Below are 115,343 nucleotides of genomic sequence, written 5' to 3'. Positions count from 1 at the left end.
CACCTAAATAGATTGGTGTTACTAGGTTTGATCCTTTTATCATTTTCTTTACCATTTATTTCGGTACCCGAAAACCTATCATTCAGAACTATGATTTTTCAGAAAGCTGAAGCTGAAAATCAAATTACTGAAGTCACTGAAATTCCATTTATCAGCAATGATACTCTAAATGATATATCTGAGCAGTCGGTAATCAACCCATCAAAAAGTCTTACCGACACTTCTACTCCTTCTATAATTGCTCTAGACTGGAAGTCGATCACACTATATATTTATATGCTGGGAATAATGGCTTTTGGTATTAACTTTTTAATTCAATTAGCTGTATTACTATCTAGAATGATACGATATCCGAGTATGGAAGTAGATACGTATAAAATAGTAGAAACCGATACAGATCATGCTCCTTACTCTTTCTGGAACAGGATTTTTATAAATCCAAATCAGTACGATCCCGACACCTATTTACAGATCCTAAAACATGAACAGATGCACATCGCAGGTAGACATAGCTTGGATATGTTACTGGTTGAGTTACTGGTTACTGTGCAGTGGTTTAATCCGTTTGCGTGGTTATATAGAAAAGCCATTGACAACAATCTAGAGTATCTGACAGACAACGGCATGCTCACGAAAGGCGAGGATAAAGAAATTTACCAAATGAATTTACTTAAAGTATCAACCCCAAATATGCCAACAGGTTTGGCAACAAGTTACAATCAATCATTTCTCAAAAAACGAATAATCATGATGAATTCTAAAAAATCAACTGCAAAATCAGGATGGAAATACCTAATCATTATTCCCCTACTGACCGTAACCGTATTATCATTTAATCCAGTACGTACCAATCCATCAATGGCGGAAACTGATAACTCGTATCTTAACGATTTAAAAGACCCGACAGACCATCATTTTAAAGAGTCTAAGTTCAAAAACGATTTTACAAAAGGAGTTTGGGATGCAGAAGTTGGTGGAGGAAAACTATGTATTATGTACCGAAGCGCAGAACCTCTTAAACGAAGTTATTGGTCTATAACCAGATGTTATGGCCCCTCTTTCTTTGCTGGCTTTCCAGCTGGTGACAAACAGAAATTAGAGGTTACCAGAGATGCCGGAACGATGATTTATATTGGTGAATTCGAAAATGGAATCGGAGATGGAAGATATACTTTTACACCTAACGCTAATTTTAGCAAAGCATTATCACAACAAGGGTTTACAGTAGACAACAAAGAACTTGTACATTGTTTCCTTACGGATTTTGACACTCCATATTTAACTTATCTAAAACAAGAAAAACTTTCTTTAAGTCAGGATGACTTTGAGGATATTATTCATAAAGGACTGTCTCTTGATAAATTAAAAATGTACCGAAAGGAACTCTCTAGATTAGGATACAATGACTATACAATGAATGAAGTTAGCAAACTAAATCTATTTGACGTAGATGTTGCTTATATTCAGTTTATTAATAAAGTAAATGGTCAAAAAGCAACGTTAAAAGAAATCACAAAAGCCAAAATTCATAACCTTTCTCCAGAGTTTATTAAAACATACAATGATAATGGGTATAAAAAGATGTCACTTAATGACTATATGAAGTTAAAAATCCATAATGTTTCTCCGGATTTTATAGCTGATTTTAAAAAAGAGGGATATGTAAATATCTCTGCAAAAGAAGCACAAAATCTTAAGATTCATAATGTAACACCGCAATATATTCAATCATATAAAGACGTCGGATATAAAAACATTTCGCTAAAGGAAGCTAAGGAATTGAAAATCCATAATGTTACACCAGCATATATAACCAGCTTTAAAAATGCTGGATACCCTAACATTACCCTAAAAGAAGCTAAAACTCTAAAAATTCATAATGTAACTACGGATCTTATAAAATCTTATAAAGAAGCCGGTCAGACTACTATATCTTTAAGAGAAGCAATCAAATTAAAGATTCATAATGTTTCTCCATCACAAGTTACCATTGCTAAAAAGAATGGACAATCTAGCTCTACCAGTAGTTCTGGAAAAGGGTATCAAGAAGTGCAACAAACCCCAGGAGATTTCATGAAGCAATTTAAAGCACTTGGTTACGAAAATATCACGGTAGATGATATCATTTCGTTTAAAGTTCATAGCATCACACCGGATTTTATAAAAAGGTATCATGACGTAGGATATAAAAACATTCCTCTGAATGATGTTGTAGGACTAAAAATTCATAATGTAACTCCAGAATTTATTGAGACTTTTAAAAAAGTAGGATATAACAATATCACATTAGAAGAAGCGATGTCTTTAAAAATTCATAACATTTCTCCCGACTCCGCCGCCAAGTATGTTAAAATTGGATATAAAGATCTAGACATTGATGATTTGATGTCTCTTAAAATTCACAATGTTTCACCAGAATATATAGCAGAGTTCAAAAAGACCCGATTTGGAAATCTTTCACTAGATGATATGCTTTCATTTAAAATCCATAATGTAACACCAGCATTTGTAAAACAGTTCGAGGGTATTGGATATAAAAATATCACAGCCGATCAAGCACTGAGTCTTAAAATCCATAATGTGACACCAGAATTTGTGAAATCATTGAAAGATCAGGACAAGGATATATCTCTTGATCAAGCTATCCGGATAAAAATTCATTTTTAATTCTGAATTATAACCTAGCCATATTCATCAATCAATAAAGACTGCTAATCTCATATGATTAGCAGTCTTTATTTTACTCGTATCTTAGAATAATGGAAATATAAGTTGATGATGTCTATCTAACTTTTTGTATAGTAAAAAAAACAGGTGCCAATATTTAACGTGAACTCAATGCTGTTTTGTAACATTTCAATGCAAGCTCTTAGATTGACAGCTATACGGTAGTGCTATCAAGTACGACTTTCCTTTTTACAGTTTGGTTGTTATGAAGTCATGTTAAAAATCACTTTCCATATTTTTAATGAGTTATCATTCATTCTTCTAAAAACAAATAGATTTTTAGTACTAAATTTATGTGATGTACTCTGATCCATAGGATAAAAAGTTCCCGTAACCTTACCGTGCATTAGTACAATTTTATCAAAAGAATGCATTTCAGTTATTTCATGTTTCATAAGTGCAAAACCAAGTTGCTTTTCTTTGGTTATATGTTCAATTAATGCGGTTTTATTTGTAATGATGGGAGTATTTGGTGCCATATGTACTAAATCATCGACCCATACTTGCACTTTATCTTTGGATGTGATACGATGATCATCTAGAATTTTTAGAATGGCTTCTACTGATGCTCGATCTTGATTTTTAGAAAAGCTTTGAGATACCTTCTCTTTTTTACATTGCACACATATCAGTAAGAATATTAAAAATATAGTAATAGGTATTCTTTTCATGGGTATTATTTTTTTTTCAATTCATTAAATTGATACTTGTTTATTCAAAATAGTTAGCGTGCTCACTGGCTATAATTTAGTAGCTATTATCTACATTTATAGTTAGTGTGTATGCAGTCCTATTTGTCTATGTATTCTCAGCGAATTATCTTTTTCTCTACGCCAGTATGAAATTCCGGTTCCAGCAGCATCTCCAGAAAATTCAGGAACTGTCCAGGAAACATAAAACCCTCCATATTTAATGTAACCACTGTCTACAGTATCATATGCATACGTCATTAGCTCAAGAGAATCTATTGTTGCTGGATTACGATAATATGCTTTAAAGTGATTCAACAAAACGGTTTCCCCTGTTTTAATAGTATCTGCAAAAGGAAGATACATTCCATCATCTGTGTATGCATCAGCAGTTTTTTCGGGAACTCTGGCAATCACATTACTTTTTCCCAGAACTGTATACGCTTCTAATTCTCTTGGTATTGTAATAGCTTTAAGTACAGATGTACTAGCTTCGGCTACCAAAAAAATAGTCGGATCATCAACTTGTTGTAAATATCCAAATCCTTCTGCACGTAACGTTAGTTTTCCATTGGTATTCTTTTTCCAAACATTAAGATATTTACCTTCTAATTTTTCTGAATTTTCGAAAAATTTGGTAAACAATCCTATTTCAATTATTTTGTCAGTAAATTCCAAAACATCTACAGTTTGTCTGCGATATTCTTCAATATTTTGTCTGGCAAACATGGTATCATAATATATTTTAATATTGTTATTATTTACGATTAATGGGTTGTAATCTGTCATTAACAAGGACTCCTTGTCGTATAAATCACGTATTCCAAGAAATGATTTTGTTTTTGCAGCATGAATCATTTTTTGATTGTACTCATCTAAAAGATTCTCTATGTTTCTAGATGGAGTTGATGCATCTGTATTTTTGTTATTAGCGTTTCCGCAGGATGATACGATCATCAAAGCAAAGGCAAAAAGTCCATATTTTGTCTGCAATGCTTTTTTTTGAATATATACAGATAACATTCGGAATATAGTGTGACAACTTCTTTTCATAAGTGTTAATTTAGATACTTCTTAGAATTTTAAATGTTTGTTTAAAAAAGGCAACATTCTTGTAGCTATCCTTCCCTGGTCTCCCCAGTATTTGTTCCAAGGATCTCCTACAAATTCAATTCCCTGATGATCGACCCCAATATCCATCAATTTTTTACTAAATCTTCGATTAGAAATTATGTGTGCCTGCGTTTGATCAAATCTTGCCCAATCAAAAGCAATTGCTTTTAAACTTCTTAGGTTATCCGCATATTCATCTAATCTTTCATCTAAATGAAATCCTTTTTGCTCCTTTCGTATATTTTGTGGATGAAGTGTTACGCTACCATTTTTATCTTTTTCAAAAAGAAAATCGCAATACAAAGGAGGTCGATCAGGATTGGGAAGAAATGCCTGACAGACGCTTGTAAAGATCTTGGTTCTTATATCATCTCCAATATCTTGATATGATTTTGCTAATAACACTTGGTTCCAATTAACATCTAGAGAAACCCGTGGTAAATACCCTGAACCAGTTGCTACGGGATGCAGAGCGTAGACAACACTAAAGATTTCTGGATAGGTCATTGCCAGTTTTAATGCTCCTCTACCACCCATAAAATGACCTATTACAGCTCTACTATCATTACTGGAAATCGTTCTGTAATTCTTATCTATATAAGGAACTAATTCTTTTGTTATAAAGTCTTCCCAAAAGCCAGATGTGCTGGAGTTTTCATAAAGACTACCTATTGTAGAAGATGTGAAATCTGGTACGACAAAAATGAATTCCTTAGATACATTCTGTGCGATATTTTTATCTATAATTTCTGGAGTTTTATGATCCGAAATAATAGTATTTGGATTCTCGAACAAACTATGCAAATAGTAGACTACCGGATAGTTATTTTGTGATTGAGAATACCCTGGCGGAAGATAAATTTTTATATTTCGATGTGTATTTAATCCAATTTTGTTTTTAGATAAAATTTTGGAATGAATGGTATCATCAACTATTTTCCCTTTCAATGCATACTGTGCAAAAGTCTTTGAAGAAAAACATAGGATAAAGAAACATATTGCTATGGTCTGTAAAGAAACACACATACGCTTTATAACATACTTCATTGTATAAGATTTTATGCTAATAATTATAATCATAAGTAGCTATTTGTCTCACTATCTTTAGTGAACCATTTGGTTCCCTCCGCCATATTTTAATACCCTTTCCTGTACTTATACCTGAATAATTGTCATTTCGCCAATTGGCTATGTGACTGGCGTAGTTTACTATATAGGTTTCTAAATCATCAACATGATTGTTCCTAATATCCAATTTCTCGAAAATAGGAAGCTCTGCAACGTGATTTTTAATAAATACTTCTAATGATTTTTTATCCTCATATATGGGTTGGTAACTAAACATGGCTACCGCATCACTTGCATATAATTGAGACCATAATGTATGATCCCCTTGGGATATGAACTCTTCCATAAATTCATTCAATGCTGCCAGTTCAAATCGTATATTATTATCTATAGGCAAATGTCCTTGATATGCGATCACTGTACCAGGGACTTTATCAAATTTTAGTTGCTCTGTAAGATCTGTATGATGATTATAATTCCATATCTCCGAAAGCAGAGAAAGATTGTTTTTTCCTTTCTTCCAAATATTCATGTACTTTCCTCTGAGCTCTTCAACTGTGGTCGTATTCTTTAACTGGACTTTCATGATAAACTCACCTAAAACACAGAGTTGAATACCTAAATCCAGTGTTTCTATAGGTTTTCTGTTGTATTCTACAATATCAAATCGTTCAAAAAATGCTTTGTAATAGATGGATGCATTCTTACTACCCAAAAGTGTCTTTTGAAAAGCTGGCATTAACCTAACATCTTGCGAATAGTAACTAGTTATAAGTTTAGGATTTGCTGTTCGCATTCCTGTATTATAATCTTTGGTAAATTTACTCAGGTAAGCACTGGTATTTTTCCTATTAATTAATACACCTTGTGCAACTAAACCTAATGTTCCTATCCAAAACGAAAATATTAAAAACAGCCTATTTATACTTTTTTCCATACTATACTGGTTTTTGTTGTTTTACTAAAGTATATTGAAAATGAATGTATTAAGGATAGTGATTGATAAAAACCAACTAACTATTGATAAGCAACCAAATTTGAGAGTTTACGATGATGACTTTCGATACAATCCAGTCTAAATACTTTCATCAATTATTTTGATACGTTCGTCAATAAATAAAGGGGGCTATGTCTGTTTAGAAAGTATTTTCATATTTTAATAAATCCTAAGCAATACATTTATGTATATTCAATTAGATGGTATTAAAGACTCTAGAGTGCTTGTCGGATTATATCGATATAAAGCGCACCACCTTCTGTTTTGGTTTGTGTATCATTATATGTGGTGGGCAATTGGCATGGGCAGTGCCAAAGATGCCGCATATAACATTTTCTTTTCAGCATATACTACTAAATTTCTTTTCTATTTTATTTTTCAGGCGGCCGCTGTTTATTGTAATTTATATTATTTGATCCCGAAGTTTTTAGAACAAAGAAAATATCTGGAGTACCTGCTCTTTTTTGCAGTAACAACTGTTGTTACAACGCTCATCATCACATCTGGATATTATGTAACCGCATACATATCCGGATCAGCATTTACAGAGTTGTTCGGGAATCTAACTTTTGGTCAATTAGTAAAATCTAGTCCTTTGTCATCCACCTTAGCAAGTATGACACTTGCGATGAGCATCAAACTGGCAAAGAACTGGATTAAATCACAACAACGACAACAATTACTAGAAAAGGAAAAAGTAGAAACTGAACTTAAATTTTTGAAGTCTCAATTTAATCCTCATTTTTTATTCAATACAATTAATTCCATATTTGTATTGATTCATAAGAATCCCGATATGGCTTCAGAATCACTTGCAAATTTTTCTGACCTCTTGCGATATCAATTGTATGAGTGCAATGAGTCTAAAATCCCTTTAGAAAAAGAAATAAATTATCTAAAAAATTTCATTGATTTAGGGAAACTACGACTTGACAATACCGTAACCGTTCATACCAAAATAGAGGAGCAGCGCTATGGTGATGTTTTTATAGCTCCTTTTATTTTAATGCCATTTGTCGAAAATGCTTTTAAACACTGCGCCCAAGGCGAAGATCAAAATAATTGGATTACCATACATCTAAGCTTTATCAAAAAAGATGTCTTTCTGGAAGTCGCTAACAGTATGAATCCTGATGCCCAACAGGATTCTGAAGATCTTTCTAAAGACAATGGGATAGGATTAAAAAATGTACAAAGGAGATTAGATTTAGTATATCGCGATCAATATGAGTTGTCTATAAAAAAAACAGGAGAAACCTATAAAATAAGACTATATCTACAATTGGATTCACCTCCTGTTTTATCTGAACAAGCAATCGCTCCAGTAACCTCTTTACAATCTTAAAAAGGAAATTATGGTTTTAAAATGTATTGTAATTGATGACGAACCCCTAGCAAGAGAATGTATTTCTAATTACGTAAAGGAAGTAGATTTTTTAGGACTAATGGGATCTTGCAGCAATCCTTTAGAAATTACCAAAATTAAAAACGCCCACGAAGCAGATCTCCTTTTTTTAGATATACAAATGCCTAGAATGAATGGCATCGAATTCTTAAAATCTATGAAATCAAAACCCATGGTGGTTATTACCACAGCTTTTCCTAACTATGCATTAGCAGGGTTTGATTTAGACGTAATGGATTATTTGCTAAAGCCTATTACATTTACACGTTTCTTTAAAGCGGTTTGTAAAGTTAAAGAACAGTATCTTTTAGTACAGAACAAAACGCATATTATGCCAGATCAAGAAGTTTCTAAGGTAGATCATGTTTTCATTAAATGTGAAAGTACTTTTAAAAAGATATATTTTGATGACCTACTATTTATCAAATCTATGCAGAACTATGTAGCTTTTCATACCATCGACGGAAAAAAGCACCTTTCTTTAATTCCGCTTAAAGAAGTTGCCAAGCAATTAGATTCCACTATTTTTATGAGGGTACACAAGTCATTTATCGTCTGCGTTCATAAAATTGAAGCCATCGAAACTGAAGGAATCATCATTGGTGCTCATCATATTCCCTTAGGGCGCAATTACAGAGTATCCGTTATGGAAAAAATAGTGAAAGATAGAGTATTAAAAAAATGATTCTATCACTAAGGAAACAACTATTAGTAATTCATAAAAAAGCTACTAATTCCCATTTTAGCAGCTTTTTGTTTATGAAACTAAAAAAAATACGGTTTTAGAAACCATGCTAGATATCTTATACTCTAGGTAGATCTCCCTCCCCTTTTAGCGGTAAGTTAGAGTTCCCCATTAGAAATGTATCTACATAATATGCTGCTTGTCGGCCTTCTGCAATAGCCCATACAATAAGTGATTGCCCTCTGCGTGTATCACCGGCCGCAAAAACACCTTTCACATTCGTAGCGTAATTATCTTCGGTTGCTTTAATATTCGTTCTGGCATCCATAGCGATTCCTAATTGCTCCGAAATGGTTGGTTCTGATCCTGTAAACCCAAGTGCCAGTAAGGCCAAATCACATTTCCATTCTTTTTCTGTATTCGGAATTTCTTTTAGAGTAAAACGTCCATTTTCTTTTACCCATTCTACTTCAGAAGTTATCAATCCTCTTAAGTTTCCTTTTTCATCTCTTAAAAATTCCTTTGTAGAAATGCTCCAATTACGTTTTGCACCTTCTTCGTGAGAGGAACTGGTGCGTAATCTCATTGGCCAAAAAGGCCAAGGTTGATTGGCTGGGCGTTCTGTAGTGCCCTTACCCATAATTTCAAAATTCGTTACAGAAGTAGCTCCTTGTCGTATGGAAGTTCCAATACAATCAGACCCTGTATCGCCTCCTCCAATCACAATGACATCTTTTCCGGTTGCTAAAATTTCTTCTCCCAAATCCTTTATTCTATCTACTCTACGATTGTTTTGTGGTAAGAAATCCATGGCTTGCACTACTCCTTTAAGGTCAGCCCCTTTTACAGGTAAATTACGGCGTACTGTAGCACCTGTGCATAATACAACTGCATCAAAATCTGCCTTCAGTTGCGATGCCTTCATGTCTTTTCCTATATGTACATTTGTTTTAAAAATAATACCTTCCTCTTCCAAGACAGCAACTCTTCGGTCGATTATGTTTTTTTCCATCTTAAAATCAGGAATTCCATAACGTAACAGTCCACCTACTTTTTCATCTCTTTCAAAAACAGTTACCAGATGTCCCGCACGGTTTAACTGTTGAGCAGCTGCCAATCCAGCTGGTCCTGATCCAATTACGGCAACGGTTTTCCCTGTCCTTTCTTTAGGTGGGTTAGCCTTTACCCAACCATTTTTGAAGGCTTCTTCAGCTATATTTTTTTCAATATTTTCAATAGTTACAGGATCCTCATTGATCCCAAGTACACAAGCCTCTTCACAAGGTGCAGGACACAATCTACCAGTAAACTCCGGAAAATTATTCGTAGAATGCAGTATATGTGCCGCTTTCTCCCATTTACCTCTATAGACCGCATCATTAAAATCTGGAATTAAATTTCCTAAAGGACATCCACTGTGACAAAACGGGATTCCGCAATCCATACATCTTGCTCCTTGATTTTTGAGTTTACCTTCATCCATAGGTACGGTAAACTCTTTATATTTTTTGATACGATCCTCAACAGGTTGGTACTGTTCAATCTCTCTTTCAAATTCTAAAAACCCAGTTATCTTTCCCATGTTTCTTATCGTTTATGCTTGTGCTAATTTTTCTTCTTCCAATCGTTTCAACGCCTGCTTATACTCTTCTGGGAAAATCTTAATGAATTTGGGCAATTCATTCTCCCAGTTTTCCAGAATTCTTTGTGCTAAAGGACTCAAAGTTGCATTGTAATGCGATTCTATCAATTCTTTTAATTCAATAATATCTTCTGGGATTTCTACGGGGTCCAGATTTAAGGCTTCTTTATTACAATGTGCTTCAAATGTCTTTTTATCATCATAAATATATGCAATACCACCAGACATACCGGCACCAAAATTTCTACCTACTTCTCCAAGAATAACCGCAACTCCGCCAGTCATATACTCACATCCGTGATCTCCGATACCTTCTACCACTGCTTTTGCTCCAGAGTTACGAACGCAAAACCGTTCTCCTGCTTTCCCATTAATGTATACTTCTCCATCAGTAGCACCATACAAGGTTACATTGCCGGTGATTACATTCTCTTCTGGCACGAGTGTAGCCTCGTCAGGTACTTTAACGATGAGTTTCGCTCCAGATAAACCTTTTCCCAGATAATCATTCGTATTACCATTTACAGCCATCGTTAATCCTTTTGTTGCAAAAGCACCAAAACTTTGTCCTGCGGCTCCTGTAAAATTCAGTTTCAGTGTACTGTCTGGTAATCCTTGGGCTCCGTATATTTTAGAAATCTCATTACTAAGGATTGCCCCTACTGCTCTATCAGTATTTGTAATATCAAAATCCAGGGTAGTCTTCTCTTTTCGGAACAATGCCTGATGTGCCTGTTCGATAATTTCGAAATCTATGGATTTCCCAAGACCATGGTCTTGTATTTCAGAATTATAAATCCCCACTCCTTCCGGTGCTTCTACCTTATGTAGAATTGGCGAAAGATCTACTCCTGCTGTTTTATAATGTTCTATGGCTCGTTTGCGATCTAATTTATGTACTTGACCTACCATTTCATTTATAGTTCTAAAACCAAGTTTTGCCATAATCTCTCTTAACTCCTGCGCAACAAAATACATATAGTTTACTACATGCTCTGGTTTTCCTTTAAACTTCTTGCGCAATTCTGGATTCTGTGTGGCAATCCCAACCGGACAGGTATTTAAGTGGCAAACGCGCATCATAATACATCCGGATGCAACCAATGGTGCTGTTGCAAAGCCAAATTCTTCTGCCCCTAACAGACAAGCTACGGCAACATCTCGTCCGGTTTTTAACTGTCCATCACACTCTAAAACTATTCGGCTACGCAAATTATTACCAACAAGAGTTTGTTGTGCTTCGGCAATTCCTAACTCCCAAGGTAATCCTGCATGTTTTAAGGAAGTCAGTGGTGATGCTCCTGTTCCTCCATCAAATCCCGATATGAGTACGACATCTGCTTTTGCTTTGGCAACACCTGCAGCAACCGTTCCTACTCCTACTTCTGATACTAACTTTACATTTATTCTTGCACTTCTATTTGCTGATTTTAAGTCATAAATTAACTGAGACAAATCTTCAATAGAGTAGATATCATGATGTGGAGGTGGTGAAATCAACCCAACATATGGAGTTGAATTCCGAGTTTTAGCTATTTCAGGATTTACTTTAGGTCCTGGCAACTGTCCTCCTTCTCCAGGTTTAGCTCCCTGAGCCATCTTTATTTGAATTTCGGCTGCATTTGTCAAATAATTAGAAGAAACTCCAAATCTGCCGGAAGCAACCTGCTTTATAGCACTGTTTTTCCAATCACCGTTAACATCTTTATAAAAACGAAGTGGGTTTTCTCCTCCTTCACCAGAATTACTTTTACCACCAATACGGTTCATCGCTACTGCAAGATTCTCGTGTGCTTCCTTACTAATAGATCCGTAAGACATTGCTCCGGTTTTGAAACGTTTCACTATTTCTGTCCATGGCTCTACCTCATCTAACGGAATCGGATCATAATTAGAAAATTCTAACAATCCACGAATCGTCATCAAACTTTTAGATTGTTCATTGATGAGATTTGCATATTCCTTATACGTCTTAGGATCATTATCCCGTACAGATTTCTGAAGTTTAGCTACAGAAAGAGGGTTAAACTGGTGTTTTTCTCCGTTACGTCTCCATCTATATTGTCCGCCTATTTCTAAATCTAATGTTGCATCTACTCCTCTTTCGATATACGCTCTTTTATGACGCTTCGCTATTTCTTTCTCAATTTCATATAACCCGATTCCTTGTATACGAGTTGCGGTATTTGGAAAATATTTATCTACAACGTTCGTATTGATACCAATACATTCGAAAAGCTGAGAGCTACGATATGAGTTGAGTGTAGATATGCCAATTTTATTCATTACCTTCAATACTCCTTTACCAACAGCTTTGTTATAATTATTTACCGCTGCTTCTGCTTCTAAGGCTGTGATATTGTGCTCCTTTATCTGCTCTTTTATGATTTCGTTTACCATATATGGGTTGATAGCACTGGCACCGTATCCAAACAACAAAGCGAAATGATGTACTTCTCTGGGCTCTGCAGATTCTATAATCAAACTAACCTGAGAACGTTTACCTAGTTTTTGCAATCCACTATTTATAAAAGAACAAGCTAATAAAGCAGGAATCGGAGCTTTATGTTTACTTACATTTCTATCGGAAAGAATAATAATATTGCTACCTTTATCAATAGCATCTGAAACCTTATTTAAGGTCAATTCCAACGCATCTTCTAAGCCATTAAGTCCTCTATTGATATTGTATAATATTGATATAGAGGTAGCTTTAAAACCTTTATCAGTATAGGTCTTTATCTTATCCAAATCTTCTTTGGAAATAACAGGGTTTTGGATTTTTAATTTCTTACAGTGCTTTTCATTTATATCAAAAATATTATGATCTGCTCCTAAGGTAAGACTGATATCCGTAATCAATTCCTCACGAATTCCGTCTAATGGAGGATTTGTTACCTGCGCAAACAATTGTTTGAAGTAATTATATAGCAATTGAGGTCTTTCTGATAATACAGCAATCGGTGTGTCAGACCCCATAGAACCTATTGGTTCTTTAGCCAACTGACTCATAGGAACAATAATTGTATCGATGTCCTCCTGTGTATATCCAAATAATTCCTTACGTTTTTCAATGGTTTCTTGCCCTAAAAATAATGGACAATCGTTATATTTAATATCTTTTAAGTATACCAAATTAGTATCCAACCATTTTCTGTAAGGATGTTTGGCTGCAATTTCTTCTTTGATTTCTTCGTCATTAACGATTCTTCCTTCAGCCATATTCACCAAGAACATTTTCCCTGGTTCCAAACGACCGTGAAACGCCAGATTAGTTGGCGCAATATCAACGACTCCGGTTTCTGATGACATGATTACATATCCATCTTTGGTAACAGTATATCGAGAAGGTCGCAACCCGTTTCTGTCCAATACTGCTCCTATATAATTCCCATCGGTAAAAGGAATAGATGCCGGACCATCCCACGGTTCCATTGCACAAGAATTGTATTCATAGAATGCTCTTTTAGCTTCCGACATTTCCGGATTTTTCTCCCAGGCTTCGGGCACCATCATCATCATGACTTCTGGTAAGGATCTACCAGTCATAAGTAATAGCTCTACTACCATATCCATAGATGCAGAATCTGACTTTCCTTTTAGAACAACCGGAAGTATCTTTTTAATATCCTCTCCGAACCAATCACTTTCTAATAATTCTTCTCTGGAACGCATTCTGGTGACATTACCTCTTAATGTATTAATCTCTCCATTATGACACATGTATCGAAAAGGTTGTGCAAGGTCCCAGGTAGGAAATGTATTTGTTGAAAAACGCTGATGTACTAAAGCCAACCTGGTTACTACTTTCGGATCCATAAGATCTGTATAGTATAGTTTAATATCTTCTGGCATTAACAGCCCTTTAAAAATTAAAGTCTTCGTAGATAAGCTTGGTAAATAGAAAAATTTACTTTCTGATAATTTAGAGTTATATATTTCGTGCTCCGTAATTTTTCGGGCAGTAAACAATTTAAGATTAAAGTCAAAATAAGACTGTTCCTTATTGTTCTTTCCAATAAATACTTGTTTTATGAAAGGCTCTGTAAAAGCCGCAATCTCTCCTAAGTGCACAGTATCAACCGGGACATCTCTCCAGCCTAGTAATACTAATCCCTGATCAGTAATACTTTTCTCAAAGGTATCAATACAGTATTGTCTTTGGTTCTCCTTTTTAGGCAGGAACACATTACTTACCGCATACGCTCCCGCTTCAGGCAATTCGAATTCACAATTTTCTACAAAGAAATCATGGGGAATGTCAATAAGTATTCCGGCCCCATCCCCAGTTTTGCCATCAGAACTTACGGCTCCGCGATGTTCTAATTTTTCCAAAATTTCAAGCGCCTTATGAATAATATCATTGGACTTTTTACCTTCGAGGCTACAGATAAATCCGGCTCCACAAGCATCGTGCTCGAATTCTGGCAGGTACATTCCTTGTTTCTTCATATTATTTCCGATCTAATGTGTTTCAAATTGTTGAAATTAACAAAACCTTAAGGAAGGAAAAAGAAAAACGATGCTTTGTGGATTACTTTTCTTAGCTCTTTAATAAAACATAAGTTTCACTAAAATAATCACAAAATAAAGACTTGAAATTACGAATTCGATAACGCAATTTTTTTCGAAAAACCTAAATAAAATAAGGGATTATCAGAATTTAAACTCGAATTATTTGTATGAAAACGTTTTCGTAAAAAACCGTAAATACGCTACTGCGAAATCCGTATTTATTTCGTTAAAAAATATAGACCCCCAATTTTTTAGGGGGTAAATATTTTAAAATGATAAAAATATAACGATTACCCTTCAAAATTTGGAGGCTAAAAAGTAATTCACATATTTTTGAGATAGATTTAACATTAATTTTAACTTTTTAGTCTTTATGAAGAAAATAGAAGCAATCATCAGAAGATCGAAATATCGTGTAGTAAAAGAAGCGCTACATGAAAAAGGTATTACATTCTTTTCTTATTGGGATGTAACTGGTGTAGGTAACGAAAAACAAGGACACGTTTATCGTGGTATCTCTTACAGTACAGCAGACATTCAAAGACGTTTTTTATCAATCGTTGTGAATGACGAATTTGAAGAAGTTGCCGTAGCTGCAATTCTGGAAGCCGGAAAAACCGGAGAAGTTGGAGACGGAAAAGTTTTTGTATCCGATGTAAAAGAGGCATACAGAATTCGTACTTCTGAAAAGGGTAGCTCTACAATATCCTAGATAATAAATAACCAACACAAATTACCAACTGAAAACAAAAAATAACTTTTAATAGTCAATTATACAATGGAAATGTTAACTATCAACAATGTATGGATGATGCTGTGTACAGCACTTGTATTTTTCATGCACTTAGGTTTTTCTTTTTTAGAAATTGGATTAACTCGTCAAAAAAACACAATTAATATTCTTTTCAAAAACGTCTTTATCATCTGTATTGGTTTATTACTATACTGTTTGGTAGGGTTTAATTTAATGTACCCGGGATTTGCTGAAGATGCCGCTGGTTTCATTGGTTTTGCTGGTTTTGGATTGAGCTCTCCTGTAGTAGAAGGCGCTTTAGACCTAGCATATAACGAGGGGTATACTTACTGGACTGATTTTTTATTCCAGGGAATGTTTGCCGCCACTGCTGCTACTATTGTTTCTGGTGCTGTTGCTGAAAGAATTAAACTTGGAACATTCATGATTTTTACGATTATATACGTAGGGGTTGTTTATCCGATTGTTGGTTCCTGGCAATGGGGTGGTGGATTCTTATCATCGTTCCAGATTGGTGAAGCCAAAGGGTTTTATGATTTTGCTGGTTCTACTTTAGTACACTCTGTAGGAGGATGGGCAGCACTAATAGCCGTATGGTTATTGGGATCTAGAATCGGAAAATTTAGTTCTGACGGTAAAGCTCAGGCAATTCCAGGACATAATATTCCATTAGCTGCTGCTGGTGTATTGATCCTTTGGTTAGGATGGTTCGGGTTTAATGGTGGTTCTGTACTTTCTGCAGATGCCGCAGGAACATCTCTTACACTAGTTACTACGTCTCTGGCCGCAGCCGCAGGTGGGGTTGTTGCTTTTATAGTATCTACACTACTATATAAAAATTATGATTTAACTATGTTCTTAAATGGTATCTTAGGAGGTTTGGTAGGTATAACTGCCGGTGCAGATCAAATGACACCAACAGATGCTATATTAATTGGAGCCATTGCGGGTGCGATCATCGTATTTGGTGTGGCACTAATTGATAAATTAAAGTTAGACGATCCAGTAGGAGCTATAGCGGTTCACTTAATCTGTGGTATCTGGGGAACACTAGCTGTTGGTATTTTTGGTGCAAAAGCTGGTCTTGATCAATTCTTAGTACAAGGGGTTGGAGTATTAGCTGCAGGTGGGTTCTGCGTATTGACTTCATTCATTATCCTATTTGCGCTTAAGAAAACTATTGGACTTAGAGTTTCTGAAAAAGAAGAGATTGACGGATTAGATGGCCATGAGCACGGAATGGATGCTTATGCAGATTTCAGAACAGACTAACATTAGAATTTTATTCTTGTTATACATATAAAAAGAGGGCGATTGTATATCGCCCTCTTTTCTTATTCGATTACTTTATAATTTCCATAGATAATGGGTAGGATGGCTCCTCTCCGTTATTAGCTTTAATTGCATTAATAATAGGAAATACTACACATAGAATACCTATTACGATTAAACCCAGGATTCCTAATCCAAATAAAAGGATTAGCGGAATACAGACTACCGCATAAATAAACATACTAATCTGAAAATTCATTATTGATTTTCCGTGATTATCCATCGCCAGCACCTGCTCTCTTTGGGTTAACCACAGTATTAATGGAACTATAAACCCACCAAAGCCAGTTACAAGATCTAGTAACTGTGATAAATGGGTAATAACTAATAACGATTTGTCTTGTCTCATGATTTTTTTGATTTTGGTTGATGATTGTTTAAAAATGCTAATAAAATTAGCAGTCTTTATCTATAGGACGCAAAAACTAGCAAATTGTTACAGTTTACCTTAGATATCTTACAAAAAAACATCCCGAAATATTCGGGATGCTTCTGTTCATAACTAAACTTAAAATCTATTGTTTATTTATTGGTTAGTTGATAATTAGCTTTCGTGTAGTAGACTCACCACCACTTTCAATACGGACTAGATAGATACCTTGTCCAAGGGATAAATTCTTTGCAGAAATTGTATTAACTCCCGATTGCAATGGTAACACTGCCTGTATTTGACCTAATATAGAAAATACGGTAGCATTTGCGTTTTTTACAAACGAATTTACATTTATCGTAAAATTATCATGGGTTGGATTTGGTGCTATTGTAACATCAGCAACGATACCTTCTGGCTCATCGCCCAATATAGTTCCTGTAGATTCTAAACCAGCCACTAAACTTTCTGCTGTTGCAGATTGTCCACAAGACCCTTCATATATTTTTACATTAGAAAAAACGGACGTATTTCCACTACCGGTGTCATTGTCATTGATAAATACCAATCGATCCATAGTACCTGTATAGAAGTTCCCTACCGGAATTATATACGTTGTTGTACCGCCTGAGTAATTGTCAAAATTAGTGATCCCATAATTCTGAGAACCGTGTACTTTGAAGTATCTATTCGCTGTTAGTGAATTATCATCTTCAAAACCTACTCCGTGAATTTCTCCTTGAGAAGAACTGCTAAAATTGAATTCAATTACTGTATTAGCCGTTACTGTATAATTTAAAGCGATATACTTCCATGTATTATTAGTCATTGATAAAGAAGAACCTCCGTTACCTACAGAGAAGTTTCCTGCTGCATCCTGATTAGAAAAACCATTGATTCCAAAATCATTAAAATTTAAACTATCACACGTTGGCGGCGGCGGTGTACTACCATTAGTTATATTAAGGTCGTCAATGGTAATATCTCCTTGCCAGCTCGTTCCTGTAACGACATTTAATCGCAATTGTACACTAGAATTACCTCCATAAACCGAAAGATCTATACTTGCGGTATTCCAATCGGCACCTTGATCTCCTGATCTGCTAAAAACGCTCACCCAATTCCCTGTGTTATTTGTTCTCGCTTCTACATCCAATGTTCCCACTGCATTTCCAGTCATATGATATTGAAAAGTAAGCGTTGGTGACGATACTCCTGCAAAATCTAAACAAGCAGCATTAAGGATCGCCTGTTTATTTGGGTATCCTGTCCCATTTCCAGAAGCTTCTACATAGATGTAAGAATTACCATCAACAGCTCCACTTGGTCCTGTTCCGGTAGAAGGTGTTCCGCCAGAATTTACTGTCCAATTGATATCATCACTTGCAGACTGAGACCATGCTCCTATAGATCCTTCAAAACTTTCACTATATGGAAATGAAGAAATATCTCCAGAACATTCTTCGGATGGTGGTGGTGGCGGTGTGCCTAACCCCATCGCATTCCAGAAGGCAGGAATCGTAGCTCGCTCTCCGGAGTTAGATCCTCCGGATCCCGAACAACCTCCATATGCGTGAACTCCAACGGCATTTCCTGTTGCCGTGTCTATAATTGGGCTACCAGAATTTCCTCCTGTGGTGTCCGTTCTATATCGTACAAAGGTATTTGTAGTCGAACTTAATGGTCCTGTATGAATTTGTTGTGTTTGATTATCAATCCCAGTATCAGTTCCGAAACCAGTGATTGTAATGTTAGCTCCGGGATTATCCTGCACTACATTGTATGATGCACCCTGTCCTTGAATTGGTGTTTGCCCTGTTTGAGAATTAGCAAAGCCTTCAAAAACTGCCCAATCATTTGCCTGGCTTGGACTATTGGGATAGGGTGATACAAAATTTCCTATTGGATATTGATCTTCTGGTCCTGGATGTACAATAGTTCTATCAGGATTAGATTTTGGCACATTAAATTCGATTATCTCGGCTCTACTACCCACACAGTGACCTGCAGTAACTAGTTTACCATTTGTAATGATCCAACCTGTACATCCTATTGGAACTATTCTACCAATAGCATCGTCCGCAGAATCCACCCTATCATCATTAGAACCACATTGTGATTTTATGGTAGGATCCAATTCCCCAACGCTCAATTCTGAAATATTGATTCCTACTGATCCATCGCTTGGAGCTACAGATAAAGTAACTGTTACTGCATCCCCATTAAAATAAGCACTAGAATTGTTCCAGTCCTTCATAGTTTTAGAAGTTAGAACCTGAGTAGCTCCATCTAACTTTGAAGTAACAGTAATTGTACTGTTATTGCCTAGGTTTACGTTCGTAAAGAACAGACGTAACCAGGTAGCTCCCGTTTCCGAAACTTCTTCCGTAATAACTTGCGAGTTGTTTTTACCCACAACTCCATCTGATTTTAATGTTACGTTATAAGGAGTTTCGTGTCTCGCTAAACTCTGTGTCTGAGAATAATTGACAAAGGGAATTAGCATACATACTGCGCAAATAGCCACAGTAATGTTGTGTTTTAATAACAGTCCCCTGCTATTGATTGAGTTTGTGCTGTGAAAATTCATAAAAATAAAAGTTTTAGTATATAGAGATTAAATTTAGTTACTAAACCTGCCGCTAAAGGGTAGTTAGACCTTTAACCGATATTCCATATAAAAGGTACTCAGCTGATACTGAACTCCTCTATACTATCACTCTATTTTACTTTTACTTTTTATCTAATCTTTGCCCGAACGATAAAAGTAAGGAAGAAAACATTGTCTACAAAAAAGTTTGAAGACTAAATTGAAAATCAAAACCTATATTATGTCTATTTTTGTGGACTGATTATTAGATGTATGATTCCACAAGACACCATAGTTGCTTTAGCCACTCCAGCCGGAGCTGGAGCCATTGCAGTGATTCGGGTTTCCGGAAAGGATGCCATTCGGATGTGTGCCCCTTTATTTCGTTCAATCAAAGGAAAAGATTTGGCTAAACAGAAAAGTCATACCATACATTTAGGACATATTTTGGATGGCGAACGCGTTTTAGATGAAGTATTGGTTTCTCTTTTTAAAGGGAGTAATTCGTATACAGGAGAACCAACTGTAGAAATATCCTGCCACGGATCCAGTTATATACAACAAGAAATCATACAGTTATTACTTCGTAGCGGTTGCAGAATAGCAAATGCAGGAGAATTCACTCTTAGAGCATTTATTAACGGAAAATTAGATTTGTCTCAGGCGGAAGCAGTCGCAGACCTTATAGCTTCGGATTCTGAAGCTTCTCATCAAATTGCTATGCAACAAATGCGTGGTGGATTTAGTAATGAAATTAAAAAATTGCGCGATGAACTTCTTAATTTTGCATCACTTATTGAACTAGAACTGGACTTTGCCGAAGAAGATGTAGAATTTGCCAATAGAGCTCAGTTTCAGGATTTGATATCCAGGATCACCAAGGTTTTAAAGCGTCTGATAGATTCTTTTGCGATAGGAAATGTAATTAAAAACGGAATTCCGGTAGCGATTGTTGGGGAACCCAATGTGGGTAAATCTACATTACTCAATGCTTTATTAAATGAAGAACGTGCGATTGTTTCTGAAATTGCGGGAACAACCAGGGATACGATTGAAGATGAAATCATTATCGGAGGAATTGGTTTCCGGTTTATTGATACTGCTGGTATTCGTGAAACTAAGGACGTCGTAGAAAGTATTGGTATTCAAAAGACATTTGAGAAGATTGAGCAAGCACAAGTAGTTATTTATTTAATTGATGGCGCAGCATTAACCATGGATAGTTTACAACAATTAAAAACTGAAATTGGTAAGATTACTAATAAATATCCTCAAAAACCCTTGATTGTGGTTGCCAACAAAGTCGACAAATTAGAACCATCTCAAATTGCAACACTGACTTCAGAAATTGAGAACATCCATTTGTTATCTGCCAAGCAGCATATGGGAGTAGAAGAATTGCAAAACAAACTCCTGGAATTTGTAAATACCGGAGCTTTGAGAAATGATGAAACCATTGTTACGAATTCTCGCCATTATGATGCCCTATTGAAAGCTTTAGAAGAAATTCAAAACGTTCAATACGGTATTGATAATGAACTATCCGGCGACTTAATGGCAATCGATATTCGGCAGGCATTATATCACTTTGGTGAAATCACTGGTGAGATTACTTCTGATGACTTGCTGGGCAATATTTTTGCTAATTTCTGTATCGGAAAGTAATTATCTTTCTTTTATTTTCTAACTACTTGTTTTTATTGACTTTATAAGATTTTAGCATCTCTTTTTTGTTGCCCAATTGCTCTTTATTTCTTATATTTGTTGTTCAATTGTTGCCCTAATAGCTTATCTGTTGCCCAAATCATAAAGCAACAAATCAAAGCGAAATGATGCACCATATAGCACCACCAAGCAACATTGAGCTACAAGTAGCACCAAATGAGCAGTACAATTAAAATACCGAAATTCTGTCAATTCTGTGGAATGGCTTTTGTTGCACAAAAGACCACTACTAAGTATTGTGGGCATACTTGTGCAAGTAGAGCTTATAAACAACGTAAGCGAGAAGAAAAAGTACAAACCGCATTATCCGAGCAAATAAATAATAGCAAGCCTATATCTTCTGAAAACTTGCAAACTCTGCAAACCCTACCTACACAGGCTGGAAATCATATCAATCTAAGAGATAAAGAATTTCTAAGCATTACAGAAGCTGCCGATTTATTAGGTGCAAGCAGATGGACTATTCAGCGGATGATAAAACGCAACCAATTAAGCATTGCAAAATTAGGTAGGCGTACTATTATAAAACGGACAGAAATCGATAATCTCTTTAAAATTTAGCCTTATGAAAGTAACACTAAGAAAACGCAAGAAAGGAAACAAAATCAGTTTGTATTTAGATTACTATGCAGATGGTAAGCGAGAATACGAATATCTTAAATTGTACCTCACACCTGAACCAGAAAAAGGTACACTTTCAAAGGCAGAGAAAGACCAAAACAAATCGATACTTCAATTAGCAGAAAGTATAAGAGCTAAAAGACACTTAGAAATTCAGAATGATATTTATGATTTTCAAGATAAGGAGAAACTAAAAGGCAGTTTCATATTATACTTTGATGCACTCACAGAAAAGAGAAAAGCCAGTTTAGGTAATTATGGCAATTGGGATAGTGTTGGCAAGCATTTAAGAAAATACAGTCCAAGAGATATTTCATTTAGCAGAGTCAATCGTGAATGGGTACAAGGTTTTAAAGATTATTTAGATAAAACAGCACGAACAAAAAGCAACAAAGAATTATCTCAAAACTCAAAACACTCCTACTTCAATAAATTAAAGGCAGCATTAAAGCAAGCAGTTAGAGATGGGATTTTAAAATACAATCCTTCGGAGCAAGTCCAGGGATTTAAACAAGGAGAACCACAAAGAGAGTTTTTAACCTTAGAAGAAGTACAAGCATTAGTAAAAGCAGATTGCGAAAGCAAGCAGCTAAAAACTGCGTTTTTATTCGCTTGTCTTACTGGTTTAAGATGGTCAGATATAAATAAGTTGGTTTGGTCAGAGGTGCAACATTCTGATGAAATGGGCTACTACATACGTTTCCGACAACAAAAAACCAAAGGAGCTGAAACCCTACCAATTTCCGAGCAAGCACGTAATATGTTAGGAGAAGAACAGGAACAAACGGAGCGTGTTTTTAAAGGCTTAAAATATAGTGCTTGGCACAATGTAAAATTATTACAATGGGTAATGCGTGCAGGAATAACCAAAAACATCACGTTCCATTGTGCAAGACACACCTATGCAACCTTACAGCTTACTATGGGTACAGATATTTATACCGTATCAAAATTATTAGGACATAGAGAATTAAAAACCACTCAGATATATGCCAAAGTAATAGACAGCAAAAAGAAAGAAGCAGCTAACAAAATTCAACTCGATTTATAATATGGAACTAACTATTTTTAAAAGCATCATTTATGGAGATTTAAAACCTTGGGCAAGTGATGCGGTCAATGAAAAGTTTTACAGACAAAATAGGTCTGCAAAATTCATAAAGCCTACACAGACTATAAACGAGTATTACAAGGCGTTAAAGGAAATCCATAAGAACAAGCCTAATCTATTCAAAGAAGATGGTTTAGAAATCTATCTATTACAAACTGATACCGATATAAAACACGATATTCTGCATCCATTGGTTGAAATCCAATTAGAAGAACCAACCACAGCAACACAAAGGTTTTATCATTACTTACTTTTAAATGAAACTACAAGGCTATCGGATAGAGTTTTTAAATGTGTTAATAAAGACGTTGGAGAAATTCAGAAAAAAGAGATAGTTCAAAATGTAGTGAAATCTTGCAAAGACTTATTATTAAGAATAGGAACAGATCAAGACAGTTTTAAGCAAACCGACTTGACAGCTTATGTTATTCCTCAACTCATTACTAACGTAATTCGTTTTCTAAAGGAAACCGAAAAGTTATATCCTCAATTCCTTTCGGAATTACCTTCAAACAAAAATGAGCTTTACGGAGAACTACTTCAACAATCCATTCCAGATATAGAGATTGATAAGCCAACACCTGAATTTCAAACAGTAAATAATATTCTTTTAGGTATTGATAATTATAAGTTTGAAAAAGATACTCGTTTCTCTTTTGGTTTTACTGGAGATACAACAAAGCTAAAATCGGTACTCTCTTTACTCAATCGTGATATTGAATTATTGAATGAAGATAAAACCACAGTTGATGATTTATATGCAGTCTTTACAAGTAAAGACTTAAAGTTGGGTGCTCCACAAATTTATTTAGGTTGTCAAACATTAGAGTTTGCTTATAAAGTGAAAAAATTAGCATTATCATTTTCAAACTTATCTGAAACAACAATTGATGATTCCAACCTCTTTTTCTCAAAAAAAGGGAGTCCTATTTCAAGGGGAAGTCTATACAATGCGAACCAAAAACAACCCTATAAAAAAGAAGATATAGACAACATTTTCAGCCATCTGTAAATAAAAACAGTTAGATGTGTTAGATATAGTAGTTAGATGTTAGATTCTAACTGATTACCAGAGTGTTACGAAATAGTTTAGCGGTCAGAAATGAATGTTAAACCTTTTAAATCGTAACAAAATGAGTAACGAAAATTTAATTTTAGAAAAGCTCAACAGCCTTGAGCAAAAGATAGAGGAACAAAACCTCTTAAAGAAAGAAGTACTAAACTTCAATGATGCCTGTAGCTATTTAGATATAAGTGCTTCGCATCTGTACAAACTTACCAGTCAGAAATTAATACCACACTTCTGCCCACAAGGTAAAAAACTCTATTTCAATCGTACCGAGTTAGACGAATGGTTACAGCGTAACCGTCAATCTTCTACGGACGAAATCGAAAAAGCAGCAGCCAATTATCTAATTCAAAACAAACGCAGTTAGATATGGGCTTTTATCATCCTTTAGACGAAAAGTTAGAACAGATAGACGATAGACTATCAGAACTAACGCTTATGCTTAAAGACAAGCAAAGAAGCAATCCTGACCAAGTGTTTTTCGACACCCAAGAGTTTCTACAGATAATGAATGTAAGTAAGCGTACCGCTCAATATTGGCGAGATAGCGGACTCATAGGCTATTGCCAAATTGGGTACAAAATCTATTACCGCTTATCAGACATACTCCAATTGTTAGACCAAAATTTTAAAGCACCTATCAATGGAAAATAATCACATAAATACTTCTAAAATGGCATCATCTACTATATATAAAAATTTCAATCAACCCATAGGAAATAAAGCCTTACTACTAATAGTAAAGGACGTTATTGAGGGCAAATACAAAGAACCCATTGAAGCTATTCGTATGGCTATTGGAATGGGTAAACCAGAGCGAGCAGACCAATTCAAAAAAGAATTAGTTGCCTTTACTCCTTCCGCAACTTTTGAAGGTGGTCGTAAAATGGAATACTTTAAAAAGTACAGCGGATTTGTACACTTAGATTTTGACAAGTTGGAACCAGACGAGCTTCAAGAAGCGAAACAGAAAATACAATCCATTCCTTTCACTTTTGCTTGTTTCGCAAGCCCAAGCGGAAATGGGCTAAAAGTATTTATTGAAATAAATACAGATACAGAACATCATAAAACCGCTTATGCACAAGTGCAAGCGTATTATGAAAAAGAAGTTGGTATTGAAGCAGACCCAAAATGTAAAGACATTACAAGGTTGTGTTTTGTGTCTTATGATCCTGACGGATATAAGAACATACAAAACGAAAAGTTCAAGGTAAAAACCGAAACGGTTTTACAACCTCTCACAGCATCAACACCTAAAACAGTAGTAACTCAAAATCCTATTCCTAATGAAAATGCCAATAATTCAGAAACCTTTACCGAGTGTATCACATTCACCGAAAACAAAGAAAGTTATGCAGACGGCAACCGGAACAATTTCATATATCAATTGGCTTGTAATTGCAACAGGAGAGGAATCGTGTATGATGATGCTTTGCATCTTATTCTAAATACTTATGACCTAAACCAAGAGGAAATAAAAGCATCTGTAAAATCAGCTTATGATAACAACGCTATGCAATTTGCGAGCTATCCAAGTCATAAGCAAACAGCACAACCAAATGAAATAGTAAGTGATGAAGATTATCTAAAAAACACACCTACTTTTGACGAGCAATTATTTGATAATCTACCAGAGGTTTTAAGAAAAGGTACAATGGCATTTACAGACCCAAGAGAACGTGATGTTTTCTTTACAGGTGCATTGTCTATTCTTAGCGGTTGTTTACCAAATGTATCAGGTGTTTATGCTCAACAAACCGTATTCCCTAATTTATTTTCTTTTATCATAGCTCCAGCAGCAAGTGGAAAAGGTGCTTTAAAATTTGCTAAAGTATTGGCAGACCCATATCAAGAAAGTATTTTAGAACAAAGCAATCAAGATAAGTCTATCTATGATGCCGAATTAGCTCAATACAAAGCAGAACAGCGAAACAGAAAGAAAGACGATACAGAAACCGCAGAAGAGCCTGTAAAACCACCTTTTAAAGTGGTGTTCATTCCTGCTAATACTTCTTATGCAGCTATTTTACAACACATACAACAAAATGAAGGTAAAGGAATTATTTGCGAAACAGAAGCAGACAGTATGGGTGCAGTTTTTAAGCAAGATTGGGGCGGATATTCTGATATGCTCAGAAAAGCGTTTCATTCTGAAACGATTTCTGTATCAAGAAAAACAGACAATGAATATGTAATTATTAAAGAGCCTAAAATATCTGTGGCGTTATCGGGCACTCCTAGTCAAGTAGCCAATATCATTGCATCCGCAGAAGATGGCTTATTCAGTCGCTTTTTATTCTATACATTTAAAGTAGAGCAACTTTGGAAAGATGTATCGCCATTCGGCAATACCTTAAATTTAAACGACCATTTTGAAGCCTTATCGCAGAATGTATTAGAAATGATAAACTTCTTAGAAACCAATCACACACAAATACACTTATCCAAAGAACAATGGCAAACAGTTAATTATACAGGGCAACAATGGTTAACAGAAGTAACCACCTTTACAGCAGAAGAAGCTGGAAGCGTAGTAAAACGTTTAGGCTTAATTCTATATCGTATTTGTATGATATTATCCACGCTTCGCAAATTTGATAATGGAGATTGTACCGAAAATGTAACCTGTACTGATGAAGATTTTGAAATGGCGTTATTGATTGCAAATGTCTATCTACAACACAGTTTGTTAATGTACAACAACCTACCAAAGAAAGAAGAAACAGGCGTTTTTAAAGGTGCTAATAATAAAAAACAATTCTTTGAAGCCTTACCGCAAAACTTCAAGCGTGAAGAAGCCATCCTCATAGGTAAGAAATACCAACTCAAAGACCGTTCTATTGATGCCTTATTAAAATCATTGGTAGGCTCACATCTCTCACAGCCAAGTTATGGCCACTATCAGAAGATTGCATCTTCTTTATAGTTTGCAACCTTTGCACTTTTTATAAATCTTGTTGTTGTTTTTGCTCTTGTTTGTTTTGAATTTGTCTATATTTGACAAATGTATTTAATACAAACAAATAAGCAATGAATAAATTCGGAGACTTAATACGGTCTAAAAGAGAAGAACAAGAAATGCTACTCAGGCACTTATCCGCAGAGTTAGACATTGACACCGCAATGCTTAGTAAAATAGAAAGAGGAGAAAAAACAGCTAAACGAGAACATATAAAACCTTTAGCAAAACTTTTCAAACTTGACTACAACGAACTGTTTTCACTTTGGTTAGCAGACCAAGTATTTCAGTTGGTAGAAAATGAAGAACAAGCATTAGAAGCTCTACAGATTGCAGAAGAAGAAGTTAAACAATTGATTAAAGATTCAGAATGAACCAAACACAACATAACGCTATCGTAAATTTTATCTGGAGTATTGCAGATGATGTATTACGTGATGTATATACAAGAGGTAAATACAGAGATATTATTTTGCCATTTACAGTATTAAGAAGATTGGATGCCATTCTTGAACCGACTAAAGATAAGGTATTAGAAATGCACCAAAAGTTAAACGAAATGAAGATTGACAACCAATCGCCTCAACTTCGTAAAACAAGCGGTTATGTGTTTTACAATACCTCTAACTATACTTTTAAAAGACTATTAAATGAACCGGGTAATATCCGCCAGAATTTAGAAACCTATTTAGATGGCTTTAGCAGTAATGTGCAGGACATTATTAGCAAGTTCAAACTACGCAACCAATTAGAAACTTTAGAAGAAGGAAACATCACATTTCCATTAATAGAAAAGTTTTGTTCCAGTACCATAAATGTAAGTCCAAACCCTGTTACCGATAAAGATGGTAAAGTAGTTATGGAAGGCTTAACCAATTTAGGTATGGGCTATGTTTTTGAAGAATTGATACGAAAGTTCAATGAAGAAAACAATGAAGAAGCAGGAGAACACTTTACACCAAGAGAGATTATTAAATTAATGACCCATTTAATTTTTGAACCCTTAAAAGATAAAATTAAAGACGGAACCTATTTAATATACGACCCAGCTTGCGGTAGTGGTGGTATGCTTACAGAAGCAGAACATTTTGCTAAAAATTTGAATCCAAAGGCAACCTTTCATTTATACGGTCAAGAGGTAAATCCTGAAACCTATGCCATTTGTAAAGCAGATATGTTGATTAAAGATGAAGACCCAGAGAAAATTGCTTTTGGTTCTACATTGAGTAAAGACGGTTTTCCAAACTTACAGTTTGATTTTATGATAAGTAACCCACCGTATGGGAAAACTTGGAAAGTAGATAAAGATGCCATTCTCGATAAAAAAGAAATTATAGACCCACGTTTTACTGTAGGTGTACCAAGAATCAATGATGGTCAATTATTGTTTGTAATGAACATTGTTTCTAAACTAAAAAATAACAGCCCATTAGGTAGTAGAGCAGCAACTATACATAACGGTTCAGCTTTATTTACGGGTGATGCAGGTCAAGGAGAAACCGAAATACGCAAGTATTTGTTAGAAAATGATTTGTTGGAAACGATTATAGCCTTGCCAAACGACTTATTTTACAATACAGGTATTCCTACCTATATTTTTATTTTAAACAATAAAAAGGATGAAAATCGTAAAGGCAAACTGCAATTAATAAGCGTTACTACCGAGCAGTTTTATAGCAAAATGCGAAAACCATTAGGTAAAAAACGTGTAGAGTTTAACAAAGACCATATTAGAGCTATTACCGACTTGTTCTTAAACTTTGAAAACAATGAAAATAGTATCATTTTAGATAATGAAGATTTTGGTTACAGCCAAATAACGGTACACCGCCCACAGCGTGATGAAAAAGGAAATATTGTTACCGATAGCAAGAAAAAACCTAAAAGTGATACAGCACTTAAAGACAAAGAAAATATCCCTTTAAAAGAAGATATTGATGCCTTTTTTGAAAAAGAAGTACTCCCATTTGCAGAAGATGCTTGGTACAACCCTAAAGAAACTAAAATAGGTTACGAAATAAACTTTGCTAAATACTTTTATAAACACAAAGCCCCAAGAGCTTTAGAACAAATATCTGCCGATATTTTTAAGATTGAAGAAGAAACAGAACACCTATTAAAAGAAATTGTAGAAGCATAAATGATGGTACAAGAAACATATAAAACTACTTGGTTGGCCAATGCTCCAGAGCATTGGAATACTTTGCGTATCAAAAATATTTTTGCTGAAATAGACGACAGAAGCGAAACAGGAAAAGAAGAGTTATTGTCTGTTTCTCATTATACTGGCGTTACCAAAAAAAGAGATAGTCTTGCTAATGAAGACGATTTTATAAGCAATGCTAAAACCTTAGTAGGGTATAAAAAAGTAGCCGAAAATGATTTGGTAAGTAACATTATGTTGGCTTGGAATGGTAGTTTGGGTATTTCTAAATACAATGGTATTACAAGTCCTGCCTATTGTGTGTATCGCATTAAAGAGGACAATAACCCAGATTATTATGGCTATTTATTTTCTACAGCATTTATGAAAGCGGAGTTTAGAAAAAAGTCCTATGGTATTATAGATAGTAGATTACGTTTATATTCTGATAAGTTTTTCAGCATTCCTGCACCTGTACCACCTAAAACAGAGCAAGACCAAATTGTAACCTACATAAAAGAACAATCCAAAAAAATAAAACACTTCATTAAAAAGAAGCAAACCTTTATTGCTTTGTTAAAAGAGCAACGACAGGCGGTTATTAATAAAGCGGTTACAAAAGGTGTTAACCCAAATGTAACATTAAAAAATAGCGGTATTGATTGGTTAGGCGATATTCCAGAGCATTGGGAGGTTATTAAATTAGTTGGCTTATGCCATTTTGTTAGGGGTAATTCAACTTTTAAAAAGGATGAATTGTTAAATAATGGAAAATATGTAGCTCTACAATATGGTAAAACTTATAAAGTTGATGAGATTGATGAAAATTATCATTTTTATGTAAATGAAGAATTTCACAAGTCCACTCAAACAATAAAATTTGGAGATGTTATAGTTGTTTCAACATCGGAGACTATCGAAGATTTAGGACATTCTGTTTTTTACAATAGGAATGATATAGGCTTATTAGGAGGTGAACAGATGGCTTTAAAGCCTTATCATCAAAATATTGATAACAAGTATTTATATTATTCAGCAAAACTATTTACCAAAACCTTACAAGTATATGCAACTGGTGTAAAAGTATTTAGGTTTAATATTAATCATCTTAAAACAATTTATACGTCTCTTCCCCCAAAAGAAGAACAAGCCCAAATCGTTTCGCACATCAAAACCGAAACTGCCAAAATAGACCAAGCCATAACCAAAGCCCAAAAAGAAATAGAACTTATAAAAGAGTACAAAGAAGCTATGATAGCAGAAGCTGTATTGGGAAAGTTTAATCATAAAATTGTAAAGTCATAGATATGTCAAGTAAAAGAATAGTTAGGCATTTAGACCGCTTGTTATTAGACCCTAATAACTATAGGTTTATAGACAGACCAGAATACAGCAAAGTTCCAGACCATCAGCTTGATGATACTCGTGTGCAACAACGTACATTAAACTTTCTTTTGGGTAAAAACAATTCAAATGTAAAAGACCTCATTAGCAGTTTTACTACCAATGGTTTCTTAGATATAGACCAAATCCAAGTAAAAGCAGTTGGCGATAAATATGTTGTATTAGAAGGAAATCGTAGAACAGCAACGCTTAAATACTTATGGAATGAATTTAAAGAGGGCAATGATGTTGGTAAATTATCAGAAGCCGATTTTAAAAGTATAAATATTGTAGAAATAATAGATGAAGACCCAGTACAACATCTAATATCTATGGGATTACACCACATTAGTGGTAAAAAAAGGTGGAATGCTGTAAATGAAGCTCAATTAATAAACGATTTAATAATTGAGTATGGAAAATCAGAAGAAGAAGTTTGTGATTCTTTAGGTATAACAAAACAGAAACTTAGAAAAAATAGACGTACACTATTTCTAATTGACCAATACAAAAGAAGTGATTTTGGAGACCAATTTGAAGCAAATAGATTTACCATTTTTGAAACCATAATAAGTAGTCCAGTAATGAAAAACTGGATAGCTTGGGACGACAATAATTATGTTGCTACCAACAGTACAAATATTGAGCGTTTATTTAGTTGGATTTCTGAAACAGAAGAAATTGACAAAGATGAAGACGGTATTGAAAGGTCTTCTTTAAAAGAACCTATAATTAGTCAATATAGGCAAATAAAAGAATTAGCAGAGTTTATAAATGATGCCCAAGCTGTAAAGCGAATGGAAGAAAGTCGCAGTATTGCTGAGGGTTATTCATACAGTGATGCTATTGGCGAAAACAGACTAAAAAACGCATTAAATTCCATAAAAAGTGAAGTAAACGTAGCGTTTAACTTTAGTGAACATCTTACACCAGACGATTATTTGGAGGTCGAAAGACTTAAAGTTAAGTTAGATAGATTGATACCAAGTAGTGAAGCTAAAATTGTTATAAACGACAAACTTATGTCGTCATACTTTGCAACTATTTCTAATCACTTTGATAATGCTTTTATTCATAGTTATCGTAAACTAAATAAGATTAAGGTTAAGAATTTATCTAAGGTGAATATTTTTGCGGGTGGTAATAATATGGGTAAAACGTCTTTATTAGAAGCGTTCTATTTATTAAGCCAACTAAACGACCTAAACGCCTTTTTAGATTTAGAAAAGTATAGAGGTAAATTTCAAAACGATTTTAATGCAAAGTGGATTGATAAGAATTTTATCGATGCCATAGAAATAGAAGGCTCTTTTAATTCGGTTGAAACGTCTTTGTATTTATCAAAAGAAACTACAGAAGAGAATATAGAGAAATCAGGTTATCTAAATACAATTAATGCAGAAGCAAAAGTTAAAGAATCAACATTAAATAGTAGTATTCATTTATACGGTAATAAAGAAGCTGAATTAAGATTTTCGAAATCTCAAATCCTCTGTCCTGCAACATTTACAAGTCCATACAGATACAATCACGTTCTATTAAAAAAAGCTCACGCCTATGCTATTGAAGAAAAATACTTTGATAGGGTTATTGACTTTATTCGGGAGCATTTAGATAATTCTATCCAAAAAATAGAGATGATAAATGTAGAGGGCGAAAGTCGTTTTATGGTTACATCATCAGCTATAAATGAAGTAATAGATATTACCAAATACGGAGAAGGTTTACAACGTGTATTCGAGATTGCATTATTAATGGTTTACAGCAAAAACGGTATAATTTGTATTGATGAAATTGATAGTGCAATTCACAAAACTTTACTTATAGAGTTTACGAAATTCATTCAGCAAACCGCAGACACATTTAACGTTCAAGTATTCCTATCTACACATAGTAAAGAATGTATTGATGCTTTTATAAAAAATCAATACCATAATGAGCATTTAACCGCTTATGCCTTGACAGACGTAGATGGCCATATAAAATGTAAATACATTGATGGTAGTAGGTTAGAACAGTTGGTGGAATCTATAAATTTTGATATTAGGTAATGGCAAATAATACACTATTTATACTCACAGAGGGAGACCACGATTCAGCCTTTTTATATCGCATATTAAAAGCAAATGGCTTTACATCCTACAGCGTTAAAATAAAGGATTATCCAGAACCTTTGAATAGCTTTTTACAAACGGATATAATTAATGTATCCATACCAGAGGTTAAAATTCAACAGGCACGTACACGATTTTTGCCTTTCTACGTAATGCAAAATGGAGATAATTTAATATTTATTTATTCTATTGGTGGTGATACTAAAAATGTAATAAGAACAGCCTTAGTTTCGGCATTAAATGCTTTTAATATAGAAGATGAAGATGATTTAGCAATTCAAGCATTGCCAAATACATCAATGTCTGTATTGTACTTTTTTGATGCAGATGATAAAGGTACTGATTTCCGAATAGCACAAATTATTGAAGAAATAAAACCAGCATTCCCAAAATTTACTTTTGAAGAGAACACTCATTATAAAGCATCCACATTTTATCAAATAGAAGATTTAAAAGTTGGTGCATATATTTTTAGAGAGGTTGCAGAAGATAAAGGAATGTTAGAGGATATTATGTTACCACTAATGCAAGACGGTAATGATGATATTTTTGAGGCAGCAGAAACATTTTTATCAACGAATACAACCTGTACACTATTTAAAGACAAATTAAAATATGACGATACAGGGGTAATTCTAAAGAAGGTAAATAAAGAGAAATACACTCACCGAAAATCTTTAATTGGTACAGTTGGTCAATTACAAAAATCAGGTAAGTCTAATACAGTATGCATAAGTGATGCTGATTATTTGAACAATGATAAAATACTGGCTAATGATACCTGTAAAGAAATAGTAGAACTTATAAAGCAAGTAATGATTTAATTATGCAAACATCCGATACATCAGAAAAAGGCTTAGAAACTATCATTGAAAAACATTTGATAGAAAATAATGGCTACCGTCAAAGTTATAGTGCAGATTATGACAGAGACCTTTGCATTAATAAAAAATTGCTTTTTGAATTTATTAAAGAAACACAGCCACTTGCTTACGATACCATTCTAAAAAGAGGTGAAGAAAAGTTTGTTAAGAGGTTAACAGACCAAATAAGACAAAAAGGAATAATTGAAATTTTACGTAACGGTATTAAAGATTTAGACCTTAGAGTACAACTCTATTACAAAAAGCCGACATCACATTTAAACCAAACAGCCCAAAAGCAATATAAAGCAAATATCTTTTCAGTTACTCGTCAGTTATATTACAGTTTAGCCAATAGTAATTCATTAGATATGGTAGTCTCTATAAACGGATTACCAGTAAGTACTTTAGAATTAAAGAATCAATGGACAGGACAAAATGTAAAAAATGCCATTCGTCAATATCAAAACGATAGAGACCCAAAAGAAGCCCTATTTACATTTGGCAGATGTATGGTACACTTTGCAGTAGATGCAGACTTAGTGTATATGACAACCCATTTGAGTGGTACTAAAACATTCTTTTTACCATTCAATAAAGGAAATGATGATGGTGCTGGAAATCCATTAAATCCAAATGGTCTAAAAACAGATTACCTCTGGAAAGACATATTAACTAAAGAAAGTTTTAGTAATATCATTGAAAACTATGCCCAAATAGTTGAGGAAAAAGATGAAGATACAGGTAAAATTAAACGCAAGTTAATTTTCCCAAGATACCACCAATTAAGAGCGGTTAAAACCATATTAGACCACGCTAAAGAAAACGGAGTAGGTCAAAAATACTTGATACAACATTCAGCAGGTTCAGGTAAATCAAATTCTATTACTTGGTTGGCTCATCAATTAGTGAGTTTGCATAATACTGAACATACAGAAGCAGTCTTCGATAGTGTTATTGTAGTAACCGATAGACGAGTTTTAGACAAGCAAATCAGAGATAATATAAAACAATTTGCTCAAGTAAATAGTGTTGTAGAAGCGATAGACAAAGGAAGTCGGCAACTCAAACAAGCCTTAGAAGATGGTAAGAAGATTATTGTTACCACCGTTCAAAAGTTCCCTTTCATCATAGATGAAATAGGAACTCTACAAGCTAAAAAATTTGCTATACTTATTGATGAAGCTCATAGTAGTCAAAGTGGAGAAACAGCCAGTAAAATGAACTGGGTATTGTCTGAAAAAGAAACGCCTTACGGAGAAGAACAAGAGCCTCCAACATCTGAAGATGTTATCAATGCATTGATTGAAAATCGTAAGATGCTTAAAAATGGGAGTTACTTTGCCTTTACAGCAACCCCTAAGAATAAAACCTTAGAAACTTTTGGTACGCAAACAGCAGAAGGAAAATTTAAGGCTTTTGATACCTATACAATGAAACAGGCAATTGAGGAAGAATTTATCCTTGATGTGCTTAAAAATTATACGACTTACCAATCTTACTACAAATTAGATAAAGCAGTAGAAGATAATCCAGAATTTGAAACACGTCAAGCAAATAAAAAATTAAGGGCGTATGTAGAAAGTCATCCGTTTTCTATTATGGAAAAGTCCAAAGTAATGTTAGACCATTTTCATACAGATATTAGAAAACAAATAAACGGTCAAGCCAAAGCAATGGTAGTTTGTAAAAGCATCAACAATGCCATAAAATATTACCAAGCTTTTAAAGAGTATCTTAAAGAAATAAACTCTCCATACAAAGCTATTGTAGCATTTTCTGGAACAAAAGAATTAGATGGTGAAGATGTAGATGAAGCTAAATTAAACGGTTTCCCAAGTAATGATATTCCTAATGAGTTTAAGAAAAAAGAATACCGTTTCTTAGTCGTAGCTAATAAATTTCAAACAGGTTTCGACCAACCTCTTTTACATACTATGTATGTAGATAAAAAATTGGCAGATGTTCAAGCAGTACAAACGCTATCACGATTAAACAGAGCTTACAAACCGTATAAAGAAGATACGTTCGTAATGGACTTTTTTAACTCAACAGAAGACATTAAGAAAGCATTTGAGCCATTCTATACCACAACTATTTTAAGTGAGGAAACAGATGCTAATAAATTAAATGACTTACAAGATGCGTTAGATAATGCACAGGTGTACGCACAGGATGATATTGTAAACTTTACCGAATTATATTTTAAGGAAGCAGACCGTCAAGAATTAGACCCAATTATCGATAAATGTGTAGCTGCGTTTAAATCTGAACTTAATGAAGATGCTAAAATAGACTTTTATGTAAAAGCAAAATCGTTCTTTAGAACATATGCATTTCTATCAAAAATACTCTCATTTAGTAATGTGTATTGGGAACGTCTATATTGGTTTTTAAAGTTTCTAATCCCAAAGATTAAACCAGAAGAAATTGAAGATTTAGCCAAAGGAATTTTAGAAGCAATAGACTTAGATAGTTACCGATTAACACGAACTACACAAGAGGATATTAAACTAAAAGGTGATGAAGAATTAGACCCAACACCACCAGTAATGAAAGGGAAAAAAGGAGATCTTGGGTTTGAAGAATTAGAAGCAATAATAAATGAGTTTAATACAAGATTTGGTATAGATAATTGGTCTGATGATGATAAGGTAAAAAACTTCTTGTTCGAGCAATTGCCAGCAGACTTTGCTCGTGATGGAGTTACCGTAAATGCAGTTAAAAACAGCGATAAGCAAAATGCTAAAATAACTTCGGATAAAAAAGTAGAAGATTTAATGCAAGATGTAATATTTCAATACACAGACTTGTACAAAAAATTCACAGACGACCCAGACTTCAAACGTCAATATTTAGACTTTGTTTTTGATAAAATATGGAAACAACAAAATAATAATCAACAGCAACTATAAGTGAATAACCTTACTATAAATATCATCCCATTCAAACACCCTTCTATTCAGAAGGAGTTTGGATTTTATACCGAGAAAAAAGAAGGTTATTTCCCTATACACAGAACAGAGCTTCCCAACGAGTTATGGAATACTCAAAAAGAAGAAGTAGTAAAATCTAAATATTACTATACCAATTTTAAAGATACAGAAGATTGCGTTCTTAAAACAAAAGTAGATTTATACAGTAGCACAAAGTTTGCAAAGCATCTTTATACTCGCTTAATATATAATTATTTCATTGCTATTGCTGACACAATACAATTCAATTATGTAGGTGATATAGAAGTATGGTTTTTAAATGCTAAAGCATCTAAAAACAAGTATAATAACTACGATAAATATACATTGAAAATTGAGTTTTCAGGCTTAACTAAAAGTCCTGCATTGCTATTGTCGTATGATGGCGTTTCAAAAGTTGCAACTACAAGTATTGATGAAATTAATATTCCTACGGAATATTTCAAAACAGTAATTTATAATAAAGAAATACAGCGTTTTAAGTACTTGACAGAAGATGCAAAGAATCATTTAGATAAAGTATATCCATTACTCAATATACCTCTTAAAAACCATTTAGAAATACCGCATACAGTTCCAAGAAAAGGCAACCGCTATAAGCCTTATTATCAATATATTACTTCGTTTTATAGCAACTATTTAAACACAAAGGAGTTCAGAGCAATCTTACCATTAGATGAAAATGGATTTTATAATATTCCAGAAGAAGATATTTATAAGACCACTAAAAATTCAAATAATCTAAGGTTTTATGAAGGTGTCGGTATAGATCCAAAAAAAGGAATGAAATATCCTGGTCCTTATAGGTCAAGTCCACACGATAACGTAAACGTTTTCTTTATTTATCATAAATCAGATGAAGTTGATTACGCTCTAAAATTACACGATTATTTTATGGAAGGCTATAAAACATACTTTCCACCTATAAAAAAAGTAATAAGACAACCACTTCATTTAGATAAAGGAACGAGTTTAGCGTTTGCAAGTTTTGAAAGCTGTATTGGCGAATTGAAAACACATTTACTTAATTTAGAAAAAAAACCAAATACAAGATATGTAGCAGTATATGTTAGTCCTATTCATAAAGAAGATAAAGACAACAAACATTTATATTATCAAGTTAAAGAAGAGTTATTAAAACACGATATTTCTTCTCAGGTCGTTTACAAAGAGAGTATAAACAATGCTTATTTTGGTGCATTCTTAGAAAACATTGCACCTGCTTTATTAGCTAAAATAGACGGTATTCCTTGGCGTTTAGACAGAGAGCTTAAACAAGAGTTAATTGTGGGTGTAGGTGCGTTTAAATCTGTAGAGACCAATACTCGTTTTGTAGGTAGTGCATTTTGTTTTAACAACAAAGGAGAGTTTAAAGGCTTTGACTGTTTTAGGGATAATGAGTTTGACTTGATTGCTGGTAAAATAGGTAAACAAGTTTTGACCTTTATTGAAGAAAATGAAAATAAATTAGAAAGGCTCATTATTCACTATTTCAAACCGTTTAATAAAGATGAAATTGATTTAGTACAAAAGACATTAGGGCGATTAGAATTAAAAATTCCAATAATTATAGTAACCATCAATAAAACAGAGTCGAGCGATTATGTTGCTTTTGATACAAGTGATGATGCTCTAATGCCTTTAAGTGGCACAATTATAGAAATTGCACATCTTAAATATTTATTGTTTAACAATGCAAAGTATAGTGCAAATGGTTTTGCAACAGACCATCCATTCCCTGTAAAGCTAAGTTTATTTTGCACAGAGAAAGAGTATTTTGAAGATGTAGCAATAGTAAAAGAATTGATAGATCAAGTATATCAGTTTAGCAGAATGTATTGGAAATCTGTAAAGCAACAAAACTTACCTGTAACAATAAAATATCCTGAAATGGTAGCACAAATATTTCCTCATTTTGAAGGCGATAAACTACCAGACTTCGGTAAAAATAACCTTTGGTTTTTATAAAAATTATATATGAAGGCATCAGCTAAAAATCTATTATCAATTATTAAAGAACCTAAACAGTTCATTATTCCTATTTACCAACGCACATACAGTTGGCAATTCAAACAATGTGCTTTATTATTCAAAGACATTCAAGCAGCCTCTAAATCTGAACAAGGTCATTTCATTGGCTCAATAGTTTATTTTCAACCGGATATACATACCATTGCAGAGATAAATAAGTACTTAGTAATTGATGGGCAACAAAGATTAACGACCATTACTTTATTGATTGCAGCTTTAGTAAAGTTCATAGAAAAGAATCCAGATTGTGAAGTAGATACCACAGCCAAAAAACTAAAAAATTACTATCTATTTAATGCAGAAGAAGATAATGATTTGTATTTCAAATTATTATTAACAAGAAGAGACAAAGAAACCCTTATAAACCTATTAACAAACAAGCCTTTACCTACAAAGCATTCACATAGAATTATTGAGAATCACGATTATTTTTATAAGCAAATTGATAAAAACAACATCAATAAAATATATAAAGGGCTTCAAAAATTAATAGTGGTTGATGTAGCATTAGAAAGGGAAAAAGACAATCCACAATTAATATTCGAGAGTTTAAACTCAACAGGTTTAAACCTATCACAAGCAGACCTTATTAGAAATTATATTTTAATGGGGCAAGAAGCTACATTCCAAAAACATCTATACGAAACCTATTGGTATCCTATGGAACAGAGTTTTGGAGAAAATATAACCGCTTTACCTTGGTTTATGCGTGATTATTTAACAATGAAGTTGAATAGCATTCCTAAAATTGGAGAGGTTTACGATACGTTTAAATTGTATTTCAATAACCATAAAGACAAATTAGGAACGGAAAATATTGTAAAAAGCCTTTATGAGTATTCGCAGTATTATGTTGCAATTGCTTTACAGAAAGAAGAAGATAAAGCACTAAAGTCTGTATTTAAAGAAATTACCAAATTACGTATGGATACTTCGTACCCATTCTTATTGGCAGTTTATGGCGATTACAAAAATGAGCTAATCACATTTGATGAATTTGTAGAGATATTGCAACTTACTAAAAATTACGTTTTTAGACGTGCTATTTGTGGTATTCCTACCAACAGTTTAAACAAAACATTTGCAACACTTTACAAGAATATTAAAAGTGAAACCTATGCAGAATCTGTAAAGGCAGCATTTATGTTGATGGATGGATATAGAAGATTTCCAGATGATGCAGAGTTTACAAGAGAAATTCAATTGAAAGATGTCTATAATTTTAGGTCAAGAAACTACCTTTTAGAATCCTTAGAAAACTTCAAGCGAAAGGAATTAGTAAATGCAGAAAACTACACCATAGAACACATTATACCACAAAATCCAAAAACACCTTTTGAATGGCAAAAGGAATTAGGCGAGAATTGGAAACAGGTAAAAGAAAAGTATTTACACACTTTAGGAAACCTATCATTAACAGCTTATAATTCAGAATTATCGGATAGACCATTCACTAATAAAAAGACCATTGAAGGAGGTTTTAATGACAGTCCTTTATTCTTAAACAAATCGGTTAGAGTAGCTGATGTATGGAATGAACAAGCAATCAATAACAGAGCAGTAGAATTAGGTCAAAGAGCTTTAAAAGTATGGCCATCACCATATTTAGATGCAGATGTTTTAGAAATGTATAAAGCACCTGAAAACACAAGAGATACAGTTCAATATTCTATAGAACAATACGAGTATTTACAAAATGAAATGTTAGACTTATATCGTTTGTTTGAAAAGAGAGTGTTAAATATTGATGCTACAGCAAAAGTTGAATTTAAGAAGCTATACATAGCATTTAAAGCACAAACTAACTTTGTTGATGTAGTACCTCAAAAATCAAAATTACGTCTATCCTTGAATATGGATTTTGAGAATATCAAAGACCCTAAAAACCTATGTAGAGATATTAGTGGTTTAGGAAGATGGGGTAATGGTAATGTAGAAGTCAATTTACGCCACGCTTCAGAATTAGATGATATTATCGAATTAGTAGAACAAGCATTTGAAGAACAGATGAATGGTTAGAATTAACATTAAATAATTATAAGGTGTGCCACAGGCACGACTTTAATAACGGTTGGTTCCGTAGGTTTCTTTCCCCAGCCTATAAAAATCCAACGTTATTCGTGCCTCATAACTCCTCTGTCTTTTTATAGGCTTCCGCTCTTCCCACGCTACAGTTGTTATTTTCTGTCACACTTTTTGCAATCCAACGCTAATTACAGCACATTATTATCCTCGTTCCTGCGGTAGTAAAGAGCTATGCCAACCCAAAAAAGCAAAAAGGCGTATGCACTCCAATGTACCGCTCTGTGCAACTTGTGCCAGAAAATAACAACCCAAAGCTACATTAACATAATGTGGCATTATAGTACATACCACAAGGGCTTCATTGCATTACGGGCTAAAGCCTATGTCCTATAATAACATTATGTTAAGTATCCGCTCATTGCCAACGCTTTAAACCTACTTCACCAACCGAAAGACCAACAATTCCCCACCACCCTTTTCAGCGGTCAGAAAAAAAATACACTATGAGTTAATGTCGGTTTATAGTAGATATATTCCATTCTCTCTTTTCGTGCCTACATTCTTTCATTACATATACCCACTAACACCTAACAAGGCAAGCAAGAGTAGCTCATTCTCTACACTTCACTAAGCCACACACTATTCCATTACGCAATCCGTATGCAAGCCCACCGCACAACAACTTTGCAGTAAATTGTAAAGTTTGCAAAGTCTGCAACCCTGCAATGCATACAGTATTGCTTCATTCCATCCCACCGCATTTAGTTCCGTTTCTTTCAATCGCTACACTTGCCACACACCAGCCAACGCTTTTAGAATAAGTATAGTTTATTTTTTTTCTGGTCATATTTCCCCAAAGGAATTGAACAACCAAATAAGCATTTTACAAATAAGAGAGTAAGTAAAGAATGTTATGCCAAAAGAATAAAAAAGACAGCAAGTATAGGCGGTTCCAATTGGTCTGAAAAGGTCAAGCCCTACGGGTTTTAAAAAAAATCTCCACCCACAAGGGGTAGTATTTTCCTTAAAAACCTTGTCAGTCCACTTTCCACCACCAGTTGAATGGCTTTCTTTTTTTTTCGTTTTTTTCTTTGTCAAAAAATTTTGTGAAGGGGATTTCGGAAGCCAACTAAAATTCTCGGAAAATGACAAAATTCACTCTCAAAACTTACAGACCATCAGCCGAAACTGAAAAGCCACATTTCTACATTCTGAACAAAGGGATGAACAGCGGAAAGCCACTAAAACAACCTTGTCCGAATTGCTTCATTTTGATAGCACCCACAGAGGAAGTCAAAGAGCAGTTATATTGGCTATGTTTTGGGCTATGGCGTGCAAAATCCTTTCATTACTATTTAAAAGGTTCTGTTATTCCATTCATCACAAAAAACGACCTTAAACAAGGCATTTTAAACGGATTTGAACAGGCAAAAAATGATGTTTCAATTTTTAAAAAATCAGTAAAAGCCTTACAACTTTTAGAAGAACAAGAAAAGGTTTATAAACTCAACCTAAAACTAATTGATGATGCACGTAGGGCGGTTTTCTATCGCTACATTTCTAAAAAGCGATATTCTTAGGGCTACTCATATTTGAGTACTGTATAAGGCATATTTTAGCCCAATACGATTGCACCGTCTTAATAGAAAAAGGCAAACCTTACAAAGTGCAAAAAAGAAAAGCCCACTCAAATGAGCGGGCTTTCTTCTAATTCCATAAATCTCTAAAATGGCATCTTAGAATATTTCGGAAATCTTTAAGGCGTTACCTTGTGCAAATACATAGTAGTTTGAACCTACTTCTTGATAAAACTCAATACCAAGAGAATTTAAAACACTAACATCTGGTGTCATTGTAGGAGAACCTGGTAATGTTGCTACCAATGAAATTAATGCAGTCATTGAATCTACAGGTAAATATGCAGAATACTGTACATCTTTCAATTCATTCAAACTTGCATCTTTAGGCTCATAAACCTTTGTAGTGGTGTTGAACTCATAATCAGACAATACTGAAATAGCATTGATAATTCTAAAATGAGTTGCACCGGCTGGAATGTTTAAATAATTCAACGGATTAAACGCAGGAATATCCAAAGTTGAACTATCACGAGTACCAGCAGGAGTAATTGTGAATGGAGCATTAAAAGCACCATTGAAAGAAGTGAATCTGTTAAAATCAAAACCTTTCAAATAGTTTGGTACTGCCGAAACTAAAATAGCTCGTTTACCTCTGGCTTCAGAACCATCTTCTAAATTGATTTTCTTCATTATAGCAGTTAATCTTCCAGTCACTTGACTGTCTGCCATATTTTTCATTAAACTTGCTAATCCGACTCTAACGGATTTACCTGTCATTGCACAACCACCAAATTCGTTCATATTTTCACGAGTTCTTTGGAATGCAGGATCTGATGCAATTTGTTCAGCGGTTGGACCACCAGTCAAACCTGCAAAATAACCTTCATTTCCTTTAATTTTAAAATGTCTAATATCTCCAAGAGTACCGACATATTTTAGGGGACCTTTCTGTCTTGCCATTTCTGTAAATTTTTAAATGTTAATAATAATTCTTACTATTACAAATGTAAGCCTAACATATTGACTATCAATTCATTAATAAGTGTAAACAAATGCAAACAAGTGCTAATAAACAAACAAGGGTAAGACCACACTATGAAGTGGTTAAAGTATTGGACGGAGACGGACTAATCGTTAAAAATATTTTCACGAATAATGAAGAAGAAATAAGGCTATTAGGTATTGATGCTCCAGAGATTAAAGTTTGTAGAAAATTAAACCAAGATGAAAGAGAAGTGAATATCTCAGGCTCATTTTTAATTGAGTTAGGTTTTAAGTCAATGAAGTTTCTGCTTAAAAAAGCTAAACCACAAACAAGAATTACAATAATTCAGGAGCAATCAAATCTTACAGATGCTTTTGGAAGAACATTAGCATATATCATTTTGCCTAATGGCAAAACGCTTAATGAAATAATGGTCAGAAGAGGTTATGCAAAGCCATACAACAAAGTATTCTGTGAAGAGTTACCAAAGTACCAATCACTTAATTTGAAGGCTAAAACGAAGAAAAAAGGTTTATATTCGTTTATCAATACGTTCTAAAAACCCTACATTTACTTGCTCTTATTATCTCTTATTTATGGCTTCTTGTTGCCTATTTGTTGCCCAACTACCGTAACTATCTGATATACAGTATTACTTTACTTTTTGTATTGGGAAGTAATTCTATTTGTTAAAAAATTAACATATTAGTATTTAGGGGGGTACTTATGAAGTACCCCCGTCCCACCTCAGAACACCCCCTCCCCTGGTATAAAGACAGGAAGCACTTGTAGTGAACACAGGCTTCTCTTGTATTGAACACTAGAGTCTCCTCTGTTTTTAGTACCCCCACCCACTGTTGGAAGTACCCCTAACCAGGTTTTGACTACAGTATACCCACTATACTAAGTACCCCAAACTGACATGAATCATAAGACAGGGTACTTATAGAAGTACCCCCCTACCACTTATACAAGTGGGTTTTTGGGCCATTCTATACTAAAACGGCACTTTGTTAACACTTTTTGTTAAAATTGGCGCACACTATAAAATCTGTGTTATTAAAGGAAATCATGACAACTTTCATCAAGAATGTGCTAGTCGCTTTGAATAGATTAAAGATTATTACAAGTAATAAGTTTTAGTAAGATTATAAATTGTACTATACCATTTAAAATTATTCAACATGGATTTGTTACTCTTGAAAATCTATGTTTTTTACGAAAAGTATCATTTCTTTTTTAATCCAAGCTACACATACAATATATCATTGCCTACTATCTACCATCTCAACTATTTAATTACCACCATTAGCCCTGTTTTCAACACACAAATCAGAAACTTCTTTTCCAATTAGTTCACGCTGTACTTTTATTGAATGGTTGCCAGGAGTAATTCTTGCTTTTATCATCAGTGATTAACATCATAATAAATTAATGATTTAATGAGCTTTTGTAAAAAAGAAATAACGATTTACTAAGTAAAGGTCAAAAAACAATAAGAAATCAAGCTTCTATCACTTTCTTATATGAGGTCATCATATTCTTTTTAAGACACAATAATGTTTTTATTTACTGATACTTTCGTATTGACATTAAAATGACCAACTTAATTATCAGGCAAATGAGTAACACAAATGAAAATAACACGAAGAAGGATAACTCTTTAGAGGCTTTCAAAAAGGATGCATCAGGAAAAAAGATGACCTCCAGACAAGGACTTACGATAAACGATACTAATAATTCTTTAAAAGCGGGTGAAAGAGGCTCTACATTATTAGAAGATTTTTTACTTCGAGAAAAGATCACCAATTTTGATCACGAACGTATTCCTGAACGTATTGTTCATGCTCGCGGGAGTGCAGCTCATGGATACTTTGAGTTATATGAAAGTATGGAGAAGTATACAAAGGCCGGTATACTGACTGATACTTCAAGAAAAACACCTGTGTTTGTTCGGTTCTCTACAGTTGCTGGTTCTAAAGGTTCCCCAGATTTAGCAAGAGATGTACGTGGTTTTGCAGTAAAATTTTATACAGAAGAAGGAACGTGGGATCTAGTAGGAAATAATATGCCTGTTTTCTTTATCCAAGATGCTATGAAGTTTCCGGATCTAATACACTCGGTTAAGCCAGAACCAGATAGAGAAATTCCTCAAGCTGCATCTGCACACGACACATTTTATGATTTTGTTTCTCTGACAACAGAGACACTGCATAACCATATATGGGTGATGAGTGACCGTGGAATTCCGCGTAGCTTGAGAATGATGGAAGGTTTTGGTATTCACACTTTTCGTCTGATAAATGATAAAGGAGCAGCGCACTTTGTAAGATTTCACTGGAAACCACTATTGGGTGTACACTCTGTAACTTGGGATGAAGCTGTTAAAATTAATGGTGCAGATTCTGACTTCCATCGTAGGGACCTTTGGGATGCCATCGAGGCAGGGCATTTTCCGGAGTGGGAATTAGGTTTACAAATCATACCTGAAGAGGACGAACATAAATTCGAGTTTGATCTTTTGGATCCAACCAAATTAATACCAGAAGAAATGGTACCCGTTAACATAGTGGGAAAAATGACACTTAATAGAAATCCGGATAATTTCTTTGCAGAAACAGAACAAGTGGCTTTTCTATTAGGTAACATAGTTCCTGGGATAGATTTTACGAATGATCCATTATTACAAGGAAGATTATTTTCATATAGAGATACTCAGTTATCTAGATTAGGAAGCCCGAACTTCCATCAAATTCCAATTAACCGCCCTCTGGTTGATGTCCATAATAATCAAAGGGATGCACATATGCAGATGTCTATTCACAAAGGTAACACTGCCTATTTCCCTAACACACTCGGAGGTGGATGCCCTCATCTATCTAAAATTTCGGAAGGAGCATTTCATTCTTATCAAGAGCGTATTGATGCTAAGAAAATCAGGTCTAGAAGTGAAAGTTTTAACGATCATTACTCGCAACCCGCTATGTTCTACCGTAGCTTAAAAGACTGGGAGAAAGGGCACGTAGCTGAAGCGTATACCTTTGAATTAGGTAAGTGTACCTCTAAGCCAATTAAAGAGCGTATGCTGTGGTTAATCGAAAAGATTGACGCTGAGCTTGCCAAAAAAGTCGCTGATGGTCTAGGTCTTTCAATTCCGGACGAAATTGCAAAGCCAGTTAATCAAGCTATTGGAGCCGATGCAGATACTGATAAGCATCAACCAATTGAAAAGAAAAACTACCTAGACGTCTCAAAACCTTTAAGTCAAACTCATATTCAAACAGCATCTATAGCGACCAGACAAATTGCTGTCCTGGCAGCGAACGGTTTTCGAATGAAAGATTTGGACAAGATGAAAAAAGCCTTAGAAAAAGAAAGTGCTATTGTTAAGATTATTGCACCTCACGGAGGCGTTATTACTTGTGATGAAAACATGGATCACGAAGTTGACGCTGCCTTGATGACTACAGAAAGTGTACTCTATGATGCTGTGTATATACCCGGTGGGAAAAAATCTATTGATACACTCTCTAAAAATGCTAAGTGCATGAAATTTATTATCGAAGCGTACAAACACTGTAAAGCTATAGCATTAGACAATGAGGCTGTCGATATTATGGATGCTTCTGTGATTAAAAATTATAAAGATGATAAAGCAATATGTATAGATGATGAACCAGCCAAATTTATAAAAGCCATCTCACATCATAGAAATTGGGATAGAGAAAAACAGGCTAAAAATATTGCTATATAACATACTAAATAATATTAATATAAAAACTGTACATCATGAATGCTAAGGACAAAAAACTAAAGAAAGAGCGTCAAACCATAGAGGATATATCAATTAATAAATCCGGAACTCCAGACGATGCTGCACAAGTAAATCACCAAGTAAAAGACAAAAAAGAGCACCATCAGCCCAGAGATAATGCTTAAAGCAAGCGCTAATCTAAGAGCATTGATAAAAAAATATTGACAAAATAATTCTGAATCTTACTTTTTTGATTCAGAATTATTTTTACTTGCTACTCCATTCATATCAGCTACTTTTCCTTTAGAATCAGAATTTTTCTTCTCTTCTGAGGTGGTTCGCTCATTAGTTTTCTTTTTTTCGTCTTTCATAATAACTTATTTTAAATTGAAGTAAGTTACGTAGATTACCTCTTTTTGAAGGACGCTATCACCCAAAATTGGTGCTCAAAAAATTCGAGTTTTTAGGAATATGAGTGAAGAGAAAATTTATCTTCAGATTTATTTTTACTTCTAACTACCATAATCCTATATTTATATGGCTTTATGTACCGTTAATAATTACTATAGTTAAAAAAGCTAGGCTATTATGTGCATTACACCTTTCTGATAATTGGAATTTTTAAATATACAACTGTACCTATTGATTGATCATTATCATCCAGTAAATCAATAATTTTATAGGAGAAATCTCGATTAAAAAGTTTTCTAAATATCTCTATTCGCTCTTTAGTATTATGTTCTGTTATAGATTTCTTTTTTTCAATTCTTTTTCTTTTTTGAGCAGCAAGTCTTCCAATTCCTGTATCGGTAATATCACATTCCAATATATCTTTGTTATTATTGACTTTCAGATTGATAATCACTTTACCTCCTTCAATTTTATTTAAAAGTCCGTGAACAATGGAATTTTCAACAATAGGTTGTAAAATCATGGAAGGGATTTTCAATTTTAAATCAGAATCACTTAGGTCAATCTTTTTGATTAATTCTATTCTATCCGGAAATCTAATTTGCTGTAATTCAACATATAATCTAATCACTTCTAATTCATTCTCTATTGAAGCAACTGAAGAATCAGCATTGTCTAAAACTAATCGTACAGATTTAGCGAACTTTGACAAATAATCATACGCAGCAAATTTATCAGATGACAATACAAAATCCTGAACGCTATTAAGCATGTTAAATATATAGTGGGGGTTCATATGACTTCGTAAGGCGTATAATTTATTTTCAGCTATTCTTTGGTTATTCTCGGCATTCGCGATACGGTTTCTCTGATAAAGAAAAATAAATATAGAAATTACTAAAAGAAGAAAAAATAATATTAGGTAAATATATCGACTGTATAGCTTTCGTATATTATTCTCAGATATAATGCTTTCATTTTTGACCTCTTGGATAATCTTATCCTTTTCCACTACGGCACGATTGATCTCAATACCTTCAATTCTAGATAAGCTTTCTAAGTTTAAAATACTGTCTTTTAAATTTGTGATTTCCTCCAAAAAAATAATCGCCTGCTTTTGGTCTTTACTTTTATTTAAATTAATCAAACCCTCTAGCGATGAAATCATCTGTCCTATACTATTAATCTCTTTTGAAATTTTGTATGACTTATTAAAATAATTTCTAGCCTTTTTAATTTCACCTTTCTTAAGATAAATACCTCCTAAGACTGTATAAATCTCAGAGAAATATATTTTATTATGATCACCCATTGAATAAAACTCCTCTGTCTTTTTTGCGTAAAGCAAAGCTTTGTCTAATTCGTCCGTAATTAAATAACATTGTGCAAGATTTCTGTAGATGGCCATTAGGAATTCCATATTAGCATCATTCTTTTCCCAACCATCATTTAAAAAATCATTGGATATTTTTATAGAAGCTTCTATTTTTCCTTGCAATCGATAACTAAAAGCCAAGTTGTTTTTGGCTGCTTGGATTAAATAATCTTTACTTATTTTTTTGCCAATTTCTAGAACCTTTTTACATTCTTCGATTGCTTTATCGTATAATTCTAATTGATAATAATAAATACCGAAATTTAAATATAACTTACCTAAGTCTTCTTGATCTGTAGCAGAATAATTTTTCAGTAAATCTTTGGTTTTATTTAGATTAATTAACGTTTTTTCATAATCTGGAATTAAAGAATAAATTGTGCTTTTTAATGAATATGAATGAGCCAAATTCACGGTATCTTTAATTGATTTATAAATATAGATAGATGAATCTGTATATGTCTTTGCTAGTTCAGTTTTACCCATATAAAACTCATTGACTCCGACTCTATAAAAACTTTTTGCAATGGAATCCTTCTGACCTAGTAGCTTGCTTATACGGAGAAATCTCTTTTCATATTTAACAGACTCTTCAAAATTAGAATAATAATATTTGTTAGATATTGCTCTGTTTTTTGATTGTTCTTTTAACAAAGAATCTATCTCTAAAGACGTTAATTCATTTTGACTAAAGGCAATACCTAGTGCTGAAAAAAAGAAAAAAATAATGATGAATATCGTAGGTTTCATGTGATTTTAAAGTTTCCTTAGATAAAAACAAGTATTCCTTTTAGTTTAAACTTTTCTAACATCTTACTATTTTCTGTAAGCTATTCTTTCACAATTAAAGTTGAAACTTCATTTAGAAGTTATTTCTTGTCGTACAATTCCTTTAATAATAATTTTAACAAGATGTTTTCACTTATTTACCAAGAGTCCATAAGGTTACTATTCAAAACTATATAATTGAAATCAACTTTCGTGAAAAATTCACATAAGTTTTCAATAATTCTTTTAAATATTCATTGAAGGCGATAGCCGTTTATAATGAATATTTTGTTTTATCAATTAATAACTGTTTTTAATAAACTCATATCCGTTATTCGTAAACTAAGTATAGATTTTTAAAAATAGATTAGTATACAATGACACATTTTATTTTCTCATATTTAAAAACAAGATTTTAAAACGTATTGAATTCTTTATGGCTTTAGCTAGTTTTTAATTGCTTATAAATTGCAGTGAAACTATCTCGAGCTAATTTCTAAGCAGGAAAGGAATGAAAATCAAAGCATCATTGTTTATAAAGAAATTGACAATTCTAGAAAAGTAGAATCTAATAAAGTTAAAAAGATGGACAGCCCTTGTTTAGATTGAAAAATAGAAGATATTTCTGAAAGACATAGAGCATATCGCTAACATATTTAGCAATCTACATATTTTGGTGTCTGATAATAACAATAGAATTATGAATGTAGCGAAGTTCTTTAAAGAGAATGCACTAATTATGTTAAGGTAACTATGAAGTTAGAAGAAATCAAAACTATGGATTGTTTAGCTATAGTTGTCTGTATTTTAATTAATTTTATCAAAAACACCTTTATAGTCTTGACATTTTTTATAGTGTAATGTTTTTTATAAAGATCATACACTGTTATTAAAATTAAAGCTGTCTCATTACCATAAGACAGCTTTAGGATTTAAGCATTTTTCTTTGCTTAGTTACAACCGAAAAATGGTTTTAGATTTTCAGGTATGTAATCGCAAATATCAAAATCACCATCTCCATCTCCACTTTCACAACTAGTACTTACACTAGATCCACAATTTTCTATAGTTCTTAAAACAGTTCCATTCTGATCTCTTATAATTAAGGTAGAAACTCCATCTATAGATGTTTGTGAAGTACTAATGCTCGTAGCATCTGGAAAATTAAATGTTCCGCAATCTGTAGTTACAGTACAATTCGCGTTTACGATAATTGCTGTTAGAAATAAAGCTAACGTTGTTAAAATTTTGGTTTTCATGAGTATTTATTTTTAATTAATAATTTAACTTGAAGTAAATATATGAGAAACATAACGTGGGGAAAATACCGTTTTTATGTGTTTGTTATATGGTTTTATAAACAACGGCTTTTACTACATAAACGTTACAAAAAATGGTTTGACAGCAATTCTAACTTCATATCGGTAGATAATTATAAACCGTAACAGAATGGAGACTTACGAACCAATCGCAAAACAATTATTAAAGTCTAACGGCTGGCAACTTTTATTATTTTTAATCTGATTACGGTAGCTTAATTTATATTTTGACTCTACACTATCTAACAAAGTGTAGTTAGCATAAAACTATTAATAAACTATCTTTTGCTTGATAAACTCACTTCTCAAATAACTTTTCAATTATCTGTGTTTTTTTGGTTTGAGACATTTGTAACTTTTTACCATCCACCATTGTAAGATATCCGCCGGTCTTATTTTTTGTAAGTTGAACTATGTAATTTATATTAACAAGTGAAGATTTGTGAATTCTTATAAATCCAAAAGGCTCTAAAAGTGATTGTATATGTTTTAGGTTCTGAGAAATTACTTTTTGTTTGTTTTCTTTTAACACCAATACCGAATAGCTTCCCTCTGCTGTACAATAAAGAATGTGATCAGAGTTTATTAAGTCATATCCTTTCAAATTCGGAAAAGGGATTTTGGTTGACTTAATCTGACCATTCTTATTTTTAAGAACCTCCTCAACGATCTTCCGGGATTTAATTATTTCCTTTTTTTCTATGATTTTTAATTCAGCTCGGCGAACTGCTCTTATTAATACCTCAATCTCAACAGGTTTTAAAATATAATCTAATGCAGTATACTCAAATGCTTTCAATGCTTCGTTATGAGCAGAAACAAATATGATTTCAAATGATATGTCATCGATACAGTTTAGCACTGTAAATATGGTTGAATCTCCTATATGTATATCTAAAAATGCTATATCAATTTCACTGTTTTGCAAATTTTCTAAAGCATCATCAAGAGCTCCAAATGCTGCAATAATTTGTACCTGCGGACAAAATGTTGTGATAAGTTTTGTAAGATTTTCTCTTCCACTTAATTCGTCATCTATAATTATTGCTTTCATTTGTATTATATTTTACTTGTTAATAATTGGAAGTACTATTAACACTTTGGTTCCCAAAGCCTCTCCTTTTGAATCGTACAGATCAAATATTTTAATTACAGACTTTTTATAACCGTTATTAATTAACATCCTGATCCTATCTTTAGAATTTTTTGTAGCCATAGATAGATGGTCCTTTTTATTTTGATCTTTTTTTATCGCTGCTGCAGTTCTTCCGATACCATTATCTATGATAATACAATGGATATAGTTTTCTTTTAAGAATAATTTTACTTTGATAGTACCTCCAAATGTTTTGCCTAACAAACCATGTAAAATAGCATTTTCTATTATCGGTTGGATAAACATCGATGGAATTCTGGTTGACAAATCCATTTGTTCATCAATACATTCTTCGTAGGTAATTAATGACTCAAATCGTAACTGTTGCAAGCGTATATACAATCTTATAAGATCTAATTCCTTATCTAAGGTTACAAAACTCTCTTTTGAATTATCCAATATCAGACGAATCGCTTTAGAAAATTTAATTAAATATTCGTATGCTTTGAATTTATCACTCTTCAGAATTAAATTTTGTAAACTATTTATAGTATTAAAGATAAAATGAGGATTCATTTGCGCTCGTAGAGCCATTAATTCAACCTCTGTTTTTTTCCTTTTAATTTCTGAATTTTTTAATTTCTCTCTATAAAAACATACTAGAAATACGATGAGAAGTATCGCAAAAAGGATAGTTCCTATCAGGATATAGGTATTAAAATTTTGTTTTATTCTAGTTTCATTTATTTTATTTTGGCTTTTTATTCGGGATAGGCGTCTATTGGCCTCTAACGATTGAATTTCTCTTGTGATTTTGTCGTTATAGATACTTTTATCAATAGTAAAATATTGCTTGTGAAATAAAAGCGCCTCATTAAATCTATCTGATCTCTCCATAACATCAGATAGATCACGATAGCAAGCAATTAGTATAATTTTATAATTGTTAACTACGCTTAAATCCTTTGCCTCAATTAGGTATTTTTCAGCTTTATCATAGAAGCCGAGCTCTAAATAGCTAACACCGACCGTATGTAGTACACTCGCAACGGAGTGTGGATGATTATTATAACTTTTTTGAACTTCAAGGCTTTTTAAGGATAATTTCAGGCTTTGTTTGTAATCACCACACTCGTAATAGGCAAATGCCAGATTGTTTAATGAAGTCTGTTCAAGATCATCCTCATTCAAGAGTTTTGAAACTTCAATGGCTTCCTTATAAATCTTTATAGCTGCTTCATAATTTTTTTGATCTATATAAATACTCCCTAGATTAATCTTCATGATTATTTCATTAACAGGTAGATCGAGCTTAGACATAATTTCTAGAGCTATGTTGTAAAATTTTTCGGCTGTATCAAGTTGCCTTAGGTTACTATATACTAAACCTAAATTGGATAAAGAATTTGCATTTTCTAAAGAGATTTCACAGATTTTACTGTAATTATGTTGTTCTAAAAAGGCTAACCAAGCTTTTTTGTAATTATACGTATTTACGTAATAATAGCCTTTTTCTGAAAATGTATTTGATATACCTATGGTATCCTTAATTTTTCTATACAAAACCAAAGCAGAATCTAAGGATTTTAATATCAAGTCTTTCTCGCTAATATCATATTCTAAAGAGCTATCAAAAATAGAATCAGCTGTTTTCTTAATTAAAAAGTGAGATTGTTTTGAAGTTTGATCGCTTTTTTGTTCTGTATGGCAACCAGTACCTATCAGTAGTAAAAAAAAACAAGAAGTAACAAGAGCTTGTTCAAGTAATTTTTTTAATTGTTTTGAAAGTTTAATCTTTGTATGTTTAAGGTTATTTATCATTGAAATTAAACCTTTACACAGCAAAGCATCGGGGAATACTATTGATATGTAAAGGTCAATCTATTTAAGAATTTAAAATGTTTTTGTTTGTAGCTTAAATTTTTAAAATAAAATATAGTCAGCTTTACAATAAAAATTTAGGTTATTCATTACTAATTGTCTATTTGATTTCTACGATACCAAACTCTATTTCCCTTATGAATCAATGATATAGCACCGTAGTTACTAAGTTTCAGATAAGCACCATTTTTACCATCAGTGTTTGTGTCCCATATTGCCTTATTACTATGATTATAAATTACTAAATTACCATCACTTTGCATCTGTACTGTTTTACCGCCTCTTCCTGAAGAATTAGTATACCAGGTTGCTCTATTATCTCTATCATAGACTACAAGATTACCATCGCTCTGAAAGGTCATTCTGAATTGCCCATCTTCACTAAAAATACTTTGATTATGTCCAAGACCTTCACCAGACATTAGCTTATTTTTATAGGTTTCATTCGCATTTGTTCGAGGAAAAACATACCCTACTACTCCTGAGTAATTTATGTCCCGATGATTATGAAGTGCTTGTATCTCATTAGGGTTAGCAGAAAATATCCATCCTCGATTACCTCTTACGCCTTGTGCCCAAAATCGTTGCAGAGGAACACTACCATCTACTTGATTTGGAAATACATACCCTACAATACCTTCTTCATTATAGTTGCCATCAATATCACCAATATCGTTCCTTGATGGAATAGTAGAATAATAAACTCTTTTTTTACCACCATAACTACGATATCTATATAATGGAACACTACCTTCGGCCCGTACACTCATCCATCTAAACTTTTGTCCAGTATAAAACCATCCTCCGCCAAGATTATCATTACGGTCACCTAAAAACATATAATTATGGGTTTGTGTTGCGGGAGCATGCAATGTATTTGCATTCATTCGACGATGCTCGTGAACCGGGATTAACAATCTTTCGATAGCTGCTCTTTTTCTTTCAGCTTCCTTGATGATTTCATAATTGTTTTTAATCCACTGGTACTCATTTCCCGCAGGTGTACTAGAATTGTTACAACTCCAAGAATTTAGAATTTTAGCATCCAAATCGTTAATTGCCACTTGCGATTGAGACTTCAAAGTTGAATTGTTCGTATTGTTCAATACGAATTCAACGTCTTTCTTAATAGCCTTCCAAGCTACCATATCTGTATAACACTTAGACTTGGTATTAAATGCATTTTTAAAATCTTGCACATTGATACCAAACTCACTTGGATCTATAATTTCTGAATAAGGTTTTAATTTTACATTCACCGTAGCCCGCTTGTCGGGGTTAGAAATAAGATACGATTGAAAATTAGAAATTTCTCTTTCGAAATCACTTAGTTGACCAATAGCTCCTGGATTGAAACCAATTACATTTGTAAACGTTCCCGTTCTGATTAGAGAGTTGGCAATTTTATTTCTTTCATCGATAGTAAGATTTACATTATTTTGAATACCAAATAATTGCTCAATTTGAGTTTTCATTTTCTGTTCTACATTGGCAACACTGCTTCTTTCAAAATCAGAAGTTCTATAATTGTATAAATAATACACATCACCTCCTAATATTTGATAATCTACATACATAGAACCATATTTGGTAAAAAACTCTGAAAATTTCTTCTGGCTCAATAATTCCTCTGCTTCGTAAGTTAAAAATGGATATGCAGTTACCTGATGAATAATATTTTGAGAACTAATTCTAGCTACGACGGTAACTGTTTCTTCTTTAAAAGATGTTTTATTTTCTATAGTATAGCTATTATTTTGTTCAAGACCATCAATATTCAAAGTAGTATTTATTTTTGACGCTCCTGATTTGTTCAAAAATGTATAAAGCTCCTTACTAGTACGTACGATCTCTATAGTTGCTTTTAGTGCTTGTGGCACACTTGTCTCTTGATCGATTTCACTAGTTTCTATTGCCATAGAATGCCTCCTATTCAGCGATGGAGTGTACCCAGTACCAGCGTAATGACGTGATCCATCTACGTAAGAATAAATACTAAACCCATAATCATTCTCCTTAGCAATGTTATTTGGTTTTGCACTCTGACTTTTTGTTTCTTCAATTAATTGCTCTTTTTCACAAGCACTAAGTATTGCAATAACTAACAATAAATATATAAGCTTTTTCATAAGTTTTAAATTTTAAAGAAAGACATATCCTAGAATTCCTTTGTTCGTAAATTCGTTACTTGCATCCCTTTGCGCTACAATAGATGGTACTGCTGTATGAGAATGCTGACCGTCCTTAAATTGATATCGAACTAATGGCACACTGCCAGGTACTTGATTAGGAAAAACATACCCTACTACTCCTTCAGAATTATAATCGCCATCTAACCCATTTGCTGGTCTATCTGGATTTTGAGAATAGTATATATCCTTGTCAGATCCACCGTAGTTTCTGAATTTATATAATGGAACGGTACCCGAAAACTGGTAATTAAACCATTCAAAAGGAGTTCCCTTATACGTCCATTCGTTTGACAAATTAAGATCAGGACTATTTAAAAAGAGATTTCTATGATTAGAATCGTAGTGATATACCGGGGTTAATGCTAATTGTATCTCCCTATTCAGTTCTTCTTGTTTGTAATGTGACAGTATATCACCATATTCTGCACCTGATGGTGTTATTGAATTAGTGCAATCGCTTGAATCTGAAATCCTTGAGGTAAGAATCGCTAAAGCTTGATATGCTGCATTTTTAAGCCAATCCTGTTGCGTACTATTATATACGAATTGAACCTTTGATTTAATACCGTTCCAAATTTCCCAATCTGTATAACATTTCACTTCCTTGTTATAAATTTCCTTAAATTGTTCACTTAAAAAGTGTTCTATTTGTGCTGTCTTGGAAAACGGAAACAATTTCATTTCCATAGTCGCATTAAGAGTTGGGTTCTGATCTAAATAAGCATTCAAACGATTTGCTTCTGATACAATTTGCCCTTCTTCTGTTATTAAGTTGGGAGCAAAACCTGGTACATTAGAAACAACAGTATATTTTTCAATAGAACTTTTAATAATCTCTTTTTCGGATTGAGAAAGTACTACATCGCTTTGATGCCCAAATAGTTTCTGAATATTTGCCTTGATATTTCTCTTGAAACTAGATCGGACTTCTTTTGTCATGCTAGACGTATCATAATTGTATAAATAGAATACCTCTCCTCCTAACGTATGTTCCTGCACATACATAGGCCCGAATTTTTTAAGAAAAATATTGAATTTACCTTCGTTAAGCAATCGTTGTGCTCTAAAGGATAGCATTGGGAAGCCCTCGGGAGCAAAATATTTAATTTTTTTGAGTGCTACTCTCGCTACAACAGTAATCGTATTATTACTAATGTTAATTTCTTCCTCTATAGTTTTTTGAGATTTTCTGCCAAAACCAAAAATTCCAAAACCAAAATTGATGTTACTGCTAGAAGATTTTTTAACAAAATCATATAAATCTTCATTATTCTCTATTACATCAATTGAATACTCTACAGCATCCGGAATGTTGGATGTACTCGCTATTTGAAAACTACTTTGTTCTAAAGCAGGTCTAAATGATCTATCTTGTGCAGGACTATAGCCGCCACCTGCCCAAACAGGTTCTCCTCCTACAATTAGAACTTTTTGACCTACTCCTTCATCCTTAATATCTTCATCTTGTTCTATTGAAGTTAGATCAGTGTCTTCAATGACCTCCTTTTCACAAGATATTATTGTACTTAAAAGTAATATGATGAATATTACATATATTATATTTTTCATAGTTATTTGGTTTTAAAGAGTAATGTCTTCGTACTCATTATCCGCCGGAGTTCTAGAACCATTACAGTTTTGAGAATTTCTGATCTCATTTTGGATAGTTGTTAATACAGTTTGTGCTTTTGTTCTCAATTCGTCAGATTCTGTAAAACTGATTACATCAAGAATACGGGATTCTATTTTATACCAAGAGTTTAAATCATCTATACATTTTTTTACTCGGTTAAAATTTTCTTCTGTTTTATTACTATTTGTAACCTTAGCATAAGAAGTGATGATAGTTTCTTGTGGGCTTGCTTTATCAGGATTAATAGTTAAATATTCTGTAAGACGTTCTAATTCTTGATTTAGTTCAGATGTATTATTTACGGGTTGTGGAATAAAGCCGGAAACGTTAGAAAATGCTTTGGTGGATGCAATGCTATTACTAATCACCTGATTTTCTTCTGTCGTAATTGTTTCGTCTGTTTCTTCTCCAAAAATTTTGCCTATTTTAACAGATAGAATACGATTTATTTCTTTCCTTATAGTTTCTGAAACTGTCGATAAATTAAATGAATATAGGAATAGAACGTCTGCTCCTGTAACTTGTTTTTCTATAAAACCAGGACCATAATAGGTCTCAAAATATAGACCATCTAAATAATTTATTACTACATTCGAAAAGTCATCTAACTCATACGAATTTGCAGAGTTTAAGCTGAATACTTTATCTCTAAGGCTAATACGCGAAACAACATATATTGTTTCTTTATCTATTTTCACTTCTCTGGATAAGGTAGTCCTGAGATCTGTACTTAATCTTAATTGATCTGTACCCAAAGTAGTTTGATCCGAAGTCTCTGACTCCTCTATAAATTTGGTGAGATCTTCATTGGTTCTAATAATACTTAAGTTAGTATTAAATTTATTTTCAGAGATATTCTCTCTATCAATCTGTATATCTTTAAACGCAGGATAAAAAGGTCTATCGTTTAATGGATTGTAGCCATAACCAGCCGCTAATGTTTCACCTTGATAGACTATTGATTTTTCAAATGGTAATTCTTCATTTACTTGGGATTCTTCTGTAGTAATCTCTTCTTTTGAGCAGGAAACTAAAATAATCAGTAGACAAAGAATTGCTAGATTTAAATTATGATTTTTCATATGTGGTTAGTTTATAAGAGAAGAAAAGAATTTTATTACTAAAAGATTTTTATTGAATTCTTTCTCTAAGGGGATGATACAATTATTGAAACAAATTGAATAAAACTCTAAGGGATAAGTTCAACACATATCCCTTAGAGATATTGACTAAGTCAAATGATTTATAAAATCTGAATTCCTATAAATCCTTTGATGTTTATATTATAATATGTAGATAGTCGGCTCTGTTCGGAGTTACCGAATTTTGACAATTTAATTCAGAGTTCCTAACTTGAGAATTGATTGTATTAAGTGCATCCTTTGCTTGCGCTTTCTTAGTATCATCTGTAGAAGTATTAACAATGCTTTCCATAATAGATTGTAATTCTACCCATTGCTCCCAATCAACGTAACACTTCACTTCTTTGTCATAAGCATCTTTCAACACTCTTGTAACATTTTCAGCTGGTGCCCAAGGAAAAGCAGGTATACCGACACTATTAAATGTTTCATATAAGTCTAATGATGCTCCATAATTACCAGGAACCATATTCATTACAGCAGCTTTGTTAGGGTTTTGCTTTAAATAATCACTAAGAGCGTTGGCAATCGCGATTACATCTTGTTCTGCATTATCTACAGTAATTTGACCAGGAACAAAACCAGGAACATTAGAAGAAACTTTGATCGAAAGTGTCTTACTCTTGATAATCTCCTTTTGTTCTACTGTCAAAGTAGTACCAGTACTAAACCCAAAAATGTTTCCTAACCCTATATTAACATTTGTAATTAATTCTTTCTTTTCGATATCAGTTAAGTTACTAGTGTCTAACGTATAAACATAATCCACTTCACCACCTACGGTAACAGTAGATGCAAACAAAGGACCATAATATTGTATAAAATAAGGTATATATGTGTCAGGATCACCGGTTGCAGCACCTAAAATTCTACCTGCCCAACTGTTAGGGTCTTTAATCTGTATACCAGGTATCGTATACCCACCTTGGTAATTTTTGATGTTAGCAATAACAACTACAGAGTTATTATCAATTCTAAGATCCTTTAAAACTTCTTTCTTTCTTTTAATACTGAAGTTAAAAATTGGAGCTGCCGCTGCAGCATTTTTTGTAAATGAAGCTTGAGCTGCTGGTGGCTGAGGACCTCCAGGGTTTGGATTCCCTCCTTGCTCCTCTTTACATTTTTGTTCCTCAGTTGGTTGTCCCGTTGGAGTTCCTGCAGAAGCATAACTAATTCCAATGCAATCTACTCTACGATAGTAATCCAAAACTTCATTATAATTTGTAGCTACTTGTAAGTCATAAGTAGAAAAGTCACCAGTGTTTTCAATTTTAGCAACTTGAAATTCTGGATCATTAAATACAGGAAAGAAGTCTCTGCTTTTAATAGGATCAAAACCATATCCAGCAAAATAAGTTTTGCCATCTATAGTTAATGCTTTGGAATCTATAGCATTTTCTAATTCATCAACATCTAGTTTCTGAAATCCAAATTCAGCTTCAATTCCGGATTGTGAAGGTAACAACATATCTTCTTCCTCTTCTTTGTTACAGGAGAAAAACGATATTGCTAGTAAGCCCAATAAAATTAATCGATTCTTCATAATTGAAAATTTTAAGTTTTAACAGATTTTAATTCGTTACGTAAATGTATTTTATATCAGAAGCTACTAAAACACTTGTTTTATAAAACACTTGTTTGAATTGACGAAGTTTATAAATGGACTAACCAAATATGATTGTAGAAAATTTCCCTGACAGGTAATCTTGATGCAATGTGATAAATGAACACTTAGACTTTACAGTTGTTATTAAAAAGACGTGACTGACGTCGATTTAGAAATTTGTAAGTTTTCGAATTTGAGATCGGTTTTTGCCGTAAAGATTTTACCCGTCCGAACATTCATAAAATTCCAGTAATATCCATTGTCTTTTTTGGTCACACTAGAAATGGCAATTTTTGTAATCTCAACTGAAGGATGTTGCTCTAACACTACCTTTGCCATATTTTTCATATATATCGCTTCCTTATCTTCACTATGAATTATCTTCTTTTTTGGTTCCTCTGGTTTTTCGTGAGGTATATGACTTACGATACGATCCTCTTTGATGTTTTTTTTACTTGCACAGGATCCCAATAAAATGACTAATACTAAAGATGTTATTAATTTATAATAAGTATTCATTGTGTTTAGGTTTTGAGATTAATTACTCTTTTTCTAATTACTAATTTTCCAACGGTTCACTTTAAACTCATTACTGACTCCACACTCAAATTTTCCATTCCCTCTAGGACCCTTTTTAGAATTGTTTTGTGGATTACTGAACTTAGATCTGTCCTTTATATTCTTTAATTTATTATTCTCGATAGTTGCATTGTAGCTGTTATCATTGCGCATAAGTGGTCTTGATAGTTCTATAGCTTCTATAATATTGTTAGCAATACTAATAGTTGTGAAATCTGTACTCTTATGAAATCCAAAAAAACCCTCCTTTCTTGGAGTTATTGTTGTGTTTGCAATCACGTGGTTATTATAAAACTCATAACCATTATAGATATGTGTTGTCCAGAAAACACCACGCCCTGGATTTTTAATATAATTATCATGAAACTTTACCGGACCTGGAGATGACTTGCTCCAGGAACTTACCAAGTTTCCTTTATCTTTATCAGTAGAAAAATCAAAAAGATTATTGTTGACCTCTAATCCATTTCTAGAACCTTCAATGGCGTATGAAGATTTGAAATAATTATGATGGATATGAAATGTGGTTCCACTAGGCGGAACATTTCCTCCACCAAATTTTGGTATAGATATTGTTCCTGATATATAATTATGGTCAATTTCCATATTGGCATCATGTTCGAAAGGAAATTCAATAGAGAAATTAACTTTAAATGTATTTTGATAAATTCGACAATTTTTACCTTGTCTTCCCTTGATTCCATAAAACGGACGCTGACTATTTTCTGATCTTATAAATCTGTTATTATAGAACTCAGAATTTTTTACCCAAGTCACAAAAATACCTCCACCTGTACTTCTATTAAATTTACCGCCTGCATCTTCAAAAATGTTGTCATGAATTTTTGCATTGTCCATTCGGTAAGTTCGAATTCCGCACCATAAAAAGTCTTTAAGTTTCACTTTGTTTATTTCAATATCATCGCAGTCATTACCGTAGATCGCTCCGTGTAAATTTTTACCAATTAATGAAAGTCCAGAGATTTTTATCCCAGAATTTTTATAGCCCATATTAATCAGATATGCATTCTTATTTACTTTTGAGGAATTTACCTCTTCTGGTAAGCTTGTTGTTTCAGGAATCCAAGATGAATGAGGCCTAAGTATCGTTTTACCTATTCCAGATCCTTTTAATCGCATGTCCTTTTTGAGTTTCAAGGGTTTTTTGAGAATATAATTTCCTTTGTCAATCTCAATAATGTCGCCTTCATTAGCATTCTCTACAGCATTTATCAAAGACGATGTGTTTCGCACTTTAATGGTTTTCTTTTGATCTGTTGCTGAGGCATCTTGTAAATCCTGGTTTATCTCTATTGAGGGTTCTTCTTTTTCACAGCTCAAAAAGAAACTGGCTATAAGAAAACCAAATGCTAAAAGTTTAAATGTTTTCATATTTTAGGTATTAAGAGTTAGTATATTTTTAAATAAACATCATTAAGTAAGCAATTAGGAACTTTGCTTTCAATAGAGAGTTTAGGAAATAGTATTTTCAATTTAATAAAAGATGTTTTGGATTGAGCATCAAAACTTCGTAGACAAAAATTTTCAAATATTTAAAGTTTAATTTGCTCAAGAATTTATATAATTATAGAATTAAAAAAACCTTTGAGACAAGTCTCAAAGGTTTTTGATTAGCTTTCTAGATATATATAAATTATCTAAATGCCTTATACGCTTTTAAAGCATCGGCTTTACCGTATCCAAACCAATTACTACCCCTGTTTGGATAATCAGCAGTTTGTTTTAAAGCACGAACTACATTAGCTCTTGGCAAGGTAGAATTCTTACCCCAAACAATGGCCGCAATACCTGCCATAGTAGCTGTAGCTACTGATGAACCACCAATTGTAGAAGGATCATTACTATAAGTTGTTAAAGCTAACGGTTGAGTACCATTTGATTGTTCCATAACCACGGCAAAATCTACATATGGTCCTTGAACACATTCTTTACAGGCTTGATATCTTGTAGTAATTCCAGTCACGCCGAATACAACATCTCCTCCATATTCTTTCATATTTGCAGGAAAAGTAAGCTTTGACAATCTTGGCTCTGTTCCTGAAATAACTCCTCCTTGAGCAATTGTACCTGCTGCTGCAAATATTAATTTTCCTTTTCTGTATGCAAATATAATTGCATCTTTAATTTCTGTATTGGTAAAAAGGCCTCCCATACTCATACTAATAATCCTAACATTTCGCTCTAGCGCCTTTAGGTAAAATGATTTAGAAACAGCAGCAATGTCTTTACTACCATTGATAAAAACATCACCGTTAGCTTTTACAGCCTGCAAATTGCACCCATAAGCTACGCCAATAGTGTTTCCTCGATTTGTCCTAGGTGCAGCAATTACACCTGCTAAAGCAGTACCATGTCCACAAATATCCCAAGGTGAAGAATCTGCCTCATAATAATCGACATAATTTTGAGATCTACCTGTTACAATACCAGAATTGAAAGCTGATAATAATAAATTTTGGCTAGATGACACGCCAGTATCAAAAATAGCTACTCCGATTCCTTTACCGATTCCTTTACCTAAAAAACCACCATATTCCCAAGTCTCTTTAATATTGTGATATCTAAAATTCCATCCAACTTTAGAACCAGGACTTATAGTTAAATAATCGTAATAATTCCTTAGACTTGCTGGTTGTGAGACTCCACACCCAAGTCCATCTTTACTTATCGGCCTATCATAAAACGTATATGTAGATTCTACATATCGAATATTGTCTGATGCTCTCAAAGCTCTTAGAGTTTCGATATTATCAACTTTGATGGTTATAGCTAAAAAAGGATCATTTTCCCTAACAACTATTTGTTTTTTTGAAATACTTTTATTTAAAGACGACTCCGTTTCTAAAACCTGATTTATAATACCATTCTTTAAATTTGATATATCTTCAGACAAAGATTTATTGAGAGATCCGTTATCAAACATATACTGTCTCGCATCATCGTCATTCCACTGACTCTTCTTATAACCCACCATCAATTCATGATCTGAATGCACTACGGCACTCCATAACACTTCTTCAGAAGCTGCATTCCAATCAAATGAGTTATCAGAATCACCAATCGTCTCAATTATATGAGCATTCAATTCTTCTTTTGATAATAATCCTTTAGATCCCTCTTCTATTAATAAATTTTCCGGTTCAATTGAATCAACATCATTTTCGCAAGATACGATCAACAATGATGATACAATTAATGTTTGAAAAGACAATCGCCTCAACAACGATTGATAAGTAAATGATTTCATTTTATTTTTATTTTAATATTGACTGCTAACATAAATCATATCTTAGTTCTATTGAACGATGTTTTCACTATGTACTAATATGACTTTATAAAATGAGGATATCAATTTATGAGTCAGTAAGTTAATGTGTTAAGATCAAATTCAAACTGCCGTAATTCGATTTTATCTAAAATTATTGATATAAAAGTTTCAAATAAATTCTGAAAAGACTAAATTTAAATTTATAAAAAAGAGCAGTGAACTAGGTTTAACCAGTTTATCATATTTATAAAACCTAAAGTTTAATTCATTAATTTAAAACTACAAGAGTAAGCATTTTTTGATCAAAAAATCAAAGCTTTGAAAACGTTGAATTTGGGAGAAAAAAGTAATTGGAAAAGTTTTAACCCCCTATAATTTCTATAAATGATGAACAAAGCAAGAAAGATTAGAACGGTTATTATCGATGATGAGCCTAGTGGAATAAATAACTTAAAAAGATTATTAACCGAATTTTGTCCAGAAGTTGAAATTCTAAAATGTGTCAGTTTAAAAAAAGATATTAAAGAAACCTTTATCAATTCTGATAATATTGATTTAGTATTTCTGGATGTGCAGATTGGAGATGAACTTATATTTAATATCGTAGAAGATATATTTAAGTATAAGTTTCAAATTATCTTTATTTCTGCCCATGATTATGCATTAAAATCTTATCAATACAATGCCATCAATTATTTGCTAAAGCCTATTGATATTAACGAACTGACAATCAGCATAAAAAGGGTTTCTGATATTTTATCAAAGGAAGAAAAAAATAGTACAATCAAAAATCAATATCAAGATTCTCTAGATGATAAAAAACCGGATGAGATCATGATTCCAACTTCTAAAGGCTATGAAATCGTTCTGATCAAGTCAATTTTATATTTTGTGGCAGATGGAAGTTACACTAACATAATTTTAGAAGGTGGAAAAAAAATAGTAGTATCAAAAAATATTAAAACATATGAGGATAAGTTAGCTTCTTACTCATTTTTGCGAATTCATAAATCATTTTTAATTAATTTAAAACAAATTAAAATTATTTCAAAATCAGATGGGGGGTTCGTTAAAATGAAGGATGGCAAAACACTACAAATTTCCAACTCAAAAAAAGATGCAGTATTTAATGAAATTTCATTTTTGAATTAATAAAGAAGAGGCTGTAAATTAAACTCAGACAGAGTTCAGTTTACAGCCTCGTACCCTTACTAAAAATAAAACCGTTTCAGTTTAGATCTTTCCTACTTTATATTCCCATAATACAGGTTTCCTGATGCTAACAGTATAATATTACATTGTAGTTATTGTAATAAAATATTCACCTAATAATAGTTTACTATGCATTTCTTCATGAACTATTTAAACCATTAATATATAATCAATCAACGCTGTTTATGGTTTATAAACTGAAATAATGCCTTTATAAAACGAAATTAAGGCTTCTTAAAAAACAGCGAAATTTTCAAATAAAAAAAAACTTCATTTACACTATTAAACTAATTGAAATTTAAATTTCAAGATTAATAATTAAGGAAGAATGGAGCAGCTTATATACACTTTTTTGGTAAAACATAAATACGCAATTACTTATACAGCTCTCAAAAATCAGCTAATTTCTCATCCTACGTATGACTCTTTAAAATCAGTATCAGATACTCTGGATTTCTTTGAAATAGAGAATTTAATAGCTAATGTTCCGAAAGATGCGTTAAACAGTTTGCCAAATAATTTTTTGGCACTGCTTAAAATGGAAGAACAACAAGATCACGGACTGGTTTATGTAGATCAAAGTAATAGCAAAAAGATTAGTGTCACGGACCAAGACAATAAAAAACATTCCATTAGTACTCAAGATTTTAAAGAAAAATGGAATGGAACCATACTAGCCATAGAAAAAGCCACTGCACCGTCTTTCGGTTTTCACTTCAATACTGAGAGATACTTACTTTTTTTTGCACTCATTTTATTTTGTTTTTTTCTCACGACAAAACCTACTTGGCTTGCAGTGGCTTCTTACATACTTTCTGTAGCAGGACTTTGGATTGGAGTATTGATCGTTAAAGAGAGTTTTGGTTTGCATTCTGCAGGCGTTGCAAAAGTATGTAACCAATTAGCGAAATCAAGTTGTGATGCAGTCATCACTTCCTCTAGTGCCATTTTGTACAAAAAACTTTCCTTAAGTGATGCGGTCCTTGTTTATTTTGCTACAACAACATTGTATTTAGTTTTTTTTGGGTTTCAACCATTAATATTTACCGTACTCTCTATAGCAGTGTTACCAGTAATAGGATACACGATTTTTGCTCAAAGAATGATTTTGAAAAATTGGTGTGCGTTATGTTTGATTATAAGCTTTGTGCTCCTTACTCAAGGAGCTTTGCTCTTTGTTTTGTCTGAAATTAATACTTCATTTATTTTTCACTACGGATTTGGTTTTATACTAATATCTGCAATATGCGCAATTAGCTGGGTAGTTTTTAAAACAATGTTTACAGATAAACAACGGTTAGAGAAGAAAGAACTCGAATCATTAAAAATGAAAAAGAATACTGATGTTTTTAAAACACTGCTTCTAAAAAACTCGCCTATAGAAACACAAAGTGTAGAAGGAATCGTATTTGGAAACCTATCAGCACCCATACAGGTCACTGCGATTACCAATCCAAATTGTAGTTTTTGTAAAGAGGCATTCTTAGGGTATAAACAGTTATTAAAACTATTTCCAGATACTATACGGGTCAAACTAGTTCTTCTGGTTAATCACGAAGATCAGAAAAACGAAGGGACAAGAATTGCTAATCAACTTATCAATGTATACAATTCGCGTGGTAAATCTAAGGCATTTGATGCCTTAGCAGATTGGTTTGTTACGAAAGACTTAAAAAAATGGAGCTTAAAATATGGTGATGACTTAGCCAATACACATATTGATGCGCTAGCTCATAATACCATCTGGTGTGAAGAAAATGAAATTCTCTACACACCAGAAACCATTATTAATGGATATAAAAAACCAAGTGTTTATAAAGTAGAAGAATTACAGTTTTTTATAGAGTATTTAAGTAAGATATCTGAGAAACCTATTCTAGGTCCTAAAAACAGGAAAACACTTATTTAATATGAAATACAACATCAAAAAAATTATAAATGACTGATGATGTTTTTGGGATTCTTTATAAAAAGAGGCACCGCAGATCATAACAAAATTCTCCGGCCAGAGAAAGACGCTATATACCTGGGTGTCTTTAAATAGACAGGTAATCTAAATAAATTATTATAAATATAAAATCATGCTAAAAGACATTTTAAAATTAGAAGGAGCTCAAGAAATTGATAAGTCTACTCAAAACCAAGTATCTGGAGGTGGTAAAACTGCTACTTATAATTATTGTGGCAGTGTGCCTACTCAAGGGCAAGCGAATCAGAAGTGTGCTAACCATAAACCATGGGGTTATAAGGTAACATCTGCATATGTTTCTACAGGATTACATAGCAATTGTAGTAATGGTAGTCGTGGTGCATCTTCTATACACTGTAACTATGTTTATGGATTTTTTCAGTAAAAGTTATTAATTATCTTTTAAAAAGTAAAGCCTTTAAATAATGCGTAGTTAATTCAACTTTCTTGAAATTTAAAGGCTTTATAATTTGAATAAAATTTTGCTCAGAGCATTACTCCATTTTTTAATTCTGGTTGAATGACTAATAAGAATTAAAAACTAAATATAACAGACAAGAAATTCTAATAGAGGTAATTAGGGTTTTTAAAATTAATTTGGAGATGATAGCGACATAACTTTCAAAAGTAAAAAAGTTTAACTCACCTCAAATAATAAAAATAATTTTTCTGAGGTAAGAAAGACGCCTTCAGATCAAAAGAAAATTCTTTGGACAGAGAAAGACGCTAATTATCTGGGTGTCTATAATTTGTCAGGTAATTTATACTAATTATTTTAAAAAATAAAATTATGTTAAAAGACATTTTAAAATTAGATGGAGCTCAAGAAGTGAGTAAAGAAAGTCAAGAAACTATTAGAGGTGGTGGTGCATATGTGAAATGGTTTTTTCCGGGTACACGACCACAAACTAGTACTTGCAGAGGTATTGCTGCCGAACAAGCTAGAGCGAAAGAGAAGGGTTGCATAGTTGATCTAGAAAGCTATGCTTACCACCAATTCGGAATGTTCTCATTTGTATGCGGACTATCGTGCTAATTGAAACCAATTCATTTGAGTATTAGTTTCACATTAACTAAGAATTTACTTTTACTTATAGAGATAAGCTTATTTTTTTCTCATAATTAAAAGGTATAAAGTTCTGAGAGTGAATTATATAAAATAATTAATACTCAACTTAACCATAGTTCTAATTTTCTAAAATTAGGACTATGGTTTAAACTGTAACTTAACATGATGAAATTCCCCCACTATAGACAGCACGACCAGATGGACTGCGGTCCAACTTGTCTTAAGATGATTACCAAGCATTATGGTAAAGAGAACAGTATCGAGACATTACGTCAAAAATCTCATATTGATAGGCAAGGAGTATCTATTGGAGGAATCGCAGAGGCAGCTGAGGATATTGGAATGCGCTCACTAGCGGTCAGTTTGACATATGAGTTACTTGAAAAAGAAGCACCTTTGCCTTGTGTGGTATATTGGCGTCAACGACACTTTGTGGTAGTTTATAAAATAACTAAAGACAAAGTTTTTGTAGCTGATCCTGCCCACGGACTTATTACGTACACAAAGAAGAAATTTATAGAAGCTTGGGTTGGTACAGATCAAACTGTAGCGAACCCATCAGGCTATGTTTTGTTATTAGAAACTACACCAGAATTTTATCAAAAAGAAGGAGAAAAAAGTACGTTTGGTTACAGATTTCTCTTAAATTACTTTAGACCTTATAAAAAGTATTTTGTCCAACTTTTATTAGGGATGGGTGTAGGTAGTTTATTGCAACTCATACTGCCTTTTCTTACGCAATCAGTTGTCGATTATGGGATCAATCATCAGAACATAGGTTTTGTATATTTAATTTTATTGGGACAGTTGATGGTGTTTATATCAAGATCAATAGTCGATATTATTAGAGGTTGGATTTTATTACATATGACCAGCCGTGTCAACATCAATTTAATCTCTGATTTTTTATTAAAAATAATGCGGCTTCCTATATCGTATTTTGATTCAAAGAATACAGGAGATATTCTACAACGTATACACGACCATGATAGGATACAGGAATTTTTATCAAACACCTCCCTTAGTACCTTATTTTCCTTGGTTAACCTGTTAATTTTTGGAGGTGTATTGGCATACTACAATATGACAATATTTTTGGTTTTTCTCATAGGTTCAACATTCTATTTTACGTGGACCTTAATCTTCTTAAAACAAAGAGCCACTCTGGATCATAAAACTTTTGATCAATCTGCGGATAATCAGGATAGTATGATGCAGTTAATAGAGGGTATGCAAGAAATAAAATTGAATGGTAGTGAACGAAGACGAAGATGGGAATGGGAATCCATCCAAGTTCGATTATATAAAATATCCCGATCACAATTAACACTCAATCAAACGCAGAATAATGGTGCTCTGTTCTTAAATGAGCTAAAAAATATATTGATTACATTTATTGCGGCTACGGCTGTTATCAAAGGGGAATTGACTTTAGGTATGATGCTGTCTATACAGTATATTATTGGTCAGCTTAATTTACCTATCAACGATTTTATCCAATTTGTACAAGCAGGTCAAGATGCTAAATTGAGTTTAGGTAGATTATCAGAAATACATAACAAGGACAATGAAGATGAAGATGATAATCGATTACAAAAAGAATTACCGAATAATGCAGATATTGTTTTTGACGACGTTAGTTTTAGATATGGAAGCAGAGTATCCCCATTAGTTTTAAAAAATCTAGATTTTACAATTCCACAAGGCAAAGTCACAGCCATTGTAGGAGCCAGTGGTAGTGGCAAAACAACATTATTAAAAATGCTACTTAAGTTCTACAGTCCAATATCAGGAACAATTAAAATTGCGGGAACATCAATGAATAGCTACAATGCCAAATCTTGGAGAAGAGCCTGTGGATCGGTAATGCAAGAAGGTTTTATATTTAATGATACCATAGCTCGAAATATTACAGAATCAGACTCAGAAAACGTCATAGATAAAGAAAGGTTGCTGCACGCAGTAAAAGTGGCAAACATTCATCAATTTATAGAAGAGCTTCCTGCAGGGTACAATACAAAAATAGGAAGTACTGGTACAAATATCAGTGGTGGACAAAAGCAACGTATCTTAATTGCCAGAGCTGTGTATAAAAATCCAGATTACATATTCTTTGACGAGGCCACAAGTGCACTTGATGCGAATAACGAAAAAGTAATTATGGAAAACCTTCAGGAATTTTATGAAGGCAAGACAGTAGTCGTTGTTGCACATAGATTGAGTACGGTTAAAAATGCCGATCAGATTATTGTATTAGAAGATGGTGAAATTATTGAGCGAGGAACTCACAAAGAGCTTACAGCAGCGAGAAAAGCATATTATACATTAGTTAAGAATCAATTAGAATTAGGAAATTAATGATATGGAATTAGAAGAACAGAAAAGAACGAAGATAGATGATCTTTCAGAACGTTCTGGAGAGGTACAGCAGATTATGGGTAAAAAACCAACCTGGATGGTTCGATGGGGTATAACCACAATTTGTGCGATTTGTGCATTTATCTGCATAGGTGCAGGTGTAATTAGTTACAATGATGTAATTTCTTCCAAAGTTGTAATAACTACTCAAATTCCACCTACATATTTAAAAGCTAAGACTTCAGGTAGCTTAGACAAAATTTTTATTGAATTAAATGATACAGTACAGAAAAATCAAACATTAGCTGTTTTGAAAAATTTAGCTGATTACGAGGATGTTATTACAATTAAAAAAAGACTTTCAGATAAAAAGAAGATAACATCCTTACAAGTTCTGGATAGTTTGTTTCCAATTAACGTTCAGCTTGGTGAAATACAAAATCAATATTTAAATTTTATACGAAGCTATCAAAAATTTATCCTCAAAAATGAGATTGATGGAGCTGAAATAGAGAAGTATAGTTTAGAAGAAAGAGTAAAGGAGAAACAACAAAACTTATCTCAGCAAAAAAAGCAGTTATCATTAAATAAAATTCAGTTAAGATTATCCAGAAAAAAATATGCTCGAAGTAAAACTCTATTTAAAAAAGGAGTGCTCTCTGCAGCGGAATTTGAAGATATAAAAAAGCAATATTTTTCTGATGAGCAATCACATACCCAACTAAAGGCACAGGTGTCTAGCTCAGAATACGAACTCAAACAGCAAAATAATCAAATGAGTTCGACTATTTTAGAGCAAGTTAAAACTGACAGAGAAAGTTATTTTGCCTTACAAGAGAGCCTACAAAATCTTAATACAGCTATTAAAAATTGGGAAGAACGGTATGTCATTTTTAGTCCGATTGATGGAACGATAACTATTTTCGATATTTGGAACGAATACCAAAATGTTGAGACAGGTCAAATACTCTTTACAGTAATTCCATTAGATCGATCCAAAATTATAGGACGCATAAAAGTGCCGATTCGAAATTCTTCAAAAATAAAAATAGGGCAAAAAGCTATTTTAAAGATTGATAATTACCCTTTTCAAGAATGGGGAAATCTGTCAGCTAATGTAGTACATATAGCGGAAATACCTGAAAAAGGTGAAAAACCAACATATACAGTTTTGGTCTCTGTAGATAGCTTGGTAACAAGTTATCAAAGAACTTTAAGCTTTAAGCAAGAAATGCAAGGAAGTGCAGAGATAATCACAGAAGAACTTTCTATTCTTGAACGTATTTTTTATCAGCTGAAATCGTTGAATCTTTAGTAGAAAATTAATGCACTTTAGGATTGGAATCTACCGCTAAAAAAATAGATCTTTACACGTGTCTGGTGTAAAAAACATGAGTATAGAATATTCAGGGTGTCTAATTCCTAAAAGACCAATGTAAATACAGTACCTTCTTGGACCCTACTATTGACAAGAATTTTACCTTTATGAAGTAACATGATCTGTTTACAAAGACTTAGACCAATACCACTTCCTGTAGTTTTGCTGGTAAAAAACGGAATAAAAATACTTTCCATGATATCCTGAGGAATCCCAGTACCGTTATCGAACACCTTGATGACAATGCTTCTGTTAGGTTTTTGTTCAGCGATTACCCGTATCTCTGGATTCGGCTTGTCTTTGCAGGCATCAATAGCGTTCAATATAAGATTGATTAATACTTGTTCAATCAAATAACTATCGATATTTAGTTCTAATTTTGGAGGAATTATTTTAAAATCAATAGCTATATTTTTAACATCCAAAGATGGTTGCATCAATAATTGTATCGTTTCAAAAAGTCCCTCTATTTTTGTTTTCTCCAGGTTTAAATGGGTTACCTTGCTTAGACTGCGATACGTTTTAGCAAATTTTAACAGTCCTTCACTCCTACTTTTTATAGTTTTTATACCAGCGTTTAGGTCTTCTAATTCTAGTGGATATTCTTTAGGGCTATTCAAAGTAAGTTCTAAGTGCGACTGCAATGTGTCTGCTAACGATGAAATAGGAGCAATAGAATTCATGATCTCATGGGTCATGACACTCAGTAGTTTTTTCCAGGCTTCAGATTCATTTTTGTTTAAGGTATCATCTATATTTTGTAAAACGATCAGTTTAAAAGGGTCATTTTTAACCTGAAATATTGTATCAGAAATCAACACTTTAATTTTTTCATTTTGAACCGCTATAGAAATAGAGTTTGGCTCTTTATGATAGGTTTCGAAAACTGCATCGTACAAATCAGGGTTTCGTTTTTCTACAAATCGAATATTCTTGAATGCAGGGAAATCTAAGGTTTCTCTAATAGAGTCATTGGACCATAATACATCCCCGGTTTCCAAATTATAGGCAATAATACCAATATCGACCATCTCCAGAATTTTCTGTAGATAGACATATTGTGCCTCGTTTTTAGTATTTATTTCTTTGATTGTACGATTTACTTCATTAAAACCTTCATAAAGAAACCTAATATCTTTAGGTCCTCTATCTTCTGGAAACCATCTTGAAAAATCACGGTACTTTACTGCTTCAAAAAAATCATCCATTACCATAAATCGCCGCTTCACAAAAACGTATGTAGTATACCCCACATATAAAATTAGAAAAGCGATACATGTACCTATTGTTGTATATTCTTTATCAATTGTATATACCAATCCCAAAATTAGGGATACCAAAAGTAGCATCCTCAAAAATAGTCTTGCGATATAACCATTATAGTTCATATTTATCTAACCTTCGGTATAATGCTGCTCTGGTGATTCCAAGTTCTTTTGCAGATTTTGAAACATTTCCTTTATTCTTTTCTAAGACAGTAAGAATTGCATTTTTCTCTATGCTATCCAAATTCATCGTAGTTGCTGAAGTTTTATTCGTGTGCCTTTCTATGGAGGAAAAAACCAAGTCTTCTGGCTTCAGCGAATCTCCATCACACATAATTACTGCGCGTTCTAATACATATTGTAGTTCCCTAACATTCCCCGGGAAATCGTGCTTTTTCAGTTTAGAAATAAACCCGGTATCTAAGGTAAACGGTGTTTTGTTATATTTATCTGCATAGATGTTTATGAAATGCTTTGCCAGCAATGTGATATCGGTTCCTCGATCCCTTAATGGCGGCATTACAATATCTACTGTATTAATACGATAAATTAAGTCCTTTCTGAACTTTTGCTCATCTGCTAAGATTTTAGGTTCGATATTCGTTGCACAAATCAACCTGATATCAATAGGTATAGCTTCGTTAGAACCTAAAGGTGTTACTAACCTGTTTTGCAAAACCGTTAACAATCGTACTTGTTGCCCTAACGTAATATTGCCTATCTCATCCAGAAATAAGGTTCCACCATTAGCGGCTTCAAATCTTCCTATCCGATCTTCTTTGGCGTCGGTAAATGCTCCTTTCTTATAGCCAAATAATTCACTTTCGAATAGTGATGAAGTTAATGCTCCTACATCAACTTTTATAAAAGGTTTATTGCCTCTTAAAGAATTATCATGCAACGCTTTCGCTATTAAATCTTTACCCGTACCATTTTCTCCCAGAATTAAGACATTTGCATCAGTCGGTGCTACTTTTTTAAGCTTTACAAAAACGTCTTTTATGACATCACTTTCACCAATGATTGTATTATTGCTTGAAGATGGAATATCCTTATTAGCGGCAGTGGCTTTTTTCGACTTTAATAACGCTGCGATCGTATCGATTATTTTCTCATTTTTCCACGGTTTCACCAGAAAATCTGAAGCTCCTTCTTTTAATGCCCGAATTGCCAAATCGATATCTGCATATGCCGTAATCAAAATAACATCGGTTTCAGGTTTTTGTTTCTTAATTTTATTGAGCCAAAAAATACCTTCATTACCAGTATTTACCAAGCCATTAAAATTCATGTCCAGAATAATAATATCGAAGTTCTTCGTGCCTATTTGAGAATCAATAGTATTGGGATTCTTTTCTATAACAACCTCTTTTACCAAGGGTTTTAACAAAAGACGTAATGCAGTTAATACATCTACATCATCGTCTATAACCAATATCGTAGCTTCTTTTAATACCATCGATACAATATTACAATATTATATTTACAGGTTTAAATTTTGGATTTACCAATTTAAAAATTAATTCTAAAATTTAAAGCCATACCCGTGTACCATTTCCGAACACAAAGTGTATCGAAACCGAACACTTTTATTTTCACAAAAAACCATTATCAACTAAAAATCAATCAGTTGCACTTTTGGCATTATCTTCACTATGTATACGGTGTAACCAAAAAACCAAATATGGACGTTCCAATTCAAAAAAAGAAATTTTCAAAATCAAGAATCGCAATGCTGTTGGGTGGTTTAGCCATATTGGCATTGATACTTTTTGTATTTATACAATCGACTGGAGGTTCTAAATTGAATGTAGAAAAAGAGCGTATTGCTATTCATACCATTAAAAAAGATGTCTTTCAGGAAAACATTCCAGTAAACGGAATTGTGCTTCCGATCACTACCATTTATTTAGATGCTTTAGAAGGTGGAAGAGTTGAAGAGAAATTTGTAGAAGATGGTGCAATCATGAAAAAAGGTGAGCCAATCCTTAGGTTATCTAATACCGATTTAGAATTAAGCCTTATCAATCAGGAAACCTCTGTATACAATTTACTTACACAGATGCAGATCTCACAAAATGCCGCACGCCAAAACACGATTAACAGACGTAACCAATTTACAGATGTCGAAAATAATCTTATAGAAGCGAAACGCATATACGAACTAAACAAAAAGCTGTACGAAAAAGGGGCTGTCGGCCGCCAGGAATACGAATCTTCACAAAATGACTATATCTATCAAAAAGAACGTATGAAATTGGCAAAACAAGTCTTAAGTCAGGATTCTTCTGCTACAAAACAAGAGCTTAGCCAAGCACAAAGCTCTTATGCTAGAACACAAAGTGCCTTAGCGCTTATGCGTAAAAAAGTTGGTGACCTGGTAGTGCGTGCTCCTGTAGATGGCCAATTAACCTCATTAGATGCAGAAATAGGACAATCCAAAAATAAAGGAGAGCGTCTGGGGCAAATTGATGTCCTTAGTGGTTTTAAAGTTCGTGTAGACATTGATGAGCATTATATTTCCAGAATATATACCGGACAAAAAGGAACCTTTGATTTTAATAATACAACGTATACACTCGTCATCAAAAAGGTGTTTACACAAGTTTCTAACGGACGTTTTCAGGTAGATATGCAATTTGAGGGTGATATTCCAGAAGGTATACGAAGAGGGCAAAATCTACAGATTAGGGTAGCATTAAGTGCCGAAAAGCAAGCATTGTTAGTGCCCAAAGGAGGTTTCTTTCAGAAAACTGGGGGTAACTGGATCTTTAAAGTAAGTGAAAACGGAGACGCTGCATATAAAGTAAATATACGCTTAGGGAGTCAAAACACTACATACTATGAAGTGATAGACGGCCTAAATCCTGGTGATCAAGTAGTAACATCCAGTTATGACAGCTTTGGTGATACAGAAGAATTAATTTTAAAATGAAAAATCAACTAAAAAATCGAGCATAATGATACAAATAACAGACTTAGAAAAATTTTACCGAACTGAAGAAGTCCAAACTATCGCTTTAAACAAACTATCGTTTCGTGTTAATGAAGGTGAATTTGTGGCAATTATGGGGCCCTCTGGTTGCGGTAAATCTACTTTATTGAACATCTTAGGGTTATTAGACGATCCTGATGGTGGAAGCTTCAAGTTTAACGGTGAAGAAGTTGCAGGCTATAATGAACGTAAACGATCTGATTTACGTAAACATAACGTAGGGTTTGTTTTTCAAAGTTTTAACCTAATCGATGAGCTTACCGTTTTTGAAAATGTAGAGCTCCCCCTAATCTATACGGGGGTGAAACCAGCCGAAAGAAAAAAGCGTGTAGAGGAAGTATTGGAAAAAATGCAAATTATGCATCGACGCAATCATTTTCCTCAACAACTATCAGGAGGGCAACAACAACGAGTTGCAGTAGCCAGAGCTGTAGTCAATAATCCTAAACTAATTCTTGCTGATGAACCTACAGGGAATCTTGATAGTACCAATGGTAATGAGGTAATGGATTTATTAATTGAGTTGAATGAAGCGGGAACCACTATTATTATGGTGACACATAGTGAACATGATGCTAAATATAGTCATCGCATCATCCGAATGTTAGACGGACAAAAAGTTACGGAAAACGTATTAGTATAAGGTTATTCATCAATCAAAAATCGAATCAGCAAACCAATAATTATGTTTAGGAATTACATTAAAATAGCATTTAGAAATCTACTTAAGAATCGAATATATTCTTTTATCAATATATCGGGGCTTGCCATCGGTATGGCCGTGACCATTATGATTGGATTATGGATCATCGATGAATTAAGTTATAATAATTATTTCGAAAATAAAGCAACCATTGCGCAGGTTTTCCAGAGTCAAACATTTAACGGTAAGATTGGCACAGGACCTGCGATACCAAGACCACTTGAGTTTGAATTACGCGAAAACTACAGTGATAATTTTAAGCATATTATAATGGCTTCCTGGACGCAACCCAGATATTTAAAATATGGCGAAAAAAGTATTTATAGAGAAGGTAATTTTATGCAAGAACCTGCTCCAGATATATTAAGCCTGAACGTTCTTCAAGGAGAAAAATATGGATTGAAAGAAAAGAATTCGATTATGCTTTCGAAATCTACAGCCACCACACTCTTTGCTTCAGAAAACCCTATTGGTAAGATTATTAAAGTTAATAATACAGATGACTTATTAGTTACCGCCGTATACGAGGATATACCAGTAAACAATTCTTTTAATGACACCCATTACATTATCCCGTGGAAGCACTATATCACAACTCAAGAATGGTTAACGAGAGCTGCGGAGTCTTGGGGAAATAATTCATTTCAGCTTTTCGTACAGATTCAGGATAACACCACTATGGATATGGTTACTTCTAAAATAAAAGATGCTAAGAAAAAAGTGGCTCAAAGAGAGGCAGAATTTAACCCGCAGTTATTTCTTTTACCGATGAAAGACTGGCATTTGCGGTCTAATTTTGAAAATGGTGTTCAGACCGGAGGTCGTATAGAAAATGTATGGCTATTTGGTGTTATCGGATTATTTGTTTTGTTGTTAGCGTGTATTAATTTTGTGAATCTCAGTACGGCTCGCTCAGAAAAGCGCGCCACAGAAGTTGGTATTAGAAAATCTATTGGTTCTAAAAGAGGACAGCTCATTTTTCAGTTCTTAAGTGAATCATTCTTAGTTGTCGTTTTCTCTTTTGTTTTAGCGCTGGCAATTGTACTGTTATTTTTAAATGGGTTTAATAATTTAGCTAGTAAGGAAATTGTGTTTCCTTGGTTAAGTCTTCATTTTTGGGGTTTTTCTTTGCTATTTATATTACTTACCGCATTTCTGGCAGGAAGCTATCCAGCATTATATTTATCATCTTTTAATCCTGTTTCTGTATTAAAAGGAACGTTTAAAGCAGGGCGTTTTGCTGCACTACCTAGAAAAATATTGGTAGTCACACAGTTTACAGTATCTATTGCTCTTATTATCGGAACGTTGGTCGTAATGAACCAAATACAGTTCAGTAAGGATAGACCTGTAGGATACAACAAGGAAGGATTAATACAAATTCCTGTGATGAGTGATGAATTTATCGGAAAAGCTGATCTACTACGTAATCAATTCATAGCATCGGGTGCCGCATTAGAAATGGCAACAACTAGTAGTCCAACGACCAATGTTTGGTCTAACCGAGGTGGGTACACATGGGAAGGAAAACCAGAAGATTTTCAGGAAGATTTAGCTTATACATCGGTATCATATGAGTTTACGAAAGCTTTAGACATTGAGTTAATCGCTGGTAGAGGCTTTTCTAGAGAATTTGCGACAGATTCTAATGCTGTTATCCTCAATGAAACTGCGGTAAAATATATGGGGTTAAAAGATCCCATTGGAAAATACATTAGAGATTCGGACACAGAAGATCCCGATGAACCACTCCAAATTATTGGGGTGATAAAAGATATGATTGTACAATCTCCTTATAGTCCGGTAAAACAAGCGATGTATGTATTTGATGCTGATCAAAATGCCAGTTTTTATAACCTACGTCTTAATCCTAATAAAAGTGTTCGAAGTAGTTTAGAATTAGTCGAAGAAACTTTTAAAAAGAATTTCCCTAATCTTCCGTTTGATTATCAATTTGTCGATCAGGAATATGCTAAAAAATTTAGAGCAGAAGAGCGTATTGCCAGTTTAGCAAGAGTATTTACCATATTAGCCATCTTTATAAGTCTTTTAGGATTGTTCGGATTAGCTTCTTTTGTAGCAGAACAACGCACTAAAGAAATTGGTGTTCGAAAAATTCTTGGAGCTTCTCTCGGCAATTTATGGATGTTGCTTTCTAAAGACTTTATTGCACTGGTGATGATCGCACTCTTCATAGCAGCCCCAGTTGCTTATTATATCATGAGTCAATGGTTGCAAAAATTCTCTTACCGAACGGATATATCCTGGAGCATTTTTCTAATTGCAGGTTCTGGAGCCCTAATTATCACCATCATAACAATAAGCATACAAGCTATCAAATCGGTAACCGCAAATCCTGTGGATTCATTACGAACAGAATAAGTCAATCAAATCAAATGCTCCGCTTCTCAAACGGGTCAAAAAACGAACAGTTATGATCAGGAATTATCTCAAAATAGCTTGGAGAAGTCTCCAAAAAAACAAACTACAAACCACAATAAATCTCTTAGGGTTAACTGCTGGCACTGTGTGTTGTCTAAGTATATTATTATATGTATTTGCCCAATTAGGATATGATGACCATCACGAAAACGCTGACACTTTATATCGAGTTAGAACGATAATCGATGATCCAAGTTCGGTTCAGTTTAATGCAGCATCTAGTGGTCCACCTATAGGTTTTGCTATGAAAGAAGATTTCCCTGAAGTCGTTGAAGCAACTAGACTGGTATATATGGGAGAAGGAACAGAAGAACTCATACGTCCTAGTGATCGTAATGAGGGTTTTTATGAACCTAGAGGATACCTTGCAGATCCCACCATATTTGACATTTTCACCTTTACATTTCTCGAAGGAAACCCTAATACAGCATTAATCGAACCTAACACTGTTGTGCTATCTTCTACATTAGCAAAAAAACTATTTGGGGATGTACCTGCTTTAAATAAAACTATAATTTCTGGTAGTGGAGAACAACAATTATCACTTACTGTTACTGGTGTTTTTGATAATAATAATTTAGAAAAATCACACCTGAATCCTAATTATTTGGTTACGATGAATACTCCAGGGTTAGGCCAGTTTGTTAGGACTGTACAAAATTTTGCTACTCAAAATTTCATCTACACTTACATAAAACTAAACTCAGCTAATAACGCTTCTTTGGTGCAAGAAAAACTTCCTGCATTTCTAGATGCTCGAGGAGCAAAAGATTTTGCCGAGTTAAATTTTAAAAAAGAGCTTGTTCTTCAAAAAGTAAGCGACATCCATTTATATTCTAAAGGTATATCGAGGCAAATAGGTCCAATATCAGATATTAGCTATTTATATCTATTAATTACACTAGCACTGTTTATTCAATTAGTAGCCTGCATTAATTTTATCAATTTGAGTACTGCTAGAGCTAACAAACGAGCAAAAGAAATTGGAGTACGTAAAACTATCGGCGCAGATAAAAAATCATTAATTGGTCAATTTCTTAGTGAATCTGTTTTGCTATCCCTATTGGCAACAATCGTTAGTATACCTTTAACCGCATTTTTACTACCTCTTGTAAATCAATTAACACAAGGCAGTATGAGTTATACAGCAATTTTTGATTGGCGCATATTACTTATCATGCTAGCGACAGGTGTCTTCACAGGGTTGATTGCTGGTATATATCCCGCTTTGATATTATCATCCATCAAACCAATAAGAGTTTTAAAAGGAACGGTTGCTACTCATTCTGGAGGTACATTATTGCGTAAAGGGTTAGTTGTATTTCAATTTGTTATATCCATTGGATTGATCGCCACTGTGTACATTATCACAGAACAAGTTCGATTTGCTCAAAATAAGGATATGGGGTATGAAAGTGATAATTTAATAGCTGTGCGTTTAGGAACACAAGAAGCCTTCACTCAATATGAAACATTAAAAACAAGTATGAGTCAGATTTCTGGTGTGAAGTCAGTTTCTGGTTGTAACATTTTTCCATCTCAGATGTTACGAGGCGATGTTGGTGCATATTTACCTGGTGGCGACCCAACCAAACCGAAACTAGTTAAAGTAAACGGTATTCAATCAGATTATTTAAGAACCACAAAAACTAAACTTATAAAAGGTCGCGCAATAAAAAAACAGGATACTAGTCAAGTTCTTGTGAATAAAGCAACCATTGACGCTTTTAACATCAGGTTAGAAGATGCTATTGGTCAAAAAATCCATTTCTCTACTGGAGGAGATGTTACCACGGTAGAGATCATCGGGGTAACTGAAAACTTTCATTATGCATCTTTAAAAGAAGCGATTGAGCCTTTGCTTATGTATGTAGATAATAGTTTGGATTGGTTATTAGTCAAAACCGAGACTGCCGATTTTGAAAACATTCTCAGTCAATTACAACTTGCTTGGAAAAAGGTGAATAAAACGACACCTTTTGTATACAATTTTGTAGATAAAGAAACCGAAAAATTAATAGCAGAAGAAAAACGGTTAGCCAACATTTCTGTGGCCTTCACCACACTGGCAATCCTTATCAGTTGTCTTGGATTGTTTGGACTCATTTCATTTATGGCAGAACAAAAAAAGAAGGAAATTGGTATTCGTAAAGTGCTTGGTGCAAGCGTAAGTACCGTCATGAAAATATTAACAAAGGATTTCTTTATTTTAATAATAATTGCACTTTTAATAGCTACTCCATTAGCATATTATGTAATGGAAAATTGGTTACAAGACTTTACATATAGAATTTCAATAAGCTGGTGGATTTTTCTAATCGCTGGTGCTATCGCAATGAGTATTACTTTTTTAACCGTTAGTATACAAGCCATCAAAGCTGCTACGGCCAACCCGGTAAATTCATTACGAACTGAATAGATCAATTATCTAGTAAAAAACGTATACTGAGATGTTTTGATATTCATTAAAAGATGCCTAAATCAAAGGTTCAATACCATTAGAGTCATTAATTTTAAGAAGAATAATTAAAATTTTAAAGTGTTCGATAACGAACAAGAAGTGTATCAAAACCGAACACCTTTATTATTAAGACAAAATTTAATTGATTGATTATAAAGGATTTAAGTGTTCGGCATGATCTTCTCTATATAATTTACACAAACAATCAAAACCATCAAAAAACGAACAGTTATGGTTAAAAGTTATATAAAAATAGCCTTCAGAAGTTTACTAAAAAACAAGGGGTACAGTTTTTTAAATATTTTTGGTTTAGCCATTGGTATTACTTGCGCAAGTCTTATCTTTTTATGGGTAGAGGATGAACTAAGTTTCAACGACTCTTTTGCTAGGCAAGATCAAATCTATTACCTACCCACTAATCAAAATTATGAAGGCGAATGGCGTACTTTTTATTCGACACCTGGTCCTTTGGCCAAAGCGATAAAAGACGAAGTTCCCGGTGTAATACAGGCTACACGTTCTAGCTATGAAGAACGTCTCTTTACAGTTGGTGAAAACGCAATTAATAGAAGTGGTAGATATGTAGACGAGGATTTTCTGCATATTTTTAGTCTAAAATTTATCGAAGGTAACCTTGAAGAAGCATTTAAGAATCCTGAGGCTATTGTTCTTACAGAAGAGACTGCAGCTCAACTTTTTGGAGAAAACACAAAAGTATTTGGTAAAACGGTAAAAGTAAATAATAAGGATACGTATCTAATTACTGGAGTTATTGAAAATCTACCTAAGAATGTTTCCTTTCCTTTTGATTGGGTTGCGCCGTTCGAAAGATATCGGGACGGTGCAGTATGGATGACAGCGTATGGAAGTAATTTTTCAGATACGTTTGTAGAATTATCACCAGAAGCCAATGTTGCCGAAGTAGATAAAAAAATTAAAGAAATTATACCTGCAAATAATTCGGGAAGTGACACCTATGCTTTTTTGCATACTATAAAAGATTGGCACCTAAGATCAAAATTTGAAGGTGGAGAAAAAGTTGGTGGTAGAATTGCCTACGTACGTCTTTTTTCTATCATTGCGTTGATCATATTACTGATTGCTTGTATCAATTTTATGAATCTCTCTACAGCAAGAAGTGAAAAGCGAGCAAATGAGGTTGGCGTAAGAAAAGCAATCGGATCCAGTCGCCCTCGATTAATGATTCAGTTTGTTGTTGAGGCGCTTATGATGGCGTTTTTTGCATCCGTAGTTAGTATATTATTATTGTTTTTAATCTTGCCACAATTCAATCTTTTGATAGAAAAGGATTTGGTGTTAGGCTTATCCAATCCTATTCATTTGGGGATTTTATTCTCAATCACCCTGCTTTGTGGCGTATTTGCCGGATTGTATCCAGCATTCTATTTATCCTCTTTTAAACCTGTAGATGTACTAAAAGGCATCAAAACGGCTAATAGTTCTGCATCTTTTATTAGAAAAGGATTGGTCATAGGTCAATTTACCATTTCGATTGTTTTTATTATCAGTACTATTTTAGTTTATCAACAGATTCAGCACGTAAAAAATCGGGATTTGGGATATAATAAGGACCAGCTTATTAGAATGCCTGCTAATGGAAATGTAATTGATAAATTTTCTGTCATCCAACAAGATTTGATTAAAACTGGTCTTGTAGACAATGCTGCCTTATGCAATTCACAAATTTTATCTTCTGGAAATAATGGATCTGGATTTTCCTGGAGCGGCGGTACGGATACCGAAGGGGTGTTGATTTCATTTAGAAATATCACAGAAAGCTTTTTTAACACCACTGGTATGGAAATTATAGCCGGTAGGGGGTTTAGCAAAAATGTGGATTCAGATAGTACAAATGTTTTGATTTCGAAATCATTAGCCAACTTAATGGGGAGCAAAAATCCTATAGGCAATATCATTAGTCGGGATGAAGATTCTTATGAAATTATAGGGGTTGTAAAAGATTATCTTTACGGAGATTTGTATGACATCAGTGATCCTGTATTATTTATTAATAATCCAAACTATGCAAGATATATGTATGTAAAAACCAAGGAAGGTGTTCCTGTAAACGAGGCGCTATCTGGAGTTGAAACCGTGCTTAAAAAACATAATCCTGCTTTTCCTTTTGAGTATACCTTTGTAGATGAAGCTTTTGAAGCTAAATTTAAAAGTGAACAATTAGTAGGTAAGTTATCGCAGATATTTGCGTTGTTAGCAATTCTTATTTCTTGTCTGGGACTTTTTGGACTAGCTGCTTATACCGCAGAACAACGTAGTAAAGAGATTGGTGTAAGAAAAGTATTGGGAGCTAGTGTGACTGGTATTGTAAAATTGTTATCCAAAGACTTCTTAAAATTAGTGAGCATTGCCATTTTACTAGCTATCCCATTAGCGTGGTTGGTCATGAATAATTGGTTACAGGACTTTGCATACCGAATCGAAATTAGCTGGTTGGTATTTGTGGCAGCTGGATTGGCTGCTATTATTATAGCCTTAGCAACTGTTAGTTTTCAGGCGATTAAGGCTGCCATTGCAAACCCAGTACATAGTCTAAAAACCGAATAAAAATATTCACAATAAAAAACATTCATTATGAAATATCTATCACACGTATTAGTATTGATCGCAATAACTATTGCACAAGTTTTAGCAGGGCAAACTATAAAAACCGTTAATGCTTTCGAAAAAGTGATCATCAGCCCACATATAGCAGCAACTTTTGTAGAAAGTAATGAAGAATCTGTAATCATTGAAGAAACTACAGAACCAGAAGAAAAAATAAATATAGAAGTCAAAGGCAATGTACTTCGTGTTTATTTAGACGACGCGAAGGAAACGACTAAAAACAAAACAGTAATCGTCAATGGCGTTAAAAGAAAGGTTCCTATTTACAAGGGGAAAGTACTTACGGTTACGATAAAATATAAACAGCTTAAAGAACTTTCTATACGGGGTGAACAAACTGCATTAAGTAAAAGCAAACTAGTAACTGAGGCGTTTAAATTAAAAATTTATGGAGAGTCACAGGTCATATTCAATGAAGTAAATTTTAAATACTTAGATGCTGATATATATGGTGAAAGTACATTACTGGTAAAAAAAGGAAGTATTGAAAATCAAAAAATCACAGCCTATGGAGAAAGTCGTACCGATCTTCTGGATGTTCATAACAAAAATACAAAATTGAAAGCGTTTGGAGAGGCTGAATTTAAGATCCAATCTTCTGAGCGTATAAAACTTACTGCCTTTGGTGAAGCTAAACTTTTTTATAAAGGAACTGCTTCTATAGATAAAGGAATAAACATTGGAGCGGTAGAGATTACCGAAGTTCATTAATTTTAAAACATCAATCATCACCTATTCATTTTTAGGCATATCAAAAAACAAGTATGATTTTACAACTTATCAATGCTTCCAGAGTGATTCATTCTGGTGGCAAGAAAATAGCATTGCTCGATAACATCAACTTACAAGTAAATGAAGGTGAATTCATTTCATTAATGGGACCTTCTGGATCAGGTAAATCAACCTTACTGAACTGTATCGGTATGTTGGATAACTTTACCGATGGTAGCTACACGTTCTTAGAAGAAACTGTGCATACCATGAAGGAGAAACAACGAGCCAAACTCTATAAAGAATATATAGGATTTGTGTTTCAGGCATATCACCTCATCGATGAACTCACCGTTTATGAAAATATAGAAACTCCCCTACTCTATAAAAACGTAAAATCTTCTGAACGAAAAGCACTGGTAGCAGATATGTTGGATCATTTTAATATTGTAGGTAAAAAAGACTTGTTCCCTTCTCAGTTGAGTGGCGGACAACAACAATTAGTGGGGATCGCGAGAGCATTAATTACAAAACCAAAATTGATTTTGGCAGATGAACCTACCGGCAATCTTAATTCTAAACAAAGCACTGAGATAATGGAGTTGTTTTCAGAATTAAATAAAGAAGGCGTTACCATAATACAAGCCACCCATTCAGAAAGCAATGCCGCTTACGGTTCTCGAATTATTAATCTGTTGGACGGACGTATCGTCTCTGCGTAATATAAGTTACCATGTCACCAAAATCGATTATCTATATCAGTATTTTTCTTTTCCATTATATTGGCTTTTCACAAGGAAAAGATATAAAAAAGCTCTCGCTTGAGCAATGTATAACGATCGCTTTAGAAAACAATCTAGACCTAAAATCTACAGTTTTAAATACGAGTACTGCGACAATCAATTATAAGCAATCAAAAATGAATTTGCTACCAACCTTAAACGGGAATTACAGCATCGGAGTGAATAATGGAAGAAGTATTGATCCCTTTACCAATGATTTTATCAACCAGGAACTGACTTTTTCTAATGCAAGATTGAATCTGGATGCCACGATTTTTAACGGTTTTCGATTGCTAAATACAGTACGACAACAACAACTCAACAAACGAGCTTCTGAGATGGAAATAGAAGAAGCTAAACAAAATTTAGTATTAAATGTAACCTTAGCCTATCTCCAGGTTTTAAACAGAAAAGATGTATTAGCATTAGCAAAAACCAGATTAGTAGCTACTAATAAACAATTGAAACAACAACAAGATCTATATGACGAAGAAATAGGAAATCCCGCGAATTACGCAGATATCAAAGGACAAAAAAGTATTGATGAAACCAGTATCATAGTTGCAGAAAGTGATCTAAACAATGCTACAATAAGCCTTGCAAGATTAATGAATGTTACCAAAGATATTTCTATTGATAAAACCTCTGTTTTACTGGATTTTGAAAAGTATACACTATCAGCAGAGGATGTTTTTAATGAGGCTATGCAAAATCTGGCCACATTTAAGGCGAAAGAATTAAGAGTAAAAGCTGCAAAAAGAGGTGTTAAAGTTGCAAAAGCGCAGTACGTTCCTGAAATTTCATTTTTCGGACAGGTGAACACCAATTATTCTAGTGTGGCCGAAACATTTACCGAGATTGGATCTGATGTTATCGAAACAGGAGATTTTGTCACAGTCAACAATGAAGAAATTTCTGTTTTTACTAACGACACGCAGTTTAGAGGAGAAAATATTGAATATTTAGATCAGTTTGATAATAACTTAAATACAGTGGTCGGGATTGCTGTAGACATCCCTCTTTTCAATGGTTTTAGAGCAAAAAACAATGTAGCGTTAGAAAAGATTAAAGCTGAAGAATCTTTGATCGAATTAGAACGCACATCACTACAAGTCAAAAATGCAATTGCTCAGGTTCATTTTGATATGCAGGCTGCCTTTACTCGTTATGAAAGCTTACAAAAGCAAGTAACCGCTTTTGAAGAATCCTATCGCGTAAACGAAATCCGTTTTAACAATGGAGTATCTAATTTTATAGCATATATCACAAGTAAAAACAATCTAGATGCGGCAAAAACCAATCTGACCAATTCAAAATATGAATATTTGCTTCGCGTAAAGGTTCTGGAGTTTTATAGAGGGAAACCTCTTTGAATACCACTAGGTAATGTCTAGCAGTGATGTAATCTCTTATGCTTCCCAAGTCTTCATCCACTCTAAATATTCATCTTTATATTCATTGTCATTCAGTTCTACTATCATGTTCTCGAGTTCGTTGTTATCAAACTCAAATTCGGAAACAGAGAATATTAAAAAAATATCGTTCCCAATGATGTTCTTAAAAAAGGCTTCTCTTTTTAGCTTTTTAAGAACACTAATGCAGATTGCAAAAAGACGATTTCGAAAATCTATAAATACTTTTTCATCTTCATACGCATTGTCAAAATCATTTTTATCAAGTTCGGTTCGTAATCTTTTGCATATTTCATTAAACTCATCATTCGCTCCAGCCATCTCATACTTCCATTCAGCTGGTTCGAATTTGTAATATGTCAATTCTTCTTTTTCCTCTTCGCCTAAATTTTCTAAAAAATCAATGGTGTTTGTAGAAGGACAAACAGTCATGGCACCTTCATCACTATAAAGCGAAAAACAATAAATTTCTTCATCTTGATGCTGATTAAACATTTCGACAAATGCCTTTTTAGTTGCATTTTCAATTTGTTGTTCCAATTCTTTGAAATCCATTTTTATACAGGTTGGTTTTTTTAAGTGGACATATGAGCGTTTTCATAAATGATAGGTGGTTCTTTTACAGACATTTGATATTTAATTTTTTCTGCTACTCATTTTTTTTGATCCATTCTCTAAGACTGTTCTCAATGTTAATTTTTTCTTTTTTACTTTCAATAGAATTAATTTCTCCTTTCTTCTTTTGCGCTCTCAGCGCTGGAAGTAACGATTTTATTTCATCAAATTCCGTTATTGACTTTAGGCGAAATTCTTCATAATTAAATTTATTAACCTTATCCATTGCTCTTTGGATTTTTTTATCTTTTAATAATAGATCTACCTCTTTTTTTATCTGCTCCGGAATTTTCTCCTTTGCCCAATTGTCGATGTTTTTGATAAAGTTATCTGATATTTCATTGAATTCTCCATACCTATGTATATGTTTTAAGATGAGGTGTTTATATAGTTTTACCATTTCTTCAAATCCTAAGCTTGATTTGATCTGTTTTAATTTTCCTCGGATTTGTTGAGCTTTTGTAAATCCAACTCCAATTCCAATCAGATATTCTCCTTTAATTTCGTTGTAATTTAGATTTTTACTATGTTCCCATAAGCTCATTTTAGTAGCTATTCCGATTTCTAAACCGTAGATTTCACCTTGAATCAACGGGATATATTCTCCACTCATTTGGTTACTTTATTTTTTTAATTCCCTAATTAGTTTTCTGGCTTTACTGGCAACTATTTTCCAATTCCACAAATCTGGAGATTTTAATTCTGGATGTGTACTTTCCCATTTTTGAGTTCTTTTTTCTGTATTCGCAGCAATTCTACATTCAATTTGTTCTTCTGTCAAGTCCAATTGAATATAAATTATCCCCCAACCTTCAATCGTATATCTAAACGTTTTTCCATCACAATACTCTGGATCTAAAACTGTTTTTTGAATTTGCCAATATCCCGCTGCTTCTTCATAATACAATCCAAAAGCAATGTACTTTTTCTTTTTATTAATTGATTCTTGAAAGTAATCCAGATAATTACTGTAATTTTTAATTTCAATAATTTCTTCATCCATATCAGAATAAGATTCAAAAATTCTAACTTCTCCAATTTTAAAAGCTAGTTTGATTATATCATCAACTTTCTGTCTTTGAATTGATACTGTCTTTTCCAATTTTGTATTTTTAATTGAATATACTGCTATAAGTATGTTCGTGTTGTTGTTTTGATAGTGTTTATTTGAATGTAACTAAAACCATTTTTTCTTTTTAAAAAACAACAGCATACCTATTGCGACAACTACCATCACAACCCACATGATAAAATAGCTATATTTAAAAGAAAGTTCAGGAACATATTCAAAGTTAGTTCCATAAATACCTGCGATAAAAGTTAGCGGAATAAATATTACAGAAAAGACTGTAAGAAACTTCATTATATCATTTAATTTACTGCTTATCGTTGTATGATAAATGTTAAGTTGATCTGATAATATCTCTCGGTAGTTATCTGAAGCGTCATTTGCTTGACTAATATTATCTTCAAGTTCTTTGAAATGTAAATAAGTACTTTCTGTAATAAAGTCTGATTCGGTTTTTGCTAATGAAAAAATCATTTCTTTAGCCGGTTTTATACTTTTTCGTAAAAAATTCAAATCTCGTTTGTAATTATTAATTTCATTAATAACATTTTGATTTGGGTTTAAAAGTAGGTTCTCTTCTAAAGTTTCTATTTTTTCTCCCAAAATACTTATTACATATAAATAATTATCGACTACGATATCTAATAACGCAAAGGTTAAATAATCAGTTCCCCCATTGCGAATTCTCTTTTTTTGCTTTCTAATTCTTTCTCTTACAGGCTCGAATACATCTCCTTTCTGTTCTTGGAAAGAAAGTAACACTGTTTTTGTTAGGATCAAACTTAGATTTTCAACAATTGTTTTTCCGTTTTTATCGTCTAACCTTAACATTTTTATTGTTATCAGAGCACAATTGTCATATTCAATAACTCTTGGTCTTGCTTCCGTGTTTAGCACTTCTGCCATAACCAATGTGTCAAGATTAAACGCTGTTGTTATTTCTTGCATTATTGAGGTATTGTGAAGACCATCAACATTTATCCAAGTAACGGTATCCTTGTGCTGGAATGCGCTCACTTCTTTTACTGTCTTTACATCATTTTCTGTTAAGTTATTAGAATCAAAATCAATAATCCTTAATAAGACTTGGTCTGTTTTTTTTTGCCCTCTAAAAATAAGTTCGTCTGGTGCAAGTCCAATTTCCTGTTTACTCTTTTTTACAAATCTTGTCATATTTTTTAACTCGATAGATTGTTATTTATTCCGGTATTTTTTATGCACGATTGTATTTTCAAATGTACCGTATAACACACAATCGTTAATATCGCTATCGTAGCAATGCAAAATGTTATCTTACATTCTGATTTGTTGCTACCTACTTGGCGGATAGCAGGGCAGTGTGCGATGATTATTAACTTTTCTTTCTGTAAAAAGTGCGCTCTATCAAATATACGAGAAACATCAAGTTTATAACTAAAACATGTTATTGCTTATACTTGAGGTTAAAGATGGTCTAATTCAATTTCTATGTATTCTGATTTGCCACCGGATAAATCTCCATTCAGCCAGTTCCAATCAAATTCTAATTTTAGTTTTCCGTTTTGAGTCTCTGAAATCGTACCTTTTGATTGTCCCGCTTTCAATTCTCCTTCGGTAGTTAGGCATTGATACAAGAGTTCAACGTTTGAATCTTCGGTTTGCTTTCCAATGATGGATCCTTCTTTTATTAATCCTCCTTTATATTTTCCTGTAATGGTTTTGCCATTTTGGAAATAATGAAAAATGGTTTCATTTGATGATAATCCACTTTTATTTTCCATAGTAACAAATTTTTTGTTTTCTAAATTCAGTTTAGAGATGTTTTTCATTGGTCTGCTTTTTAGTCTATTGTCTTATTGAATCTATGATTTAGATACTTTATATATTGATACATTTTTTTTCAAATCCTGTGATATTACCTACGTTATCTCTTACGAAATGAAACCAAAATTCTGCATCTTTATTAAAAAAAACAAAAGCAAAAACAGTTCAATATACATCTTGAACTGCTTTTGTTTTTAAACGAAGTTAGACATTTGTCTTTTTGTTCAGAAAACTTGTAATAAATTTTATTTGACCACAGTCGCTTCGAATTCGACTTTTAGTGTTTCGAAAAGACTTTTTACTTCGAGTACCGTAGTTGTTTGTCTCATTCCATGGTTAATAACCCACTTTTGAAAAATATCAAAACCAGCAAGTAACTCATCTATTGATATTGTATAGATATTTAAACGAACAATGTTTTTACAGTCATAATTTGCCTCTTTAATTACTTGCTCTAGATTGTCTAAAGCCTGTGTGATCTGGCTTCTCATATCTTCGTTACTTGAAATTCCATCAGCATTAATAGCTGTTTGCCCTGAAACATAAAGCGTACCTTCTGTATTTTTCACTTCTGTTGCTTGCACATAATTGCGTGTATCCTGCCATTGCCAAGGGTTAATTATACGTTTTTCCATTTATCTATTATTTAAATTTAATACTCCTCTGTATTTTAAGTGATTCATACTTCATCCCAAAACGTTTATTGTACTTGTAAAGTAATCAGCTACAATACTGATACAAATATCTTAGGAATATTTTCATTTATGTGTGATGTATATCACGAGTATAGAAAACATAAAAAAGAGTTAGTGATGAAGTCGACTTAAAGTCTCACGTGAAACACCCAAGTAAGAAGCTAATAGTGTTTTAGAGACGCGTTGAAATAATAATGGGTATTGTTCAAAAAGTTGCTTATACCTTTCTTGTGCATCTAAAGTCAGAAGCGATACGATTCTATTTTGAGAAGCACAATGGCCAGCATTGGATTTTTTGAGAAAGAAACTTTCTATTTTGGGTAGTTCACAGGATAGCTTTTGGTAGTTTTTAAGGCTAATAGAAAGCACAGAGGTGTCTTCAATACACTGTAATGACATTGTAGCTTTAGATTCTGTAAAGAAGCCTGAAAAATCACTTTCCCACCAGTCTTCCATTGCAAACGAGACGATATGCTGTTTTCCGCCTTCATCTTCATAGATTAATTTTAGAAGCCCTGAAATAATGAAATAGCAATGTTTAACAAGTTCTCCTTGTTGAATGAGAAAATCTTTTTTTTTATACTTTTCAAATGAGAAATAGGATAAAACTAATGCAAATTCATCATCCGTAAGTGTTATTATTTCTTCAATATGGCTTCTTAGTTTTTCTTTCATTTTCAAAAATTAGAATTTCTAGTTTACATGATATCTAAACGTTTTTGTGTTGCAAAGTTTGCATGTAAGATTTAGCTAAAACGCAACATAGCTGACGGCAACTCATGAGTTTCAATAGTTTTGCATCCTAATGTCTTCCTCATTGAGAGAATCAACATTAAAACAGTTCAAAAAATCAATGTTACTTCTCTTTTTTCTTACCTAATGAGACCTTGTAATCATCTACGTTACCTTTGATTTTTAGATTGAGATATTTTATTTTTTTATTAGGATCTACTTCTAAAATTTCATCTTCTTGCTCCATATTAATAACAGTGTCCTTCTTACTTCCGAATAATTTTTGCCAAGAAGCTTTTCTAACCGTTTTCCAGGGAATACGTAAATAATAATCAATATTTTGATTGCTATCATGAGTGCCAGACAATTCCATATGCCCTAAAGTAGATTCAATCGTCATAGATGGAATACGAATCTCCCCTTTATTTATATCTACACTGTTTTGTAAGGTATCAAATCTAATATTCTGTAGGTTCTTATCACCCATATAGTCTGAAAGTGCCTGCATAGGATCATAATTTTGCAATCTTCCATTTAAAACTTTTATGTTCATTTCGATAGTAGATTGATCCAAATCTGGTACCATGTCCGGGTAGACTCTAATAGTACCTTTAATGCTTGTAGTGAGTTGACCTTGTAAGTTTTCTGAGACCAGATGATCTTGTCCAAAATTTTCAAATTTGAACAGTAATTTATCTAAATCAACCTGTTGCATCACCAGATTAGGCTTCATATAAATATGTTTTGGATCACTCCCATTAAAATATCCACTCAATTGAATATTCCCTCCGGCAGCATCCATATGCAGTGTATCTATATAAATGTAATGGTTTGGTGTTGTTCTTAGGCCTGCTTTAATATTTTGAAGATCTATTCGATGGTATATAAAGTGATCCACATCAACCTTAAATTCCATATCTGTAAATGGCAACTCATAGATATTGAAAGCATTTGCATGTTCTTTTACATCTTCTGTTTTTGAACGAACAACTTCTACCGGTTTTGGAGGATTAAAATCAAAATTAAAAAGAGCATCAAAATCTATATAATTCGCATTTAATACTAGATAATTATCTCTTTTCTTTATTTCTTGGTCTTCGCCCAAATAATAGTTTAAATCAAAATTAAAATTCGTGGTGCCTATTTCGCCGTGAAAGTCTTTTATCACCAAATGCTCCTCTTCATAATGAATATTTCCTCTAAAATTTTCAAACCGAAGCGGATGCAATTTCATTTTTGTATCAAGCTTGTCTAAAGTCAGATCAATTGATTGTAACGAAGAATCTTTATAGTGCATCCTAGAGGTAAAATGCAATGCTAAATCATCAAAGGCCTCATGTTGGTACTCTTTTGGAACATAATTATCTCCCTTATACGAAAAGATATCTTCTAGTCTCAATTTCTTAGAGCTTAGATTGATATTTAAATCCACGTCTCCATGAAGTTGCGGTTGCATCCAGAAAGCATACTTGCGGATAAGCCCGTCTGCATGAAAATCACTGTCATCTATATAACCAGTAAAATCCTTTATTTTTAAGTCTTTATCATCTATTAGCACATCGGCATGAAAATCGTGTAGTCTATGCGGATAATGCTTTAAGTCCGCATATAAACTATCGATAAAAAATTCACCTTTTGGTAAATACTCGGATTCTGTAAAATCCTTTGCAGAAGCTTTAAAAGAAAGTCCCAAGCTTAGGTTTTTTATTTGTTCATCGATTCCGGTTTGGGTAGTATCCTGTTTTGAATACCCTGTTAATTCAGCAAGGTCTAAGTAATTCGAGGCAATTTCCAAATGAGTTTCTACTGGGATATTGGTATGATGTACAATTGCAGGTAAATTCGAAAGAAAACCACGCACTGATAGGTCTGAATTTCCCATCAGCATTTCAAACTGATTCAGGGTTGCTTCTTTCCCATTCATGACTAAGTGCACATTCATGTCGTGCAATGGAGCAGGAAATCCTTTGGCAACTAAACTCAAGTCTCTTACAATCAATTCTGCAAAGTACGCTTGATTGAGTTGTTGTAATGCCTTTTCGGGGTTGTCTATATCAATAATATCATGAAAATTCATGTTTAGCGAAACGTATCCCGAAGCATCTTTTACTTGCTCAAGTTCAAAAAAAGCTGCAATAAAATCGAGATTAAAATTAGAATTTACTTGCATATCCACTTCTGGAGATTCAAAATTCTTTACAAAAATAGCCCCTGTAAATTCTCCTTTTTCTAAAGACGCAGTCATATCGGTTAGGGAAAACTCCATGGTACTTGCATCCCTATTTACTCCATTTGTAAAATACCCTTTAAAACCCATGTTATCTATCTTTTTCTCTTTTTCAGTATTTTCTAAGTAGGCTTTTCCAACCCCAAAATTGGCATTAATAAAAGGTTTATTTCCTTTGTTAGCGGGACCCCGAATACTTGCGTTAAAATAGATTTCACCAGCATTTTTGTATTTCTCTAATACAGGTATTACATCTGTTGGAGCAAAAGCAATAAGCATATCAAAATTGGGCTTTGTTCCTTTTATAGAAATGTCTAGATCTACATCGTTCTTTGTATCTATGGCACCTTCTAATTCAAAATCACCATTTTCCATAAGGATGCCCGAAGGCTGAATATCAAGAATACCAGTGTATTCGTTAAATATAAGATCTGTATGAACTTCAAAATGTTTATTATGAATAAAGGTGGTATCACCATCTTTGATCACATTTAGTTCAAAATCTGTATCTATATGCCCAGCGATGATACTATCTTTTTGGCTAAAACCACCTGTGCCAGTGTAAATAAATTTCTCTACATCTGTATTCGTCGCTTCATCTAACGTATGTATATCAAGATTTTTTAATTTAATTTTTTTTAGATGAATATTGGTGGAGGGTGTTTCTGTTTTAGCAGTGTTTGCTAAGGAGTTTTGGATATTGGTACTATTATTTTCATGAATGACAATATTAAATACACCTTCTTCAACTATTACTGATTGGATATCATAGTTTCCTTTTACAATATCCCATAAGTTGAAACCTATGAACATATCTTTTACATCCATGATGATGGGTGCATGATCTTCTTTTGTCTCAAAGATTTGCACATCGTACACTTTGATTGAAATGTATGGGAAGTTGCCAAAAAGAGATAATTCACTCTCACCTACACGAATACGACCTTTGTGTTCTTTATTTAGTTTTGTGATCTCCCCTTTAATTATTTCAGATTGGTTGCTCTGAATATATAGGATTAGACTTCCCACTAACACAACGGGAACTACAAGTACTACTATTATAATTCGTTTCCAGAATTTTTTACTCTTCAAAGCGGCGTTCATTTTGGGGTTGACAAAGGTCTTTGCCTTTAAAAGTAACAAATTCGTATGAAAAAAGCTTATTTTAAAATAGGATTTAGTCTTTGGGTCATCGTATTAGGTATTAGGTATTTAAAAGAGTACAATTTTTTATTTTGGGTAATGGCTAATATATGAAATCATCATTCCGAAAAGTATTGTGATTTTATAGTATTATGAACAGCTGCTTTTACTGATTTGGCTCAAATTTTTAGAAATTGTTTTTGTTTTGTTTGTAAACCCATCACTATTTGTTCCCAACCAAATTGTTCTGTTATTGTCTTGAATCATTGAACGTACACTTGATACTCTTCGTCTGGAGGAGTTTAGAGGTTATTTTTTAGATTCATAAAGAGTTGCATATTTAAAATTTTCCTTTAATCATAAATTTCTGGGGAAACTGGTACTAGTTAAAATCTATACGCATTATTTTATTGCTTATTTTCCGTTCTGATAGCCTTTTTATCTTTTTAAATTTGCAATCTATTTTAAAATTCAAAATCTTTAATTGGGGAAGAGACATCTACTAAAGTCCCGTTTGGATCTTTGAGTAATAATCTCCTCTGACCGTAAAACGTATCGGTAGGTTCGGTTACAATTTCAAAATTTTCCGATTTTGCAATTTTAACTATTTCGTCTGCATTATCCACTACGAACGTAATATAAAATCCTTGTGGATTGTTACGAAATCCGCTCGGTACGATTTCATTCGTTCGATCGATTATTCCTAATTCCAGTTTTTTATCCATTGAGATTAGATGAACAAACCAATCGCTATCATAATCCACATTGAAGTCGAACAGTTTTGTATAAAAATCTCGACTTTCTGCTAACTTGTCAGAACAGATATTCGTCATTATTCTGTTTATTTTCTTCATCTTATTTTCTTTTTAGCTCTGATGATGCATATTTTTCCAATGCACCATAATGGCTCTAATAAAAAATTACTTTACTACTTTTTATTTGTCTAGTAACAACTGTTATTTATTTAGATGAGCCTCTATTTTTTCAAGCGAAATTTTATTCACATTTAGGGCATACTCCCCATAAACCATTTTTTTGTCTAGATCAACATCTAAAAACTCAGTCTTACAGATAAAAAAACTATAATCATTTACTTTCCCATTCTCAGAATTACTCCAGATCTTATTTGGTGCTATCAAATAATGCTTTCCAATTTTGAAATAACCAGTATAAGGTCGACAAAGAGCTCCATTATCTCCCCAAATTTGAATAATTTCTCTGGACTCTTCACCTTTATATTTTTTTATAACTTCTACCTTCATTGCTAAGGGCATTTTCTTTGTTTCTCCATTCATTTCATATTCAGAAAACTCAGAATATTCAATAACTTTTACCAGAGCGACAAATCCTCCGATAGATGTACTAAAGGAGCAATCTCCATTACATTGACAATCGCAAGCAGTTAATTCAAGCGAATGAAATACGATAATTAATACGAGTAAATACTTAATCATTTTTATTAATTCTTAACGGTTTGTATCAGGTTTTTTGCGTAGTTAAGTTTGTAAGGTAGTAAAAGAAAAACAATATTACATAGGTCCGCAGAACTTTCATATGAACACTCACCTAGCAATTGTTTTTAGGGCACCACGTTAACATATGATTTATTTTTTAAGATATATTTCATATCCTATTTTTTGAATATCGTCAACGTTTGTCCAATATAATTCGTCTAACTCATCAAGTCGATTATTTTCAGATTCTGTAAGATATCCGGGTAGGAATTTTGGTATATCCCATAGCTCTTTCACTCTCTCATCATCTTTTAATTTTGATATGATTTTTTCACATTCCGTAATTAAATCAAGTGATTTGATGGCTTTAATTTTTTCAAGAACTCTCTGTGTCTCAATAAAGTTATCATATCCCCAATTGCAGAAAAACTGAATGAATCCACCATTATACATATCAGCCTCTAATCTCCATATCCTGACAACTTCACGTTCTTCATCAGAAAGTTTATTTAAATCACCTCCAAACGTGTCAAATAGTTTATCTACTGTTTCAAAAGAGTATTTTTCAAATTTTTCTCTAATATCACTCATTAGTAAGTTTTTAGTTTGTTGCTAATATTTAATGTATAAGGTGTAACGTATCTTTTAGAGCATGAAGACTTTATACGTATGCTATAATTATTTTTCTAATTGAATAACACTATTCATAAATAAATATTGCAGGCCTTTTAAACTCTATTTTCAATCTTTCTTGCATGGCAAGTATGTTGATTACTGTATTATCTCTGAAAAGATACTCCATATAGATAATGTTGCTCCCGTCTAGACTAATGAAATTTAATTCGTTAATAAATTTTGATTCATTGTTGGGAAGGAGTTTTGAGCTCCCAAACACTGGTATGTAAGAACTTTTCCTTGACGTAGCCTTACTTTTTTTGATAATTAAAAAAAACAGTCTTTATATTCTTTATGTATCACATAAACCGCTGCACCTCTATAAAGGGATCGCACTTTATCAAATGAGTCTCCCGCTCCGCATACTAAAAGAACATCTTATGCTCCACTACATACACTTCTAGCGAGTCCTTAAAAAGAGTGGTCTTTACTACTTCTAATATTTCACTAAACTTGGTTATATCTTTTTCGCCAAAGCTCATAACTATAAAAAAATGAACGTACAAACAAACTTAAAGTACAAATTTACCTCATCATAATAGCGTTTCAACGAATCCAATGAAATTGTAAATAAATGTTAAAATTCAATAACACTAAAACCACGAGATAAGGTATCTCGTACATACCATAAACAACGAAACATTAAAATATGAAAAATATTAAAAATATTAAAAGATTTGCATTATTAGGAGCGTTAGCAGTATCAGGAATACTGGTTTCGTGTAGTGACGATGACGATAATGGAGGAACTATTGAATCTGGTACGACCACGCGACTTTATACGTCAAACAATGCGAATGGTAATATCACATATTACGATCTTACTGACATGGCCAACGTGCAAGCCACCACTTTGGTTACGGCTAGTTTGGCGGCTGATGGCGTATACTATGATGCATCCACAGACGCTGTCATTCAGGCTTCAAGATCAGGGCTATTCCTTGAAGGATTTACAAACATTAGTGGATTAGCATCTGGAACTACTGTGAATCAAACTATAACAGGGGCAGCCGATATGACCAGCCCCCGTGAAGTGGCGGTAAACGGAAATTTTTATGTCGTTGCAGACAATAGTGATGTAGATAGTGATGATTCTACGAATGATGGACGTCTTTTTGTATATCAACGATCAGGAGGAAGTTTTACTTTGAGGAATATAATCACAACTGATTTTAAAGTTTGGGGTATTACTTTTAGCGGAAATGACTTATATGCTATTGTAGATACTACCAACGAATTAGCTGTTTACTCTAATTTTTTGTCGAATACAGCAGATGCCACACTCTCTGCTTCAAAAACAATTGCCGTTGAAGGTATCGTAAGAACTCACGGAATTACATATGATACGAGTTCTAACGTTATGATCTTGACAGACATCGGTGATGCTGGAAGTCCATCTGATGGAGGGTTCCATGTTATTTCTGATTTTTCTACAAAATTTAATGCTACTACAGATGGAGGAACCTTGGTTTTAGCTGAACAAGTACGCGTTGCAGGTTCTAATACAAATTTAGGAAACCCTGTAGATGTTGCGTATGATAGTGATACGGAAACGGTATTTATTGCAGAAGCTGCAAATGGAAGTATTCTTGCCTTCAACAACATTGGAAATGGCGGTAATTTAACTCCCGCTATGAACAATAGCTTAGCATCTGCTTCAGCAGTCTACTTATCAAAAAATTAATTCTGGATTGCTATTCAGTTAGGTCTATATAATTAGTTTAAAAACCATCAGGAAATTATTTCTGGTGGTTTTTTTCATTCATAGTTATCATTTATTTGAAATATTTTTAAATTAACAATCTCATTATAAATTACTTAAGAATACGTGTATGAATTACGAATATCATTTAGATTTAAAATAATTTTGTCAAACACTCTTTTTTTCAATTCAACTTACTTTTCACATTCTCAATTTTCTTGCCCAAGAGAAGGAATAACAATGGTAGCTTCCTACATACATAAAGATTTTTCTGAAAACAGGATGTTGTGCGACCAGTTCAGCTTCTTTTTGAATAACAGCTGTCAGATCCACTTCGGTATCGGACAGTATGATTTTTTTATAAGCCAAATAATATGAAGGGTGATTTTCTGCTGTTGCTTTCCACTCTATAGCAACTACTTTTCTCTCTTTGTAGATGTTAACATTCTTTCAAAAGAAACTTCAATCTTGGCTTCATCTTATTCATACTATTTACCATCGTTTATTACTACCCGTAAATTGTTTTCTTTTTCAATCAAATGAACTGCGACGGGTGTATAAAATCCCTCACTAAAAACTGACCCGAATGACTGCGTTCTTCAATCAATTTATTGTTTAAATAAACACATAACTCATGTTTATTTTTATAATCTCCTGATATATAAAGATTTAATCCTTTTTGTGAATTATTTTGTGATTGCAACGTATTTGAAATAAGAAAAGTCACTACAAAAATGGATGCAATGCAGCTTAAAGTGGTTAAGAGCGACCGTTATCCAAACGATTACTTGTATTAATTTTTTAGAAACGGTAGGGGTTAATCTGAAATCCATATTCATTTAGTTTGCTATATTGTACAGATAATTTTGTAGCGCAACATTCAAAGTTGACCAAAATAGCGTACTTTACATTTATAATAATAGATAACAGTCTTTGGACGGTACGTTTGCTTCCCGAAGGGAACAAACGAACTATACAATTTGGTTGTAGTTAGATTTAGTATTAATTTACAGACAACAATGAAAGCATTTTAACTGCATATCTCCTTCCTAATTCTCTATAGCCTTCTGAGTCAAAATGTGCATTATCTTGTGCCGAACAATTCTTTGATGAAATAATATGTGCAGTATTTACAATATCCGGTAATTTATTTATTATGGTATTCATAGACGAGCAACAGCTATTTTTTTCCGAAACAACTTCACCAGCAAGTAGCGGCGTGGTTTTAGGGTCTAGAGATAAGTCTTTTAGAATGTCAGAATAGATTTTCTTTACATAATATGGCCATTGGGAATCCCCAGTATTTGTTTCCCCTTGATGAAGCAAAACACCTTTTATGACTCCCTTCTTTTGAGCTATTTTCGCCATTTCTATAAGATAACGATATGGATTTCCATTATAATCTGCTACCTTTTTAGTAAACCATTCTTCATTATATGTTAAGGTATAATTTTCATAAATATCTTTATCAAATAATCGTATATCACAACCACCAACAGCTATATTTACGACTCCTATTTTTATACTGTCTGGTAGCTTAGTAATCATTGTTCTACCAAAGTAGTCTACAGGACTTAAACCTGATGTACATTGGCAAATTGGAGGAGTTGCTTTATACCATTTTCCTTTTTTTCTTCCGATATCAGGACAATCCAATGCTTGCAACACAAGAAAATTACTGTCACCTTTTTTATCAATTTCTTCAATTGCACCTTGACCTTCCATATTTGATTGTCCAAAAGATAAGTAAATATGAAAATTGGCATCTTGACCATCACAGTTCAAACTGAATATCAAAATAAATAAAGTCGTTAATAATACTCGCATAGTAGATTCATTTATTTAATCAAACATTGTCTGTAGTAGATTAACTACAACGTGATTGTATAAGATTAATTCGCGTAGTTTAAGCACCTAATTTAGCAAATATAAACCGAATAGAAAATCCGCGAAGTTTTTTGTAAGTAAGCTAGTGATAACCAATGAGTTTGATAAGGTGTTAGTTACTTTTTTTTATTAGTATCAATTGTCTTATGCTGGTCAAGTGAGAAAACAAAACTATCGGCACTATGACTGCTGGTATCCATACAAAAGGAAAGTAAGTTACGCCAATATTGGGTTGGTCAAATGCCAATTGTTGAAAGGGTGTTTGCGCACTTAATACAGCTATCGTCAATATATTAATCAATAGTGCTAAGCACGCGATATTCCATATTAGTAGGCCTGTTCGTCCTATTGTTTTTTTAACAAATACTAAATAGTATATGATTGGAGCTGTAATTCCTGATAAAATGTCATAATTATAGCCGTCAAAGGTCATCAAATCTGGAATTAACCCACTTAAAAAAACATAATAAAGTGTTATTTCCACAGGGATGCGGACAATATGCACTATGGTTAAATATTTTATACTCAGGCTATCTATAAGCTTTTTGCTTTTTTTATTGGTAAAAAGTATCAAAACAAATAAAATAGTCGGAGCAAGTAATAAAGTAAACCTTGGTGGAACTGTTCCAAATTTTTGGTAAAATCCAGTTACTCCTAATACACCTACAATAAGCATCCATAGGATAATGCTGTAAAGAATTTTTTTGTTATCAGAAGCTTTAAAAAATAACCAAAGAGAGAGTAGGGTCGTTAGAATTAGCCCAAGCGATGTGAAAATTGAAATTTCTGCCATTTTGTAATTTTATTGTGAAAATCAAAATTAGGCAGTCAAAAACGTACTCCTCTTGACAAAAGGCAAAAAAAGAGCTGGTTATTTTTTCTTTCGTATTCTACTTAATGTACTATCTGTAACTCCTAGATATGAAGCTATATGTTTCAACGGTACATGTTTTAATATCTCAGGTTTTGAAGTTAGTAAGTGTTGATAGCGCTGTTCGGCAGTTTGATTAATCATAGCATAGTTTCTTTTTTTGGAGGCGATGAATTCTTTAACCAAAATAGCTCTACCAAAATCTCTAAATGCAGGTTTATCATGAAATAACTTGTTTAATTCTTTATAAGAAATGCGATAACCTTTACAATCAGTTATAGCCTGAATGTTGGTTTCAGATGTAACTCTATTAAAAAAAGACGTAACTTCAAAAACGATATTATTTTCTGTAAAAATATCTGTAGTGATTTCATTTCCATCTAAATCATACAGAAAAACCCTCATTAATCCTTTTTGAAGATAAAAATAGTCGTCACTAACTTTATTCTCCTTTAAAAAAAGTGAATTCTTTTTAATTTTTGTAAAGTGAAATGCATTAGCAATTTCTTCAGCTTTTATTTCATTTATCGGAATGGTTTGTTTAATGAATTTTATTAATGAAGATAGATCTTTATCCATATATCAAATTGTAGTTAATGTCTAAATAAGTAGGTGCCTCCAGTTGCTCTGAAGAACTGAATTTTCTGATTTGCATTTTCATATCAAATAACACAGAATACATATTCATTTTTAGTACTTGTTAGCAGCTGGGATTCATTAAATTTCTTATAAATAACGTTGAAGATTTCTCTTAAAATATTGAGCACTCGTAACGGCACTTTCCTTAGCGTTAATTGCGTAATTTCCTCCCTGTTCTATGTAATAAAAATCGAGACCTGATTTAACTGGATCCGGAAGTACATCCTGATAATTAATTAAACCATTGCCTAGTTCAGTGTAATCTCTTGTAATTTTATCAATGTCCTTAATATGCCACAAAACATATCTTCCCGGTTGCGCATCGATTAATTCTTTAGGCGAGAAATTTGAGGAATGAATTACCCAATACATATCCATTTGCAATTTGACAAGAGAAGGATCTGTTTCACTTAAAATAACGTCAAAGCCATTTTCACCATTATGGTTTTGGAATTCAAAACCATGGTTGTGATAAGCAAATCCAAGACCTGCATTATTTACTTGTTCTCCTATGATATTAAGTTTTTTGGACATCAACTTGAAATTGTCAATGGTCCGTTGTTCTGGAGAAATCCATGGCCAGACAATATAATTGCTATCTAAAGTTTGTGCTCCATTAATACACTGATCAACAAAGCGTTTTAGTTCGTCATCAGATTTTTCTAAATATGGAGAAAAACCATAATGACCGCTACTTACCGTTAGGTTTAAACCATCTAAATGTTTTTTAAATTCTGAAGATTTAAGCCCATAATACCTCCCTTTTTCGTTATCAAAACCGTATGCTTCAAAATCTTGATACCCTGCTTTTTTTAAATATTTTAAGGTTTTTATGGGATCTTTCGCCATTTCATCTCTTATGGAATAAAGTTGATACCCCAATTTAAATTTGGAGGAGTCTATTATAGAAAAACTAGTCATAGATAAAACTGAGGCAACTCCTAGAATCCCAGAATTCTCAATAAATTTTCTTCGGTTCATTCTTTTAATTTTCGTTTATAACCTTCTTCCTGCCAATGATAGATGTAAGATGCGCGTTAGTGTCGCTAATGAAATCATTTTGTGTAGCTATAACCAAAGGTAAACTATTTTATCAGGCAATCTTAGCAGCTATGTTAAAGCAGCTTGTGGAGTATCTTTAAGATGTACTAAAATCAAAAGATATGAAAATATAACAAACTGCTTTAGGCAATTTATTCATTGGTATTCACATATACAAGTGTAGCTGGAAGATTCATTGTGCTATGGATTTATATACACATTTATGTAAGTATATAAAGTAGTACTATAAAAAGGATTATATGCTACTACCTAGTATACCAGGTATTGGTTCGATCGTTCCTAGTGGTATAATAAGTGAGTTAACAGATTTGTCAACATGTAAACACCATAAATATTTAATTATAAGGTAATTACAAAATAACACATGTAAGAAACTGAACTAGGGCTTTTCATAGGATACGTCGTTGTGCATATTACTTTATTTTCAGACTATTTTAATTCCTGCTTTGACAAAAATGTCTTGCAGTTCTTTTTTAATTGGAAATGGTTTTAAAGGTGGAACATTCGCTCCTCCAGGATTTCCTACTGGAATTTTTCCAACAAACGATTTTACACCTTCGAAAATCAATATTGGAATTTGTCCGATAATTTCTTTTCTGCTTTCTTGATTATAATCATTTTTAAATTTTCTCAATCATTTATTAATTAGTTCTTATGATTTTTTGGCTTGTGCCAATGATAAGTGTAAGAACTGTTTCGTGGTTTGCTCTGTGATATATAATTTAAAAATAAACGTTTAGCGGTTAGAACCTACTATCCTATTTTAGACATTTTTTTAACTTACTATTTCTGCGAAGTCAAAAATATTCGCAGAGCATACTTCGGATAGCAAGGTTCACAACTTTTCATTAGAGTTAAAAATTATTTTTCTTACACTAATTGGTCATTCTATATAATTGTAATTTTGGTCTTATTAACTTATAAAAAGTAAAACTATGAGTATTACAACAGACAAATTATACGACGAATTAACAGAGATTCTAGAAAAGAATATTGATGCAGTAAAAGGATATAAAAAAGCTGCTGAGAATACTGATAACAAGGATTTACAATCCTACTTTCAAAGTAAAGCGAAAGAACGTTCTGATTTTAATGCCAAGCTAAAGAGAGAAATTAAATTAGCATATAGCGATTTTGATGAAAATGGAAGTTTTGGTGGAACTATGCACAGAGCCTGGATGGATGTAAAAGCATTATTTTCTGCGGATGATGCAGAATCCATGCTAGAAGAGTCTATAAAGGGAGATAAGGCTGCGGTTGAAGAATATAACGATGTTATTGAAGAGACCTCTTTATCTTCTACTTTACGAGATTTATTGGTATCACAAAGAAATAAAATACAGTCCGATATCAGTAACAACAATAGCTTAGAAGACCTTCATTAGAATGAAAATCGTTAGCTAATTAAATAAAAGCTAACTGGATGCATCCAGTTAGCTTTTATTTTTTTTTTATATCTGACCTTGATACAGTTTCTGATATAAGTGTTTCTATTGATCTTACAACCAAATTCTGAATATAAAAAATTTTTAACCAAACATTACTGATATCTATAACATTAATGTAATGATATAAAACCTTTTGGAAATGGAAAATATTTTTATTGGCACCTCAGAGAATATTGGGAGGATCGCCATTAGCGCTCCTATTATCTATTTATTAGTCATCATATACATCAGGATTGTTGGTAAAAGAGCGACCTCACAAATGAACAGTTTCGACTGGATAGTTACTGTTGCAATGGGATCTTTGCTAGCATCAACCATCATTGTAAAAGATATTAAATTAATCGAGGGTGCTTTTGCTATTGCATTATTACTTTTCATGCAATATGCTTTAACCAAAGCTATGCTGTATCTGCCTTGGCTACGGAAGGTGGTTCGTTCTACCCCTCAATTATTGGTATATAATGGGGAGTTCGTTCACGAAAATATGATTAAAGAGCGAGTAGTAGAAAATGAAGTCTTATCTGCAATAAGACATAGAGGTATTCAAAATATCGATGAAGTACACGCAGTTGTTTTAGAAACCGATGCTACCTTTAGTGTTATATCAAGAAAGGAAAATACAAATGCGTATACCTTATCCAATGTTCAAGGTTTACCAGATGGATTAAAAGAAGATCTGAAAAGAAAAAATTAATGATTAACATATTCATATTACAGGCATAAACAATGACGCTGTTCAAATAGAAAATTACCCCATAATTTTTATATCAAAAAATATTATCATCAAAAAAAGAAAACCATTGTCTATTCAATAATCCCTAATTTTCACAGTGCAAAATAGCAATTGTTCAAATAATATCGATCAGAACAATAATATTTTCAATAAAACACCAAAAAAAATACGATGTTCTATAAATTTATAGGTGCTTTTATTAGCATTAAAAAGTTATTATACTCTTTAAAGACTTCTTTAAAACCTAATACAAATGAAAAAGAGAGCAACGTCTGAAAAACTTCCTTACATGAGTAGGATTCCGAAAAAATGGAAGCTTATTAAAGGTGAATATATTAATAAATATAAAGTATTACGGGGTGATGATTTTATTGTTACCCTTTCTGATCCTGATTTTATAACAACTTCAATAGCCAAAAAAACAAATAGAAGCCAGAATGATGTATGTATGGAAATACTTAATTGGGAAACAGATACAGTAAACTAATTATAGCTCTACTTAGTACTTTTTTCAGTACCAGATTTTGATTTCAAATTCGACAATAAATCACTTATCATGACTATGGATACTAACATTTTTAACCAGCTATATACGCAATCGTGTAATTTATATACAATTGGTAGAATTATTGAAACTAATAGCTATTCTACCCTACTTACATCGATAAGAATGAAATTGGTCTATTATGGAGAAACTATAGTACAAAAACTTCGAAATTACTTTGATGCACCAGACATAGATATAAAAACTGTAGCTTTATCGACACCTTATTTTGATACACCTTTCAAATATTCCGAAAAGTATCTGATACGTACTATTAGACATATAGTATATAAATTCAATGATATAATTAGAACAAAATTTGTACCTACTTCTATCCGTAACCTAGTCATACAACTGACTAACTACTGTTCTAACCATTTTAAAATTCCTAAACAACTAAGTTCATCCGTAAAGAGTATGAAAAATGAATACGCTAACTAAAAAACATTCACAATGTGACATAGACATATGAAAAGCTAACCATTTACTAATATTAGAATGTTCTCTGTATTTTACTACCTCAACCCTCTTACGTATTATGATTATTCTGTATTGTGAAAAATCGGTTACTATTACTAACTTAATTTATTTAGAATTTTGATTGATTACGAACTATTTAAAATTATAGGCATATCTCTAGGACTTGGTTTACTAGTAGGGTTGCAACGAGAATATGATGAGCAAAAGATGGCAGGTATTCGTACCTTTTCTATTGTTACCTTATTTGGCAGTCTTGTAGGCTTAATTTCTCAAACGATGGAGAGTGGAGGATTGGTGATAGCTTCAGGAGTTATCGCTCTGGTTACCCTAATAGCTATTGTTAATTATTATAAGGTTACTAAAACCGATCCCGATATAGGGCAAACCACAGAAGTGGCTTTTTTGTATATGTATGCAGTAGGCGTCTATTTGGTTTATGGCGACCTTATAATCGGAGTGACGTTGGGTGTTATCCTTGCAATTCTATTACATCTCAAAAGTACATTAGCTAATTTTGTCGACAACTTACAAGCAAAAGATATAAAGGCTATTATGCAATTTGCCGCAATTTCTCTGGTGATATTACCAATATTACCAGATGAGACCTATGGCAAATATGATGTATTAAACCCTAGAGAAATATGGATGATGGTAGTCTTGATCGTAGGGTTGGGATTGGCGGGTTATATTGTTTATAAATTATTGGGCAAAAAAGCAGGTACATTGGCCAATGGTTTATTGGGTGGGCTAATTTCTAGTACTGCCACCACAGTAACCTTTGCCAAACTCTCAAAATCTGCTACTAACGCAGCAAGATTAACCGCTTTTATTATTTTATCCGCTTCTACGGTTGCGTTAGTCAGAGTCATGATCGAAGTTGCAATTGTAAGCCCTCAAAATCTAAGAGTTGTTGCACCACCTTTTATAGCAGAATTATTTTTAATGATAGTTCTATGTGTATTCCTGTATTTTCACAATAAAAAGAAAAACCAAGAAAAGCTACCTGAACCTGACAATCCTGCACAGTTAAAAAGTGCTTTGATTTTTGGAGCATTATATGCCATCATCCTATTTGCTGTAGCTGCTACCAAAGATTTTTTTGGTGAAAAAGGATTGTATATAGTATCGATCATAAGTGGTCTTACTGATGTAGATGCTATAACGCTATCTTTATCTAATTCGCTAAACAGAGGTGAAATTGAGAGTAATTTAGCGTGGAGGCTTATTTTGATAGCATCACTGGCTAATTTAGCTTTCAAGGCCGTTATTGCCACTACACTGGGTACAAAAAAATTGTACAAATATATCTGGATTACTTTTACATTTGCTATTATTTCTGGATTACTGATTGTATGGTTGTGGCCTGATTCGTGGGTGTTTTGAGGACTTTATCTATAATTAGAAAGAGTTGGAAATTACAAACTTCGAAGCGTGGGAAAATTACTTTATACGACGTAATAACGAAGAATTTAAAGCGTCAATGTTCAAATCCTTTCTTAATTCGAAGCTGATATCATCAGGGTCTTTTACCAATTGTTCTAAAAAATCATCAAATTCGAGAATTTGTTCTTTATTAATATAAATTTCAGAATCAAAAAACCGTTCTTGTAAGATGTTATCAAAAAAAGAAGATAATAATCTTACAGTTTTTTTGGGAACTATAAGAGAATAATTTGTAAGGTAGTTATTGCAAGAACTATCAACCTCATCCACCAGTTTGTCTAAAAATTTACAATTTTCCTTATTTGAATTCTCTAAGCGCTTCTCAGCTTCATCAATATTTTCAGCAAAAAGGCCTATTAGTATTTTCAAATTACCTATTACCTTGATATAGATTTGAACTTTATCTTAGTATCAGTAGTTTTTGCTATCATATCTTCTTCCTAGTATATACACTAAAATTGAAATGATTAGCACTCCTAACGAAAAAATTAGTGTGATAAATGCCATTTAATTATATATACCAAGGTTTACTATATACTAAGACAATTATAATTTAAAATAGTATGTGTAAGAAACTGGACTAGGGCTTTTCATAGGATACGTTGTTGTGCATAATGCTTTATTTTCAGACTAATTTAATTCCTGCTTTGACAAAAATGTCTTGCAGTTCTTTTTTAATCGGAAATGGTTTTAAAGGTGGAACATTCGCTTCTCTAGGATTTCCAACTGGAACTTTTCCAACATTTGAATTTTTATTTTTTCCTTATTTACGTAAAAAGCCAAATTTAAAAATTTGGCGACTTTCTAAACCCGCCTTAACTTTAATTAAATGACTAACTATTAGATACATACGTTGTTGCCATTTCGTTATTATTTCAGTTCATTTCTCGGTATGCCTTCAGACTTACATTCGCAATTCGTTTATGGAATTCAGTGATTAATTCTTTGTACATCGCCACAATAGGTTCAATCGGCTCAGTCCAATCATCGAATTCCAAATGGTACTTCGCGACAATTTTCCATTTATCATCTTTTTCGCACATTATTATTGGACTAAACTTATCTCTATTAGCAATTTTTTCAAGATGTTTAAAATTCTCATTGTGGGTGAGAAAATACTCGATGTTTTCATTATAAGATTTAATTCTCAACCTACTCTTTTTTCTAAGAAACAAATTTCAGAAGTGAGTTACATTATTTATTTCAAATTCAATTGGCTGTATTGTCTTTGACAACTCACAACTAATCGTTGCAACGTAGGCAGTTCCAGTACGATTTATAATCGTGAAATGGTTGTCTTCATAATTAAATTCAACTCGGTAAATGACATTCGGACTTCTCACACCATTAAGAAAAGTAATATTCTCATCTTTGAAGAAAAATCTTCCATTTTCTTTTTCTGCCAGATTTTTAAAGAATGTTTTGTACATTTTTTAGAATAATATTTTTTGAGGTTTGATCATAATGAATGGCAATGTCTTGGCTATGAGTAGTTGCATGGTTTAGCACTTAACTTTGCAAGTACACCCCAACTTGAAAATTCTGCAGGAATTTTAAAAGTAGGCGAGAACGAGCAATTACCTATAGCATTGTTGGCAGTTCGTTATTTTGTTTTATCTGTCCATTCGATGAACTTTATAAACTGTTCACTCCAATAAGACTTTTGTCCATCTTCTGTTTTTACTTTGTATGAATGGTCACAACTAATACAAACTTCAAAGGTTAAATTCTTTTTTCTCTTTTCTATAAATTTAATTGGAAGTAAATAGGCTGTTTCAATGGGCGTACTTTCATCTTCAGTTCCAAAGAGGGCATATATTGGTATAGTCAGTTCAGTTAAATAATCAAGAGGCGCTTTTTCGTAGGTAGACCAGCGTTTGTTGGTAAATCCAAAATGGTCAATTTCAGTTGAATTTGGATTCTCTACTACCGACTTATACCATTCTAAAATACCGATTATGTTCTGGTGTGCTTCCTTGTCTGAAAGTGTACCTTTTAATGACTCAATTCTATTAAAAAGAGAAAATTCATAGAAGTTGTTTAGTACATTTCCTGACCAAAATCCTAGATGTGTTATTTCTTTATTTATCGTAGCCAGAGCAGCTCCAATTGCAGCACCTTCTGAGTGACCGTAAACAATAATTTTTTTAGGATTAGTAAGGTGATTCTCGATGATATGGCTAATTGATGTATTTATTTGTTTTATTCTATACTCAAGATAGTTTTTGTTATAATAGCTTTTAGGAACAACTATTTCTCCATCTTTATAAAGTCCCTCCATTCCTGGCTTTGGAATGATAGCATATGTATAAGTCGAATCTAACTTTTTATAATCATCTCCAAACCAACGATAATAAGTGATTTTATCTTTATCTATTTTATATGTAAAAATAGGATTTGCATCTGTACCTTGAATAAAAACGACCACTTTGTTTGGTTTTGTTTTAGGATTCTTTAGGTAATATACTATGGTATCGTTATCAATTATTATTTGTTCTTGAATAAAGTCATAGTTGTCAAGGGCATCATTAATAGATGGGGTATCATTTATTTGAGCTAAAGAAATACAGGAAATGAAAGTGAATAAAGTGGCAAAGAATATTTTCATTGATTTAATTTTTAACTATTTGACTCTTTTATAGCTAAAATGTTACTGATTTTCGTCTAATGTTCGTTAAGGGACATGGTTAGTATATGAAAAGTAGGCAATTTCGAAGCACCAGACTTTCGGTTAAGTATGAACTTTAATGCGAGTTAAAAGCCTTGATTTTACTACTGTCTCGCCTATTTTTCATAGGATACATTGTTGGGCGTTCGTTATTTTATCTTAATCCATTCGGTCAATTCACCTTGTTTTAAAATACACCGACTTATTGTACCATCATTATCTTTAACAAATTCAATTGTTGCTTGTGGCTTTACAATATCAACCACAAATGTAGATTTAGTTAAAGCAGTTAAATTAGAACTCCATTTGCCTTTTTCCGATAAGACAAGCTTACCTTTCTTAATATTTACATTAACTTCTCTATTTTCTAATGCATAAACTCCTACGTATTGACTTAAATCCTTATCATTAAGATTCAAATCACTTGAGGTAACTAAATTTTCAAAACCTACCCAATTATAAACTGAGGCAACGCTTCTTATAACTTCTTCAATGATTTCTGTGTTTGTGCCATTAACCATAATGACTACTCCATCTCCTTTATCTGCGCCAAAGAAGAACTTACCCCTAAACCCTCTATTTGAACCTGAATGCTGTAAATATAACTCTCCATCTTCTTTTTGAGTAAATAATCCCAATGCTGAATTACTTTTATTTACTGTAGGTTTTATTAGTTCTTTAGCGGATTGTAAAGAAAGGATTTTACTTGGTTCAGTTTTTAAGCTCTGTTGAATATCAATAATTAGTTTTGCTAAATCAGTAGGTGTTGTCCATAGACCAGCAGCAGCAGATTCGGGATATAAATTATAATTATTATTTAAAGTTTTTCCATTTCCTTTATGTCCAAAAGCTAATTCTTTAGGATATTTCTCGAATTCAATAGAGTAGAAAGAATTACTCATTCCCAATGGGCTGAAGACTTCTTTATTCACAAAATTCTCATAAGACGAATTTGTGATATCTGATAGAATTAGTTGAGAAATGATTGTCCCTCCTCCAGAATATTTGAAGCTTTTATCAGATTGCTGAATTTGCTCTACTTTATCTGAATTTGCAGGACTATGGCCTTCTAAAATTTGAATTATTGATGGAAGTTTATTTGAGGTTTTATATCCGTTAAATCCGTGTGTTGATAATCCAGCCGTATGACTCAAAAGTTGACGAATTGTAATTGGTTCATTGCCAACATTTTCATTAATGGAAAATTTCCAAGAAGTCAGATAATTATTAATATCTTCATCTAAATCTATTTTATTGGATTCCATTAACGTCATTAAAGTAACAGCATTTACGAATTTGCTCATAGAGGCAGCTTGAAAAACGGTTTGTTCAGTAACGTTTGGGAATTCTTTACTCCCCGTAGAACCGTAACCTTTAGTCCAATCTATTTCATAATTATGGATTACCGCAATACTTAGTCCTGGAACATTATATTTCCTCATTTGCTGTTCAAGGTTCCAAAGTGCTTCTCCTTGATTTAAGACTAAAGGACTAAGACTATTTTCAACTTTTTCTATTCTTTGTTGAACCGTTTCAGAATCACGGTTTTTATTAGTCTGTGCGTATGAAGCAAATCCAATGTAACTGATTAAAATAGTGAAGAGTAGTTGCTTCATTGTGATAGTTTTTATTTCTGTGTTGAACGGTGTTCCATAATGACGCACAACGGTAAATATAACAAACGTTGCTGACCTAAAGGGTAGCTATGTTTTGTTATAACGTGTTGTGTACAGTTTTTCTTTTCATTATTTCGAATATCCCCAACATCAAAATTGCAATTATTACTCCTTGTAGAAGCAACATTCCAATTCCGAATACAAAGGGATTTATAAATTCAGTATTTCCATTTTCCGCAGTTAAATAATCTCGATGATAACTAGTTCCAATTATTACAAAACGCTCAAAATAAGCTCCGATTTTCATACAAAATGCGACTAACAGAACGTACCAAAATTTAGCGGCTAATTTTTTATTAAATAACGTAAATGGTAAAATCAAAGCTGATAAAAACATAATCCAATATATAATTGCGTAAGGTCCAACTGCACGATTGACAGATGCGGATTCCTCAGGATTAAGTATAATTCCAATTAAAGTTATTGTCCAAGTAATAAATGAATAGACAATAATTACCCAACATACTAAATTCAGTGCTTTTTTGATTTGAAATCGGTTTTTAAAGAAAACTTTGACTAGAAACAAAGTCAGAATTATAGGAATAAGGCATTGAATCAGATTCACATCTACTATTTTTATGATTCGGTCATATAATTCCATTTTATGATTTTAGTATCTTCTTTCCTCTGTTATAACAGGGTTGTCGTTTTTGTCAGCGTGTATTTTTCCTGCATAAACTTCTCTTCAGTTTAATTGTTCTTTAATTTTATAAGCTATTTCTGATTCGTCTAATTCCGTCCCATTATTCGATTTAACTTCTATTATAATAGGTTTGTTATATTCTCCTTTTTTCCAATCGTGAGGTCGACTAATATTTAGGTATAGATTTGATTTTCGGTCAGTTGATTCAATCCATTCCCAAACATTTTCGTAATCTCTATATAAATTGTCAACTTCAAAAATCTTTTCAAAGTCAGATTGCAAATCAGTTAACTCTTTTTTTATATAAATCCAGAATTTCATTTTCTTGAATTGTACATAACGGATTTGTGTATGGTTAGTTGCGTGTTTAAGCACGTAATTTAGCAAATAAAAACCTAATAGAAAATTCGTGAGGATTTTTGTGAGTAGGCTATAACCAAGCAATTAATTATATATTTTGTTGCCAGTAGTATTATTTTTTTCTTGCTCTTTTTTATATTTTTTGTACGCTCTTTTGTTATTAAAGATTGTTTCATGTCCTACGTATTCTCCACCTGATTCTGTATAAATTTTCAATTCGCGTAATTCTCCTGATTTAAAACTCAAATCATCAAATTCCAATGTCCTAAATTCAGAGTTTTTTATTATCTGCATTTGATATATTCCATCTGGTATATTTAATTGAAAATTTCCATAAAAGTCAGTTATTGTTTTATAAGTTTTGTTTTCATTTTTATTAATAAAGTTCAATTTAATATTTGCAACAGCGGATCCAAAATCAACTACATTACCATTTATAGAGACAATTGTTGTGTCAGCAATTTCTGTCAAATTATTTTCCTTAATCTCTCCCATAAAAAAAGGTTCATATTTGACTTCCGTAACTGTATATGTTTTCTTTATTGGCGAACAGGAAACTAGTCCAACAGATAAAAATGAAATTATTATATTTAGAATGCGATCGGTCATATTACTGGTAACGGTTAGTATAAGGTTGGTGCGGTTTTGTGTGCGAAGATTTTCCTTCGGAAAATCAGACGTAACAAAATTGCACCAATCTTTTATTAAGCACCTAATTTAGCATTATTTTTAGCATCTATGTAAAAGCAGCTTGTCAAGTATCTTTAGGATGTACAAAAATCAAAAGATATGAAAACACAACAAACTGCTCAAGCTAAGTTATTTATTGGTATCGACATACACAAGCGCAGT

The 115,343-nt window shown here is 33.1% G+C and carries 91 protein-coding genes and 1 pseudogene (1 of these 92 running past the window's edge); 44 read left to right on the top strand and 48 right to left on the bottom strand.

What is annotated here, in order from left to right:
* A protein-coding gene (locus ACWGOQ_RS20295; protein WP_452059562.1) for a M56 family metallopeptidase crosses the window boundary here: on the top strand, window positions 1-2,667 show its 3' portion. 84 nt of this gene lie to the left of the window's left edge; 2,667 of the gene's 2,751 nt are visible here — the last part of the coding sequence; the start codon falls outside the window, past its left edge; it ends in the stop codon at window positions 2,665-2,667.
* A 263-nt stretch (window positions 2,668-2,930) separates the two neighbouring features.
* Here the strand turns inward: ACWGOQ_RS20295 and ACWGOQ_RS20290 are convergent, their stop codons facing one another.
* From ACWGOQ_RS20290 to ACWGOQ_RS20275, 4 genes are all read right to left on the bottom strand, one after another.
* The gene (locus ACWGOQ_RS20290) at window positions 2,931-3,398 is read right to left on the bottom strand and encodes a hypothetical protein (RefSeq protein ID WP_452059561.1); all 468 of its coding nucleotides are present in this window, start codon (window positions 3,396-3,398) and stop codon (window positions 2,931-2,933) included.
* Between the two features lie 102 nt (window positions 3,399-3,500).
* Window positions 3,501-4,469 carry a Cif family virulence factor gene (locus ACWGOQ_RS20285; RefSeq protein ID WP_452059560.1) on the bottom strand — a complete coding sequence of 323 codons (969 nt, stop codon included), beginning with the start codon at window positions 4,467-4,469 and terminating at the stop codon, window positions 3,501-3,503.
* A 21-nt stretch (window positions 4,470-4,490) separates the two neighbouring features.
* Complete coding sequence (locus ACWGOQ_RS20280) at window positions 4,491-5,576, bottom strand: alpha/beta hydrolase (protein ID WP_452059559.1); 1,086 nt, start codon at window positions 5,574-5,576, stop codon at window positions 4,491-4,493.
* Between the two features lie 16 nt (window positions 5,577-5,592).
* Window positions 5,593-6,534 (bottom strand): Cif family virulence factor, encoded by a 942-nt coding sequence (locus tag ACWGOQ_RS20275; protein WP_452059558.1) that lies wholly within the window; start codon window positions 6,532-6,534, stop codon window positions 5,593-5,595.
* Between the two features lie 244 nt (window positions 6,535-6,778).
* Between ACWGOQ_RS20275 and ACWGOQ_RS20270 the strand changes: the two genes are divergently transcribed.
* Entirely contained in the window at window positions 6,779-7,939 is a 1,161-nt protein-coding gene (locus ACWGOQ_RS20270; protein WP_452059557.1) for a sensor histidine kinase, read from the top strand.
* Between the two features lie 10 nt (window positions 7,940-7,949).
* Window positions 7,950-8,684: a LytR/AlgR family response regulator transcription factor gene (locus tag ACWGOQ_RS20265; RefSeq protein ID WP_452059556.1), complete on the top strand. Its 735-nt coding sequence runs from the start codon at window positions 7,950-7,952 to the stop codon at window positions 8,682-8,684.
* Window positions 8,685-8,802: 118 nt separating this feature from the next.
* Here ACWGOQ_RS20265 and ACWGOQ_RS20260 read toward each other — a convergent pair whose 3' ends face one another.
* Both ACWGOQ_RS20260 and gltB read right to left on the bottom strand, forming a co-directional pair.
* Window positions 8,803-10,266, bottom strand: coding sequence for a glutamate synthase subunit beta (locus ACWGOQ_RS20260; protein WP_452059555.1), 1,464 nt, complete (start codon window positions 10,264-10,266; stop codon window positions 8,803-8,805).
* A 12-nt stretch (window positions 10,267-10,278) separates the two neighbouring features.
* Window positions 10,279-14,778 carry a glutamate synthase large subunit gene (gene gltB / locus ACWGOQ_RS20255; protein WP_452059554.1) on the bottom strand — a complete coding sequence of 1,500 codons (4,500 nt, stop codon included), beginning with the start codon at window positions 14,776-14,778 and terminating at the stop codon, window positions 10,279-10,281.
* A gap of 436 nt (window positions 14,779-15,214) precedes the next feature.
* On the opposite strand from gltB, the gene ACWGOQ_RS20250 reads away from it, so the two are divergent.
* The gene (locus ACWGOQ_RS20250) at window positions 15,215-15,553 is read left to right on the top strand and encodes a P-II family nitrogen regulator (protein WP_452059553.1); all 339 of its coding nucleotides are present in this window, start codon (window positions 15,215-15,217) and stop codon (window positions 15,551-15,553) included.
* Window positions 15,554-15,619: 66 nt separating this feature from the next.
* Window positions 15,620-16,867 carry an ammonium transporter gene (locus ACWGOQ_RS20245; protein WP_452059552.1) on the top strand — a complete coding sequence of 416 codons (1,248 nt, stop codon included), beginning with the start codon at window positions 15,620-15,622 and terminating at the stop codon, window positions 16,865-16,867.
* 70 nt (window positions 16,868-16,937) lie between these two features.
* Here ACWGOQ_RS20245 and ACWGOQ_RS20240 read toward each other — a convergent pair whose 3' ends face one another.
* Window positions 16,938-17,276, bottom strand: a complete 339-nt coding sequence (locus ACWGOQ_RS20240; protein WP_452059551.1) for a DUF4870 domain-containing protein — start codon at window positions 17,274-17,276, stop codon at window positions 16,938-16,940.
* A 184-nt stretch (window positions 17,277-17,460) separates the two neighbouring features.
* Window positions 17,461-19,887, bottom strand: a complete 2,427-nt coding sequence (locus ACWGOQ_RS20235) for a T9SS type A sorting domain-containing protein (protein WP_452059550.1) — start codon at window positions 19,885-19,887, stop codon at window positions 17,461-17,463.
* A gap of 273 nt (window positions 19,888-20,160) precedes the next feature.
* Between ACWGOQ_RS20235 and mnmE the strand changes: the two genes are divergently transcribed.
* The 16 genes from mnmE to ACWGOQ_RS20155 all read left to right on the top strand — a co-directional run bounded on the left by mnmE (window position 20,161) and on the right by ACWGOQ_RS20155 (window position 42,489).
* Complete coding sequence (gene mnmE, locus ACWGOQ_RS20230) at window positions 20,161-21,552, top strand: tRNA uridine-5-carboxymethylaminomethyl(34) synthesis GTPase MnmE (protein WP_452059549.1); 1,392 nt, start codon at window positions 20,161-20,163, stop codon at window positions 21,550-21,552.
* Between the two features lie 261 nt (window positions 21,553-21,813).
* The gene (locus ACWGOQ_RS20225) at window positions 21,814-22,173 is read left to right on the top strand and encodes a helix-turn-helix domain-containing protein (RefSeq protein ID WP_458202855.1); all 360 of its coding nucleotides are present in this window, start codon (window positions 21,814-21,816) and stop codon (window positions 22,171-22,173) included.
* Between the two features lie 4 nt (window positions 22,174-22,177).
* Entirely contained in the window at window positions 22,178-23,284 is a 1,107-nt protein-coding gene (locus ACWGOQ_RS20220; protein ID WP_452059547.1) for a phage integrase SAM-like domain-containing protein, read from the top strand.
* Between the two features lies 1 nt (window position 23,285).
* Window positions 23,286-24,356: a DUF6617 family protein gene (locus ACWGOQ_RS20215; protein ID WP_452059546.1), complete on the top strand. Its 1,071-nt coding sequence runs from the start codon at window positions 23,286-23,288 to the stop codon at window positions 24,354-24,356.
* A gap of 121 nt (window positions 24,357-24,477) precedes the next feature.
* A complete protein-coding gene (locus tag ACWGOQ_RS20210; protein WP_452059545.1) occupies window positions 24,478-24,780 on the top strand; it encodes a helix-turn-helix domain-containing protein in 303 nt (100 codons plus the stop codon).
* A 2-nt stretch (window positions 24,781-24,782) separates the two neighbouring features.
* The gene (locus tag ACWGOQ_RS20205) at window positions 24,783-25,067 is read left to right on the top strand and encodes a helix-turn-helix domain-containing protein (RefSeq protein ID WP_040280860.1); all 285 of its coding nucleotides are present in this window, start codon (window positions 24,783-24,785) and stop codon (window positions 25,065-25,067) included.
* Window positions 25,057-27,342, top strand: coding sequence for a DUF3987 domain-containing protein (locus ACWGOQ_RS20200; protein WP_452059544.1), 2,286 nt, complete (start codon window positions 25,057-25,059; stop codon window positions 27,340-27,342). Before ACWGOQ_RS20205 ends, ACWGOQ_RS20200 begins: the two co-directional genes overlap by 11 nt.
* 104 nt (window positions 27,343-27,446) lie before the next feature.
* Window positions 27,447-27,749 (top strand): helix-turn-helix domain-containing protein, encoded by a 303-nt coding sequence (locus ACWGOQ_RS20195; protein ID WP_452059543.1) that lies wholly within the window; start codon window positions 27,447-27,449, stop codon window positions 27,747-27,749.
* Entirely contained in the window at window positions 27,746-29,515 is a 1,770-nt protein-coding gene (locus ACWGOQ_RS20190) for a type I restriction-modification system subunit M (protein ID WP_452059542.1), read from the top strand. Before ACWGOQ_RS20195 ends, ACWGOQ_RS20190 begins: the two co-directional genes overlap by 4 nt.
* Entirely contained in the window at window positions 29,516-30,823 is a 1,308-nt protein-coding gene (locus tag ACWGOQ_RS20185) for a restriction endonuclease subunit S (RefSeq protein ID WP_452059541.1), read from the top strand.
* Between the two features lie 2 nt (window positions 30,824-30,825).
* Window positions 30,826-32,952, top strand: coding sequence for an AAA family ATPase (locus ACWGOQ_RS20180; RefSeq protein ID WP_452059540.1), 2,127 nt, complete (start codon window positions 30,826-30,828; stop codon window positions 32,950-32,952).
* Window positions 32,952-33,839: a DUF3226 domain-containing protein gene (locus tag ACWGOQ_RS20175; RefSeq protein ID WP_452059539.1), complete on the top strand. Its 888-nt coding sequence runs from the start codon at window positions 32,952-32,954 to the stop codon at window positions 33,837-33,839. Before ACWGOQ_RS20180 ends, ACWGOQ_RS20175 begins: the two co-directional genes overlap by 1 nt.
* A gap of 2 nt (window positions 33,840-33,841) precedes the next feature.
* On the top strand, window positions 33,842-36,793 hold the full coding sequence (locus ACWGOQ_RS20170; protein WP_452059538.1) for a type I restriction endonuclease subunit R: 2,952 nt from the start codon (window positions 33,842-33,844) through the stop codon (window positions 36,791-36,793).
* Window positions 36,794-38,821 (top strand): Piwi domain-containing protein, encoded by a 2,028-nt coding sequence (locus ACWGOQ_RS20165; protein ID WP_452059537.1) that lies wholly within the window; start codon window positions 36,794-36,796, stop codon window positions 38,819-38,821. It abuts the gene before it with no gap.
* A gap of 9 nt (window positions 38,822-38,830) precedes the next feature.
* Window positions 38,831-40,903, top strand: coding sequence for a GmrSD restriction endonuclease domain-containing protein (locus ACWGOQ_RS20160; protein ID WP_452059536.1), 2,073 nt, complete (start codon window positions 38,831-38,833; stop codon window positions 40,901-40,903).
* A 1,151-nt stretch (window positions 40,904-42,054) separates the two neighbouring features.
* Window positions 42,055-42,489, top strand: coding sequence for a DUF6943 family protein (locus ACWGOQ_RS20155; RefSeq protein WP_452059535.1), 435 nt, complete (start codon window positions 42,055-42,057; stop codon window positions 42,487-42,489).
* Window positions 42,490-42,645: 156 nt separating this feature from the next.
* Here ACWGOQ_RS20155 and ACWGOQ_RS20150 read toward each other — a convergent pair whose 3' ends face one another.
* The gene (locus ACWGOQ_RS20150) at window positions 42,646-43,449 is read right to left on the bottom strand and encodes a hypothetical protein (RefSeq protein WP_452059534.1); all 804 of its coding nucleotides are present in this window, start codon (window positions 43,447-43,449) and stop codon (window positions 42,646-42,648) included.
* A 92-nt stretch (window positions 43,450-43,541) separates the two neighbouring features.
* Here ACWGOQ_RS20150 and ACWGOQ_RS20145 point away from each other — a divergent pair, with 92 nt between their 5' ends.
* The 3 genes from ACWGOQ_RS20145 (at window position 43,542) to ACWGOQ_RS20135 (ending at window position 47,413) form a co-directional block, all read left to right on the top strand.
* Window positions 43,542-44,033 carry a thermonuclease family protein gene (locus tag ACWGOQ_RS20145; protein WP_452059533.1) on the top strand — a complete coding sequence of 164 codons (492 nt, stop codon included), beginning with the start codon at window positions 43,542-43,544 and terminating at the stop codon, window positions 44,031-44,033.
* Between the two features lie 1,062 nt (window positions 44,034-45,095).
* Complete coding sequence (locus ACWGOQ_RS20140; RefSeq protein WP_452059532.1) at window positions 45,096-47,228, top strand: catalase; 2,133 nt, start codon at window positions 45,096-45,098, stop codon at window positions 47,226-47,228.
* 35 nt (window positions 47,229-47,263) lie between these two features.
* Complete coding sequence (locus ACWGOQ_RS20135; RefSeq protein WP_452059531.1) at window positions 47,264-47,413, top strand: hypothetical protein; 150 nt, start codon at window positions 47,264-47,266, stop codon at window positions 47,411-47,413.
* A 57-nt stretch (window positions 47,414-47,470) separates the two neighbouring features.
* On the opposite strand, the gene ACWGOQ_RS20130 is transcribed toward ACWGOQ_RS20135, so the two are convergent.
* From ACWGOQ_RS20130 to ACWGOQ_RS20075, 12 genes are all read right to left on the bottom strand, one after another.
* Window positions 47,471-47,599, bottom strand: coding sequence for a hypothetical protein (locus tag ACWGOQ_RS20130; RefSeq protein ID WP_452059530.1), 129 nt, complete (start codon window positions 47,597-47,599; stop codon window positions 47,471-47,473).
* A gap of 224 nt (window positions 47,600-47,823) precedes the next feature.
* Window positions 47,824-49,764, bottom strand: a complete 1,941-nt coding sequence (locus tag ACWGOQ_RS20125; protein ID WP_452059529.1) for a tetratricopeptide repeat-containing sensor histidine kinase — start codon at window positions 49,762-49,764, stop codon at window positions 47,824-47,826.
* A 968-nt stretch (window positions 49,765-50,732) separates the two neighbouring features.
* A complete protein-coding gene (locus ACWGOQ_RS20120) occupies window positions 50,733-51,041 on the bottom strand; it encodes a hypothetical protein (RefSeq protein WP_452059528.1) in 309 nt (102 codons plus the stop codon).
* Window positions 51,042-51,399: 358 nt separating this feature from the next.
* Window positions 51,400-52,155 carry a LytR/AlgR family response regulator transcription factor gene (locus ACWGOQ_RS20115; RefSeq protein WP_452059527.1) on the bottom strand — a complete coding sequence of 252 codons (756 nt, stop codon included), beginning with the start codon at window positions 52,153-52,155 and terminating at the stop codon, window positions 51,400-51,402.
* 12 nt (window positions 52,156-52,167) lie between these two features.
* A complete protein-coding gene (locus tag ACWGOQ_RS20110) occupies window positions 52,168-54,018 on the bottom strand; it encodes a tetratricopeptide repeat-containing sensor histidine kinase (RefSeq protein ID WP_452059526.1) in 1,851 nt (616 codons plus the stop codon).
* 152 nt (window positions 54,019-54,170) lie between these two features.
* The gene (locus ACWGOQ_RS20105) at window positions 54,171-56,207 is read right to left on the bottom strand and encodes an MAC/perforin domain-containing protein (RefSeq protein WP_452059525.1); all 2,037 of its coding nucleotides are present in this window, start codon (window positions 56,205-56,207) and stop codon (window positions 54,171-54,173) included.
* A gap of 12 nt (window positions 56,208-56,219) precedes the next feature.
* Window positions 56,220-57,839, bottom strand: coding sequence for a C2 domain-containing protein (locus ACWGOQ_RS20100; RefSeq protein ID WP_452059524.1), 1,620 nt, complete (start codon window positions 57,837-57,839; stop codon window positions 56,220-56,222).
* A gap of 12 nt (window positions 57,840-57,851) precedes the next feature.
* Window positions 57,852-58,985 (bottom strand): hypothetical protein, encoded by a 1,134-nt coding sequence (locus ACWGOQ_RS20095; protein WP_452059523.1) that lies wholly within the window; start codon window positions 58,983-58,985, stop codon window positions 57,852-57,854.
* 196 nt (window positions 58,986-59,181) lie between these two features.
* Complete coding sequence (locus ACWGOQ_RS20090) at window positions 59,182-60,588, bottom strand: hypothetical protein (RefSeq protein WP_452059522.1); 1,407 nt, start codon at window positions 60,586-60,588, stop codon at window positions 59,182-59,184.
* A gap of 207 nt (window positions 60,589-60,795) precedes the next feature.
* The gene (locus tag ACWGOQ_RS20085; RefSeq protein WP_452059521.1) at window positions 60,796-61,170 is read right to left on the bottom strand and encodes a hypothetical protein; all 375 of its coding nucleotides are present in this window, start codon (window positions 61,168-61,170) and stop codon (window positions 60,796-60,798) included.
* Window positions 61,171-61,203: 33 nt separating this feature from the next.
* Window positions 61,204-62,622: a right-handed parallel beta-helix repeat-containing protein gene (locus tag ACWGOQ_RS20080; RefSeq protein ID WP_452059520.1), complete on the bottom strand. Its 1,419-nt coding sequence runs from the start codon at window positions 62,620-62,622 to the stop codon at window positions 61,204-61,206.
* A gap of 262 nt (window positions 62,623-62,884) precedes the next feature.
* A complete protein-coding gene (locus tag ACWGOQ_RS20075) occupies window positions 62,885-64,498 on the bottom strand; it encodes a S8 family peptidase (protein ID WP_452059519.1) in 1,614 nt (537 codons plus the stop codon).
* Between the two features lie 405 nt (window positions 64,499-64,903).
* Here ACWGOQ_RS20075 and ACWGOQ_RS20070 point away from each other — a divergent pair, with 405 nt between their 5' ends.
* The 6 genes from ACWGOQ_RS20070 to ACWGOQ_RS20045 all read left to right on the top strand — a co-directional run bounded on the left by ACWGOQ_RS20070 (window position 64,904) and on the right by ACWGOQ_RS20045 (window position 72,442).
* The gene (locus tag ACWGOQ_RS20070; RefSeq protein ID WP_452059518.1) at window positions 64,904-65,671 is read left to right on the top strand and encodes a LytR/AlgR family response regulator transcription factor; all 768 of its coding nucleotides are present in this window, start codon (window positions 64,904-64,906) and stop codon (window positions 65,669-65,671) included.
* Window positions 65,672-66,059: 388 nt separating this feature from the next.
* The gene (locus tag ACWGOQ_RS20065) at window positions 66,060-67,640 is read left to right on the top strand and encodes a cysteine peptidase family C39 domain-containing protein (RefSeq protein WP_452059517.1); all 1,581 of its coding nucleotides are present in this window, start codon (window positions 66,060-66,062) and stop codon (window positions 67,638-67,640) included.
* Between the two features lie 172 nt (window positions 67,641-67,812).
* On the top strand, window positions 67,813-68,085 hold the full coding sequence (locus ACWGOQ_RS20060; protein WP_452059516.1) for a hypothetical protein: 273 nt from the start codon (window positions 67,813-67,815) through the stop codon (window positions 68,083-68,085).
* Between the two features lie 405 nt (window positions 68,086-68,490).
* A complete protein-coding gene (locus ACWGOQ_RS20055) occupies window positions 68,491-68,736 on the top strand; it encodes a hypothetical protein (RefSeq protein WP_452059515.1) in 246 nt (81 codons plus the stop codon).
* 195 nt (window positions 68,737-68,931) lie between these two features.
* On the top strand, window positions 68,932-71,127 hold the full coding sequence (locus tag ACWGOQ_RS20050) for a peptidase domain-containing ABC transporter (protein WP_452059514.1): 2,196 nt from the start codon (window positions 68,932-68,934) through the stop codon (window positions 71,125-71,127).
* A 76-nt stretch (window positions 71,128-71,203) separates the two neighbouring features.
* Window positions 71,204-72,442, top strand: coding sequence for an HlyD family secretion protein (locus tag ACWGOQ_RS20045; protein ID WP_452059513.1), 1,239 nt, complete (start codon window positions 71,204-71,206; stop codon window positions 72,440-72,442).
* Window positions 72,443-72,549: 107 nt separating this feature from the next.
* Here ACWGOQ_RS20045 and ACWGOQ_RS20040 read toward each other — a convergent pair whose 3' ends face one another.
* Together ACWGOQ_RS20040 and ACWGOQ_RS20035 are read right to left on the bottom strand one after the other, a co-directional pair.
* Window positions 72,550-73,893, bottom strand: a complete 1,344-nt coding sequence (locus tag ACWGOQ_RS20040) for a sensor histidine kinase (RefSeq protein ID WP_452059512.1) — start codon at window positions 73,891-73,893, stop codon at window positions 72,550-72,552.
* A complete protein-coding gene (locus ACWGOQ_RS20035) occupies window positions 73,883-75,229 on the bottom strand; it encodes a sigma-54-dependent transcriptional regulator (RefSeq protein ID WP_452059511.1) in 1,347 nt (448 codons plus the stop codon). Before ACWGOQ_RS20035 ends, ACWGOQ_RS20040 begins: the two co-directional genes overlap by 11 nt.
* Window positions 75,230-75,454: 225 nt before the next feature.
* Here ACWGOQ_RS20035 and ACWGOQ_RS20030 point away from each other — a divergent pair, with 225 nt between their 5' ends.
* The 8 genes from ACWGOQ_RS20030 (at window position 75,455) to ACWGOQ_RS19995 (ending at window position 87,883) form a co-directional block, all read left to right on the top strand.
* Complete coding sequence (locus ACWGOQ_RS20030) at window positions 75,455-76,705, top strand: efflux RND transporter periplasmic adaptor subunit (protein WP_452059510.1); 1,251 nt, start codon at window positions 75,455-75,457, stop codon at window positions 76,703-76,705.
* Between the two features lie 25 nt (window positions 76,706-76,730).
* Window positions 76,731-77,408 (top strand): ABC transporter ATP-binding protein, encoded by a 678-nt coding sequence (locus ACWGOQ_RS20025; RefSeq protein ID WP_452059509.1) that lies wholly within the window; start codon window positions 76,731-76,733, stop codon window positions 77,406-77,408.
* A 42-nt stretch (window positions 77,409-77,450) separates the two neighbouring features.
* A complete protein-coding gene (locus ACWGOQ_RS20020) occupies window positions 77,451-79,850 on the top strand; it encodes an ABC transporter permease (protein ID WP_452059508.1) in 2,400 nt (799 codons plus the stop codon).
* 52 nt (window positions 79,851-79,902) lie between these two features.
* Window positions 79,903-82,329, top strand: coding sequence for an ABC transporter permease (locus tag ACWGOQ_RS20015; RefSeq protein WP_452059507.1), 2,427 nt, complete (start codon window positions 79,903-79,905; stop codon window positions 82,327-82,329).
* Between the two features lie 273 nt (window positions 82,330-82,602).
* Complete coding sequence (locus ACWGOQ_RS20010; protein ID WP_452059506.1) at window positions 82,603-84,957, top strand: ABC transporter permease; 2,355 nt, start codon at window positions 82,603-82,605, stop codon at window positions 84,955-84,957.
* 27 nt (window positions 84,958-84,984) lie between these two features.
* Window positions 84,985-85,728, top strand: a complete 744-nt coding sequence (locus tag ACWGOQ_RS20005; RefSeq protein ID WP_452059505.1) for a GIN domain-containing protein — start codon at window positions 84,985-84,987, stop codon at window positions 85,726-85,728.
* A 53-nt stretch (window positions 85,729-85,781) separates the two neighbouring features.
* Window positions 85,782-86,450: an ABC transporter ATP-binding protein gene (locus ACWGOQ_RS20000; RefSeq protein WP_452059504.1), complete on the top strand. Its 669-nt coding sequence runs from the start codon at window positions 85,782-85,784 to the stop codon at window positions 86,448-86,450.
* Between the two features lie 11 nt (window positions 86,451-86,461).
* Window positions 86,462-87,883 carry a TolC family protein gene (locus ACWGOQ_RS19995; protein ID WP_452059503.1) on the top strand — a complete coding sequence of 474 codons (1,422 nt, stop codon included), beginning with the start codon at window positions 86,462-86,464 and terminating at the stop codon, window positions 87,881-87,883.
* A 36-nt stretch (window positions 87,884-87,919) separates the two neighbouring features.
* Here the strand turns inward: ACWGOQ_RS19995 and ACWGOQ_RS19990 are convergent, their stop codons facing one another.
* From ACWGOQ_RS19990 to ACWGOQ_RS19940, 11 genes are all read right to left on the bottom strand, one after another.
* On the bottom strand, window positions 87,920-88,477 hold the full coding sequence (locus ACWGOQ_RS19990) for a DUF4303 domain-containing protein (RefSeq protein ID WP_452059502.1): 558 nt from the start codon (window positions 88,475-88,477) through the stop codon (window positions 87,920-87,922).
* A 94-nt stretch (window positions 88,478-88,571) separates the two neighbouring features.
* A complete protein-coding gene (locus ACWGOQ_RS19985; RefSeq protein ID WP_452059501.1) occupies window positions 88,572-89,150 on the bottom strand; it encodes a hypothetical protein in 579 nt (192 codons plus the stop codon).
* Between the two features lie 9 nt (window positions 89,151-89,159).
* Entirely contained in the window at window positions 89,160-89,639 is a 480-nt protein-coding gene (locus tag ACWGOQ_RS19980; protein ID WP_452059500.1) for a hypothetical protein, read from the bottom strand.
* Window positions 89,640-89,714: 75 nt separating this feature from the next.
* Window positions 89,715-90,779 (bottom strand): magnesium/cobalt transporter CorA, encoded by a 1,065-nt coding sequence (gene corA / locus ACWGOQ_RS19975; RefSeq protein WP_452059499.1) that lies wholly within the window; start codon window positions 90,777-90,779, stop codon window positions 89,715-89,717.
* A 269-nt stretch (window positions 90,780-91,048) separates the two neighbouring features.
* Entirely contained in the window at window positions 91,049-91,414 is a 366-nt protein-coding gene (locus ACWGOQ_RS19970) for an avidin-fold protein (RefSeq protein ID WP_452059498.1), read from the bottom strand.
* Window positions 91,415-91,654: 240 nt separating this feature from the next.
* Window positions 91,655-92,044 carry a RidA family protein gene (locus tag ACWGOQ_RS19965; RefSeq protein WP_452059497.1) on the bottom strand — a complete coding sequence of 130 codons (390 nt, stop codon included), beginning with the start codon at window positions 92,042-92,044 and terminating at the stop codon, window positions 91,655-91,657.
* A 171-nt stretch (window positions 92,045-92,215) separates the two neighbouring features.
* Window positions 92,216-92,779 (bottom strand): Crp/Fnr family transcriptional regulator, encoded by a 564-nt coding sequence (locus ACWGOQ_RS19960; protein WP_452059496.1) that lies wholly within the window; start codon window positions 92,777-92,779, stop codon window positions 92,216-92,218.
* Between the two features lie 181 nt (window positions 92,780-92,960).
* Window positions 92,961-96,155, bottom strand: a complete 3,195-nt coding sequence (locus tag ACWGOQ_RS19955) for an AsmA family protein (RefSeq protein WP_452059495.1) — start codon at window positions 96,153-96,155, stop codon at window positions 92,961-92,963.
* Between the two features lie 515 nt (window positions 96,156-96,670).
* Window positions 96,671-97,060, bottom strand: coding sequence for a VOC family protein (locus ACWGOQ_RS19950; protein WP_452059494.1), 390 nt, complete (start codon window positions 97,058-97,060; stop codon window positions 96,671-96,673).
* Window positions 97,061-97,162: 102 nt separating this feature from the next.
* Entirely contained in the window at window positions 97,163-97,660 is a 498-nt protein-coding gene (locus ACWGOQ_RS19945) for a hypothetical protein (RefSeq protein ID WP_452059493.1), read from the bottom strand.
* A gap of 150 nt (window positions 97,661-97,810) precedes the next feature.
* Window positions 97,811-98,251, bottom strand: a complete 441-nt coding sequence (locus ACWGOQ_RS19940; RefSeq protein WP_452059492.1) for a DMP19 family protein — start codon at window positions 98,249-98,251, stop codon at window positions 97,811-97,813.
* A 733-nt stretch (window positions 98,252-98,984) separates the two neighbouring features.
* Between ACWGOQ_RS19940 and ACWGOQ_RS19935 the strand changes: the two genes are divergently transcribed.
* Window positions 98,985-100,019: a hypothetical protein gene (locus tag ACWGOQ_RS19935; RefSeq protein WP_452059491.1), complete on the top strand. Its 1,035-nt coding sequence runs from the start codon at window positions 98,985-98,987 to the stop codon at window positions 100,017-100,019.
* A 1,020-nt stretch (window positions 100,020-101,039) separates the two neighbouring features.
* On the opposite strand, the gene ACWGOQ_RS19930 is transcribed toward ACWGOQ_RS19935, so the two are convergent.
* From ACWGOQ_RS19930 to ACWGOQ_RS19910, 5 genes are all read right to left on the bottom strand, one after another.
* Window positions 101,040-101,864: a sialate O-acetylesterase gene (locus ACWGOQ_RS19930; protein ID WP_452059490.1), complete on the bottom strand. Its 825-nt coding sequence runs from the start codon at window positions 101,862-101,864 to the stop codon at window positions 101,040-101,042.
* Window positions 101,865-102,036: 172 nt separating this feature from the next.
* Window positions 102,037-102,717, bottom strand: coding sequence for a DUF8737 domain-containing protein (locus ACWGOQ_RS19925; protein ID WP_452059489.1), 681 nt, complete (start codon window positions 102,715-102,717; stop codon window positions 102,037-102,039).
* A 78-nt stretch (window positions 102,718-102,795) separates the two neighbouring features.
* Entirely contained in the window at window positions 102,796-103,374 is a 579-nt protein-coding gene (locus ACWGOQ_RS19920) for a Crp/Fnr family transcriptional regulator (RefSeq protein ID WP_452059488.1), read from the bottom strand.
* A gap of 147 nt (window positions 103,375-103,521) precedes the next feature.
* Complete coding sequence (locus ACWGOQ_RS19915; protein WP_452059487.1) at window positions 103,522-104,415, bottom strand: sugar phosphate isomerase/epimerase family protein; 894 nt, start codon at window positions 104,413-104,415, stop codon at window positions 103,522-103,524.
* Between the two features lie 505 nt (window positions 104,416-104,920).
* Entirely contained in the window at window positions 104,921-105,130 is a 210-nt protein-coding gene (locus tag ACWGOQ_RS19910) for a DUF3703 domain-containing protein (protein ID WP_452059486.1), read from the bottom strand.
* A gap of 301 nt (window positions 105,131-105,431) precedes the next feature.
* On the opposite strand from ACWGOQ_RS19910, the gene ACWGOQ_RS19905 reads away from it, so the two are divergent.
* From ACWGOQ_RS19905 to ACWGOQ_RS19885, 5 genes are all read left to right on the top strand, one after another.
* Window positions 105,432-105,881, top strand: a complete 450-nt coding sequence (locus ACWGOQ_RS19905; protein ID WP_452059485.1) for a ferritin-like domain-containing protein — start codon at window positions 105,432-105,434, stop codon at window positions 105,879-105,881.
* Window positions 105,882-106,083: 202 nt separating this feature from the next.
* Window positions 106,084-106,638 (top strand): DUF421 domain-containing protein, encoded by a 555-nt coding sequence (locus tag ACWGOQ_RS19900; protein WP_452059484.1) that lies wholly within the window; start codon window positions 106,084-106,086, stop codon window positions 106,636-106,638.
* A 292-nt stretch (window positions 106,639-106,930) separates the two neighbouring features.
* Window positions 106,931-107,164, top strand: a complete 234-nt coding sequence (locus tag ACWGOQ_RS19895) for a hypothetical protein (protein WP_452059483.1) — start codon at window positions 106,931-106,933, stop codon at window positions 107,162-107,164.
* Between the two features lie 75 nt (window positions 107,165-107,239).
* Window positions 107,240-107,662, top strand: a complete 423-nt coding sequence (locus ACWGOQ_RS19890) for a hypothetical protein (protein ID WP_452059482.1) — start codon at window positions 107,240-107,242, stop codon at window positions 107,660-107,662.
* A 156-nt stretch (window positions 107,663-107,818) separates the two neighbouring features.
* The gene (locus ACWGOQ_RS19885) at window positions 107,819-109,084 is read left to right on the top strand and encodes an MgtC/SapB family protein (RefSeq protein WP_452059481.1); all 1,266 of its coding nucleotides are present in this window, start codon (window positions 107,819-107,821) and stop codon (window positions 109,082-109,084) included.
* A 57-nt stretch (window positions 109,085-109,141) separates the two neighbouring features.
* Here ACWGOQ_RS19885 and ACWGOQ_RS19880 read toward each other — a convergent pair whose 3' ends face one another.
* The 9 genes and pseudogenes from ACWGOQ_RS19880 to ACWGOQ_RS19840 all read right to left on the bottom strand — a co-directional run bounded on the left by ACWGOQ_RS19880 (window position 109,142) and on the right by ACWGOQ_RS19840 (window position 115,100).
* The gene (locus ACWGOQ_RS19880) at window positions 109,142-109,513 is read right to left on the bottom strand and encodes a hypothetical protein (protein ID WP_452059480.1); all 372 of its coding nucleotides are present in this window, start codon (window positions 109,511-109,513) and stop codon (window positions 109,142-109,144) included.
* Between the two features lie 256 nt (window positions 109,514-109,769).
* Window positions 109,770-109,880, bottom strand: a pseudogene (locus ACWGOQ_RS19875) (DUF3703 domain-containing protein); the annotation flags it as partial.
* A 139-nt stretch (window positions 109,881-110,019) separates the two neighbouring features.
* Window positions 110,020-110,295, bottom strand: coding sequence for a hypothetical protein (locus tag ACWGOQ_RS19870; RefSeq protein WP_452059479.1), 276 nt, complete (start codon window positions 110,293-110,295; stop codon window positions 110,020-110,022).
* A gap of 27 nt (window positions 110,296-110,322) precedes the next feature.
* The gene (locus ACWGOQ_RS19865; RefSeq protein WP_452059478.1) at window positions 110,323-110,574 is read right to left on the bottom strand and encodes a hypothetical protein; all 252 of its coding nucleotides are present in this window, start codon (window positions 110,572-110,574) and stop codon (window positions 110,323-110,325) included.
* Between the two features lie 173 nt (window positions 110,575-110,747).
* On the bottom strand, window positions 110,748-111,752 hold the full coding sequence (locus ACWGOQ_RS19860; RefSeq protein ID WP_452059477.1) for a hypothetical protein: 1,005 nt from the start codon (window positions 111,750-111,752) through the stop codon (window positions 110,748-110,750).
* Between the two features lie 209 nt (window positions 111,753-111,961).
* Window positions 111,962-113,428: a serine hydrolase domain-containing protein gene (locus tag ACWGOQ_RS19855; RefSeq protein ID WP_452059476.1), complete on the bottom strand. Its 1,467-nt coding sequence runs from the start codon at window positions 113,426-113,428 to the stop codon at window positions 111,962-111,964.
* A 97-nt stretch (window positions 113,429-113,525) separates the two neighbouring features.
* The gene (locus ACWGOQ_RS19850) at window positions 113,526-114,089 is read right to left on the bottom strand and encodes a hypothetical protein (RefSeq protein ID WP_452059475.1); all 564 of its coding nucleotides are present in this window, start codon (window positions 114,087-114,089) and stop codon (window positions 113,526-113,528) included.
* Window positions 114,090-114,173: 84 nt separating this feature from the next.
* On the bottom strand, window positions 114,174-114,452 hold the full coding sequence (locus tag ACWGOQ_RS19845) for a hypothetical protein (protein ID WP_452059474.1): 279 nt from the start codon (window positions 114,450-114,452) through the stop codon (window positions 114,174-114,176).
* A 123-nt stretch (window positions 114,453-114,575) separates the two neighbouring features.
* Window positions 114,576-115,100 (bottom strand): carboxypeptidase-like regulatory domain-containing protein, encoded by a 525-nt coding sequence (locus ACWGOQ_RS19840; RefSeq protein WP_452059473.1) that lies wholly within the window; start codon window positions 115,098-115,100, stop codon window positions 114,576-114,578.
* Window positions 115,101-115,343 lie beyond the last annotated feature (243 nt).

Source organism: Aquimarina ulvae, assembly GCF_053613295.3.
The sequence above is the reverse complement of the archived record's forward strand: the minus strand, read 5'-3'. Positions and strand labels throughout refer to the sequence as shown.

Bases quoted from the DNA above. Each gene is read 5' to 3' on its own strand.
- ACWGOQ_RS19925 (WP_452059489.1), bottom strand. From the start codon at position 102,717: ATGGCAGAAATTTCAATTTTCACATCGCTTGGGCTAATTCTAACGACC.
- gltB (WP_452059554.1), bottom strand. From the start codon at position 14,778: ATGAAGAAACAAGGAATGTACCTGCCAGAATTCGAGCACGATGCTTGT.
- ACWGOQ_RS19965 (WP_452059497.1), bottom strand. From the start codon at position 92,044: ATGGAAAAACGTATAATTAACCCTTGGCAATGGCAGGATACACGCAAT.
- ACWGOQ_RS20050 (WP_452059514.1), top strand. From the start codon at position 68,932: ATGATGAAATTCCCCCACTATAGACAGCACGACCAGATGGACTGCGGT.
- ACWGOQ_RS20140 (WP_452059532.1), top strand. From the start codon at position 45,096: ATGAGTAACACAAATGAAAATAACACGAAGAAGGATAACTCTTTAGAG.
- ACWGOQ_RS20225 (WP_458202855.1), top strand. From the start codon at position 21,814: ATGGCTTTTGTTGCACAAAAGACCACTACTAAGTATTGTGGGCATACT.
- ACWGOQ_RS19840 (WP_452059473.1), bottom strand. From the start codon at position 115,100: ATGACCGATCGCATTCTAAATATAATAATTTCATTTTTATCTGTTGGA.
- ACWGOQ_RS20205 (WP_040280860.1), top strand. From the start codon at position 24,783: ATGGGCTTTTATCATCCTTTAGACGAAAAGTTAGAACAGATAGACGAT.
- ACWGOQ_RS20240 (WP_452059551.1), bottom strand. From the start codon at position 17,276: ATGAGACAAGACAAATCGTTATTAGTTATTACCCATTTATCACAGTTA.
- ACWGOQ_RS20070 (WP_452059518.1), top strand. From the start codon at position 64,904: ATGATGAACAAAGCAAGAAAGATTAGAACGGTTATTATCGATGATGAG.
- ACWGOQ_RS20120 (WP_452059528.1), bottom strand. From the start codon at position 51,041: ATGAAAACCAAAATTTTAACAACGTTAGCTTTATTTCTAACAGCAATT.
- ACWGOQ_RS20160 (WP_452059536.1), top strand. From the start codon at position 38,831: ATGAAGGCATCAGCTAAAAATCTATTATCAATTATTAAAGAACCTAAA.
- ACWGOQ_RS20250 (WP_452059553.1), top strand. From the start codon at position 15,215: ATGAAGAAAATAGAAGCAATCATCAGAAGATCGAAATATCGTGTAGTA.
- ACWGOQ_RS20115 (WP_452059527.1), bottom strand. From the start codon at position 52,155: ATGAAAGCAATAATTATAGATGACGAATTAAGTGGAAGAGAAAATCTT.
- ACWGOQ_RS20100 (WP_452059524.1), bottom strand. From the start codon at position 57,839: ATGAAAAATATAATATATGTAATATTCATCATATTACTTTTAAGTACA.
- ACWGOQ_RS20275 (WP_452059558.1), bottom strand. From the start codon at position 6,534: ATGGAAAAAAGTATAAATAGGCTGTTTTTAATATTTTCGTTTTGGATA.
- ACWGOQ_RS19940 (WP_452059492.1), bottom strand. From the start codon at position 98,251: ATGAGTGATATTAGAGAAAAATTTGAAAAATACTCTTTTGAAACAGTA.
- ACWGOQ_RS20155 (WP_452059535.1), top strand. From the start codon at position 42,055: ATGACAAAATTCACTCTCAAAACTTACAGACCATCAGCCGAAACTGAA.
- ACWGOQ_RS20235 (WP_452059550.1), bottom strand. From the start codon at position 19,887: ATGAATTTTCACAGCACAAACTCAATCAATAGCAGGGGACTGTTATTA.
- mnmE (WP_452059549.1), top strand. From the start codon at position 20,161: ATGATTCCACAAGACACCATAGTTGCTTTAGCCACTCCAGCCGGAGCT.
- ACWGOQ_RS19895 (WP_452059483.1), top strand. From the start codon at position 106,931: ATGAAAAAGAGAGCAACGTCTGAAAAACTTCCTTACATGAGTAGGATT.
- ACWGOQ_RS20065 (WP_452059517.1), top strand. From the start codon at position 66,060: ATGGAGCAGCTTATATACACTTTTTTGGTAAAACATAAATACGCAATT.
- ACWGOQ_RS20025 (WP_452059509.1), top strand. From the start codon at position 76,731: ATGATACAAATAACAGACTTAGAAAAATTTTACCGAACTGAAGAAGTC.
- ACWGOQ_RS20180 (WP_452059540.1), top strand. From the start codon at position 30,826: ATGTCAAGTAAAAGAATAGTTAGGCATTTAGACCGCTTGTTATTAGAC.
- ACWGOQ_RS19930 (WP_452059490.1), bottom strand. From the start codon at position 101,864: ATGCGAGTATTATTAACGACTTTATTTATTTTGATATTCAGTTTGAAC.
- ACWGOQ_RS20010 (WP_452059506.1), top strand. From the start codon at position 82,603: ATGGTTAAAAGTTATATAAAAATAGCCTTCAGAAGTTTACTAAAAAAC.
- ACWGOQ_RS20285 (WP_452059560.1), bottom strand. From the start codon at position 4,469: ATGAAAAGAAGTTGTCACACTATATTCCGAATGTTATCTGTATATATT.
- ACWGOQ_RS20125 (WP_452059529.1), bottom strand. From the start codon at position 49,764: ATGAAACCTACGATATTCATCATTATTTTTTTCTTTTTTTCAGCACTA.
- ACWGOQ_RS19950 (WP_452059494.1), bottom strand. From the start codon at position 97,060: ATGAAGAAAATAAACAGAATAATGACGAATATCTGTTCTGACAAGTTA.
- ACWGOQ_RS19990 (WP_452059502.1), bottom strand. From the start codon at position 88,477: ATGGATTTCAAAGAATTGGAACAACAAATTGAAAATGCAACTAAAAAG.
- ACWGOQ_RS20015 (WP_452059507.1), top strand. From the start codon at position 79,903: ATGATCAGGAATTATCTCAAAATAGCTTGGAGAAGTCTCCAAAAAAAC.
- ACWGOQ_RS20105 (WP_452059525.1), bottom strand. From the start codon at position 56,207: ATGAAAAAGCTTATATATTTATTGTTAGTTATTGCAATACTTAGTGCT.
- ACWGOQ_RS20265 (WP_452059556.1), top strand. From the start codon at position 7,950: ATGGTTTTAAAATGTATTGTAATTGATGACGAACCCCTAGCAAGAGAA.
- ACWGOQ_RS20215 (WP_452059546.1), top strand. From the start codon at position 23,286: ATGGAACTAACTATTTTTAAAAGCATCATTTATGGAGATTTAAAACCT.
- ACWGOQ_RS20005 (WP_452059505.1), top strand. From the start codon at position 84,985: ATGAAATATCTATCACACGTATTAGTATTGATCGCAATAACTATTGCA.
- ACWGOQ_RS19945 (WP_452059493.1), bottom strand. From the start codon at position 97,660: ATGATTAAGTATTTACTCGTATTAATTATCGTATTTCATTCGCTTGAA.
- ACWGOQ_RS19920 (WP_452059488.1), bottom strand. From the start codon at position 103,374: ATGGATAAAGATCTATCTTCATTAATAAAATTCATTAAACAAACCATT.
- ACWGOQ_RS19900 (WP_452059484.1), top strand. From the start codon at position 106,084: ATGGAAAATATTTTTATTGGCACCTCAGAGAATATTGGGAGGATCGCC.
- ACWGOQ_RS20190 (WP_452059542.1), top strand. From the start codon at position 27,746: ATGAACCAAACACAACATAACGCTATCGTAAATTTTATCTGGAGTATT.
- ACWGOQ_RS20110 (WP_452059526.1), bottom strand. From the start codon at position 54,018: ATGATAAATAACCTTAAACATACAAAGATTAAACTTTCAAAACAATTA.
- ACWGOQ_RS20020 (WP_452059508.1), top strand. From the start codon at position 77,451: ATGTTTAGGAATTACATTAAAATAGCATTTAGAAATCTACTTAAGAAT.
- ACWGOQ_RS20080 (WP_452059520.1), bottom strand. From the start codon at position 62,622: ATGAAAACATTTAAACTTTTAGCATTTGGTTTTCTTATAGCCAGTTTC.
- ACWGOQ_RS20200 (WP_452059544.1), top strand. From the start codon at position 25,057: ATGGAAAATAATCACATAAATACTTCTAAAATGGCATCATCTACTATA.
- ACWGOQ_RS20145 (WP_452059533.1), top strand. From the start codon at position 43,542: ATGCAAACAAGTGCTAATAAACAAACAAGGGTAAGACCACACTATGAA.
- ACWGOQ_RS19865 (WP_452059478.1), bottom strand. From the start codon at position 110,574: ATGTACAAAACATTCTTTAAAAATCTGGCAGAAAAAGAAAATGGAAGA.
- ACWGOQ_RS20035 (WP_452059511.1), bottom strand. From the start codon at position 75,229: ATGGTATTAAAAGAAGCTACGATATTGGTTATAGACGATGATGTAGAT.
- ACWGOQ_RS19995 (WP_452059503.1), top strand. From the start codon at position 86,462: ATGTCACCAAAATCGATTATCTATATCAGTATTTTTCTTTTCCATTAT.
- ACWGOQ_RS20220 (WP_452059547.1), top strand. From the start codon at position 22,178: ATGAAAGTAACACTAAGAAAACGCAAGAAAGGAAACAAAATCAGTTTG.
- ACWGOQ_RS19970 (WP_452059498.1), bottom strand. From the start codon at position 91,414: ATGAAAAACATCTCTAAACTGAATTTAGAAAACAAAAAATTTGTTACT.
- ACWGOQ_RS20150 (WP_452059534.1), bottom strand. From the start codon at position 43,449: ATGGCAAGACAGAAAGGTCCCCTAAAATATGTCGGTACTCTTGGAGAT.
- ACWGOQ_RS20195 (WP_452059543.1), top strand. From the start codon at position 27,447: ATGAATAAATTCGGAGACTTAATACGGTCTAAAAGAGAAGAACAAGAA.
- ACWGOQ_RS20060 (WP_452059516.1), top strand. From the start codon at position 67,813: ATGCTAAAAGACATTTTAAAATTAGAAGGAGCTCAAGAAATTGATAAG.
- ACWGOQ_RS19890 (WP_452059482.1), top strand. From the start codon at position 107,240: ATGGATACTAACATTTTTAACCAGCTATATACGCAATCGTGTAATTTA.
- ACWGOQ_RS20045 (WP_452059513.1), top strand. From the start codon at position 71,204: ATGGGTAAAAAACCAACCTGGATGGTTCGATGGGGTATAACCACAATT.
- ACWGOQ_RS20075 (WP_452059519.1), bottom strand. From the start codon at position 64,498: ATGAAATCATTTACTTATCAATCGTTGTTGAGGCGATTGTCTTTTCAA.
- ACWGOQ_RS20135 (WP_452059531.1), top strand. From the start codon at position 47,264: ATGAATGCTAAGGACAAAAAACTAAAGAAAGAGCGTCAAACCATAGAG.
- ACWGOQ_RS20175 (WP_452059539.1), top strand. From the start codon at position 32,952: ATGGCAAATAATACACTATTTATACTCACAGAGGGAGACCACGATTCA.
- ACWGOQ_RS20170 (WP_452059538.1), top strand. From the start codon at position 33,842: ATGCAAACATCCGATACATCAGAAAAAGGCTTAGAAACTATCATTGAA.
- ACWGOQ_RS19935 (WP_452059491.1), top strand. From the start codon at position 98,985: ATGAAAAATATTAAAAATATTAAAAGATTTGCATTATTAGGAGCGTTA.
- ACWGOQ_RS20055 (WP_452059515.1), top strand. From the start codon at position 68,491: ATGTTAAAAGACATTTTAAAATTAGATGGAGCTCAAGAAGTGAGTAAA.
- ACWGOQ_RS20280 (WP_452059559.1), bottom strand. From the start codon at position 5,576: ATGAAGTATGTTATAAAGCGTATGTGTGTTTCTTTACAGACCATAGCA.
- ACWGOQ_RS20290 (WP_452059561.1), bottom strand. From the start codon at position 3,398: ATGAAAAGAATACCTATTACTATATTTTTAATATTCTTACTGATATGT.
- ACWGOQ_RS19985 (WP_452059501.1), bottom strand. From the start codon at position 89,150: ATGAGTGGAGAATATATCCCGTTGATTCAAGGTGAAATCTACGGTTTA.
- ACWGOQ_RS19915 (WP_452059487.1), bottom strand. From the start codon at position 104,415: ATGAACCGAAGAAAATTTATTGAGAATTCTGGGATTCTAGGAGTTGCC.
- ACWGOQ_RS20260 (WP_452059555.1), bottom strand. From the start codon at position 10,266: ATGGGAAAGATAACTGGGTTTTTAGAATTTGAAAGAGAGATTGAACAG.
- ACWGOQ_RS19905 (WP_452059485.1), top strand. From the start codon at position 105,432: ATGAGTATTACAACAGACAAATTATACGACGAATTAACAGAGATTCTA.
- ACWGOQ_RS20210 (WP_452059545.1), top strand. From the start codon at position 24,478: ATGAGTAACGAAAATTTAATTTTAGAAAAGCTCAACAGCCTTGAGCAA.
- corA (WP_452059499.1), bottom strand. From the start codon at position 90,779: ATGACAAGATTTGTAAAAAAGAGTAAACAGGAAATTGGACTTGCACCA.
- ACWGOQ_RS20130 (WP_452059530.1), bottom strand. From the start codon at position 47,599: ATGAAAGACGAAAAAAAGAAAACTAATGAGCGAACCACCTCAGAAGAG.
- ACWGOQ_RS20085 (WP_452059521.1), bottom strand. From the start codon at position 61,170: ATGAATACTTATTATAAATTAATAACATCTTTAGTATTAGTCATTTTA.
- ACWGOQ_RS19845 (WP_452059474.1), bottom strand. From the start codon at position 114,452: ATGAAATTCTGGATTTATATAAAAAAAGAGTTAACTGATTTGCAATCT.
- ACWGOQ_RS19850 (WP_452059475.1), bottom strand. From the start codon at position 114,089: ATGGAATTATATGACCGAATCATAAAAATAGTAGATGTGAATCTGATT.
- ACWGOQ_RS20030 (WP_452059510.1), top strand. From the start codon at position 75,455: ATGGACGTTCCAATTCAAAAAAAGAAATTTTCAAAATCAAGAATCGCA.
- ACWGOQ_RS20245 (WP_452059552.1), top strand. From the start codon at position 15,620: ATGGAAATGTTAACTATCAACAATGTATGGATGATGCTGTGTACAGCA.
- ACWGOQ_RS20000 (WP_452059504.1), top strand. From the start codon at position 85,782: ATGATTTTACAACTTATCAATGCTTCCAGAGTGATTCATTCTGGTGGC.
- ACWGOQ_RS20095 (WP_452059523.1), bottom strand. From the start codon at position 58,985: ATGAAAAATCATAATTTAAATCTAGCAATTCTTTGTCTACTGATTATT.
- ACWGOQ_RS19960 (WP_452059496.1), bottom strand. From the start codon at position 92,779: ATGAAAGAAAAACTAAGAAGCCATATTGAAGAAATAATAACACTTACG.
- ACWGOQ_RS19855 (WP_452059476.1), bottom strand. From the start codon at position 113,428: ATGAAGCAACTACTCTTCACTATTTTAATCAGTTACATTGGATTTGCT.
- ACWGOQ_RS20185 (WP_452059541.1), top strand. From the start codon at position 29,516: ATGATGGTACAAGAAACATATAAAACTACTTGGTTGGCCAATGCTCCA.
- ACWGOQ_RS20270 (WP_452059557.1), top strand. From the start codon at position 6,779: ATGTATATTCAATTAGATGGTATTAAAGACTCTAGAGTGCTTGTCGGA.
- ACWGOQ_RS20040 (WP_452059512.1), bottom strand. From the start codon at position 73,893: ATGAACTATAATGGTTATATCGCAAGACTATTTTTGAGGATGCTACTT.
- ACWGOQ_RS20090 (WP_452059522.1), bottom strand. From the start codon at position 60,588: ATGAAGAATCGATTAATTTTATTGGGCTTACTAGCAATATCGTTTTTC.
- ACWGOQ_RS19860 (WP_452059477.1), bottom strand. From the start codon at position 111,752: ATGAAAATATTCTTTGCCACTTTATTCACTTTCATTTCCTGTATTTCT.